The organism is Micromonospora sp. CA-249363 (assembly GCF_050950185.1).
In the GTDB taxonomy this organism is placed as follows: Bacteria; Actinomycetota; Actinomycetes; order Mycobacteriales; family Micromonosporaceae; genus Micromonospora.
Genome location: NZ_CP192020.1, coordinates 5,359,415 through 5,473,335, shown reverse-complemented (window position 1 = coordinate 5,473,335; position 113,921 = coordinate 5,359,415). Strand labels below are relative to the sequence as shown.

The 113,921-nt window shown below is 73.1% G+C and carries 97 protein-coding genes, 4 pseudogenes and 1 riboswitch (2 of these 102 running past the window's edge); of the genes and pseudogenes, 45 read left to right on the top strand and 56 right to left on the bottom strand.

Translation table 11 applies throughout. The features are described 5' to 3' along the window. The 6 genes from ACQPZK_RS24265 to ACQPZK_RS24240 all read left to right on the top strand — a co-directional run. Window positions 1-385: the 3' portion of a DUF6461 domain-containing protein gene (locus ACQPZK_RS24265; protein WP_433535184.1), read on the top strand. It extends 593 nt beyond the left edge of the window; the window shows 385 of its 978 coding nt (coding positions 594-978); its start codon lies off the left edge, out of view; its stop codon occupies window positions 383-385. A 223-nt stretch (window positions 386-608) separates the two neighbouring features. Next, window positions 609-983 carry a YciI family protein gene (locus tag ACQPZK_RS24260; RefSeq protein ID WP_433535183.1) on the top strand — a complete coding sequence of 125 codons (375 nt, stop codon included), beginning with the start codon at window positions 609-611 and terminating at the stop codon, window positions 981-983. A 64-nt stretch (window positions 984-1,047) separates the two neighbouring features. Then, window positions 1,048-3,840: a BTAD domain-containing putative transcriptional regulator gene (locus tag ACQPZK_RS24255; protein WP_433535182.1), complete on the top strand. Its 2,793-nt coding sequence runs from the start codon at window positions 1,048-1,050 to the stop codon at window positions 3,838-3,840. A gap of 90 nt (window positions 3,841-3,930) precedes the next feature. Then, window positions 3,931-4,653 (top strand): hypothetical protein, encoded by a 723-nt coding sequence (locus tag ACQPZK_RS24250; protein ID WP_433535181.1) that lies wholly within the window; start codon window positions 3,931-3,933, stop codon window positions 4,651-4,653. Beyond that, window positions 4,641-5,522 carry a hypothetical protein gene (locus tag ACQPZK_RS24245; protein ID WP_433535180.1) on the top strand — a complete coding sequence of 294 codons (882 nt, stop codon included), beginning with the start codon at window positions 4,641-4,643 and terminating at the stop codon, window positions 5,520-5,522. The genes ACQPZK_RS24250 and ACQPZK_RS24245 overlap by 13 nt, the downstream gene beginning before the upstream one ends. A gap of 217 nt (window positions 5,523-5,739) precedes the next feature. After that, window positions 5,740-6,933 (top strand): serine hydrolase domain-containing protein, encoded by a 1,194-nt coding sequence (locus ACQPZK_RS24240; protein ID WP_433535179.1) that lies wholly within the window; start codon window positions 5,740-5,742, stop codon window positions 6,931-6,933. 90 nt (window positions 6,934-7,023) lie between these two features. On the opposite strand, the gene ACQPZK_RS24235 is transcribed toward ACQPZK_RS24240, so the two are convergent. The 5 genes and pseudogenes from ACQPZK_RS24235 to ACQPZK_RS24215 form a co-directional block, all read right to left on the bottom strand. Beyond that, a complete protein-coding gene (locus ACQPZK_RS24235; RefSeq protein WP_433535178.1) occupies window positions 7,024-8,937 on the bottom strand; it encodes an EAL domain-containing protein in 1,914 nt (637 codons plus the stop codon). Beyond that, window positions 8,924-9,496, bottom strand: coding sequence for an RNA polymerase sigma factor (locus tag ACQPZK_RS24230; RefSeq protein WP_433535177.1), 573 nt, complete (start codon window positions 9,494-9,496; stop codon window positions 8,924-8,926). The genes ACQPZK_RS24235 and ACQPZK_RS24230 overlap by 14 nt, the downstream gene beginning before the upstream one ends. 26 nt (window positions 9,497-9,522) lie before the next feature. Then, complete coding sequence (locus ACQPZK_RS24225; protein WP_433535176.1) at window positions 9,523-9,798, bottom strand: hypothetical protein; 276 nt, start codon at window positions 9,796-9,798, stop codon at window positions 9,523-9,525. 341 nt (window positions 9,799-10,139) lie between these two features. Next, a pseudogene (locus tag ACQPZK_RS24220) lies at window positions 10,140-10,281 on the bottom strand (cell division protein DivIVA); the annotation flags it as partial. Between the two features lie 306 nt (window positions 10,282-10,587). After that, window positions 10,588-11,127, bottom strand: a complete 540-nt coding sequence (locus ACQPZK_RS24215; RefSeq protein ID WP_433535175.1) for a TetR/AcrR family transcriptional regulator — start codon at window positions 11,125-11,127, stop codon at window positions 10,588-10,590. An 87-nt stretch (window positions 11,128-11,214) separates the two neighbouring features. Here ACQPZK_RS24215 and ACQPZK_RS24210 point away from each other — a divergent pair, with 87 nt between their 5' ends. Further along, window positions 11,215-12,105, top strand: a complete 891-nt coding sequence (locus ACQPZK_RS24210) for an NmrA/HSCARG family protein (RefSeq protein WP_433535174.1) — start codon at window positions 11,215-11,217, stop codon at window positions 12,103-12,105. Window positions 12,106-12,108: 3 nt separating this feature from the next. Here the strand turns inward: ACQPZK_RS24210 and ACQPZK_RS24205 are convergent, their stop codons facing one another. The 4 genes from ACQPZK_RS24205 to ACQPZK_RS24190 all read right to left on the bottom strand — a co-directional run bounded on the left by ACQPZK_RS24205 (window position 12,109) and on the right by ACQPZK_RS24190 (window position 15,745). After that, window positions 12,109-13,293, bottom strand: a complete 1,185-nt coding sequence (locus tag ACQPZK_RS24205; RefSeq protein ID WP_433535173.1) for an NAD(P)/FAD-dependent oxidoreductase — start codon at window positions 13,291-13,293, stop codon at window positions 12,109-12,111. An 82-nt stretch (window positions 13,294-13,375) separates the two neighbouring features. Continuing rightward, the gene (locus ACQPZK_RS24200) at window positions 13,376-14,323 is read right to left on the bottom strand and encodes an RNA polymerase sigma-70 factor (protein WP_433535172.1); all 948 of its coding nucleotides are present in this window, start codon (window positions 14,321-14,323) and stop codon (window positions 13,376-13,378) included. A 41-nt stretch (window positions 14,324-14,364) separates the two neighbouring features. Further along, window positions 14,365-15,033 (bottom strand): hypothetical protein, encoded by a 669-nt coding sequence (locus ACQPZK_RS24195; RefSeq protein ID WP_433535171.1) that lies wholly within the window; start codon window positions 15,031-15,033, stop codon window positions 14,365-14,367. A 46-nt stretch (window positions 15,034-15,079) separates the two neighbouring features. Next, the gene (locus tag ACQPZK_RS24190; RefSeq protein ID WP_433535170.1) at window positions 15,080-15,745 is read right to left on the bottom strand and encodes a LuxR C-terminal-related transcriptional regulator; all 666 of its coding nucleotides are present in this window, start codon (window positions 15,743-15,745) and stop codon (window positions 15,080-15,082) included. A 213-nt stretch (window positions 15,746-15,958) separates the two neighbouring features. Between ACQPZK_RS24190 and lysW the strand changes: the two genes are divergently transcribed. The 8 genes and pseudogenes from lysW to ACQPZK_RS24150 form a co-directional block, all read left to right on the top strand. Then, a complete protein-coding gene (gene lysW, locus ACQPZK_RS24185) occupies window positions 15,959-16,144 on the top strand; it encodes a lysine biosynthesis protein LysW (protein ID WP_433535169.1) in 186 nt (61 codons plus the stop codon). After that, window positions 16,137-16,994 (top strand): RimK family alpha-L-glutamate ligase, encoded by an 858-nt coding sequence (locus ACQPZK_RS24180; RefSeq protein WP_433535168.1) that lies wholly within the window; start codon window positions 16,137-16,139, stop codon window positions 16,992-16,994. The genes lysW and ACQPZK_RS24180 overlap by 8 nt, the downstream gene beginning before the upstream one ends. Beyond that, window positions 16,991-18,037 carry an N-acetyl-gamma-glutamyl-phosphate reductase gene (argC, locus tag ACQPZK_RS24175; protein ID WP_433535167.1) on the top strand — a complete coding sequence of 349 codons (1,047 nt, stop codon included), beginning with the start codon at window positions 16,991-16,993 and terminating at the stop codon, window positions 18,035-18,037. The genes ACQPZK_RS24180 and argC overlap by 4 nt, the downstream gene beginning before the upstream one ends. Beyond that, the gene (locus tag ACQPZK_RS24170; protein WP_433535166.1) at window positions 18,034-18,882 is read left to right on the top strand and encodes a [LysW]-aminoadipate kinase; all 849 of its coding nucleotides are present in this window, start codon (window positions 18,034-18,036) and stop codon (window positions 18,880-18,882) included. The genes argC and ACQPZK_RS24170 overlap by 4 nt, the downstream gene beginning before the upstream one ends. After that, window positions 18,875-20,029, top strand: coding sequence for a [LysW]-lysine hydrolase (locus ACQPZK_RS24165; protein ID WP_433535165.1), 1,155 nt, complete (start codon window positions 18,875-18,877; stop codon window positions 20,027-20,029). Before ACQPZK_RS24170 ends, ACQPZK_RS24165 begins: the two co-directional genes overlap by 8 nt. Window position 20,030: 1 nt before the next feature. After that, the gene (locus tag ACQPZK_RS24160) at window positions 20,031-20,909 is read left to right on the top strand and encodes a transketolase (protein ID WP_433535164.1); all 879 of its coding nucleotides are present in this window, start codon (window positions 20,031-20,033) and stop codon (window positions 20,907-20,909) included. After that, entirely contained in the window at window positions 20,906-21,886 is a 981-nt protein-coding gene (locus ACQPZK_RS24155) for a transketolase family protein (RefSeq protein ID WP_433535163.1), read from the top strand. Before ACQPZK_RS24160 ends, ACQPZK_RS24155 begins: the two co-directional genes overlap by 4 nt. Further along, window positions 21,883-23,022, top strand: a pseudogene (locus ACQPZK_RS24150) (MFS transporter); the annotation flags it as partial. The gene ACQPZK_RS24155 and the pseudogene ACQPZK_RS24150, both read left to right, overlap by 4 nt. Window positions 23,023-23,109: 87 nt before the next feature. Here ACQPZK_RS24150 and ACQPZK_RS24145 read toward each other — a convergent pair. Genes ACQPZK_RS24145 through ACQPZK_RS24130 form a run of 4 tightly spaced genes read right to left on the bottom strand, consistent with a single transcriptional unit; the run spans window position 23,110 to window position 26,591 of the window. Further along, window positions 23,110-23,880: an SDR family NAD(P)-dependent oxidoreductase gene (locus ACQPZK_RS24145; RefSeq protein ID WP_433535162.1), complete on the bottom strand. Its 771-nt coding sequence runs from the start codon at window positions 23,878-23,880 to the stop codon at window positions 23,110-23,112. 14 nt (window positions 23,881-23,894) lie between these two features. Further along, window positions 23,895-24,803, bottom strand: a complete 909-nt coding sequence (locus tag ACQPZK_RS24140; protein ID WP_433535161.1) for a sulfotransferase — start codon at window positions 24,801-24,803, stop codon at window positions 23,895-23,897. Then, entirely contained in the window at window positions 24,800-25,654 is an 855-nt protein-coding gene (locus tag ACQPZK_RS24135) for a family 3 encapsulin nanocompartment shell protein (RefSeq protein WP_433535160.1), read from the bottom strand. The genes ACQPZK_RS24140 and ACQPZK_RS24135 overlap by 4 nt, the downstream gene beginning before the upstream one ends. 49 nt (window positions 25,655-25,703) lie before the next feature. After that, entirely contained in the window at window positions 25,704-26,591 is an 888-nt protein-coding gene (locus ACQPZK_RS24130; protein WP_433535159.1) for an ATP-grasp domain-containing protein, read from the bottom strand. 224 nt (window positions 26,592-26,815) lie between these two features. Here ACQPZK_RS24130 and ACQPZK_RS24125 point away from each other — a divergent pair, with 224 nt between their 5' ends. Then, window positions 26,816-28,465 (top strand): AMP-binding protein, encoded by a 1,650-nt coding sequence (locus ACQPZK_RS24125; protein ID WP_433535158.1) that lies wholly within the window; start codon window positions 26,816-26,818, stop codon window positions 28,463-28,465. A 3-nt stretch (window positions 28,466-28,468) separates the two neighbouring features. After that, the gene (locus tag ACQPZK_RS24120) at window positions 28,469-30,268 is read left to right on the top strand and encodes a BTAD domain-containing putative transcriptional regulator (protein WP_433535157.1); all 1,800 of its coding nucleotides are present in this window, start codon (window positions 28,469-28,471) and stop codon (window positions 30,266-30,268) included. A 225-nt stretch (window positions 30,269-30,493) separates the two neighbouring features. Here ACQPZK_RS24120 and ACQPZK_RS24115 read toward each other — a convergent pair whose 3' ends face one another. From ACQPZK_RS24115 to ACQPZK_RS24100, 4 genes are read right to left on the bottom strand one after another with little or no spacing between them, the layout of a single operon-like run. Continuing rightward, on the bottom strand, window positions 30,494-31,171 hold the full coding sequence (locus tag ACQPZK_RS24115) for an aspartate/glutamate racemase family protein (RefSeq protein ID WP_433535156.1): 678 nt from the start codon (window positions 31,169-31,171) through the stop codon (window positions 30,494-30,496). Between the two features lie 14 nt (window positions 31,172-31,185). Then, window positions 31,186-38,427 carry an amino acid adenylation domain-containing protein gene (locus ACQPZK_RS24110; RefSeq protein ID WP_433535155.1) on the bottom strand — a complete coding sequence of 2,414 codons (7,242 nt, stop codon included), beginning with the start codon at window positions 38,425-38,427 and terminating at the stop codon, window positions 31,186-31,188. A 1-nt stretch (window position 38,428) separates the two neighbouring features. Further along, a complete protein-coding gene (locus ACQPZK_RS24105) occupies window positions 38,429-38,650 on the bottom strand; it encodes an MbtH family protein (protein WP_433535154.1) in 222 nt (73 codons plus the stop codon). Then, window positions 38,647-40,434 (bottom strand): non-ribosomal peptide synthetase, encoded by a 1,788-nt coding sequence (locus tag ACQPZK_RS24100; RefSeq protein ID WP_433535153.1) that lies wholly within the window; start codon window positions 40,432-40,434, stop codon window positions 38,647-38,649. Before ACQPZK_RS24100 ends, ACQPZK_RS24105 begins: the two co-directional genes overlap by 4 nt. Window positions 40,435-40,585: 151 nt before the next feature. On the opposite strand from ACQPZK_RS24100, the gene ACQPZK_RS24095 reads away from it, so the two are divergent. Genes ACQPZK_RS24095 through ACQPZK_RS24080 form a run of 4 tightly spaced genes read left to right on the top strand, consistent with a single transcriptional unit; the run spans window position 40,586 to window position 46,356 of the window. Continuing rightward, a complete protein-coding gene (locus ACQPZK_RS24095; protein ID WP_433535152.1) occupies window positions 40,586-42,109 on the top strand; it encodes an argininosuccinate lyase in 1,524 nt (507 codons plus the stop codon). A gap of 4 nt (window positions 42,110-42,113) precedes the next feature. Further along, entirely contained in the window at window positions 42,114-43,049 is a 936-nt protein-coding gene (locus ACQPZK_RS24090) for a kinase (protein WP_433535151.1), read from the top strand. Then, the gene (locus tag ACQPZK_RS24085; protein WP_433535150.1) at window positions 43,049-45,322 is read left to right on the top strand and encodes a pyridoxal-phosphate dependent enzyme; all 2,274 of its coding nucleotides are present in this window, start codon (window positions 43,049-43,051) and stop codon (window positions 45,320-45,322) included. Before ACQPZK_RS24090 ends, ACQPZK_RS24085 begins: the two co-directional genes overlap by 1 nt. After that, on the top strand, window positions 45,319-46,356 hold the full coding sequence (locus ACQPZK_RS24080) for a GntG family PLP-dependent aldolase (RefSeq protein WP_433535149.1): 1,038 nt from the start codon (window positions 45,319-45,321) through the stop codon (window positions 46,354-46,356). Before ACQPZK_RS24085 ends, ACQPZK_RS24080 begins: the two co-directional genes overlap by 4 nt. On the opposite strand, the gene ACQPZK_RS24075 is transcribed toward ACQPZK_RS24080, so the two are convergent. Then, window positions 46,343-49,462: an amino acid adenylation domain-containing protein gene (locus tag ACQPZK_RS24075; protein WP_433535148.1), complete on the bottom strand. Its 3,120-nt coding sequence runs from the start codon at window positions 49,460-49,462 to the stop codon at window positions 46,343-46,345. The genes ACQPZK_RS24080 and ACQPZK_RS24075 overlap by 14 nt on opposite strands. A 456-nt stretch (window positions 49,463-49,918) precedes the next feature. On the opposite strand from ACQPZK_RS24075, the gene ACQPZK_RS24070 reads away from it, so the two are divergent. From ACQPZK_RS24070 to ACQPZK_RS24060, 3 genes are all read left to right on the top strand, one after another. After that, on the top strand, window positions 49,919-50,188 hold the full coding sequence (locus tag ACQPZK_RS24070) for a hypothetical protein (RefSeq protein WP_234584413.1): 270 nt from the start codon (window positions 49,919-49,921) through the stop codon (window positions 50,186-50,188). Further along, complete coding sequence (locus ACQPZK_RS24065) at window positions 50,188-51,225, top strand: hypothetical protein (RefSeq protein WP_433535147.1); 1,038 nt, start codon at window positions 50,188-50,190, stop codon at window positions 51,223-51,225. Before ACQPZK_RS24070 ends, ACQPZK_RS24065 begins: the two co-directional genes overlap by 1 nt. Before the next feature lie 100 nt (window positions 51,226-51,325). Next, window positions 51,326-52,255, top strand: coding sequence for an LLM class F420-dependent oxidoreductase (locus ACQPZK_RS24060; protein WP_433535146.1), 930 nt, complete (start codon window positions 51,326-51,328; stop codon window positions 52,253-52,255). A 4-nt stretch (window positions 52,256-52,259) separates the two neighbouring features. Here ACQPZK_RS24060 and ACQPZK_RS24055 read toward each other — a convergent pair whose 3' ends face one another. Next, window positions 52,260-52,682: a hypothetical protein gene (locus tag ACQPZK_RS24055; protein WP_433535145.1), complete on the bottom strand. Its 423-nt coding sequence runs from the start codon at window positions 52,680-52,682 to the stop codon at window positions 52,260-52,262. 120 nt (window positions 52,683-52,802) lie between these two features. Between ACQPZK_RS24055 and ACQPZK_RS24050 the strand changes: the two genes are divergently transcribed. Next, window positions 52,803-53,555 (top strand): hypothetical protein, encoded by a 753-nt coding sequence (locus ACQPZK_RS24050; protein WP_433535144.1) that lies wholly within the window; start codon window positions 52,803-52,805, stop codon window positions 53,553-53,555. Window positions 53,556-53,596: 41 nt separating this feature from the next. Next, the gene (locus ACQPZK_RS24045; protein WP_433539297.1) at window positions 53,597-54,829 is read left to right on the top strand and encodes an FAD-binding protein; all 1,233 of its coding nucleotides are present in this window, start codon (window positions 53,597-53,599) and stop codon (window positions 54,827-54,829) included. A gap of 104 nt (window positions 54,830-54,933) precedes the next feature. Here ACQPZK_RS24045 and ACQPZK_RS24040 read toward each other — a convergent pair whose 3' ends face one another. The 6 genes from ACQPZK_RS24040 to ACQPZK_RS24015 all read right to left on the bottom strand — a co-directional run bounded on the left by ACQPZK_RS24040 (window position 54,934) and on the right by ACQPZK_RS24015 (window position 58,918). Next, a complete protein-coding gene (locus tag ACQPZK_RS24040; protein WP_433535143.1) occupies window positions 54,934-56,082 on the bottom strand; it encodes a site-2 protease family protein in 1,149 nt (382 codons plus the stop codon). Between the two features lie 177 nt (window positions 56,083-56,259). Further along, entirely contained in the window at window positions 56,260-56,667 is a 408-nt protein-coding gene (locus ACQPZK_RS24035; protein ID WP_433539296.1) for a hypothetical protein, read from the bottom strand. Between the two features lies 1 nt (window position 56,668). Beyond that, on the bottom strand, window positions 56,669-57,325 hold the full coding sequence (locus tag ACQPZK_RS24030) for a hypothetical protein (RefSeq protein ID WP_433535142.1): 657 nt from the start codon (window positions 57,323-57,325) through the stop codon (window positions 56,669-56,671). Beyond that, entirely contained in the window at window positions 57,322-57,582 is a 261-nt protein-coding gene (locus ACQPZK_RS24025; RefSeq protein WP_433535141.1) for a hypothetical protein, read from the bottom strand. Before ACQPZK_RS24025 ends, ACQPZK_RS24030 begins: the two co-directional genes overlap by 4 nt. 2 nt (window positions 57,583-57,584) lie before the next feature. Beyond that, on the bottom strand, window positions 57,585-57,848 hold the full coding sequence (locus tag ACQPZK_RS24020) for a hypothetical protein (protein WP_433535140.1): 264 nt from the start codon (window positions 57,846-57,848) through the stop codon (window positions 57,585-57,587). Window positions 57,849-58,063: 215 nt separating this feature from the next. Next, on the bottom strand, window positions 58,064-58,918 hold the full coding sequence (locus tag ACQPZK_RS24015) for an alpha/beta hydrolase (RefSeq protein ID WP_433535139.1): 855 nt from the start codon (window positions 58,916-58,918) through the stop codon (window positions 58,064-58,066). Between the two features lie 262 nt (window positions 58,919-59,180). On the opposite strand from ACQPZK_RS24015, the gene ACQPZK_RS24010 reads away from it, so the two are divergent. The 4 genes from ACQPZK_RS24010 to ACQPZK_RS23995 are packed head-to-tail and all read left to right on the top strand — an operon-like array spanning window position 59,181 to window position 62,673. After that, window positions 59,181-60,080, top strand: a complete 900-nt coding sequence (locus ACQPZK_RS24010) for an ABC transporter ATP-binding protein (RefSeq protein WP_433535138.1) — start codon at window positions 59,181-59,183, stop codon at window positions 60,078-60,080. A 3-nt stretch (window positions 60,081-60,083) separates the two neighbouring features. Then, window positions 60,084-60,887, top strand: coding sequence for an ABC transporter permease (locus tag ACQPZK_RS24005; protein ID WP_433535137.1), 804 nt, complete (start codon window positions 60,084-60,086; stop codon window positions 60,885-60,887). 26 nt (window positions 60,888-60,913) lie between these two features. After that, a complete protein-coding gene (locus ACQPZK_RS24000; RefSeq protein WP_433535136.1) occupies window positions 60,914-62,044 on the top strand; it encodes a sensor histidine kinase in 1,131 nt (376 codons plus the stop codon). Continuing rightward, window positions 62,041-62,673, top strand: a complete 633-nt coding sequence (locus ACQPZK_RS23995) for a response regulator transcription factor (protein ID WP_433535135.1) — start codon at window positions 62,041-62,043, stop codon at window positions 62,671-62,673. Before ACQPZK_RS24000 ends, ACQPZK_RS23995 begins: the two co-directional genes overlap by 4 nt. A gap of 10 nt (window positions 62,674-62,683) precedes the next feature. Here the strand turns inward: ACQPZK_RS23995 and ACQPZK_RS23990 are convergent, their stop codons facing one another. Both ACQPZK_RS23990 and ACQPZK_RS23985 read right to left on the bottom strand, forming a co-directional pair. Then, complete coding sequence (locus tag ACQPZK_RS23990) at window positions 62,684-63,595, bottom strand: L,D-transpeptidase (RefSeq protein ID WP_433535134.1); 912 nt, start codon at window positions 63,593-63,595, stop codon at window positions 62,684-62,686. 78 nt (window positions 63,596-63,673) lie between these two features. Further along, a complete protein-coding gene (locus ACQPZK_RS23985; RefSeq protein WP_433535133.1) occupies window positions 63,674-65,119 on the bottom strand; it encodes an alpha-amylase family glycosyl hydrolase in 1,446 nt (481 codons plus the stop codon). 275 nt (window positions 65,120-65,394) lie between these two features. Between ACQPZK_RS23985 and ACQPZK_RS23980 the strand changes: the two genes are divergently transcribed. From ACQPZK_RS23980 to ACQPZK_RS23960, 5 genes are all read left to right on the top strand, one after another. Continuing rightward, on the top strand, window positions 65,395-67,011 hold the full coding sequence (locus ACQPZK_RS23980) for a hypothetical protein (RefSeq protein ID WP_433535132.1): 1,617 nt from the start codon (window positions 65,395-65,397) through the stop codon (window positions 67,009-67,011). Then, window positions 67,008-68,474, top strand: a complete 1,467-nt coding sequence (locus ACQPZK_RS23975; RefSeq protein ID WP_433535131.1) for an NADH-ubiquinone oxidoreductase-F iron-sulfur binding region domain-containing protein — start codon at window positions 67,008-67,010, stop codon at window positions 68,472-68,474. Before ACQPZK_RS23980 ends, ACQPZK_RS23975 begins: the two co-directional genes overlap by 4 nt. 41 nt (window positions 68,475-68,515) lie before the next feature. Then, window positions 68,516-69,133, top strand: coding sequence for a thioredoxin-like domain-containing protein (locus ACQPZK_RS23970; RefSeq protein ID WP_433535130.1), 618 nt, complete (start codon window positions 68,516-68,518; stop codon window positions 69,131-69,133). After that, window positions 69,130-70,041 (top strand): cytochrome c biogenesis CcdA family protein, encoded by a 912-nt coding sequence (locus ACQPZK_RS23965; RefSeq protein ID WP_433535129.1) that lies wholly within the window; start codon window positions 69,130-69,132, stop codon window positions 70,039-70,041. Before ACQPZK_RS23970 ends, ACQPZK_RS23965 begins: the two co-directional genes overlap by 4 nt. 104 nt (window positions 70,042-70,145) lie before the next feature. Further along, window positions 70,146-73,289, top strand: a complete 3,144-nt coding sequence (locus tag ACQPZK_RS23960) for a discoidin domain-containing protein (RefSeq protein WP_433535128.1) — start codon at window positions 70,146-70,148, stop codon at window positions 73,287-73,289. 146 nt (window positions 73,290-73,435) lie between these two features. On the opposite strand, the gene serS is transcribed toward ACQPZK_RS23960, so the two are convergent. The 5 genes and pseudogenes from serS to ACQPZK_RS23935 form a co-directional block, all read right to left on the bottom strand. Further along, a complete protein-coding gene (gene serS / locus ACQPZK_RS23955) occupies window positions 73,436-74,719 on the bottom strand; it encodes a serine--tRNA ligase (RefSeq protein ID WP_433535127.1) in 1,284 nt (427 codons plus the stop codon). Window positions 74,720-74,815: 96 nt separating this feature from the next. Next, window positions 74,816-75,934, bottom strand: coding sequence for a MerR family transcriptional regulator (locus ACQPZK_RS23950; protein WP_433535126.1), 1,119 nt, complete (start codon window positions 75,932-75,934; stop codon window positions 74,816-74,818). A 163-nt stretch (window positions 75,935-76,097) separates the two neighbouring features. Then, window positions 76,098-77,261, bottom strand: a pseudogene (locus ACQPZK_RS23945) (saccharopine dehydrogenase family protein); the annotation flags it as partial. A gap of 52 nt (window positions 77,262-77,313) precedes the next feature. Further along, the gene (locus tag ACQPZK_RS23940; RefSeq protein WP_433535125.1) at window positions 77,314-78,456 is read right to left on the bottom strand and encodes an alcohol dehydrogenase catalytic domain-containing protein; all 1,143 of its coding nucleotides are present in this window, start codon (window positions 78,454-78,456) and stop codon (window positions 77,314-77,316) included. Continuing rightward, complete coding sequence (locus ACQPZK_RS23935; RefSeq protein ID WP_433535124.1) at window positions 78,453-78,899, bottom strand: hypothetical protein; 447 nt, start codon at window positions 78,897-78,899, stop codon at window positions 78,453-78,455. Before ACQPZK_RS23935 ends, ACQPZK_RS23940 begins: the two co-directional genes overlap by 4 nt. A 67-nt stretch (window positions 78,900-78,966) precedes the next feature. Between ACQPZK_RS23935 and ACQPZK_RS23930 the strand changes: the two genes are divergently transcribed. Next, window positions 78,967-81,795: a LuxR C-terminal-related transcriptional regulator gene (locus tag ACQPZK_RS23930; RefSeq protein WP_433539295.1), complete on the top strand. Its 2,829-nt coding sequence runs from the start codon at window positions 78,967-78,969 to the stop codon at window positions 81,793-81,795. 26 nt (window positions 81,796-81,821) lie between these two features. On the opposite strand, the gene ACQPZK_RS23925 is transcribed toward ACQPZK_RS23930, so the two are convergent. From ACQPZK_RS23925 to ACQPZK_RS23915, 3 genes are read right to left on the bottom strand one after another with little or no spacing between them, the layout of a single operon-like run. Further along, a complete protein-coding gene (locus ACQPZK_RS23925) occupies window positions 81,822-82,370 on the bottom strand; it encodes a DsbA family protein (protein WP_433535123.1) in 549 nt (182 codons plus the stop codon). Continuing rightward, entirely contained in the window at window positions 82,367-82,864 is a 498-nt protein-coding gene (locus tag ACQPZK_RS23920) for a redoxin domain-containing protein (protein WP_433535122.1), read from the bottom strand. The genes ACQPZK_RS23925 and ACQPZK_RS23920 overlap by 4 nt, the downstream gene beginning before the upstream one ends. Window positions 82,865-82,924: 60 nt before the next feature. Next, window positions 82,925-83,611 (bottom strand): BON domain-containing protein, encoded by a 687-nt coding sequence (locus ACQPZK_RS23915; RefSeq protein ID WP_433535121.1) that lies wholly within the window; start codon window positions 83,609-83,611, stop codon window positions 82,925-82,927. Window positions 83,612-83,996: 385 nt separating this feature from the next. Here ACQPZK_RS23915 and ACQPZK_RS23910 point away from each other — a divergent pair, with 385 nt between their 5' ends. Beyond that, on the top strand, window positions 83,997-86,798 hold the full coding sequence (locus ACQPZK_RS23910; RefSeq protein ID WP_433535120.1) for a cellulose binding domain-containing protein: 2,802 nt from the start codon (window positions 83,997-83,999) through the stop codon (window positions 86,796-86,798). 161 nt (window positions 86,799-86,959) lie between these two features. On the opposite strand, the gene ACQPZK_RS23905 is transcribed toward ACQPZK_RS23910, so the two are convergent. Both ACQPZK_RS23905 and ACQPZK_RS23900 read right to left on the bottom strand, forming a co-directional pair. Beyond that, window positions 86,960-87,367, bottom strand: a complete 408-nt coding sequence (locus ACQPZK_RS23905; protein WP_355051382.1) for a hypothetical protein — start codon at window positions 87,365-87,367, stop codon at window positions 86,960-86,962. A 138-nt stretch (window positions 87,368-87,505) separates the two neighbouring features. Continuing rightward, complete coding sequence (locus ACQPZK_RS23900) at window positions 87,506-87,646, bottom strand: hypothetical protein (RefSeq protein WP_433535119.1); 141 nt, start codon at window positions 87,644-87,646, stop codon at window positions 87,506-87,508. Between the two features lie 390 nt (window positions 87,647-88,036). Between ACQPZK_RS23900 and ACQPZK_RS23895 the strand changes: the two genes are divergently transcribed. Beyond that, on the top strand, window positions 88,037-88,399 hold the full coding sequence (locus ACQPZK_RS23895; protein ID WP_007463546.1) for an STAS domain-containing protein: 363 nt from the start codon (window positions 88,037-88,039) through the stop codon (window positions 88,397-88,399). A gap of 13 nt (window positions 88,400-88,412) precedes the next feature. Here the strand turns inward: ACQPZK_RS23895 and surE are convergent, their stop codons facing one another. Further along, window positions 88,413-89,240 (bottom strand): 5'/3'-nucleotidase SurE, encoded by an 828-nt coding sequence (gene surE / locus ACQPZK_RS23890; RefSeq protein WP_433535118.1) that lies wholly within the window; start codon window positions 89,238-89,240, stop codon window positions 88,413-88,415. Next, window positions 89,237-90,199, bottom strand: a complete 963-nt coding sequence (locus ACQPZK_RS23885; RefSeq protein ID WP_433539294.1) for a 1-phosphofructokinase family hexose kinase — start codon at window positions 90,197-90,199, stop codon at window positions 89,237-89,239. The genes surE and ACQPZK_RS23885 overlap by 4 nt, the downstream gene beginning before the upstream one ends. Window positions 90,200-90,385: 186 nt before the next feature. Between ACQPZK_RS23885 and ACQPZK_RS23880 the strand changes: the two genes are divergently transcribed. Continuing rightward, window positions 90,386-90,838 (top strand): SRPBCC family protein, encoded by a 453-nt coding sequence (locus tag ACQPZK_RS23880; protein ID WP_433535117.1) that lies wholly within the window; start codon window positions 90,386-90,388, stop codon window positions 90,836-90,838. 203 nt (window positions 90,839-91,041) lie between these two features. On the opposite strand, the gene ACQPZK_RS23875 is transcribed toward ACQPZK_RS23880, so the two are convergent. The 5 genes from ACQPZK_RS23875 to ACQPZK_RS23855 form a co-directional block, all read right to left on the bottom strand. Then, the gene (locus tag ACQPZK_RS23875) at window positions 91,042-91,569 is read right to left on the bottom strand and encodes a hypothetical protein (protein WP_433535116.1); all 528 of its coding nucleotides are present in this window, start codon (window positions 91,567-91,569) and stop codon (window positions 91,042-91,044) included. A gap of 92 nt (window positions 91,570-91,661) precedes the next feature. Next, window positions 91,662-92,729, bottom strand: a complete 1,068-nt coding sequence (locus ACQPZK_RS23870; RefSeq protein WP_433535115.1) for a coiled-coil domain-containing protein — start codon at window positions 92,727-92,729, stop codon at window positions 91,662-91,664. Window positions 92,730-92,734: 5 nt separating this feature from the next. Continuing rightward, window positions 92,735-92,866: riboswitch (cyclic di-AMP (ydaO/yuaA leader) on the bottom strand. 112 nt (window positions 92,867-92,978) lie between these two features. Continuing rightward, the gene (locus ACQPZK_RS23865) at window positions 92,979-93,896 is read right to left on the bottom strand and encodes a cation diffusion facilitator family transporter (protein WP_433535114.1); all 918 of its coding nucleotides are present in this window, start codon (window positions 93,894-93,896) and stop codon (window positions 92,979-92,981) included. 107 nt (window positions 93,897-94,003) lie between these two features. Continuing rightward, window positions 94,004-96,121 carry a HelD family protein gene (locus tag ACQPZK_RS23860; RefSeq protein ID WP_433535113.1) on the bottom strand — a complete coding sequence of 706 codons (2,118 nt, stop codon included), beginning with the start codon at window positions 96,119-96,121 and terminating at the stop codon, window positions 94,004-94,006. 107 nt (window positions 96,122-96,228) lie between these two features. Then, window positions 96,229-97,206 (bottom strand): alpha/beta fold hydrolase, encoded by a 978-nt coding sequence (locus ACQPZK_RS23855; RefSeq protein ID WP_433539293.1) that lies wholly within the window; start codon window positions 97,204-97,206, stop codon window positions 96,229-96,231. A gap of 149 nt (window positions 97,207-97,355) precedes the next feature. Here ACQPZK_RS23855 and ACQPZK_RS23850 point away from each other — a divergent pair, with 149 nt between their 5' ends. Continuing rightward, the gene (locus ACQPZK_RS23850) at window positions 97,356-97,976 is read left to right on the top strand and encodes a carbonic anhydrase (protein ID WP_433535112.1); all 621 of its coding nucleotides are present in this window, start codon (window positions 97,356-97,358) and stop codon (window positions 97,974-97,976) included. Between the two features lie 60 nt (window positions 97,977-98,036). On the opposite strand, the gene ACQPZK_RS23845 is transcribed toward ACQPZK_RS23850, so the two are convergent. After that, window positions 98,037-98,366, bottom strand: coding sequence for a hypothetical protein (locus ACQPZK_RS23845; protein WP_433535111.1), 330 nt, complete (start codon window positions 98,364-98,366; stop codon window positions 98,037-98,039). Window positions 98,367-98,674: 308 nt separating this feature from the next. On the opposite strand from ACQPZK_RS23845, the gene ACQPZK_RS23840 reads away from it, so the two are divergent. Together ACQPZK_RS23840 and ACQPZK_RS23835 are read left to right on the top strand one after the other, a co-directional pair. Further along, window positions 98,675-99,166, top strand: coding sequence for a DUF3145 domain-containing protein (locus tag ACQPZK_RS23840; RefSeq protein WP_007463525.1), 492 nt, complete (start codon window positions 98,675-98,677; stop codon window positions 99,164-99,166). A 96-nt stretch (window positions 99,167-99,262) separates the two neighbouring features. Continuing rightward, window positions 99,263-100,996 (top strand): glycoside hydrolase family 3 protein, encoded by a 1,734-nt coding sequence (locus tag ACQPZK_RS23835; RefSeq protein ID WP_433535110.1) that lies wholly within the window; start codon window positions 99,263-99,265, stop codon window positions 100,994-100,996. Between the two features lie 129 nt (window positions 100,997-101,125). On the opposite strand, the gene fabF is transcribed toward ACQPZK_RS23835, so the two are convergent. The 8 genes and pseudogenes from fabF to ACQPZK_RS23795 all read right to left on the bottom strand — a co-directional run bounded on the left by fabF (window position 101,126) and on the right by ACQPZK_RS23795 (window position 108,775). After that, a complete protein-coding gene (gene fabF, locus ACQPZK_RS23830) occupies window positions 101,126-102,352 on the bottom strand; it encodes a beta-ketoacyl-ACP synthase II (protein WP_433535109.1) in 1,227 nt (408 codons plus the stop codon). A gap of 2 nt (window positions 102,353-102,354) precedes the next feature. Then, window positions 102,355-102,594, bottom strand: a complete 240-nt coding sequence (locus tag ACQPZK_RS23825) for an acyl carrier protein (protein ID WP_007463517.1) — start codon at window positions 102,592-102,594, stop codon at window positions 102,355-102,357. 87 nt (window positions 102,595-102,681) lie between these two features. Further along, window positions 102,682-103,626, bottom strand: coding sequence for a beta-ketoacyl-ACP synthase III (locus ACQPZK_RS23820; protein WP_433535108.1), 945 nt, complete (start codon window positions 103,624-103,626; stop codon window positions 102,682-102,684). Further along, window positions 103,623-104,579, bottom strand: a complete 957-nt coding sequence (locus ACQPZK_RS23815) for an ACP S-malonyltransferase (protein ID WP_433535107.1) — start codon at window positions 104,577-104,579, stop codon at window positions 103,623-103,625. Before ACQPZK_RS23815 ends, ACQPZK_RS23820 begins: the two co-directional genes overlap by 4 nt. Before the next feature lie 78 nt (window positions 104,580-104,657). Continuing rightward, window positions 104,658-105,947 (bottom strand): annotated as a pseudogene (locus tag ACQPZK_RS23810) (PucR family transcriptional regulator); the annotation flags it as partial. Between the two features lie 23 nt (window positions 105,948-105,970). Beyond that, window positions 105,971-106,822, bottom strand: coding sequence for a septum formation family protein (locus ACQPZK_RS23805; RefSeq protein WP_433535106.1), 852 nt, complete (start codon window positions 106,820-106,822; stop codon window positions 105,971-105,973). A gap of 94 nt (window positions 106,823-106,916) precedes the next feature. Beyond that, a complete protein-coding gene (locus ACQPZK_RS23800) occupies window positions 106,917-107,585 on the bottom strand; it encodes a response regulator (RefSeq protein WP_433535105.1) in 669 nt (222 codons plus the stop codon). Then, window positions 107,582-108,775 (bottom strand): sensor histidine kinase, encoded by a 1,194-nt coding sequence (locus ACQPZK_RS23795; RefSeq protein ID WP_433535104.1) that lies wholly within the window; start codon window positions 108,773-108,775, stop codon window positions 107,582-107,584. Before ACQPZK_RS23795 ends, ACQPZK_RS23800 begins: the two co-directional genes overlap by 4 nt. A gap of 190 nt (window positions 108,776-108,965) precedes the next feature. Between ACQPZK_RS23795 and ACQPZK_RS23790 the strand changes: the two genes are divergently transcribed. Both ACQPZK_RS23790 and ACQPZK_RS23785 read left to right on the top strand, forming a co-directional pair. Then, window positions 108,966-109,505, top strand: a complete 540-nt coding sequence (locus ACQPZK_RS23790; RefSeq protein ID WP_433535103.1) for a hypothetical protein — start codon at window positions 108,966-108,968, stop codon at window positions 109,503-109,505. A gap of 104 nt (window positions 109,506-109,609) precedes the next feature. Beyond that, window positions 109,610-109,933, top strand: a complete 324-nt coding sequence (locus ACQPZK_RS23785) for a hypothetical protein (RefSeq protein ID WP_433535102.1) — start codon at window positions 109,610-109,612, stop codon at window positions 109,931-109,933. Between the two features lie 156 nt (window positions 109,934-110,089). On the opposite strand, the gene ACQPZK_RS23780 is transcribed toward ACQPZK_RS23785, so the two are convergent. Further along, a complete protein-coding gene (locus ACQPZK_RS23780) occupies window positions 110,090-110,740 on the bottom strand; it encodes a hypothetical protein (protein WP_433535101.1) in 651 nt (216 codons plus the stop codon). Between the two features lie 238 nt (window positions 110,741-110,978). Between ACQPZK_RS23780 and ACQPZK_RS23775 the strand changes: the two genes are divergently transcribed. After that, a complete protein-coding gene (locus ACQPZK_RS23775; protein WP_433535100.1) occupies window positions 110,979-111,641 on the top strand; it encodes a copper resistance protein CopC in 663 nt (220 codons plus the stop codon). 247 nt (window positions 111,642-111,888) lie between these two features. On the opposite strand, the gene gltX is transcribed toward ACQPZK_RS23775, so the two are convergent. Continuing rightward, on the bottom strand, window positions 111,889-113,259 hold the full coding sequence (gene gltX, locus ACQPZK_RS23770; protein WP_433539292.1) for a glutamate--tRNA ligase: 1,371 nt from the start codon (window positions 113,257-113,259) through the stop codon (window positions 111,889-111,891). 156 nt (window positions 113,260-113,415) lie between these two features. After that, window positions 113,416-113,921, bottom strand: partial view of an MFS transporter gene (locus tag ACQPZK_RS23765; RefSeq protein WP_433535099.1) — the 3' portion only. 772 nt of this gene lie beyond the right edge of the window; the window shows 506 of its 1,278 coding nt (coding positions 773-1,278); the start codon falls outside the window, past its right edge; its stop codon occupies window positions 113,416-113,418.

Sequence of the window (113,921 nt, the reverse complement as noted above, 5' to 3'; positions counted from 1 at the left end):
GCCGTCGAACTTCGGTCACTACGAGCCCGACCTGGACGCGCGGCTGCGGGCCGCGCCGGATCAGGTACGGCGGGCGGCGGTGGCGCACGCCGTACGGGCGGTGACCACGCGGTTCCGGTTCAGCGACGACGACCTGGCGAGGCAGGCGGTCGAGGCCGTCGAACGAGGGCTGACCGTGGACGAGGGGACCCGGTGGCGGATCGCCCGCCTCGTGGCGCAGGTCGACGATGTCCGGGCCGGCGCCGACGCCGTGCACGCCCTGCACGCAGCGCTGGGCGCGGGGGTGACCGTCGCCGACGCGCTGGGCGCGGCTCGGCACGCGCTCGGCGACGGCTGGCCGGCGGTGCGCCAGGACCTTTACCGCCTGGTAAGAACAACCAGCTGAGGCCTGATCGACGCCCAAGATCTGCCCAACATCCCTGAAGTTGCTGCCTCAGCCGCGCGGGAGACAGCAACATCCCCGAAGTTGCTGCCACGAACACCACGCCACGAACACCACGCCACGGCCACGCCACGAAAACCAGGGCACGCTGTCGAATCGGGGTCCGGCCGTTCGTGGTACGGGTGGAGGCGGTCGACGGAGGCCGCCCGGAGGAAGGGAATGTGAGATGGCGCGATACCTGATCTCGTTCAACGACGGCGCGATGGACCACATCCCCGCCGAGGAGATGCCCGAGGTGGGCAAGTCGGCGCACGCCGTGGTCCAGGAGGCCGTCGACGCGGGCGTCTGGGTGTTCGGCGGGGGCCTGGAACGGCAGCGGGCCAGCATCGTGTCCACCAACGGGTCGGTCACCGACGGCCCCTACCCGGAGACCAAGGAGGTCATCGGCGGGTTCGTGGTCGTCGACGTGGCCACCCGTGAGGAGGCGCTCGGGTGGGCTGCCAAGTTCGCCGCCGGCTGCCGCTGCGCCCAGGAGGTCCGGGAGATCATGCCCGACCCCGAGATGGAGGAGATGCTCCGCCGCGCTGACCGTCGAGAGTGACGGCTCGTGTCCATTGGGCGACGAACAGATCGAGCGTACGAGGCCGCGGACCTAGCCTGAGCCGGTGACGTCGATCGCGGACTCGGGCGTACGCGTCCGGCTGCTCGGGCCGGTGGAGGTGGTCGTCTCCGCCGGTCCGCAGGCGGTGAACGGTGTACGCCGCAAGGCGGTTCTGGCGACGTTGGCGCTGCACGTGGGCCGGGTCGTGAGCGTCGACCGACTCGTCGACGTGGTCTGGGGTGAGCGCCCACCCGCGACGGCCGAGAACACGCTGCAACGCCACGTCTCCTACCTGCGCGGGGTGCTCGGCGAGCCCGGATCGATCGTGGCGCGTCGGCCCGGTTATCTGCTCGACACCGGGCCGGAGTCCACGGACGTCCAGGCCGCCGAGCACCTTCTCGACCGGGCTCGGCGTACGACGGATCCGGCGGAGCGGGTGGCTCGCCTGACCGCCGCGGTGGCGCTGTGGCGTGGCCCGCCGCTCGCCGACGTCACCGGCTCGCCCTGGCTCGAGGAGCAGGCCGAGCACCTGGCCCGCCTGCGGTTGGAGGCCGAACGGGCGCTCGCCGAAGCGCGGCTCCGCGCCGGTGAGCACACGCGACTCGTTCCCGGCCTCGAACGGCTCGTCCGACAGCATCCCTTCGACGAGCACCTGCACGCCCACCTGATGCTCGCCCTGTACCGGGACGGTCGGCAGGGCGAGGCGGTCGCCACGTACCGGCGGTTGCGTGACGGCCTCCGGGAGAACCTCGGCATCGACCCCAGTCCACGGCTCAAGGATCTCCAGGCGGCCATCCTGCGCCAGGACGCCGCGATCGCCGCGCCCGCGCCGGCCACCCCGGCGCCGGTCGTACCCGCACGGGCGGTGGCGGCGCAGTTGCCTCCGCCCGTACCCACGTTCACCGGGCGTGCGGCGGAGCTGGCGGCCCTGGACGCGCTGGTCGACCGGGGCGGCGCCGTGGTGGTCTCCGGCACGGCCGGCGTCGGCAAGACCGCCCTCGTCGTGCACTGGGCGCACCGTGTGGCCGAGCGCTTTCCCGACGGGCAGCTCTACGTCAACCTGCGCGGCTTCGACCCGGCGGCCACGCCGACCGACCCGATGCGGGTGCTGCACGGCTTCCTGGAGGCGCTCGGCGTTGCGCCGGCACGGATGCCGAGCGATCCGGACTCGATGGTGAGCCGCTACCGGACGCTGGTGGCGGGCCGGCGTCTGCTGGTGGTGCTGGACAACGCGCGCGACGCGGACCAGGTGCGGCCGCTGCTGCCCGGCTCGCCGGACTGCCTCGCGGTCGTCACCAGCCGCGATCAGCTCGTTCCACTTGTCGTCACCGAGAGCGCCCAGCCGGTGGTCCTCGACCTGCTGAGCCCCGACGAGGCCCGCGACATGCTCGTCCGTCGGCTCGGCGCGCGCCCGGTCGCCGCCGAACCCGCCGCGGCGGACGACATCGCCGACCGCTGCGCGCGGCTGCCTCTCGCCCTCGCCATCGTCGCCGCCCGGGCGGCCACCAACCCGCGCTTCTCGCTGGCCTCCGTGGCGAGCGAGCTGGGCGGTCTGGACGCCTTCCACGGCGGGGACGCGACCACCGACGTCCGGGCCGTCTTCTCCTGGTCGTGCCGGACCCTCAGCCCGGCGGCGGTACGGCTGTTCCGGCTGCTGAGCCTGCACCCCGGCCCGGACGTCGCCGCGTCGGCCGTGGCCAGTCTCGCCGGCAGCAGCCCGCAGGCGATCGGCCCCCTGCTCGCCGAGCTGACCCGGGCGAACCTCTTCGCCGAGCACACGTACGGGCGGTACGCGTTCCACGACCTGCTGCGCGCGTACGCCGCCGGTCTCGCCGACGAGGCGGAGTCGGCCGCCGACCGCCGTGCGGCGGTCCAGCGGCTGCTCGACCACTGCCTGCACGCCGCGCACGTGGCCGACCTGGCGCTGCATCCGCACTTCAGCACGATCAGCCTGCCGGCCCCGCACGCGGGCGTGACGCCGGAGAGCCCTCGGAACCGGTCGGCCGCTTCGGCGTGGTTCGCCGCCGAGATCCCCGTCCTGCTGGCCGCCGTGCCGCTCGCGGCGCGGTCCGGGTTCGAGGGGCACGCCTGGCGACTCGCCTGGACCATGGCCGGCTACCTGCACCGGCAGGGACACTGGCAGGACTGGCTCGGCACGCAGCAGATCGCCCTCGCTGCCGCGTCCCGCATCGGAGATCGCACCGGGCAGGGGCACGCGCACCGGAGCCTCGGTCTCGCCTGCTCGCGGCTCCGCCGGTACGACGAGGCGGACGACCACCTGCGGCGCGCGCTCGACCTGTTCGGCGAGGTCGGCGACGACGCCGGACGGGCACACACCTGTCTGAACCTCGGTCAGCTCGCCGAGCGGCGGGGCGACATCTGCGAGGCGCTCGGGCACTCCCGGCGGGCGCTGACCCTGTTCCGGCGGGCCGGCAACCGGGCCGGGCAGGGCTACACCCTCAACGCGGTCGGTTGGCAGGAAGGGCTGCTCGGCGACCACCACCGCGCCCTCACCTCCTGCGGGGAGGCGCTGCGGATGTTGCAGGAGGTGGACGACGTCCAGGGGCAGGCCGACACCTGGGACAGCCTCGGCCACGCCCACCACCAGCTCGGCGACGACCGGCAGGCCGTCGCCTGCTACTCCAGGGCCCTGGAACTCTTCGGCCAGGTCCACGACCGGTACGCCGAAGCGAGCACGTACGTCAACCTCGGCGGTAGCCATCGGGCCCTCGACGACCTGGGCGCCGCACGTGCCGCCTGGCGCCGCGCGCTGCGCATCCTCGATGAACTCGGCGACTCCGGCGCCGATGCGGTCCGCGCCGACCTCGCGCAGCTCGACGCCACCCGCTCGGGCTGACGTACCCCGCTTTCAGCGCCGTTTCCGGGCCGTTTCAGGGCGGCTCGGCACTCTTCGGACACCAGTTTCCCACCAGGAATGGAGTGTTCGATGAGTCGTTTGGCACGCCGCCTCGCGGTGATGGGAGTGGCCGGCGCAACGGTGCTGGCCACGTCCACCACCGCGCTGGCGCAGACCGACAAGCCGCCGACCAAGGGCGCCGACTGCGTGGTCCAGTACGTCGACGAGCGCGGCGGGATCGTCCGCACCGGGACCGAGCCGGAGGGCCGGGAGCACGGCCGGTTCCGCTGCGACAGCGGACAGTGGATCTTCGCCTGGGACCCGTTCGGCGCGGACGACGCGATCGTGGCGGACGAGGTCGTCGTCGACCCGTCCGGCGCCGTCTCCGTGCGGCGGTTCACCGGTCCGGCGCTCGGTAACGACCTGACGATCGGCGAGATCACCGCCATCGCCCAGGCCGTCACCGGCAGCGCGGAGGTGGTCGTCGACCGCGCGATCGTGGCGGTCGACGACGGCAAGGAGCGGACCCCTGAGGAGATCGCGGCGCTGCTGGCCGGCAAGGACACCACTGGCGTACCGGTGCTGGACACGATCGACAAGCCGGACGCCGCCAGGTCGGCGAAGGACGTCATCGACGAGGCCGGAGGCACACCCGAGACCACCGTCGTCTACTTCAGCCTCTGGGGCGCGATCAAGTCGGTGTTCGCATGGGTCGCGGACACGATCAGCGACATCGGCGGCTGGTTCGAGCGGCACTGCGACTGGGGTCTCTCACCCAGCGGCCTGGGCGTGGTGGTCACATGTCGCTGGTAGCGCGGGACATCGCCAGGCGCGTCGGAGTCGTCGCCGTGGCACTCGTCGTCGGGTTGGTGGCATCGTACGCGCCGTCGCGGGCGGCCGAGGGGGACGCCCGGACGACGGTCACCGACCAGCCCGGTGCTCCGGGAACGGTGCTGCGACAGTTCGAGGACGTCACCGGCCAGGATGTCGGTGACCTGAACACGGTGCTGGCCGTCGACACCGGCGGTCGGAACGTCACGGTCGACCAGTTCGCGGCACTCGTCGCCGGCGAGAAGGTCGACGGTGTCACGGTCCTGGGCACGATGCCCGGCGGCCGGGACATCCTCGGCACGACCATGGCCGACCTGGCCGACGGCGCGTACGACGGCAGGAGCGGCAGCGGCGGCACCCTGCTCTTCGCGTCCTCCGTCCCCGGAGGCCGGGAGTGGTGCCTGACGATGTGTGTGGCATCGGGGAAGTCCGTGTGGGAGTGCCTGCTGTCGCGCCGGTCGGGCGATCTGTTGCGCACCCTCGACCTCTCCGGCGACACGACGGTCGGCGCGACGAAGACAGCCTTCGAGAAGGTCAACGGGGTCGCCGTCGAGGGACCGTACGCCGTCGACACGCTCACCGGTGACGCTGAGCCCTCGGCGGACGAGATCCAGGCGCTGCTGGACGGCAAGGACGTCGACTCGCTGCGCCGGGTGGCGACCGTGCAGACGCCGGACACCGGCTGGGCGTTGGCCGACATCGCCGAGAAGTCCGGCGTGCCGTACCGGAAGACCACCATCCACATCTTCACCTTCGGCCTTCCCTTCATCGGGAAGATCCTGGTGGTCTGCGTCTCGCACAACGACGGCAAGACGTGGAAGTGCTCGACCCGCCCCTGGAGCGGGTTCTAGGTGCACCGAAGAGCGGTATACCGCAGAGGTATGAACCGTCCACTGGGGTATACCGCTCACCACCACCGTCACGGCCAGCCGCTCGCGTGGTCGGGCAGGCCCGGCCGGCCGGGTAGCGCAGGCTGTACCCCGAGGAGGGCAGCAGGGGGGATCGTCCCGGTATCGGAATTCTTGAACCCTTGAGGGGGTAAAGCGTTTCCGAAGCAGAGGAGCAGTCATGCCCCCGCATGCCGTTACGTCCACGCGCCGCCGCCGGGCCCTGCGGGCTCTCGCCGCGACACTGGCCGCCGCCACCGTCCTGACCGGCTCCGCCGCGTTCGCCGCCACCGACGGCGCTCGGCCGACAGGCCCACGCGACGCCGTCCAGCGGCAACTGGACGACCTGGTCAGCGACAGTGGCTTCCCGGGCGTTCTCGCCTCCGTGCGGGGGGCCGACGGCCGCGTCCGCGACTACACCGCCGGGGTCGGCGACCTCCAGACGCGCCGCCCGGTTCCCCGGGACGGTCAGGTTCGCATCGGCAGCAACACCAAGACCTTCACCGCGGTGGTCGTCCTGCAACTGGTGGGGGAGGGGCGTATCGACCTGGAGGCCACGGTCGAGCACTACCTGCCCGGGGTCGTGCGAGGTCACGGCAACGATGGCAACAAGATCACCGTACGTCAGCTGTTGCAGCAGACGAGCGGCCTGGCGGACTACGACGACGTGCTGTTCACCAGGCCGCAGGACCTCGTCGACAAGAGCCACTCGTACTACCAGCCGAGGCGGCTGGTGGACGCCGCGCTGACGAACGCTCCGCACTTCGCGCCCGGCGCGACCTGGGAGTACAGCAACACCAACTACGTCCTCGCCGGGCTCATCGTCGAGCAGGTCACCGAGCGTCCCATCGGCGAGGAGATCACCAACCGGATCATCAGGCCGCTCGGCCTGCGCGACACCTACTGGCCGGGGGTGGGAGAGCAGTCTCTTCGGGGTACGCACCCGCACGGTTACGTCGGGGTGGCCCCGGGCGCGCCGTGGACGGACGTCACCGACATGGACCCGTCGCTGGGCTGGGCCGCCGGCCAACTGGTCTCCACCCCGGACGAGCTGCGGACCTTCTTCCAGGCGCTCGTCGACGGCCGACTGCTCAAGCCGGCGCAGCAGAAGGCGATGATGACCACCGTTCCCGCGCCCGGTTTCGAGCCGACCGGCGAGTACGCCTACGGGTTGGGCATCGCGCGCCACGAGCTGCCCTGCGGTGGCGAGGCCTGGGGCCACGGGGGCGACATCCAGGGCTTCGAGACCCGCAACCTGGTGACCCGCGACGGCCGTGGGGCCGTGGTCGCCGTGACCGGACTGCCGACCGGTGAGCAGATGCTCGCCGACGTGAACGAGAGCGTCGAGACCGCTCTGTGCGCCACCGACCACTGAGCCGTCATCAGCTCGTTCCGCCGCCCCGGTGGATCGGTACCCACCGATCCGCGCGGGGCGGCGTCGCACGCCGAGCGCCCACCGGGAACCTCAGCCCATGGCGGTGTACTGGGGAGGGAGCCGGAGCTCGAACTCGATCGTCCGTACCTGTTGCTCCGCGTTCACGGCTATCGGTTCCGGCCTTCCGGTCTGGTAGCCCTGCGCGAAGTCGACTCCGCAGCTCTTCAAGAGAGTCAGCGTCGCCTCGTCCTGGACATATTCGGCGGCGACACGGATGCCGAGCGTGTGACAGAGCTTCACCATCGTCGACACCACGGCCTGGTCCGCCGGCGACCTGCACAGATCGACAATGAACACACCGTCGATCTTGACGAGGTCGACCGGCAGGATCTTCAGGTGGACGAGGGCGCCGTAGCCGGTACCGAAGTCGTCAAGTGCGAGCTGGCAGCCGATCTGCCTGATACCCCTGGCGAAGGCCAGGGCACCGTTGCGGTTCTCGATGAGGGCTGTCTCGGTGATCTCGAAGGTCAGGCAATCGGGATTGACCTTGTGCCGGCGTATCGCCTCGGTGACGTACGTGAGCAGACCAGGGTCGGCGAGCGAGCTGCCGGAGATGTTGACCTGGTAATGGGAGGTCTGGGCTCCCCGGCCGATCAGTTCGAGCGCGTGGTCGATGACCCACTTGTCCACCGTGAGGATCTCGCCGACGCGCTCGGCCATTTCCAGGAACGCCCACGGCGCCATGGGCTCGCCGGCGTCGCTGCGGACTCGAAGCAGGATCTCGTGGCGGGTGACCTCGTTGAGGCCGAGGTCGACGATGGGCTGGGCGTAGAGCGCGAACCGGTTTGCCGACACCGCGTGCCGTACCCGGCTTCGGCAGCGGTCCACCCGATCCGCGTCCGTCGCGGGCTGGTCGAGGACTGCGACCGCCAGGCCGTTGCGTCGCGCGTCGCGGGCGGTGTGCTCGCCGTCGAGGAGCAGGTCGAACCCCGTGGCCGTGGCGTCACTGGAGAAGTGCACCAGCCCTGCCGACGTGTTCAGCCGTACCGTCCGGTGCTGAACGCTGAACAGGTGCCGTCGGAAGGTGTCGACGATTCTGGCAGCCAGCATCTCCGGCTCGGAGGCGTGGTCCTCGGCCGGTGCCAGGAGTACCGCCCAGAGACCGGGGCCGACCAGCCCGCAGACCACGTCGTCGCCAACGATCGTCCGCAGGAGCCGTGCCACTTCTCCGGTGAGCTGGTCGTGACTCTCGTCGGTGATCGCATCGGCCAGCCGGGTGGTGGGTTCGGTCGTCACGACGACGAGCGCGCCGCCGGTGGTACGACGTGCCTGGTCGATCTCGTCGATCAGGTAGCTGCGCGGCGGCAGGCCGGTCGCGCCGTCGAGGGCCGCCAGGTCGGCACAGAGCATCCGGCTTCTGGTGGACAGACGACGGCGCTCCTGTCGGGCCAGTTCGAACGCCGTGGCGTCCTCTCCGGTGGCGATGATCCCGGTTGGTTTGCCGGCGGTGGTGAGAACTTCGACATGGCAGTGCAGGTGACGGACACTGCCCCCGGGCTGGATCACCCGGAACGTCACCTCTTCCGGGCTGCGCCGCTCCCACGCCCTCCGGACGACCCTGCGGAGGTCCTCCAGGTCCGCGGGGTGCACGAGGTCGGCGAGGACCCGCGGAGTGAGACGCAGCGTGCCCGGCGGGTGGCCGCAGATCATCGCCATCTCGTCGGACCAGGTGAGCTGGGCGAGGGCCGCGCTCTTTCCACCGCCACACGACCAGGTGATCGTGCCGAGCTTCGCCAACTGCGCGGCGCGCGCGATCCGGGTCGCCTCGTCGACCTCCGAGGTCAAGGGATCGACGACGTCGGTGTCGGAGATGATCTCGTAGCCCTCCGCTACGGAGAGGTCGTACTGGCTCTGGACCGCCCGCGCGACGCGCCGGGCGCGGGCGAGTTCCAGTGGGCTCGGCACCCTCGTCTCGGCGAGCTTCAGAATGTCATCGAGATCCACGGCTGCCTCCCAGGCGTCTGCGGCCGTCGTAACCAGCTTCCTGGGCCAGCTCACGGAGCCGCCGTTTCGCGGCGAGCTTGTACGCGCGGATGCTGCTCTCGGCCAACCCGAGCACGTGGGCGATCTCGTGGTTGGAGAAGCCCGCACGCTCCATCTGGAACACCTCGGCGTGTCGCGACGGAAGTTGGTGCAGCCAGGTCCGCAGCAACTCCTCCGCTTCCCAGGAGTCGGCGGCGTCACCAGCGGGCGCCGGCGGGAGGTCCTCCGGCGCTACCGTCGCTTCGCGCTGACGCCGCTGCTGCTCCTTACGAATCTTGTTCCGGGCCGTGATGATCAGCCAGCCGATCGGCTTCGCGTAGCTGCGGATCTTCGGCCACTGGACGCGTCCATGCAGGTACGCGTCGTTGAGGGCGTCCTGGACGACCTCGCGATCCCAGCATCGCGCCAGGAGGATCTGCTCGACCCGGTGGTAGCTGTCTTCCACGAAAGCGGCGAACTCCCGGTCGTGCTCGGCCTTGCGGCACGCGGCCTCCGCTTCGGCGTCCGGTGGTTCGGGCATGCGCGCCGCAGTCCCCGCCATCGGGCTCACGCGGCCTCCCGGTCGCTTGAACGCACTCCGGCGCGGCCGTCCAGGTCCACCTCGCGCTGCCCGTCACGATCACGTTCCACGATCCGCACGACGCGCCCGCTCGACGTGACGAGACCGGCCAGGCCGGCCATGCGGACGGCGGTACGTCTCGACGTCTCGCGCTCCTCGTGCAGGCGTGTTCGGTACGCGAGGTAGGCCCGTACCAGCCCTGTCACCGGGCCGGCGATGGCCAGGGCCAGGGCCAACACTCCGTAAGCGGAGAGTGGAGCCACCAACGTCTCGTTCATCATTCTCCCTTGTCACCTCGATCCCGCCAATTACTATCCGTGGCGACAAGCGAATGTAGATGCCTCACTGCCCGTAATCTTCGCGGAGATCAATGATCACGGCATTGACGTGGGAGGACGTCAGAAAGTCATCAACCGGGGACTTTCCGCGAGGAAGTGTGTTCACGGAGCGGTGGTGCTTCCGCCCTTCTCGCGAGCTAACTCAGGGTGACTGCTTGGCAACCTGGTCCGGCTTCAGGTCGGGTCACGCTCAGTTCGAGAATCGGAGGCGGGCGGCTCCCAGCGGACGCCGCTGATCCCGGCCGCCTGCTGGTGCGCCCGGTTGAGGATCGTCTCCGCCTCTCGTCGCGCGGCGGTCACGATGCTCTCCGCCTCCCGCTGCGCGGCGGAGCGGTGGTCGTCGGCCTGCTCCTCGGCGAGGTCGAGGATCTGCTCCACCCGGGTACCCAGGCCGCTGAGGGTCGGCGTCTCCCGCTTCCGCCGTCGCGGGGCAGCGGCCGCCATTCCGCCGGCCGCCCGGTCGTCATCCCCGCGGTCGCTCAGGCCGTCCTCGACGAGATTCGACTCCCCGGAGCCGACCAGCGAGAGCGCCACGCCGAGCGCGGCGACCGCGACACCGGACCAGACGGCGGCCGGCCCCAGGGACGGGCCCACCGCTGCCCCGACACCGAGTCCGACGAGGACTGCGGCGGTCCTGACTGGCTTGCGCACGGGTCCTCCAGCGGGGGTCGGGGCTCCGGTCTCCAGCATGGCGATCGCGTCAAGACGGCCGGGTCACCGTCCGTGGGGCTGGATTCCCGCCAGGCTGAGGGCCAGGAGCCGTTCCGCCTTCGTGGCGTCGGACGGTTGGGCGGCGAGTGAGATGGCGTTGGCGAGGGTCATCACGTCCGCCATGGCGACGTCCGCACGGACGGAACCTTGCTCGACGGCTCGCCGTAACAGCTTCTCGCCCGCCGCGCTGAGCGTCGCGCCGCAGGTGTCGTTCTCCTCGGGTGGAGCGTTCAGCAGTGTCACCGCGAGCCCACGCGTCGTCGTGGCGTACAGGGTGACCTCCCGCAGCCAGGTGGTGAGGGCGGCGAGAGCGTCCGGCTCGGCCAGTAGCTTGTCGGCGCGGCCGGCGAGGTTGCGCACGCACGTTCGGAAGACGGCCTGAAGCAGGGACCACCGGGACGGGAAGTGCCGGTGCAGGGTCGCCGAGCCCACCCCGGCGGATCGGGCGATCTCCTCCAGGGACGCGTACGCGCCGTCGCGGGCGATCGCCGCGGCGGCCGCCTTCACGATCAGGTCGTAGTTGCGTTGTGCGTCGGCTCTCATGGCCCGCCCTTGCCAAGTGGGGTGGTCCCCCATATCGTAGCCGACGACAAGTGGGGGGATGCCCCACTTATTTGGGAGGCGTGCATCATGGCTGTTCTTGTCATCGGCGCGACCGGCAAGCAGGGCGGAGCCACCGCCCGCGCACTGCTCGACCGTGGCGTTGCCGTCCGTGCCCTCGTCCGTGAGGTCTCCACCGACAGTGCCCAGGCTCTGGCCGCGCGCGGCGCCGAACTGGTCAAGGGTGATCTGGACGACCCGGCGTCGCTGGTCGCCGCCGCCGAGGGGATGGACGGGCTCTTCTCGATCCCGTTCCCCGACGTGACGAACCTGCAGGGCGACGCCGAGCTGACTCGCGGTCGCAACGTCGTCGAGGCCGCACGCCGGGCGGGAGTGGCACACGTCGTGCACAGCAGCGTGTCGGGTGCGGGCGACTTCCACCGCAGCCAGCCCGGCTGGGCCGAGGGCCGCTGGGACAGGCAGTACTGGGAGAGCAAGGCGGCGATCGACGAGATGGTCCGCACCGGCGGCTTCGCGCACTCGACCGTGCTCAAGCCCTCGACCTTCATGGAGAACCTCGTCGGCTGGTCGTACCTCTTCGGCGACTGGTCCAGCGGCACGCTCATCACCGGCTTCGCGGCGGATACGCGGCTTCCCTGGGTCGCCGTCGACGACATCGGGGAGGCCGCGGCGATCGCGTTCACGAACCCGGGAAGGCTCGACGGCCTGGACGTCGAACTCGCCGGCGACCTGCTCACCATGACCGAGGTGGCCGCGATCCTCAGCGAGGTCACCGGCCGGACGATCTCCGCGCCCGTGCTCACTCCGCAGGAAGCCGTCGAACGCGGACTGCTCCCTGCCATGGTCAATTCGGTGGAGCGGATCAACGAGAACGGCAGCCCCGCCCGTCCGGAGATCACCCGGGCGCTCGGCCTGCCCACGACCGACTTCCGGACGTGGGCAGGTCGCACGTTCTCCTGAGGATCACACCCTCGCGCCGGCCTCCGTCCGGGTCGCCGTGACGCGGTGGCGGCGAACCGGGTACGGGATGGGGTGGGAGATGCTCCAGGCGGCGCCCTTGCAGACGACCTCCTTGTAGCGGGCCGCCAGCCGTCCGGTCAGCTGGGACGGCTTGGCCCGGTCGTCCGCAGTCACGTACTGGATGATGCCGTCGCGGCGGCCGAGGCTGATGCACTGGTTGAAGTAGCGCAGTGGAGCGTTCGGCATCTTCGTCCGGCCGGTCAGCCGCGCGGTGATCGCGTCGGCTGCCTGCCAGGCCATCGGAGTTCCCGAGGCGCAGGACATCCGCAGCGGCTTGCCGCCCGGCCCGGCGGCGAGTCCGGCGTCGCCGACGGCGTACACGTCGGGGTGCGAGACGGACCTCATGGTGTCGTCGACGACGATCTGACCGGTGGCCGCGACGGTCAGGGTGGTGGCGGCGGCGATGGGGTGGACGGCGAAGCCGGTAGTCCAGACGGTCACCGTGGCCGGGATCGTCGTACCGTCGGCGGTGACCACGCCGGCCGGGTCCACCCGGACGACGTCGCTGTGCTCGTGGACCGTGATGCCGAGCCGGTCCGTGACGCCTCGCAGGTGCTGTCGCGCCTTCTCGTTGAGCCAGTCACCGAGGCCGCCGCGGGCGGCGATCGCGACGTCGAGGTCGGGTCGGGCCTCGGCGATCTCGGTGACGGCCTCGAGGCCGGTGAGGCCCCCGCCGACCACGAGCACCCGCTGACCGGCCGCGAGGTGGGCGAGGCGGTCACGCAGCCGCAGCGCCGACGGTCGGCCCGCGAGGTCGTACGCGTGCTCGGCGACCCCGGGAACGCCGTGGTCGGCAGAGGCGCTGCCGAGGGCGTAGACGAGCGTGTCGTACGCGATCTCGTCGGCGCCGTGCTCGTCGGCCAGCGCGACGGTCCGGCGGTCGACGTCGACGGCGGTGACCCGGGCGACGCGGACCCGCACGCCGGTGCCCGCGTACACCCGGCTCAGCTCGCGGCGCGGCAGGTCCTGGCCGGCGGCGAGCTGGTGCATGCGTACCCGCTCGACGAAGTCGGGTTCGGCGTTCACGACGGTGATCTCGATGTCGTCCGGGTGCAGACGGCGGGCCAGGCGGCCGGCGGCGATCGCTCCGGCGTAGCCGGCTCCGAGGACGACGATGCGGTGCTTCATGGCGGCACTCCTGTCTCGGCGATGGTCGCTACCTGAACCGGGCGGCGACGCCGTTGCTGACAGAAGGCGGCTATGACCTGGGTCACCAGACGTGCAGGAGTGGCTCGGAGTGCGTGGTGACGGACCACTGGCGGGTGACGCGTTCGAGCTTGTCGGGGTTGACCTGGACGCGGATCGCCGCGACTCCCTCGGGCGTCACCTCCAGGGACATGACGCCGACGACCTGCTCGCCGGTCACCACGACGACCGCGGGGCCGCCGTTGGCGATCTCGGCGTAGAGGGCGGGGCTGCTGCCGCCCACCAGGTTCCGTTTGACGTCGCTGGGCCGGAACAGGCCGCGCAGGAACTTCGCCACCGCCAGCGCGCCGACGACCGGCGTCGTGCGGGCCGGGATCTTGCCGCCGCCGTCACCGACGCTCGTCACGTCCCCGGTCAACAACTCGACCAGCCGCTGGATCTGGCCGCTGTTGGCCGCCGTGAGGAACTCGGTGACGATCTTCCGTGCGGCGGCATCGTCCACGTCGGCGCGCGCCCGGCCGGCGGCGACGTGCTGCTTGGCGCGCCGGTAGATCTGCTGGCAGTTCGACTCGGTGAGGTCGAGGATCTCGGCGATCTCGCTGTGCGGGTAGCCGAACGCCTCGCGCAGCACGTACACCGCGCGCTCGTTGGGCGACAGCCGTTCCATGAGGGTGAGCACCGCCATCGAGACCGACTCGCGCTGCTCGACGGTGTCCACCGGGCCGAGCATCCGGTCTCCGGCGAGGACGGGCTCGGGCAGCCAGGTGCCCACGTAGGTCTCCCGCCGGGCGCGCGCCGAGGTGAGCTGGTTCAGGCACAGGTTGGTGAGCACCCTCGTCAGCCATGCCTCGGGCGTCTGCACGCGCTCCCGGTCGGTGGCCTGCCAGCGCAGGAACGTGTCCTGGACCGCGTCCTCGGCATCGCTGGCCGAGCCCAGCAGTCGATAGGCGATCGCCTCCAGCCGGGGCCGGGAGCGCTCGAACACCTCGATCTCGTCGGGACGCAGCGACATGGCTCGACAGTAGCCACGTCCGTCGCGTGGTCACGCGTGGGTCAGCAGGCGGAACGCAGGTGGTTGTTCCGGTACCACGAGCAGACCCTCGTCACCCCGGGCGCCTGCTCCAGTCGGCGGCGGAGCTGGTCCTGTCCGTCGGCCGACAGACCGGGCTCGAACTCGACGAAGCTGATCGGTCCTTCGCCGCCGCTGCCGCGCACGGTCTGCACGCCGCGCACGCTCGGGCCTCCCGGCTCGACGAGGTCGGTGAACCCGGCACTCGCGCTGCGGTGGACGACGAAGCCCACCTGTGGGGCCGTCAGCGAGTCGCGCACGGCTCCGGCCGACGCCACGACCGGGACGACCACCAGCGCCGCGCCGACGAGCACCGACAGCCCGGCCCGCCACGGCGACCACCGGGGGTCCGCGGTGGTCGCCAGCAGGACCAGCACCGCCGGCAGGATCCCGTCCGGCACGGGCCCGCACGCCAGGACGAGCAGCAGGCCCCCCACCACCAGGCAGGCGTACGTGAACTGTCGCCGTCGCGCGAGGAGCAGCGGCACCACGGTCAGCGCGACCGGGATCCACGTGAACCGGAAGGCGATGGTGTCGCCCCGCGTCAGGTAGGACCAGCCGAGGATCGCCACGGAGGCGAGCAGCGCGGTCACCACCAGGACGCGCTGCCACGCGTGGACCTTCTGCGGCGTCGCCGTCCGGGTCGTCGTCACGGCGGCAGTGTGCCACCCGAGGGCAACCGCGAACGGAGCGGCGGAGTCAGGCGGGCTGCATCAGGCCGGCCCGGTAGGCGAAGGACACCAGCTGGGCGCGGTCCTTGACGTTGAGTTTGCACCGCAGCCGGTAGACGTGGGTGCGTACGGTGGTCAGGCCGATCGACAACTCGGTCGCCACCTCCTCGGTCGATTTCCCGTCGGCCATCAGCAGAAGTACCTGCCGTTCCCGTGGGGTCAGGGTGGACACCGCCGGTTGGAAGACCTCCTCGGGGTACGGCTGCCGGCGGCGGAACCAGTCGACCAGCCGGTCGGCTATCCGGGGCGCGAGGGTGGTCTGGCCGGCGGCCGCAGCCCGTACGGCGGCGGCGACCTCCTCCCAGGTGGCGTCGGGCATGAGGATCCCGTTGACACCCGCCTGGAAGACGCTGCTGACCAGGTCGTCGCTGTCGTCGGTGGCGAACACCACGAAACGCGGTCGGGGACTCAATTTCTCGGCGTTGATTTTGTGAATGAGGTTGACGGCGGAAATGCCGCGCAATTTCAGGCCGGTCACGATGACGTCGACCCGATGCGTACGGGCCAACATTATCGCGTGGTTGCCGCTGTCCGAGGTGTCGACAACGGAGACGTCGGGCTCGCTGTCCAGCAGCGTACTGAGGCCATCTCTGACAATTGGCAATTCGTCGCAGACAAGCACCCGGATTGACATTCCCCCGCCTTACGTACTGCCGCCGGTGAATTCCACGCATCGATGATCGCGATGTTACTCGGTCGAACGCGGCTGCGACAGCCGTGTCACGGCCCGGGCGCGGGGTCATCGTGGCGTTGACCGGGTGTCGACGGCGCGCGGACGCGGGACCACGGGTGGGATTCCTATGGTCGGAGCGGTCCCCGGCCCCCACGAAGGAACGGAAGCCCTCCCGTGACAGTCCAGGAAAAGACCACCGCCCGCTGCCCCGAGTGCGCCGCCGACGTGACGTTCGCCGAGCCACCCCGGCTCAGCGAACTCGTCGAGTGTGGAGAGTGCCAGGTCGAGCTGGAGGTCGTCACGGTACAGCCGGTGACGCTCACGCCGGCCCCCGAGGTCGAAGAGGACTGGGGTGAGTGAACCGGCCTCGGTGGCGGTGCTCACGTCCCGGCTGCGGGTCGACGACAAGCGGATCCTGGAGGCCCTGGAACGCCGCAACGTGGCGGTGGCCCACGTCGACACCCGGACGGCCTGGTGGCCGCTGGACGGCGTCGCGCCCGAATGGCGGCTGGTGCTCAACCGGGAGATCGGCCAGATCCGCGCCGGCTACGCCGCCCGCGCCCTGGAGCGGCTGGGCGTGATCGGCGTCAACTCCGCCTCCGCCATCGAGACCTGCGCCGACAAGTGGCACACCTCCCTGGCGTTGCGCGCGGCCGGCCTGCCCACCCCGCGTACCGCGCTCGCCGCCACGCCGGACGCCGCGCTCTCCGCGCTGGCCGCGATCGGTTACCCGGCCGTCGTCAAGCCGCTGGTCGGTTCGTGGGGCCGGCTGGTCACGACGGTGCCGGACCCGGACCTCGCCCGCACGGTGCTGGAGTACGTCGCCGCGCTCCCCGGACCGCAGGCGCACATCGTGTACGTGCAGGAGTACGTCCACAAGCCGGACCGCGACATCCGCGTCGTGGTGGTGGGCGGCGAGGTGCTCGGGGCGGTGTACCGGCACAGCGCGGACTGGCGGACGAACGTGGCCCGTGGCGCCCGGACCGAGCGGTGCGCGCTCACCGACCGGATCGTCGAGCTGGCCACCTCGGCCGCCGCCGCGGTAGGCGCGGATCTCGCCGGCGTCGACCTGGTCGAGGACGAGGACGGTCGGCTGTACGTCCTGGAGGTCAACTCCGGTGTGGAGTTCGCCGGCTTCGAGCAGGCGTACGACGGCACCGTCGACGTCGCCGGTCGTATCGTCGAGCACGTCCTGGGGAGGCTCGCGTGAGCGCCGGGACGGGGACGGTCCGCGCGGCGGTCGTGGGCGGCGCCGGTTACATCGGCGGCGAGCTGGTCCGCCTGCTGATCGGGCACCCGAGGTTGGAGCTGGCCACTGTCACGTCCCGCCGGCTCGCCGGCCGGCGGATCAGCAGCACCCATCCCAACCTGCGTGGCCTGACCGAGCTGACCTTCACCGCGCCGGAGGACCTGGGCCGGCACGACGTGCTGCTGCTGGCCACCGAGCACGGGCTGGCGATGGGCGCGATGTGGGGCCTGCTCGACCTGGCCGACACGGTGGTCGACCTGTCGGCGGACTTCCGGCTGCGTGACCCGGCGGTCTTCGAGGCGTACTACGGGAGTCCGCACGCCGCGCCCGACCTCCTCGCCGAGTTCGTCACCGGGTTGCCCGAACTGCACCGCAAGCAGCTACGTGACGCCGACCGGATCAGCGTGCCGGGCTGCATGGCCACCGCCGCGATCCTCGCCCTGCACCCGCTCGCCGACGCCGGCCTGCTGGGCGCGGGGGAGGTGACCGTCGACGGGCGGACCGGCTCCAGCGGCTCCGGGAGCGCCCCGTCCGCGGCGAACGTGCACGCCGAGCGCAGCGGCGCGATGCGGGTCTTCGCCCCGACCGCCCACCGGCACCAGGCGGAGATCACCCAGGCGGTGGGCGTGCCGGCACGGATGACCGCGACCGGGGTGGAGGCGGTCCGGGGCGTGCAGGTGCTGTGCCGGGTGCCGCTGGCCGACGGTGTCGACGAGCTCGCCATTCGGGCCGCGTACCGCCGGTACTACCGGGACGAGCCGTTCGTGCGGGTGGTCGCGGGGCGGCGCGGCACGTACCGGTTGCCGGAGCCGAAGATCCTGGCCGGTTCGAACTTCTGCGACGTCGGGTTCGCCGTCGACCCGGACGGCGGTTGGGCGCTTCTCGTCGCCGCGCTGGACAACCTCGTCAAGGGCGGCGCCGGCAACGCGGTGCAGTGCCTCAACGTCCGCTACGGCTGGCCCGAGCGGCTGGGGCTGGAGTTCCCCGGCCTGCATCCCGCATGAGCGCCCCGACGGCCCCGACGGGCGAGCTGACCGTCGTCAAGTGCGGCGGCACCGCCGGGGTGGACGCGACGGCGGTCTGCGCCGACATCGCCGAGCTGGTCCGCGCCGGGCAACGGGTGCTGCTGGTGCACGGCGGCTCCGCCGACATCGCCACGCTCGGCGACCGGCTGGGCGTACCGCAGCGGCGCATGGTCAGCGACGACGGGATGGACACCCGCTACACCGACCCGGCCACCCTGGAGGTCGTCGTCCTGGCCCTCGCCGGCGTGGTCAAGCCCCGGCTGGTCGCCGCGTTGGCCCGCGCCGGCGTGGACGCGGTCGGGCTGACCGGGATGGACGCCGGACTGCTGCGGGCGCGGCGCGCCGCCGCCCACCGGGCGGTCGTCGACGGCCGCCGGATGGTGCTGCGCGACAACCACGGCGGCCGGCTGATCGGCGTACGCGCCGACCTGCTCCGGACGCTGCTCGCGGCCGGCACGGTGCCGGTGGTGTCGCCGCCCGCCCTGGGGGAGGACGGTCGGCCGGTCAACGTGGACGCCGATCGCGCTGCCGCCGCCCTGGCCGCCGCGCTGGATGCCCACACGCTGGTCCTGCTCACCGGAGCGCCCGGGGTGCTCGCCAACCCGGCCGACGAACGGTCGGTGCTGCGCCGCTGCGCCGTACCGACGACGGGCGTGCCGTCCGACGTGGGCCGGGGGATGGCGATGAAGCTGGTCGCCGGCCGCGACGCGGTGCGCGGCGGGGTCGGCCGGGTGCTCGTCGCCGACGGCCGGCGCACCGGTCCCGTCCGGGCGGCGCTGGCCGGCGCCGCCACCGAGATCACCCTGGGGAGCGCAGATGTCTGAGGACGCCACGGCACCCGATCCACCACGGGCGCGGCCGGAGCCGTCGCCGACGCGGTCGGGGGCCGTCAGCGACACCTTCGCGGCGGGGCTGCTGCGCTGCATGATCGAGACACCCTCGCCGTCGTGCCACGAGGCGACGCTCGCCCGATCCCTGGTGGACGCCATGGCGCAGCTCGGCTTCGCGGCCTACGTCGATCAGGTCGGCAACGTCGTCGGCGAGATCGGCCGGGGGAACGGGCCGGTGGTGCTGCTGATCGGCCACCTGGACACGGTGCCCGGCGGGCCGGCGGTCCGGGCCGAGGCCGGTCGGCTCTACGGCCGGGGCGCGGTGGACGCCAAGGGGCCGCTCGCGGCCATGGTGTGCGCCGCCGCGTCGGCGGACTTCGGTGGACGGATCGTGGTGGTCGGCGCGGTGGAGGAGGAGATCGCGTCGCGCGGGTCACGGGAGATCCGGCGACGGCTGCCCCGCCCGGACGCGGTGGTGGTGGGCGAGCCGAGCGGCTGGTCGACGATCACGCTCGGCTACAAGGGCAAACTCGACCTGCGGTACCGGGTGTCGGTGCCGGCCACCCACCCGAGCAATCCCGTCGCGAAGGCGTCCGAGCTTGCGGTGCGGTGCTGGACGACGCTGCTGGAACTGCTCGGCCCGGACAGCGGCAACGGCTCGTTCGACCGGCCCGGCGCGACCCTCGTCTCGCTGCGCGCCGACCAGGTCCAGGCGGAGGCGGAGCTGAGCGTCCGCACACCGCCGGGGTACGACGTGGACGGCCTGCTGCGCGAGCTGACGCGGCGTACGCCGGACGGGGAACTGACCGTGGTCAACCGCGTCGCCGCCTGCCGCGCCGACCACCGTAACCCGGTGGTCCGGGCGCTCTCGGCGGGCATCCGCGCCCAGCGGGCCCGGCCCGCCCTGAAGGTGAAGACCGGCACGTCGGACATGAACGTGCTCGCCGAGCAGTGGGACGTCCCGATGGCCACGTACGGCCCCGGGGACAGCAGCCTGGACCACTCCGACGACGAGCACATCGTGCTGGCCGACTACCTGCGCGGCATCGCCGTGTTGCGACACGCCCTCCGCGAACTGGACGCGCCGGCACCGGCGGCCGAGCGGGTCAACGGGTACCGCCTCGCCCCGAGCGGTGCCTGACGTGACGCCCCGGGAACGACTCGCGGTGGCCGATCCGGCCGGGCAACCCGCCCCGACGGATCGCGAGCGTGCCGCCGCCGACCTGTCTGCGGTAGCGGTACGCGTACGGGAGTTGATCGTGCGGATGTGCGCCAGCGCGGACGGTGGACACCTGGGCGGGTCGATGTCGCTGGTGGAGATCCTGGTGACTCTGTACCACGAGGTGCTGCGGGTCGACCCGACCCGACCGGAGGCGCCCGAGCGGGACGTGCTGCTGCTCAGCAAGGGCCACGGCGCGATCGCCCTGTACGCGGTGCTCGCCACCCGGGGCTACTTCCCGGTCGAGAGACTCGACGGGTACGCCGCGGCGGGCGGGCCGTTCCTGGCCCACCCCAACCGGTCGGTGCCCGGCGTGGAGATGCCCAGCGGATCGCTGGGGCACGGCCTGGCGCTCGGCGTCGGGCACGCGCTCGCCGCCCGGCTCGACGGCAGTGACCGGCGCTGCGTCGTCGTCCTCGGTGACGGTGAGTTGCAGGAGGGTTCGGTCTGGGAGGCGGCGATGGCGGCCAGCAGTCTCGGACTCGACCGGCTGACCGCCGTCATCGACCGCAACGGCCTGCAACTGGGCAGCGGCACCGAGGACGTGATCGGGCTGGAGCCGCTGTCCGACCGGTGGCGGGCGTTCGGGTGGACTGTGCGCGAGGTGGACGGGCACGACCGGATCGCGCTGCGCGAGGCGTTGACGGCGGCGGGTGGGGGCCGACCGGTCGCCGTCATCGCCCGGACCGTCAAGGGCCGGGGACTGCCCTACGTGGAGGGGCAGGTGCGCAGCCACTTCGCCCGGCTCGGCGAAACCCAGCGGGGACGGGCGCTGCGGGCCGTACACCGGGGGCTGCGGTGAGCGCGGCGGTCCCGGCGGCGGGGCCGCGGGCCGCGCGGGACGTCTATCGTGACCTGCTGGTCGAGCTGATGGGCACGGACGACCGGCTGGTCTGCCTGGACAGCGACACCGGCCTGTTCGCCGGTGTGGACTTCGGGTCGGCGGCCGACCGCTACGTCAACCTCGGCATCGCCGAGCAGAACCTGATGGGCGTCGCCGCCGGGCTGGCCCGCAGCGGGCGGATCCCGATGGTCAACACGATGGCCACCTTCGCCAGCACCCGGGCGCTCGAGGCGGTGAAGGTGGACGTCGCCTTCAACGACCTGCCGGTGCGGATAGTCGCCACCCACGGTGGGCTGGCGGCCGGCCACCTCGGGCCGACCCACCACGCCCTCGAAGACCTGGCGATCATGCGTACGCTGCCGAACATGACCGTGGTGGTGCCGGCCGACGCCGACGCCTGTGCCCGGTTGTTCCGGCAGGCGCTGGAGCTGCCCGGCCCGGTCTACCTGCGGCTCGGCCGCGCTGCGACACCGGACCTGGCAGCCACCCTCGCGGCGGCCGGCGACCCGGACGCGCCGGGGGCACGGCTGGGCCGGGCGCAGCCGCTGCGGACCGGAGGCGACATCGTGCTGGCCGCCTGCGGTCCGTACCCGGTGCTCGCCGCGCTGGACGCCGCCGACGAACTGGCCCGTCGGGGTGTGCAGGCGACAGTGCTCAACGTGCACACCGTCCGCCCGCTCGATGTGGAGACGCTCGACGCAGCGGTCCTGGCCACCGGTCGGCCGGTGGTGGTCACGGCTGAGGAGCACTGGCCCAGCGGGGGACTGGGCTCCGCCGTCGCGGAGGCGCTCGCCGAACGACGGCCCATCCGGGTGCTGCGGGTGGCGGTGCCTGACGGATTCGTGGCCGTCGCCGGCGACCAGCGGTACCTGCTGGAACGGTCCGGCGTGACCGCCGCCGCCGTGGTGGACCGGGCGGTGGCGGCGCTGCGATGAACGGTCGGGGCGAACGCCGGAGCCTGGTGGCGCTGCTGACCGCGCACTACCTGTCGTCCTTCGGCAACGCGATCACCGTGGTCACCGTGCCGCTGTACGTGCTGGCCCGTACGGACAGCGCGGCGGCGACCGGCCTCGCCGGCTTCGCCGGTACCCTCCCGCTGATCTTCGCGGGCGCGGTCGGCGGCGTGTGGATCGACCGGCTCGGCGGCCGGCGCGTCAGTGTGCTCTCCGACGCGCTCGCCGGGATGCTCACCGCGATGGTGCCGGTGCTGGACGCCACCGTCGGGCTGCCGCTGCCCGTCCTGCTGGCGCTGCTCTTTGCCCGCAGCCTGGTCGCCACACCGGCGAACGCTGCCCGGGTCAGCCTGATCCGGCCGGTCGCCACCGCGGCCGGCGTACGTCTGGAGACCGCGAACTCGTGGTACCAGGCCGCGCCCCGGCTCGGCCTGGTGGTCGGCGCGCCGCTCGCCGCGCTGCTGGTCGCCGCCCTCGGCGCGGCCGTCGGCCTCTACGTCGACGCGGCCGGCCTGCTGCTCGCCGCCGTCCTGGTCGCCGCCGGGGTGCCCGCCCTGGCCGCCGCGCCGACGAGCGGCCGTGCCGGCTTCGCGCGGCAACTGCTCGAAGGCGCGAACCTGGTACGACGGATGCCGGTGATCGCCGCGATGACCGCCTTCGTGTTCGTCACGAACCTGCTGGACGCGGCGTTCACCCCGGTGCTGCTGCCGGTCTACGCGCACGAGGTGCTACGCGACGGGCGGTACCTGGGCTGGTTGATCGCCGCGTCCGGCTGCGGAGCGGTGCTCGGCACCTTCCTGTACGCCCCGGCCAGCCGGCGCCTGCTGGCCAGCCGTCGGCGCACCATGCTGGGCTGCTTCGTGGTCATCGGCGCGCTGCGACTGTCCATGGCGACCACCCCGCCGCCGGCCGTGATGATCGGCATCTGCCTGCTGCTGGGCCTGGCCGCCGGCCCGCTGAACCCGCTGCTCACCACGGTCACCCTCGAACACGTGCCGGAGGAGGCCCGAGGGCGGGTCTTCGGGCTGGGCGGCGCCGTCGCGCTCAGCGGCGCGCCGCTGAGCGTGCTGCTCGCCGGGTGGGCCGTCGGCACGGTCGGGCTGGTCCCCACGCTTGCTGCCTTCGGTGGCGCGTACCTGCTGCTGGTCGCCCTGGCGCTGCGCGGCCGGTCGTTGCACGACATGGACGCGTACGCGCCCGGCGGGTCAGCCGAGGCCGCGCGTCCTACCGCCGTCGACCAGCAGGCAGGTGCCGGTGATGAACGAGGCGGCCTCGCTGGCCAGGAAGGCGACCACCGCCCCGAAGTCCCCGGCCCGTCCCACCCGGCCCAGCGGGATGCCCGCGCCGATCTCCGCGAGCCGGGAGTCGGCCGCTGAGCCGTAGTCGGCGCGTACGCCCTCGGTGTCGTGGTAGCCGGGTGCCAGCACGTTGACCGTGATGTCGCCCGGCCCGAGCGCCTGCACGAGGGCCCGGGTGAAGCCCAGCAGGCCCGGCCGGGCCGCGGCGGACAGCCCGTACTCCGGGATCGGCTGGCGGACCGTCTCCGAGGCGACGATGAGCACCCGACCCCAGCCGGCCGCGCGCAGGTGCGGCAGGGCCGCCAGCGTCAGGCCGACGTGTGGCAGGAACGCGGCGTCCAGCGCCTGCCGGTACGCGTCCAGCCCGAAGCTGTCGACCGGGCCTCCCGGCACCTCACCGCCGTTGGCGACCACGATGTGCAGCTCGCCGAAGTGCGCCACGGTGTCGGCGATCCAGTCGGCCACCCCCTGCTCGTCGGTGATGTCCACCGGACGGGCCAGCACGTCCGGGGCGCCGGCGTCACGCAGCTCCTGTGCCGCCTCGGCGAGCCGCCCGGGGTTGCGCGCCCCCAGCGACAGGGCGCAGCCCTCGGCCGCGAGCGCACGGGCCGTGGCCCGGCCGAGGCCGCTGCTGGCGCCGGCGACCAGCGCCACCCGTCCCGCAATGCCGAGATCCATGACCAACCACTCCCTCAGGGTCGTATCGGATAGCCGTACCGGCGCAGCACCGGGGCGGCGATAGTGGTGGCCACCGCCGCCGCACCGGTCGGCAACGCGTCCCGCCACGCCAGGTCGGGCCGGATCGTCGTCGGGCCCCGGCGCAGCCGGTCCGGGTTGCCGGTCACCGTGTGGTTGACACCCAGCACGGCCTGCCCGTCCCGCCCGACGGGCGGCTCGCCGGGCAGGTCGGCCCAGCGCAGCACCCGGCCCAGCACGTCGTACGGCGCGGCGGCGAAGTCCTCGTAGCGCAGCCGCAGGTAACGCTCCCCGGCGGCGTGGCCGATCCGGTCCGAGGCCACGTTCATCGCGGTCCACATCCCGGTGCTGCGGGCCGCGCTCATCCTCGGCAGGTACTGCTTGGGACGGGCGAACGAGTGGGCCACCGCGCGCGGGTCGCGGACCAGGTGCAGCACCCGCAGGTCCAGCCCGCCGTCACCGAGCAGCACGGCCGCCTCGGCCGGGTACTTCGAGCCGTCGACGATCACCTCGGCCCCGGTCTCCTCGGCCACCGTCCGGTACGTGTCGACCATGCGGCGGGCCAGCTCGGTCACCCCGGCCGGTCGGGGCCGACGCCCCGCGACCTCGGCCAGCCGTACGCCGGTGTGCCGGACCCGGACGTGCCGCCGCTGCTCGCCCACGATGCGCCGCGCCTCGCGGGCCGGGTCGGAGCCGGCGACACGGTCGACGACCCGACTCCACAGGGGACACGCGGTGAGCGTCGCGCCACAGCCGCAGGAGGTGTTGGTGCCGGTGCCCAGGACGCCGTTGCTCCAGAGGTAGTACAGCTCACCGACGTGCACTACCCCGGGCAGCTCACCGAGCAGGTTGCCCAGCACCGTCGAGCCGCTGCGGTTCCAGCCGGTCAGGTAGACCACCTTCATCGCAGGTCCAGCAGCAGGAAATGCTGCGGCAGATGCACCGCCAGACCGAGCCGCAGACCCGCGGTGATCACGTCGGCGCCGTCCGGGCCGACACCCCGCCGCAGGGTGAGTTGTGACGTGTTGGACTCCAGCAGCGTGACCGCCGCCCGGAAGTCGCCCAGCAGCACCTGGTCCGGAGCGATCATCCTGGTTCGGCTGACCCGGATACCGACCTCGCCGAGCCGGGCCAGCATCCCGCTGCCCAGCAGGTCCCAGTAGCGGTTGGGGTGGGCGACGATCGCGTCGCACGACCCGCCCATCTCCTCGACCTCGCCGGCGGCGGTGATCACCTCGGCGGTCAGTTCGCCGGGCGCGGCCCGCCGCCGGGCGCCGGGCAGACCGACCAGCCCCGGGATCACCCCGTCGGCGCTGCCGTGCAGCAGCACCTCGTTCTCGATGGTGCCGAGGCGTACCAGCACCCGGTAGTCCACGAACCCGGCCAGCAGCGTCGGGTCCCGCAACAGGTCCGGTGGGACGGCCACCGCGGCGGTCACCTCGGTCAGCTTGGTCTCGACCAGTCGGGGCACGAAGGTCGCCTCGGGACTGGCCTGGTAGCTGGTGCCGGCGATCTCCGGCGTGCCCGGCGTCGGGGCCTCGCTGACATAGGTGACCGGCTCCTCGGTCACCGTCGCGCTCTTGAGCAGGTGCCGCACCGTGTAGCGGGGCCGATGTTTGGCCAGCGGAAACAGGGTGGGCAGGGACGCGGCGATCGGCACGTCGACGTCGCCACCCTCGGCGGCGAGCACCGCGCGGGCGAACTGCTCACCGGGGCCGTGCTCGGTCAGGTCGTAGTCGGCCAGGGCATGCTGCATCGACACTCCGTCCGTCGCGGGGGCAGGGAGGGGGACCGGACAAGCGGGGTCAGCAGGGGGTACGGGCCTCCACCCACTCGTACATGGCCTCGAAGGCGAGCCGCTGGGACTCCTTGCCGAGGATGTTGAGGTTGCCGGGGATGGCGTTGCACTCGAGGATCACGTAGCCGTCGTCGGTGGGCAGGATGTCCAACCCGGACAGCGTGATGCCCATGGCCCGGGTCGCCCGGATCGAGATGTCCGCCAACTCCGGCGGGATCTCCACCCGCTCGAAGCTCGCCCCCAGCAGGGTCCGAGTCTTCCACTGGCCGACGGCCGGATACTTCACCATGTTCATCGGCATGGTGTCGCCCGAGACGGTCAGCCGGTACTCGCCGTACTGGGTGGGGTAGTAGGGCTGGCAGACCAGGACCCCGTAGCGGGCCAGCAGCTTCTCGATCAGCGGCAGGTCGTCGGCGACGTTGGTGATCCGCTCCACGTCGATGCCGGCGCGTCCGTACGACGGCTTCACCACGACGGTGCCCCACTCCCGGCTCGCCGCCTCGACGTCGGCGGGCGTCCGGCAGGCCCGGGTGGGCGGCACGGGCAGACCGGCGTCGGCGAGCACCTGCATCATCCGGAACTTGCTGTAGGCGGCCTGCCACACCTCGATCGGGTCGAACATCGCCACCCCGGGGATGTTGCTGGCCAGCATCAGCCGCTCCACCCGGTCGCGCCAGTCGCCGTGCAGTTGGGCCCGGGAGATGACCGCGTCGAAGGAGCGCCCCAGCTCGCCGTTGAACATGACCTCCGGGCCGCCGCCCGGTGCCGCCGCCACGTCGATCTCCTCGACGGTGAACAGGGAGGTGTCGTGGCCGCGTTCGCGGCCCAGCTCGGCGATGACCGGCGAGTCGTCGTCCTCCTCGCCGTGATCCCAGGCAAGAACACCGATCCTCATGACACCTCCACGCTTCCGCGCACCCCGACAGGCATCTATGACTCTGGTGAGAGTCGTCCATGTCTGATCATTTGTCAAGGTCACTGGATGATGCTCACTAGCTGCGGGTTTGCTCTGTGTAACCGCCATTTTGTGGACGCGACAGCGGCGGATCCGGGTGGTAGCTTCGCCGGCAGACACCTCTCATGTGGACGTGACGGGGCATGGCCGGGAGGCGACCGAACATGTGGGATTCATTGGCACCTGTCGACAAGCAACGGGCCGAGGAGTACGTCGCGGCGGGTTGGTGGCGGTCGGAGACGTTCCTCGACGACCTCGCCGTGGCGGCGCGCGACCGCCCGGACCACCCCGCGATCATCACGTACGAGGGCGGCGAGCACGCGCGCACCCTGACGTACGCGGAACTGGCCACCATGGTCGCCCGGTTCGCCGGCGCGCTGCGGTCGCTCGGCGTCGGCCGGGGCGACGTGGTGATGATCTACCTGCCGAACCGGTGGGTGCTCACCCCGCTCTACCTGGCCTGCAACCAGATCGGCGCGATCAGCTCGCCGGGCTTTCCGATGTTGAGCACCCGCGAGCTGCGGCAGGTTCTGGAGTCCACCGGGGCCCGGGTCTGCATCACCCTGGACACCTTCGCCGGCACCGACTACGCCACCCGCCTCGCCGAGCTGGACGTGCCGACGCTGGAGCACCGGGTGGTGATCGGCGACGCCGCCCGGGTCGGCGCGGTCGACTTCCAGGAGGTGTTCGTCGACACCCCGTGGGAGCAGCGCCTACCGGACGACGGTTCGGACGCCCTCGGGCCCGACGAACCGGCGCTGGTGCTGCACACCTCGGGCACCACCGGCCCGATGAAGGGCGTCGTGCACAGCCAGAACACGATGTACGCCTGCGTCCGCGCGTCGGCGGAGCCGCTCGGCCTCGCCCCGGACGAGGTGGTGCTGCTGCCCAGCGTGCTCACCCACATGGCCGGCGTCACGCACGCGGTCTACCTGCCCGTCCACCTGGGCTGCACGGCCGTGGTGATGGACTCCGGCGACGACATGGCGCTGATGGTCTCGCTGATCGCCCGGCACGGCGGCACGTTCGTGTACGCGGCGCCCGGCTTCGTCATCGGCATGCTCGCCGCCCAGCGGCGCGCGCCGGTGCGGACCCCGACCCTGCGCCAGATCGTCTCCGGCTCGGCGCCGATCGCGCCGCAGCTCATCGCCGACGTGCGGGAGGCCTTCGGGGTGCCGATGCGGGCGCTCTGGGGAATGACCGAGAACGGGGCGGTCACCGTCACCCGGCTGGACGACCCGGACGACTGGGCGGCGCACAGCGACGGCCGACCGGTGCCGTGGATGCAGGTGCGGATCGACACCGATCCCGGCGACGAGGCCGGCCGCCTGTACGCCCGGGGCGCCTCCCAGTGCCTGGGCTACCTCAACCAGCGCGACCTGTACGAGTCGCTGCTCGACGACGACGGCTGGTTCGACACCGGCGACCTGGCCCGCGACGACGGCCGTGGCGGCATCCGGATCACCGGTCGACGGGTCGACCTCATCACCCGGGCGAACAGCCTTCGCGTGTCCACTCTCGACATCGAGGCGGTGTTGCAGCGGCACCCGCACGTGGTCGAGGCCGTCCTGGTCGGCTACCCGGACCCGGCCGTACCCGGGGCGGACCTGGTGTGCGCGGTGGTGATCCCCGGCGGCGGCGACACGCCGACGCTCGCCGGCCTGCACGACTACCTGGAGGCCGAGGGCGTCGCACGGGTGCTCTGGCCGGACCGCCTGCAGTTCGTGCGGATCCTGCCGAAGAACGCGCTCGGCAAGCCACTGCGTCATCCGCTGCGCCAGCGCCTGGAGATCGCGGCGTCGGCGCGGAGCTGACCCGTGCGCTTCCGGATCCTCGGACCCCTCGAGATCTCCGGCGCCGGGCACACCCTGACCGTCACCGCGGCCCGCCAGCGGGTGGTGCTCGGCACCCTGCTGCTCGACGCGAACTGCGTGGTCTCCACCGCCCAGCTCGCCGATGCGCTGTGGGACGACGCCCCGCCGACCACCGCCCGTGGCCAGGTGCAGATCTGCGTGTCGGCGCTACGCAAGACGCTCACCCGGCTCGGCCTGCCGGACCGGATCGTCACCCGCCCGCCCGGTTACCTGATCGAGGTGGCCGACGGCGAGCTGGACCTGCACTACTTCGACCGGCTGGTGCTGGCCGGGCAGCAGGCGGCGGCCGAGGCGCGGCTCGACGACGCCGCGGAGGCCCTCAGCGCGGCCCTCGCGTTGTGGCGGGGCTCCGCCCTGGCCGGGGTGGAGAGTCCGGCGGTACGGGCCGCCGCGACCCGCCTCGACGAGCGGCGTCTCGCCGTGACCGAGGACTGGCTCGACGTCGAGCTGCACCGCGGTCGGCACCAGCACGTCGTCGGCGCGCTGCGCGAGCTGGTCGCCACCCATCCGCTGCGGGAACGGCTGCACGCGCAGCACATGCGGGCCCTCTCCGGGGCCGGGCGTCCGGCCGAGGCGCTGGCCGCGTACCGGGCGGCCCGTCGTGTCTTCCTCGACGAGCTGGGGTTGGAGCCGGGTGGTGAGCTGCGCCGCCTGGAGCGCGCCATCCTCACCGACGGCCGAACGGATGATCCGGCCGACGACGCGCCCGTTCCACCGGCGGTGCCCCGGCTGCTCCCCGCCGACCCGGCCGAACTCACCGGCCGGAACGAACCCCTGGGCGTGGTCCGGACGGCGCTGGGCGACGTGGCCGCGACGTCGGTGCCGGTGGTGGCGATCTCTGGTCCGGTGGGCGTGGGCAAGTCGACCCTCGCGGTCCGCGCCGCGCACGCGCTCGCGCCGGCGTACCCGGACGGCCAGCTCTACCTGCGGCTGCTCGACGCCGACGGTCGGCCGGTACCCCCGGAGACCGCGCTGGAGCGGTTCCTGCACGCGCTCGGCCTGTCCGGCGACGCCGTGCCGAGCGGCCTCGACGAGCGCGCCGAGCGGTACCGGGACCGGATCGCCGGTCGGCGCGTACTCGTCGTGCTCGACGACGTGACGCACGAGCGGCAGGTGCTGCCGCTGCTGCCGGGCGCGACCGGCGCGGGCGTGCTCGTCACCAGCCGGCGGCGGCTCACCGGCCTGACCGGGGCCCGCCTGGTCCACCTCGACCCGCTCGGCGTCGAGGACTCGGTACGGCTGCTCACCACGGCTCTGGGTCGGCCCCGACTGGCGGCCGACCCGGCCGGTGCGGCCGCCCTGGCGCGGTTCTGCGGCGGGCTCCCGCTGGCGCTGCGGATCGCGGCCGCCCGGCTGGCCGCCCGGCCACACTGGACGGTCGCCCACCTCGTCGACCGGCTGCGCGACGAGGCCCGTCGCCTCGACGAGCTGACCGTCGGTGGACTCGACGTGCGGGCCCGCCTCGCCACCAGCTACGCGGCGCTCTCACCGCCGGCGCGGCTGCTGTTCCGGTCGTTGGGCGCGCTGCCCGACGCGGACCTGCCGACCCCACTCGCCAGGCGGCCACCGGGCCTCCGCGAGGCGGATGTCGAGGACGCCCTGGAGGAGTTGGTCGACGCGCAACTGGTCGAGGTCGGGGTCGGCCCGACCCGGTACCGGCTGTCCGGCCTGGTGCGGCTGTATGCGGCGGAGCGGCTGGCGAGCGACGAGCCGACGGGACACACCCCGGCCGAGTCCGCCTGAGGCCCGTTCGACCGCGCGAACGCCACGTCGAGAGCTGTTGGCGCCACCGTCTCCCTGCGGCGAGACACGGCGCCCATTGCGTCGCGCGCGGGTAGCTCGGCCAACTGGGGCAGCCCGTTCGCCGGCCAGCCTCCGCCATCCGGAATCGACAGCCCGTCCGCTGCTGGGTCCCGCCCACCGGGGCGGTTCACGACGACCCGACCTGCGCGCGTCCGTCAAGGCTCGTCAGACAGCCTGACGCCGGGCGGGTATCAGGCGGCGGGCCAGCACCGCGTCGGCAAGCACCTCGGTCACGTCGACAAGCGGCAGCGGCCCGCAGCCGCCGTGCGGGGCGATCACCGGCAGCTCCGTGCAGGCCAGCACCACACAGTCGGCCCCGATCGGCCACGGCCCGGCCGCGATCAGCTCGGCCAGGCCCGCGCGCAGCGCCTCGACCGGCTCACCCCTCTTCACCCCGTCGATAAGCGCGTCCACCCGGCGCTGCGCGGCCGCGCTCGGGTACAACGGCCGGGTGCCGGCGGTCAGGTGCGGCTCGTACAGCCGCAGCCGCGCGGTCGGAGCGGTGGCCAGGAACACCGGGCGGCAAAAACCCCGCCCGGCCAGCGCCGCACCCACCTCGGCCAGCAGATCCAGCACCGGTACGGCCACCGCCCGGACCACGTCGTCCCGGAAGGCGTGCGTGGTCGCCGAGGGGATGACCACCGCGTCCACACCGGCGGCCTCCAGGTGCTTGGCGGCCCGCAACAGCGCCGGCACCGGGCTGGGTCCCACACCTTGCAGGTACGCGATGCGGCTGGGCACCCGCTCGGCGACGAGCACCACCTCCAGGTGCTCGTCGTCCTCGACGGCCGGGGTGAGCTGGATGAGGCGCTGGTAGAAGTGGGCGACGGCCAGTGGCCCCACCCCTCCCACCACGCCTAGTCGGCGGATGTCCAAACCCGCTCCCGCAACGCGTGGGCGATCCGCGCCGCGAGCACCGCCGCGTGTGGCGCGTACACCAGGTCGTGGTGGTTGCCCGGCACCGGCACCACGTAGACCGGGCCCCGGGTGCGGGCCCGCCAGCTCGCCGGGTTCACCGGCGGGTTGGTGAGCGTGGGGTGCCGCTCGGTGGCCGTGAACAGGTGGATCGGGGCGCGGATCGGAGCGCGGGGCGCGTACCGGTCGGCGGCCCGACCGTTGGCGGTGAACACCGCGACCATCCGGCGCAGCGTCGCGGTGTCCGCGCCGCGCGGCACCCGGCCCCGCCTCTGTGCGTCGCGCAGCAGGATGGCCAGCGCCTCCTGCTCCTCGGCGACGGCCAGTTCGCTGACCCGATCCGGGGGCAGTTCGGCGATCAGCCCGTACCGTTCCAGCTCGCTGCGACCGGTGAACCAGGACTCCAACTCCTCCCGGCCGAACGCCCGCGCGTCCAGGACGCCCAGGAAGTCGACGCGCTCGCCCGCCGCCTCCAGCCGGGACGCCATCTCGAAGGCCACGTTGCCGCCGAACGACCAGCCGGCCAGCCGGTACGGCCCGCCGGGCGTCGCCGCCCGGATCTCGTCGACGTACCGCTGGGCCATCTCCTCGATGGCCGTCAACGGTGGATCGTCGGTGTTGTACCCGACCGCCTCGATACCCCGCACCGCGCAGACACCGGCCAGCTCCCGGGCGAGCTGCGCGTAGCAGGCCACGTCGCCGCCCTGGGGGTGGACCAGGAACAGCGGCGGCTGCGTGGCCGGTCCGTCGGCCAGCGGAACGAGCAACCGGTCCGTGGCGGCCGATGCGCTGCCCAGCACCGCGGCGAGCCGTTCCACGGTGGGGTGGGTGAAGACCACGCTGAGCGGCACGGCGACGTCCAACTCGACGCGGATCGCCTCGACGAGATCCACCGCCCGCAGCGAGTGGCCGCCGACAGCGAAGAAGTCGTCGCGTACGCCGACCGGGCCGTGACCGAGGACCCGTTCCCAGATCCGCACGAGAGCCAGCTCCAGGACGTCGCGCGGGGGCAGCGCGTCGGCGCGGGCCACCGGAGCCGGCGCGGGCAGCCGGGCGCGGTCCAGCTTGCCGTGCGGGGTCAGCGGCAGCGCGTCCAGCGCCGTCAGGCGAGCCGGCACCGACTGCTCGGGCAGCGTGTCGGCGAGCCGGTCACGCAGCGCGCCCAGGTCGACCTCGGGGTCGGCCACCACGTAGCCGGCCAGCTCGCCGCCGTGCACGGCCGCCGCCGCGGCACGGACACCCGGGCAGGCGGCGAGCGCGGCCTCCACCTCGCCCAGCTCCACCCGCACACCGCGGATCTTCACCTGCTGGTCCCGACGACCGTGGAAGACCAGCCGGCCGTCGGCGCGCCAGCGGACCAGGTCGCCGGTGCGGAACAACCGGCCTCCGGGCGGCCCGAACGGGTCCGGGACGAACCGCTGCGCGGTCAGCCCCGGCGCCCGCTGGTAGCCCCGGGCCAACCCCGGCGAGCCCAGGTACAGCTCGCCAAGAGCGCCCGGGGGCAGCAGCTCGCCGCGCGGACCGAGGACGTGACACCGCACGTACGGGATGGGCCGTCCGATCGGCACCGCGCCGACCTCGTCACCCACCTCGTGGTACGTCGAGGTCATCGTGGCCTCGGTCGGGCCGTACTGGTTGACGAGCGTGATGGCCGGGGAGAGCTGCCGGGCGGCGCGGACATGCTGCCCGCCCAGCGCCTCGCCGCTGACCAGGCCGAGCCGCACCGACCCGGCGATGCCCGGCCGGCCGGTGGCGGCGGTGGCCAGCGCGGTCAGCATCGGCGGCACCAGCGTCAACAGCGCCGTCACACGGTGCCGCTCGATCGCCGCCAGCAGGGCGTACGGGTCGCGCGTCGTGCCGTCTGGAGGGAGCACCACCCGCCCGCCGACCACCAGCGGGCCGAAGATGTCCCGGATGGACGCGTCGAAGGAGATCGCCGCCAGTTGCAGCACCACGTCCCGGTCGGTCAACCCGATCGGGCCGCTCAGGTAGGCCAGGAAGTTGGCGATGCCCCGGTGCGGTGTCGGTACGCCCTTCGGCGCGCCGGTCGACCCGGAGGTGTAGTAGATCGCCGCCCGGTCGTCGGGATGCGGCACGTGTCCGGGGTCGGTGGCCGGCTCGGCGAGCACCGCCGGCCACTCCTCTTCCAGGCGGTACGTCGGGACGCCCTCGGTGGCGGCGGCCGGCCCGCGCCGGGCGAGGGCGTCGCGGCAGCTCAGGATCAGCCGGGGCGCGCTGTCCGCGACGAGGTGGGTGAGCCGCCCGGGTGGCGCGGCCGGGTCCAGGGCGACGTACGCGCCGCCCGAGCGCAGCACCGCGAGCAGCGCCACCACGAGGTCGATCGAGCGGGGGAGCGCCACGCCGACCACGACGTCTGGACCGACGCCGTGTCGACGGAGCCAGTGGGCCAGCCGGTTGGCCCGCTCGTCCAGCTCGGCGTAGGTCAGCTCCCCCGGGCCGGTGGGTGCGCCGTCGGGGGCTGCCGCCAGGCACACCGCGACGGCGTCCGGAGTGCGGGCCGCCTGCCGGGCCACCAGCTCCGGCAGTGACGGCCGATCCGGAACCGGCTCGCCGACCCCGCCCCACCGCGCCAGCAGCAGCTGCTCGTCGGCCGTCGGGCCCAGCTCGGACAGCCGCCGGTCCGGATCGGCCACCACCGCCCGCACCGTCCGCGCGTACGCGTTGGCGAACGCCTCGACGGTCGCCGCGTCGTACAGGTCGGTGGCGTACTCCACGGTGCCGCGCAGCCCGTCCGGTGCGTCGACCACCGACACGTTCAGGTCGTACTTCGCGCCGCCCGGGCCCAGGTCCACCGCCTGCACGGTGACCCCGGGCAGCCGCAGCGCCGCGCCGTCGCGCTCCTCCGGCCGGAAACCGACCTGGAACAGCGGGTTACGCGACGGGTCGCGGGGGACTCGAAGCTCCTCGACCAGCCGCTCGAATGGCACGTCGCGGTGCGAGAAGTCGACGGCGGCGGCGTGGCGCACCCGATCCAGCAGTTCGGCGAAGGACGGGTCGCCGCCGACGTCACCGCGCAGCACCAGCGTGTTGACGAAGTTGCCGACCACCGGCTCGAGGTCGGCGTCGTCCCGGCCGGCCACCGGCGTACCGACCACCACGTCGTCCTGGCCGGTGAAGCGGGCGAGCGCCACCTGGAAGGCGGCGAGCAGGGCCATGAAGGGTGTCGCGCCGCGATGCCGGGCCAACTCCCGCATCGCCCGCGCGGTGGCCCCGGGCAGCGCGAAGTCCACCCGGGCGCCCCGTCCCGACCAGGTGGCCGGCCGGGGGCGGTCGGTTGGCAGGGAGCAGTGCGGCACGTCGGCGAGCCGGGCCCGCCAGTGGTCGAGCTGGTCGGCGTACGCCGCCGGGCCGCGCCGCTGCTGCCAGTAGGCGTGGTCGGCGTAGGTCAGCGGCAGCGCCGGCAGCTCCGGCGTCCGGCCGGCGTGAAGGGCCGCGTACGCCGTGCCGACCTCGCGCCACAGCACGTCCAGCGACCAGCCGTCCACCGCCGCGTGGTGCAGCACCAGTACCACCGTGTGGTCGTCGTCGGCGACCCGGACGATCCGTGCCCGGGCCTGCGGGCCGCTGGCCAGGTCGAACGGTCCGGTGGCGTCCGCGCTGGCGAGCCGGAGCAGCGTGGCGTCCTCGGCGTCGGGCAGGTCGGTGCGTACCACCTCGACCGGAGGGCCGGGGATCTGCCGGTCGCCGGTCCCGTCGGCGACGAACCGGGCGTTCAGCGCGTCGTGCCGGGCCAGCACCGTGCGTAGCGCCTCGGTCAGCGCCGTGGTCGACAGTGGCCCGCGCAGGCGCAGCACGCTCGGCACCAGGTAGCTGCCGTCGCCGGGGTTGAGGCGGTCGAGGAACCACAGCCGACGCTGCGCGTACGACAACGGGGCGGCGGCCCCGGCAGGCCGGGCGGTCAGCGGTGGACGTGCCGCGTCGGCGGTGGCGCGGGACGCGGAAATCTCGGCCCGGCTGACGATCCCGGCCCGCCCGGCGCCACCGCTGACCTCGGCGCTGAGCGTGGCGGCCAGGTCGGCCGCCGTCGGATGGGTGAACAGGGTCCGCAGGGACACGTCCACACCGGTGGCCGCGCGCAGCCGGGCAGCCACCTGCAGGGCGCGCAGCGAGTGCCCGCCCAACTGGAAGAAGTCGTCCCGCACGCCGATCCCGTCCCGGCCGAGCACCGCCGTCCAGGTCTGCACCACCAGGCGTTCCAGGTCGGTCCGGGGCGCGGCGTGCTCGGCACCGGTCGGGCGTACGTCCGGCGGGGGCAGCGCGGCCCGGTCCACCTTGCGGTTCGGGCTGAGCGGCAGCTCCGCCAGCTCGACCACGACGCCGGGGACGAACGCGTCGGGCAGAGTGGCGCGCAGGTGCGCCCGCAGCGTCGCCACCGCCAACGGCACGTCGCGCCACACCACGTACCCGACGAGCTGCCGGTCGGCGTCCTCGCCCCAGGTGGTCACCGCCGCGCCGGCCACCGCCGGGTGCGCGGCCAGAGCCGCCTCCACCTCGCCCAGCTCGATCCGGTTGCCGCGCACCTTCACCTGCGTGTCCGCGCGGCCGACGAACTCGATCGTCCCCTCCGGGAGCAGCCGGGCCAGGTCGCCACTGCGGTAGAGCCGGCCGCCGGAGCCGAACGGGTCGGGGAGGTAGCGCTCGGCGGTCAGCCGAGGCTGCCCGGCGTACCCGCGGCTGACCCCCACCCCGCCGACGTACACCTCGCCGACGACCCCGACCGGGACCGGCCGCAGCGCCCGGTCCAGCACGTACACCGTGTTGTTGGGCAGCGGCCGGCCGATCGGCATCGGCCGGTCCGGTCGGACGGCGTGCACCTCGTACGCCGTGCACCACACCGTCGTCTCGGTCGGCCCGTACAGGCACCAGAACCGCGACACGCGTCCGAGCAGCGCGGCGGCCAGCGAGCTCGGCACCGTCTCGCCGGACGCGCCGGCGCGCAGGTCCCCGCCGGTCCAGCCGGAGTCGACGAGCATCCGCCACATCGTCGGCGTGGTCTGCATGACGGTGGCCCCGCCATCGGTCAGCAGCGCGCCGAGCGCCGCGCCGTCGGTGGCCGTCCGGCGCGACGCCAGCAGTACGGTCGCCCCGACGGTGAGCGGGCTGAGCAGCTCCGGGAGCGACAGGTCGAAGGCGTGCGAGGCGACGGCGGCCACCACGTCCGTCTCGGTGACCTCGAAGAGCCGCACGAACGCCACCGTCAGGTTGACGATCGCCCGGTGCGGCACCATCACGCCCTTTGGGCGCCCGGTGGAGCCCGACGTGTAGATCAGGTAGGCCAGGTCGTCGGCGGTCGTGGTGGTGACCGGCGGTGTGTCCGGCAGCTCGGCGAGCCGGTCACCCGCGCGGTCGAGGCGCAGCAGCCGGGGGCCGGGCGGGGCGCCGAGACGATCCCACACCGCTTCGGTGGTCAGCAGCAGCCGGGCCGCGCTGTCGGCGAGCACGTGCCGGATCCGCTCGGCCGGGTGGTCCGGGTCGACCGGCACGTACGCGCCACCGGCCTTGAGGACCGCGACCAGCGCGATCACCAGCTCCGGTGTGCGGTCCAGGCAGACGCCCACCGTGACGTCGGGGCCGACGCCGTGCTCGACGAGCAGGTGGGCGAGGCGGTTGGCGCGGCGCTCCAGGTCGCCGTACGTCAACTCGACGCCGTCGCAGCGTACGGCGACCGCGTCCGGGAAGCGTCGCGCGCGCTCGCCGATCAGGTCGGCGAGCAGGCGGTCGTGCGGATACGCGGCGGCGGTGTGGTTCCAGTCGCCGACGATCCGGGCGTGCTCCTCGGGTGGCAGCACCGTCAGCGCGGCGACCGGGCTGTCCGGGTGGGACACCGCGTCGGCGAGCAGGCACAGGTAGCTGTCGACCAGGCGCGCCACGGTGGAGGGCGCGAACACGTCGGTGGCGTACTCGACGAAGCCGGAGAGCCGACCGTCGCGGCGGGTCAGCACCAGCTCGATGTCGAACTTGACCGTGCCGGTGCCGACCGGCACCGGCTCGACCACGCAGCCGGGCAGCTCGAACGGGGCGGTCTCCTCGTCCTGCACGGTGAACATGGCCTGGAACAGCGGATTGCGGGCCGGGTCGCGGGCCGGGCGCAGCTCCTCGACGAGCCGGTCGAACGGCACGTCGCGGTGTTCGTGGGCGTCCACGACGGCGTCGCGGACATCGTGCAGCAGCGACGCGAACGGCCGGTCGGGGCGGACCCGGTTGCGGATCACCACGGTCGTGCCGAAGAACCCGACGACCGACTCCAACTCGGGGTGCTCCCGGTCGGCGAAGAGGGTGCCGACCGCGACGTCGGTACGGCCGCTGAACCGGTGCAGCACGGCGGTGAAGCCCGCCAGCAGCGCGTGGAACAGCGTCACCCCGTACCGGGTGGCGAGCTCCCGCACGCCGCCGGCCAGCGCGTCGGGCACCGCGAAGTCGTACCGGTCGCCCCGGCCGCTGAACACCGGCGGTCGGGGGTGGTCGGCCGGCAGCTCCAGCGGCGACAACCCGTCCAGCCGCTCGCGCCAGTAGCCGAGCTGCCGGGCCAGCCGGTCGCCGCGGAGCTGTTCGCGCTTGTGGTACGCGTGGTCCACGTACCGCACCGGCAGCTCGGGCAGGGCCGGCACGGTGCCCGCCAGCAGAGCCCGGTACGCGGCGGCCAGCTCCGCCCAGAGCAGCGCCATCGACCACCCGTCGACCGCGATGTGGTGGACCACCAGCACCACGTACCACTCGGTCTCGTCGGCGGTCAGCACCTCGGCGCGCAGCGGCAGGTCGTTCGCGAGGTCGAAGGGCTGCCGAACCAGCTCCCGGGCGCGGGCCAGTGGATCCTCGATGGTGCGTACGGCGACCGGAACCTCGCCCAGCTCCCGCGGCACCGGTCGCGGCCGGCCGGCCACCTCCGGGTAGCTGGTGCGCAGCACCTCGTGGCGCTCCATCACGATGCCGAACGCGAGCCGCAGCGCGGCGGCGTCGAGCGGTCCCCGGACCCGCAGCACCTCGGCCACGTTGTAGTCCGGCGCGCCGTCGAGGATCCGGTCGGCCAGCCAGACCGACTCCTGCGCCGGGGAGGTGACGAGGTGGTCGTCGGGGCAGCGGGGCAGGGCCGGCGGCGGCGCGGCCCGGCTCGCCTCGCGTGCCGCGCGTAGCCGTTGGGCCAGCAGCTCCGCCGTGTTCGACACGTCAGGCCACGTCGTCCGGCTCGCCGTCCAGGTGCCGGCGCAGGCTCGCCGGGCGCATGTCCACCCAGACCCGCTCGACGTGGGCGAGGCACTCCTCGCGCGTGCCGGTGGTGCCCTCGGCCCGCCAGCCCGCCGGCACCGGCCGCTCGGCCGGCCAGATCGAGTACTGCTCCTCATGGTTGAGCACGACGCGGTACGACAGCTCGTCGGTTTCGCTCGTCACCGTGCTGCTCCCTCCAGGTCCGCCAGCACGAGCCGTTCCAGCTCCGCCGCGGACGTCGCGATGGTCGGATGGTCGAAGATCAGCCGCAGCGGGATGTCCAGGCCGAACGCCTGCCGCAGTCGGCTCAGGACGCGCACCGCGAGCAGCGAGTGCCCGCCGGCGGCGAAGAAGTCCTGGTCCACACCGATCCGGTCGACGTCGAGCACCGCGCACCAGATCTCGGCGACGGTCTCCTCGGTGACCGTTCGGGGGGCCAGCAGCGCGCCCTCGTCGGCGCCGGACGCCGGCAGTGCCGCCAGCGCGGCCCGGTCGACCTTGCCGTTGGGATGCAGCGGCAGCCGATCGAGCACGGTGAAGTGGGTGGGCACGGCGTAGCTGGTCAGCACCGCGCGCAGGTGGGCGCGCACGTCGTCCACCGAGCAGCCGCCCGCCGACCGGGGCACCAGGTAGGCGGCGAGGTGTCTGGTGCCGGTGCCGAGGGCGAGCACCACCGCGTCGGCGACCTCGGGATGGCTGCGCAGCGCGGCCTCCACCTCGCCCAACTCGATGCGTACACCGCGGATCTTGACCTGGTGGTCGACGCGGTCGACGAACGCCAGCGTCCCGTCCGGGCGCTGCGCGCCGCGGTCGCCGGTGCGGTACATCCGGGCGCCGAAGCCGTCCGGGTCGGGCACGAAGGCCGCCGCGGTGCGCCGCGGGTCGCCCTGGTAGCCGCGCGCCAGGCCGATCCCGCCGATGCACAGCTCGCCCACCTCGCCGGCGCGGACCGGCTGGTGCCGGGCGTCGCGCACGGTGACCCGGTTGCCGGTCATGGGCTGGCCGATGGGCACGCTCGTGCCGTCGGCGCGGCCGTCTTCCGGCCGGCAGATGTGGTACGTCGAGTCGATCGAGACCTCGGTGGCGCCCCAGGTGTTGTCGAGCGAGACCCCGTCGGGGAACCGTGCGAAGAACCGCCGCACCAGCTCCGGACGCAGCGCCTCGCCGCTACACAGGACGCTGCGCAGGCGGGTCAACCCGGCCACGTCGGCGTCCGTGAGCGTCTCCAGGAAGAGGTCGAACACGCTCGGCACGAACTGCAGGTGGACGGCCTCGTGGCGGACCGCCGCGTCGATGATGGCCCGGGGGTCGCGGTGCGCGCCCGGGGCGAGCATGGCCACCCGGCCGCCGACCAGCAGCGGCCACAGCAGCTCGACCGCCGCGTCGTCGAAGGTCAGCGTGGTCTTCTGCAACACCGTCTCGCCGGGCTGGAGGTGGTGTCGCTCCTGCATCCAGCGCATCCGGTTGGCCCAGCCGCCGTGGGTGCACGCGACGCCCTTGGGCCGGCCGGTGGAGCCGGAGGTGTAGTAGATGGCGCAGAGCTGGTCCGGGTGCGCCGACGTCGACTCCAGCGGCGCGTTGCCGGCGGGGTCGGTGTCGGGGACCACGGCGGTCCGCCCGGTGGCGCGTACCTCGTCCGCCAGGGCCGGGCCCACCACGCAGACGGTGGCGGCGGCGTCGGCCAGGATCGCCTCCCGGCGGGCGGTTGGTGTCTCCGGCTCGATCGGCACGTACGCGCCGCCGGCACGCAGCACGGCCAGCACGCCGACCACCATGTGCCTCGACCGGTCCAGGACGAGCCCGACGGGCTGGTCGGCCCGGACACCCGCGGCGCGCAGCGTGGCGGCCAGGTGGCCCACCCGCCGGTCCAGCGTCGCGTAGTCAAGCGTGCCGTCGTCGTCCACCACGGCGGTCGCCGACGGTGTCCGGTGGGCCTGTCGCGCGAACATCTCGTCCAGTGACGTCACGGCACCTCCTCGCCGCCAGCCACCGTGCCAGAGCCCGCTATCGATGCGCTTTCGCCGCGGTATGTCGCGGACCGGCGAATATCGACGGGGGTTGTCACGTCGCTGCGGGCCTGGGTATGTTTCTGCGGCCGGCGCAACGGGGAGGCCGATCGTGAATATCAGCGCGCCGTCCGGCCTGACCGGACGGATCGACGACCCACCCGGCCGGCTGCTCCACGACGAGGTTCTGGCGCCGCAGTTCCACTTCGAGGTCGAACACCTGCTCGGGTCGTACGTGGCGGTCGAGAAGGTGCTGGCCCTGGAGTACCAGCGGATGGGGCTGCTCACCGCCGACCAGGCGGCGGCCGTGGCGGCCGGCCTGGACAGCGCCGGCCCGGCCGCGCTCACCGCCGACCCGGTGGCCAACCTGTCGGATCTGGCGTTCGCCCTGGAACGGCACGTCGAGGCCGCATTGAGCGATCCGTTGCCGCTCTGGCACGTCGACCGCAGTCGCAACGACCTCCAGGCCACCGCGCAGTTGCTGTTCGGCCGGCGGCAGGTGGTCGTGGTGGCGCAGGCCCTGCTCGGCCTGGATGCCGCCCTGCGTCGCCGGGCCGCCGAATACACCACGACGCCGATGCCCGGTTACACCCACTTCCAGGCCGCGCAGGTGATCACGCCGGGCTTCCATCTGGCCGCCTTCTCCGGGCACGTGCTGCACACCCTGCGCCGGCTGCTGAGCACGTACGAAGCCATCGACGTGTGCCCGCTCGGGGCGGGCGCGATGGCCGGCCAGGACCTCCCGTGGGACCGCGACCGGATGGCCCGGCTGCTCGGCTTCCGGGCGGCCCAGCCGCACGCGCTGACCGCCGTGGCGTCCCGGCGCTGGGTGCTGGAGGTCACCGCCGAGCTGTCCCTCTTCGGCGCGGAGACCAGCCGTTTCGTCACCGACCTGATCGCCTGGGGCAGCAGCGACCTGGGCTTTCTGGACCTGCCCGACGAGCTGAGCGGCATCTCCTCGGCCATGCCGCAGAAGAAGAACTTCCCGATCCTGGAACGGATCCGGGGCCGTTCGGCGCACCTGGGCGCGTTCCACACCGACGCGCTGCTCGGCCAGCGCAACACCCCGTACGCCAATCTGGTCGAGGTGTCCAAGGAGGCCGGCGCCCACCTGTACACCGCGATCGGTGCCACGCGGTCGCTGCTGCGGTTGCTGACCGCCGTGGTGGACGGCCTGCGCCTGCGTCCAGAGCGGATGCTGGCCGCGTGCGAGCGCGAGTTCCTGGGCGGGTTCGCGCTGGCCAACCTGCTCACCCTGCGCGAGGGCGTGCCGTGGCGGCGGGCCCAGGTGCTCGCCGGCCGGTACGTGGTCGCCGCAGCGGCGTCCGGCCGGGCCCCCCGGGACACCGACCCCGAGCTGCTGGCGGAGACCACGGCCGCCGAGGGGTACCGGCTGGTCGATCCGGCGACGCTGCTGCGCGAGGCGTTCGACGTGCACGCCGGGTTGGCGGCCCGGCGTACCACCGGCTCGACCCGGCCCTCCGCCGTGGCAGACCTGCTGTCGGCGCAGGCGCGGGACCACGACGAGCTGCGCGCGCAGTGGGAGCGGCGGGCCGCGACCGACCGGGCGGCGCTCGAGGAGACCGATCGGCTGCTGGGGTCGGTCCCGGCGGGCACGGGCCACGGGATCGGCTGACGGCATGGGCGAGGGGGCGTGTACCGCCGACCGGGACGCGCTGCTGGCGGCCACCGGCCGGCTCGGCGTCGGAACGGCGTTCGGCACGTTCGGTGAGCTGTTGCAGGGTGTCCTGCCCGACGCCGACCGGGATTTCCTGGTGACGTTCCCGATGGCCCAGTGGGCGACGGCCACCTTCTGGCCGACCAACGACCTGGACCACATCCGTGTCTTCCCGCGGCACAAGCGCAAGTCGGCGCGACTGGCCGCGACCATCATGGAGCTTTTCGGCCTCTCCGGGGGAGGCGTGCTGGAGCTGGGTGGCGAGTTGGCCGAGGGCAAGGGCTTCGCCAGCTCGTCGGCGGACCTGGTAGCCACCGCGCGGGCCGTCGGGGACGCGTTCGGCATGCCGCTGAGCGAGCGCACCATCGAGTCGCTGCTGCGCCAGATCGAGCCCTCCGACGGCGTCATGTACGACGGGATCGTCGCCTTCTACCACCGCGAGGTGCGGCTGCGGGAACGGATCGGCGTCCTGCCCGCGCTCACCGTGGTGGCGCACGACGAGGGTGGCGCGGTCGACACGATCCGCTTCAACCGGATCCCGAAGCCGTTCGACGACGCCGACAAGCAGGAGTACGCCCGGCTGCTCACCGCCCTGACCGAAGCGGTACGCGCCGGTGACCTGGCCGCTGTCGGCCGGGTCACCACCCGCAGCGCCGTGCTCAACGGCAAGCTGCGTCCGCGCCGGCACTTCGACGTGGTGCACCGGCTCTGCCGCGAGGTGGAGGGTTACGGCCTCGTCATCGCGCACAGCGGCACCGCCCTGGGTGTCCTGCTCGCCGAGGACGACCCGGAACGCGCCGCGAAGATCGAGCACGTGCGCCTGGCGTGCGCCGCGCTGCCCGGCCAGGTGACCGTGCACCGGTCGCTCGGCGCCGACGAACTCTCCGGGAGCGGCTGATGCGCTTCGACGCGATCCGCGATGCCATCGGCCACACCCCGCTGGTCCGCCTGCGGATGCCCGACACGCCGGACGTCGAGGTGTACGCGAAGCTGGAGTTGCAGAACCTGTACGGGATGAAGGACCGCGTCGCCCGCGCCATGATCGTCGAGGCTCGCCGGCTGGGTGTGCTCGCCGACGGCGACCCGGTGGTGGAGAGCTCGTCGGGCACGATGGCCCTCGGCGTGGCCCTGGTCGGCCGTTCGCTCGGCCACCCGGTGCACATCGTCACGGACCCGCGTATCGACCGGGTGACGCTGGCGAAGCTGCGGGCGCTCGGCTGCGAGGTGCACGTGGTGTCGGCGATGACCTCCCACGGCTGGCAGAGCGCCCGGATCGAGCGGCTTCAGGAGTTGCTGGCCGGCCTGCCCGGGGCGTTCTGGCCGCAGCAGTACAGCAACCCGGACAACCCGGGGGCGTACGCGTGGCTCGCCGACGAGCTGCTTGCCGACCTCGGCCCGTTCGACGTGCTGGTCGGCTCGGTGGGCAGCGGCGGATCGCTCTGCGGCAGCTCCCGGGCGCTACGCCGACGCCTGCCCGCCCTACGGGTGGTCGGGGTGGACTGCGTGGGCAGCATGCTCTTCGGCCAGCCGGACCGGCCCGGCCGGCTGCAGAGTGGCCTGGGCAACAGCCTCCTGCCGGCCAACCTGGACCGCCGGCTGGTCGACGAGGTGCACTGGCTCAACGACCACGAGGCGTTCGCCGCCACCCGGGAGCTGGCCCGCGAGCAGCAGATCTTCGCCGGTAACACGTCCGGGTCGGTCTACCGCGCGCTGTGCGACGTGGCCCGCCGTACCCCGCCCGGCGGTCGGGTCGTCGGCATCTTCCCCGACCGCGGCGACCGGTACGCCGACACCGTCTACGACGACGACTACTGGGCCGCCAACGGGATCACCGCGCTGCCGCTGGCCGCCGAACCGGCCGTCGTCGAGCCGGACACCGTGGTCACCTCGTGGTCGCGGGCGACCCTCACCCCGCCGGCCGACCCGCGGCACCTGCTCTTCGTCGAGTCCAACACCACCGGCACCGGGATGCTCGCCCTGCGCCGCGCCGCCGACCTGGGCTTCAACCCGGTGCTGCTGAGCGCCGATCCGACCCGGTACGCCGGACTGGCCGAGACGGGCGCCGACGTCCTGGTCTGCGACACCGCGTCGGTGCCGGCGCTGCGCGCGTTCGTGCAGGGCCGCTACCGCCGGGAGGACCTCGCCGGGGTGACCAGCACCAGCGACTTCTTCGTGCCGGCGGTGGCCGAGCTGACGGGCTGGCTCGGGCTGCCCGGCAACCCCGTCGACGCGGTGCTGACCTGCCGGGACAAGGGCCGGTTGCGGGTAGCCCTCGACGCCGCCGGGGTACGCCAACCCCGGTACGCGATCGTCGCGGAGGATCCGGACGAGACACTCGCCGACCGGGTCGCGGCGGCGGTCGAGCGCGTGGGCCTGCCCTGTGTGGTCAAACCGGTCGACGACTCCGGATCGAACGGCGTGCGGCTCTGCGCCACGGTCGCCGAGGCGCTCGACCAGACCGCGCGCGTCCTCGCCGTACGTCACAACGTGCGGGGCCTGCCCACCGCACGGCGGGTGCTCGTGGAGGCATACCTGGACGGGCCGGAGGTGAGCGTGGAGATGTTCGGCACGGGTGAGACGCAGCACTGCCTGGGCCTGACCGACAAGCAGGTCGACCCGCCGCCGTTCTTCGTGGAGCGGCAGCACGTGTTCCCGTCGGGGCTTCCCCCGACCGTCGCCACGGAGGTGACCGACCTGGTCCGCGAGGCGCTGGACGCCGCCGGCATGCGCGTCGGCGCGACCCACACCGAGGTGCGGCTCACCCCGGCCGGACCGACGCTTATCGAGATCAACCCGCGTCCGGCCGGCGGGATGATTCCCGAGCTGATCCGGGCCGCCACGGGTGTGGAACTGCTCGACGCGCAACTGCGCGCGGCGACCGGCCTGCCGGTCACGCTCACCCCGACCGGCAAGGGGTACGCCGGCATCCGCTTCCTGACCGCCGACCGTGCCGGCATCCTGGCCGGCGTGGACGGGGTGGAAGAGGCCCGGCGTCGGGCGGGGGTGCGCGGAGTGACCGTCACCGCCGCCCCGGAGACGCGGGTGCGACCACCGGAGAACGCGTACGACCGGGTGGGACACCTGATCGCCGTCGGTGACGACGCGGACCAGGTGCTCGCCGTCCTCGCCGAGGCCGGCGACCTGCTCACGGTCCGGGTGGACGTGCCGTGATCGAGCTGCGCAGCGACACCTTCACCCTGCCCACCCCGGCGATGCGCGAGGCGATGGTCCGCGCCCCGCTCGGCGACGACGTGTACGCCGAGGACCCGACCGTCCGCGAGCTGGAGGAGTTGGCCGCGTCCACGTTGGGCAAGCAGGCGGCGTGTCTGACCCCGAGCGGCACGATGGCCAACCTGGCGACGATCATGGCGCACGCGCCGCGCGGCGCGGCCATGCTGGTGGGCGCGGAGAGCGACATCTACATCTACGAGGCCGGCGGCGCGTCGGTCTGCGGCGGCGTGACCTACCTGCCGGTGCCGAACCAGCCCGACGGCCGGCTGCTGCTGAGCGACCTGGCCGCCGGGTTCCCCGACGACCCGGACGACCCGCAGTTCGCCGTACCCGCGTTGATCTGCCTGGAGAACACGCAGAACCGTTGCGGCGGCGCGATCCTGCCCACGACCTACCTGGCCGAGGTCCGCCGGTTCGCGGACGGGCGCGGGGTGCCGGTGCACCTCGACGGCGCGCGGATCTTCAACGCCGCGGTCGGCGCGGGCGTCGACGTCGCGGAAATCGCGCGGTACGCCGATTCGGTGCAGTTCTGCCTCTCCAAGGGGCTCGGCGCGCCGATCGGCTCGATGGTGGTCGGCGACGCCGACCTGATCGAGCGGGTCCGCCGGGTCCGCAAGATGCTCGGCGGCGGAATGCGCCAGGCCGGCGTCATCGCGGCGGCCGGCATCATCGCGATCCGGGAGCACGGCCGGCTCGCCGAGGACCATGCGAACGCCCGCCGACTCGCCGACGGGTTGGCGACCATCGACGGTGTCGAGGTCGATCCTGCGGCGGTGCAGACCAACATCGTGATGTTCCGGGTGCCGGAGCACCGGCTGACCCGGGAGCGGTTCCTCGCCGAGGCCCACGCGGCGGGGGTGGCCCTGGCCGAGTTGGGGCACGGCCGGGTCCGGGCGGTCACCCACTCCGGGGTGACCGGCGCTGACGTCGACCGCGCGCTCGCGGTGATCGACGGGGTGCTCAAGCGGACCTGAGCGAGGCCCGTACCTCGCCTGTCGTGGCGTCGGGGTGGGCCACGACGAATTCGAGAACGCGCCGGAGGTCGATCAGCAGCCGCCCGCCCTCGGCCGCGCTCACCGCGTCCCCCTCGACCAGCAGGCGCAGCACCAGGTCCGGGGTCGGCTCCACCACCAGGGTCAGCGGGTAACCGGTGCTCTCCACCACGTCCACGGGCACCAGTCCCGCCGGCAGGGGCGGGTGGTTCTGGAAGACCACGATGCTGTGGAACAGCGGTGTCCCCGGCGGCAGTTCGCTGGCGCGGGTGATGTCGGTCAGCGACTGGTGTTCGAACTCCCGGCTGGCGACCTGCTGGGCCTGCACGGTCCGTACCGTCTCGGCGAAGGGCGTCTCGGGGTCGAGTCGTACCCGCAGCGGCACCGTGTTGATCAGCAGACCGACGACGGCGTCCGCGCCGGGCAGGTCGTCGGGTCGACCGGCGACCGTCACCCCGACCACCACGTCTTCGCGGTCCGCGTGTCCGGCCAGGACCAGCGCCCACGCCCCGAGCGTCACCGCGTACGGCGTCGCGCCGATGCCGGCGGCACGGGCGGTCAGCGCGGCCCGCAGCCGGTCGGTGAGGGGCAGCCGGGCCACCCGGGTGCCCGGCAGGCCCACCTGCGGAACGGATCGAACCTGTGGATCCGCGCCGCCGGGATCGCCCTCGGGCGGCCGGGGCAGGGCCGTGGGCTCCGTGAAGCCGGCGAGCAGCCGCTTCCAGTGGGCGGTGGACCGGTCCGCGTCGGCCAGCCAGCGCAGGTGCCGCCGCGGCGGGATCACCGGCTCACGCCGCCCGTCGAGCACCTCGGCGAGCAGGACGGCCAGGCTCCACCCGTCGAGCAGCAGATGGTGGAAGGTGAGCACGAGGTCGACACGTTCGGCCGCGCGGACGAGAGTGAGGCGTACCGGTGGTGCGGCGGCCAGGTCGAGGCCGGCGTGGCGCTCGTCGGCCAACAGCCGTCCCAGGTCGACCGGCCCGTCGAGCACCCGCACGTCGGGTGGGTGCCCCTCGTGGACGAGCTGCACCGGCTCGGCGACGTCGTCCCACCGGACGCTCGTGCGCAGCGCCGGATGCCGGCGGACCGCCTCCCGCCACGCGTCAGCCAGCGCCGCCACGTCCACCGGCCGGGTCAGTCGGTAGACGTGCTGCTGGAGGTAGTCCGCCTCGCCGGGGGAGAGCAGGGTGTGAAAGAGCATGCCCTCCTGCATGGGGGTCAGCGGGTACGCGTCGACCAGCCGCGCCGGACCACCGGGCGGGTCGCTCAGCAGCGCGGCGTCGACCGGGCAGAGCGCGAACGGCGGGCCGTCCAGCGGCTCCGGCACCGTCCCGACCGTCTGGACGTGCGGCGCCAGCGCGGCAACCGTCGGGTACGCGAACAGCTGCCGGGTGGTCAACCGGAGCCCGGACCGGCGTGCCGCCGCCACCACCCGCATGGCCAGCACCGAGTCACCGCCGAGCGCGAAGAAGTCGTCGTGCGGACCCACCCGGGCCCGCTCCAGCACCTGCGACCAGAGCGCGGCCAGCAGTGCCGGTACGCCCCCGTCCACCTCCCCGTCGGCGAAAGCGCCGGTCGGACCCGGCTCGTCGTCGGGTGGCGCGGGCAACGCCCGACGGTCGGTCTTGCCGCTCGGGGTGACCGGCAGGTGGTCCAGGGCCACGAACAGTGCGGGCACCATGTAGTCCGGCAGCCGGCGCGCCAGCCCGGCCCGCAGCTCGTCCACCCCGGGGCCGGGCGGTGCGACGTACGCCACCAGCTGCGGATGCCCGGAGTCGAGGTACCGCACGGTCACCGCCGCCTCGCGGACCCCCTCGTGCTCCAGCAGCGTCTGTTCGATCTCGCCCAGCTCGACGCGGTTGCCGCGGATCTTCACCTGCCCGTCGCGGCGACCCACGAAGTCGAACTCGCCATCGGGCAGCCGGCGGGCCAGGTCGCCGGTGCGGTAGAGCCGACCACCGCCGGTGGGATCGGGCACGAACGTCTCGGCCGTCAACGCGGGACGACGGTGGTAGCCACGGGCCAGGCCGATTCCGCCGATGTACAGCTCACCGACGACACCGGTGGGCGCCGGGGCCAGGTCGTCGTCCAGCACGTGCAGGCTGACGTTGCTGATGGGGGTGCCGATCGGCACGCTCGTGGTGTGCAGCGGTGGCCGGACCCGGTGTGCGGAGACGTCCACCGACGCCTCGGTGGGGCCGTACAGGTTGTGCAGGTCACCGGGGAGCCGCCGGGTCGCCTCCCGGGCCAGGGCGACCGGCAGGGCCTCGCCGCTGCAGAACACCCGTCGTACCGTCGGCAAGGTCGGCAGGTCGGGTTCGGCCAGGAACTGCGCCAGCATCGTCGGCACGAAGTGCAGCGTGGTCACGCCTCGCTCGACGACCGTCGCCGCCAGGTAGGCGGGGTCGCGGTGCCCGCCCGGCCGGGCCAGCACCAGCCGCGCCCCGGCGACCAGCGGCCAGAAGAACTCCCACACCGACACGTCGAAGCCGTACGGGGTCTTCTGCAGCACCACGTCGTCGGCTCGTAGCCGGTAGGTGTCCTGCATCCAGCGGATCCGGTTGACGATGCCCCGGTGCGGCACGCAGACACCCTTGGGTCGGCCGGTGGAGCCGGACGTGTAGATGATGTAGGCGAGGCTGTCCGGGGTGGCGCGTTGCTCCGGCGGGGTGTCCGGCACCCGCTGCGCCGACTCGTCGTCGATGACGCACCACCGCGCCGGACCGACGCCGGGGATCCGGTCGAGCAGGTGGCGTTGTGCCAGCACCACCGGCGGGTCGGCGTCGTCGAGCTGGTAGCGCAGCCGCTCGGCGGGCAGATCCGGGTCGAGCGGCACGTACGCGCCGCCCGCGATCAGCGCCCCGAGCAGCGCGACGACCAGATCGACCCCCCGTTCGGCGACGACCCCGACCGGGGTGTCCACGTCGACTGCACGGTCGCGCAGGCGATGGGCGAGCCGGTTGGCGCGGGCCACCAGGTCGGCGTAGCGCAGCTCCCCGTCGTCGGCCAGCACGGCCACCGCTTCGGGCGTCCGGGCGGCCTGCTCGGTCACCAGGTCGTGCAGGCACCTGTCGTCGGCTCGCGGCACGGCGGTAGTTGAGCACAGCGCGCTGTCGAGGAGCTTTCGATCGGCTATCCCCACCGCCGACGCACAACCCGACATCAGGGCGTTTGTCGCTAACCGGACAAGACGGTAAAGCCCCTGGTAGGGGACGCTTGGGGCAGGTGAGAAGGCGGTGGCTGTCGGGCCACATCCCCGCCCTTGCGCCCGGTACGGACAGCATGGTCCGTTCCGGTGCCGCCCTCGCCGGCCCGGCCCCGCCGGTGCGGGCCCGGCACAGCCGCCGGCCCGACGAGGCGTACGGCTCGGCCGCCCCACACCGCTGGGAGGCGCCCGCAGCGGTGTCACCGTCCACCATCGGCGACGTCGCCCACCGGCACGTCGTCCACGTGCCCTGTCCACCACACGCATCGTGGATCCCGCCCTGTCCGGCGTCGCTCACCCGCGCGCCCGACCGGGCGACCGAATCAGAGAGGCCCTGCCATGGCGGCTCCCACCGCGACCGCAGCCCTGAACGCATCCGTCTTCGCGCCGGGTGACCAGATGCTGCTGACCGTCACGTACTCCGACGCCGACACCAAACCGCTGACCGTCACCATCGTGGTCACCGACGCGCAGGGCAACAGCAGCGCGCCGGTCAAGGTCACCGCGGTCATCGACCCGCTCACCGTGACCGTCTCCGACAACTCCGGGCGTACCTGGTCCCGGGTCTCCGACAACGGCTCGGTCGCCGTGTACCGGGCGGTGGCGTGATGCCCCGGGTCACCGTCCAGGTCCGCGACGCCGCCGGCAACACGGCGACGGCCGGGGTCGACTACACACTGCGCCAACCGGTGCTCGGCGGTTACTACCTGTCCGGCGGGGCCGATCCCACCGCCGACATGGCCGGCGGCAACTTCCGCTCGTTGACCCAGTACCGCAGCTTCGCCGACGGCTACATCTTCCCCGGCTACAACCGGCCCTGGCTGGTGAACCTGGGCAAGGCCGGCGTGCAGATGAACATGGTCCTGGAGTTGAAGCACTACGGGGCCGGCAACGCCGGGCCGCAGACCTTCACCGTCGACGGCGTCACCTACACCGTGCCGGCGCCGTCGATGACGATCCAGCAGCGTCCCGGCACCACCTGGCCGAAGGCGTACGGGTACACCCAGGTGCTCAACGGCCAGTGCGACGGGCTGTTCGCGCGTGCCCTGTCCCAGTACCGGGCGCTCGGCTTCGGGGTGAACATCCAGCTCGCGTCCGAGCTGGACACCGACCACGAGTTCGGCACGACCGAGGCCGGCAAGGCGTACACCTGGGCCGAGTCCGACGCGCGGGCGGTGCAGGCCGTGAACTACATCGTCACGTGGTTCAAGGCCCGGACGTTGCCCACCGGCACCACCTTCTCCGTCGGTCTGGGCGGCTTCGACCGGGCGTGCTTCCAGCGCACCCACCCGGAGGCGCTGATGTCCCGACTGGACTACCTCCAGTGGAACGCCTACGCGACCGCCACCGGCCAGACCGCGCTGGCCCGCTTCCGCCGGACGAAGGACTGGGCGGTGGCGGACCTCGGCCCGGTGGCCCTGTCCAAGCCGGTGATCATCGCCGAGTACGGGGTGCGGTCCGCGGAGATCCCCGACCAGGCCGCCTGGATCACCACCGTTCCGGCGGCGATCGCGCAGCTCAACGCCGAGCGCGGGCCCCAGATCGTGCGAACCAACTACTTCAACTCCGGGTGGGGCACCCTGTCGCCGAAGGCGGCCGGGTTGGCCGCGCTGCGGACCGCGTACGCCACCCGGCCGTACGTCTGACCGGCCCGGCGGTTCTGGGGCGGCCCGGTCAGCAACCCGGCAGGGGAGGAAGCCGGCCGTCCCGGAGCGGCGCCGAAGGCCGCCTATCTATGCTCGGAGCATGGAACTGCGGATCTTCACCGAACCCCAGCAGGGCGCCACGTACGACCAACTGCTCGCGGTGGCCCGACGTGCCGAGGACGCCGGCTTCGGGGCGTTCTTCCGCTCCGACCACTACCTCAAGATGGGCTCGGTGAGCGGCGACCCCGGCCCCACCGACGCGTGGACCACGCTGGCCGGTCTGGCCCGCGACACCAGCCGCATCCGGCTCGGCACGCTGATGACCGCCGCCACGTTCCGACTGCCCGGCCCGCTGGCGATCACGGTGGCGCAGGTCGACCAGATGAGCGGCGGTCGGGTGGAGCTGGGCATCGGCACCGGCTGGTACGGCGACGAGCACACCGCGTACGGCATCCCGTTCCCGGCCCTGGGCGAGCGGTTCGACCGGCTGGAGGAGCAGCTCGCGGTCATCACCGGCCTCTGGTCCACCCCGGCGGGGGAACTGTTCAACCACCCGGGCCGGTACTACCCGGTCAGCGACTCGCCGGCCCTGCCCAAGCCGGTGCAGCAGCCCCGCCCGCCGATCCTGCTCGGCGGGATGGGGCCCAAGCGGACGCCCCGGCTGGCCGCCCGCTACGCCGACGAGTTCAACCTGCCGTTCGCGTCGGCGGCGGATTCGGCGGCGCAGTTCGATCGCGTCCGCGCGGCGTGCGCCGAGATCGGCCGCGATCCGGCGGAGCTGGTCTGGTCCAACGCGCTGGTGCTCTGCTGCGGACGCGACGACGCCGAGGTGGCCCGCCGGGCCGGCGCCATCGGCCGTGACCCGGACGAGCTGCGGACCAACGGTCTCGCCGGTACGCCCGACGAGGTCCTGAGCACCATCGACCGGTACGCCAAGATCGGCAGCCAGCGGATCTACCTCCAGGTGCTGGACCTGGCCGACCTCGACCACCTCGACCTGGTCGCGACCGAGGTGCTGGCGAACCTGTGAGTCGTCAGGCGCGGTGCTGCGCGTGCCGGCCCGGCTCGCGCAGCACCGTGTCCAACCGGCCGTCACGGTCGCTGTCCACATAGGTGATGTCCGGTACGCCGTCACCGTCCACGTCGATCTGCACCACGTCGGCGACGCCGTCACCGTCGAGGTCGGTGACGATCTCGACCGACCCGTCCAGGTGCCGCGTCACGATCGACCGCGACTCGCCGCCGGGCTCGCGGGGCGGTGGCCCCGGCGACGGTACGGGCGTCGGCGCGGGAGCGGGAGCGGGTGTCGGCCGGGGACCGGGCGTGGGCGCCGGGTGGTTCGGCAACCGGACGTCCGGCGGCGCGCTGGCCGGCTCGACCGCGCTGCCGGTCGGGTCCAGCTCCTCCTCGGACGGGAAGACGTCGCCTCGCGGGGCCGGATCACGGTAGCTGCTCATGGGCGTAGGGTTCCCCGGCGACGGCGAGAACAACCGTGCCCGATCGTCGGGTGTCCTCGGTGCCCGGTCTGGCGGAAGATGTCGGGACCGACGCCACGGTCGTGAAACGGGGGTCCGCGGGTGGAATTGCGCCGGAATCGGGGGGCCCGTGCGCTCGCCCTGGCCTGCGTACTCGGTGGGGTGATTCTCCTGGCCTATCCCAGCGACCGCGCCCTGCTACGGACGATCATCGCGGTGGGTGCCATCGCGCTCGGCGCGGTGGCGCTGGTCAGCGCGTTGCGGCCGTTCCGGTTCGGGATCCACGAGGACGGGCTGAGCATCCGGCGGCCGGGCCTGCGCCGGGAGTTCCGGTGGGCCGAGGTCGACACGGTGGTCCTCGACGAGCCGCCTCGACGGGACGGCTACCCGACGCCGCCGAGGCTGTTGCTGGTGCCCGTGCAGGCTGTGCCGCGTGAGCTGGTGACCGCGCGCCACCCGCTCGACGGCCGGCCGGCCATCGAGCTGCTCGTCCTCGACCAGGTGCGCGAGCAGCCCGAGCAGGTGTCCGAGGCGCTCACCCGCCATGCCGGAGACCGCTTCGTCGACCTGCTCGCCCTGCGGCGCGCGGCTTTCGCGGCTCCGGAGATCACGGTCGGCCTGCGCGGATACGCCATGGACCGGGTCGATCGGTTGATCCGGCGTGGCCAGGACGCCCTGCTGTCCGGCGACGCGGCGGCCCGGCAGGCGGCCCGCGGCGAGATCGAACGCGCCACCGCGGCCCGCCTGCCGATCGCCCAACGTGGTTACCACACGTTTCAGGTGGATACGGTTCTAGACGCCCTCGTCGCCGCCCTGAGCGACGAGCAGTCCACCGATCGGGAGACCGCCACGTGACCACCCCGGGATCGAACGCCACATCGACCGCAGCTCCCGAGGTGGCGCGCCGCAACTGGGCCGGCAACGTCCGGTATGCGGCCCTGGCGTTCCACCGACCGACCTCCCTCGACGAGGTGCGCCGCCTCGTCGCCGGCAGTCGGCGCGTCCGCGCCCTCGGCACGGGGCACTCCTTCAACCGCTTCGGCGACACCGACGGCGACCTGGTGAGCCTTGCCGGCCTGCCGCCGACCGTCGAGGTGGACCGCGAACGCGGCCAGGTCACGGTGAGCGGCGCGATGCGCTACGGCGACCTCGCCCGACAGCTGCACACCCAGGGGTACGCCCTGGCCAACATGGCCTCGCTGCCGCACATCTCGGTCGCCGGTGCGGTGGCCACCGCCACCCACGGCTCCGGTCCCACCCACGGCAACCTGGCCAGCGCCGTCGCCGGCCTGGAGCTGGTCACCGCCGACGGCGACCTGCTGCGCGTCGACCGCGACGATGACACGTTCGCCGGGATGGTGGTGGGGCTCGGCGCGCTCGGCCTGGTCACCCGGGTCACCCTCGATCTGGTGCCGGCCTTCGAGCTGCGCCAGTACGTGCGGCTCGACCTCGACCCGGCCGCGCTGGACGAGGCGTTCGACTCGGCGTACAGCGTGAGCGTCTTCACCGACTGGCGTACACCGCGCCTGCGGGAGGTGTGGCGCAAGCAGCTCGCGGACCAGCCGCCGCCGGAGTCCCACTGGCTCGGCACCACCGCCGCCGAGCAGCCCCGACACCCGGTGCTCGGCATGCCGCCGGAGAACTGCACGCCGCAACTCGGCGAGCCAGGCCCGTGGCACGAGCGCCTGCCGCACTTCAAGCTCGGGTTCACCCCGAGCAGCGGTGACGAGTTGCAGTCCGAGTACCACCTGCCGCGCACCGCCTCCGCCGACGCGCTCGCCGCCCTCGCCGAGGTGGCGCACCTGATCGCCCCCGTCCTGCACGTGTGCGAGCTGCGCACGGTGGCCGCCGACGAGCTGTGGCTCAGCCCCAACCACCGGCGGGACAGCTTCGTCGTCCACTTCACCTGGGTCGACGACACCGACGCGGTGCTACCCGTGCTGGCCGAGGTGGAGGCGCGCCTGGCCCCGTTCGCCCCGCGCCCGCACTGGGGCAAGGTCTTCGTCACCGCCCCGGAAGACCTGTCGGCCCGTTACCCGAGGCACGCCGACTTCACCGCGCTGCTGAAGAACCTGGACCCCAAGGCCAAGTTTCAAACCACCCAGCTGAACCACTACTTCCCCCGCTGAGACCCGCTGACCGGCCCGCTGACCCGCCGGCTCCCCGCTGATCACCCCGGTGATCATGAAGTTATCGCCCTCCGGCGCGGCGTGTCGGCGCAATAACTTCATGATCAGCGGGAAGTGGCGGTGGGGGTGGGGGTGCGCAGGGTGGCGCGTTGGACTGCTCGGGCGATGTCGCTGGGGGAGACGATGCCCGTCAGGCGGCCGTCGTCGCCCACCACCAGGGCTCGGCCGTCGGCGCACTCGCTGAGCCGGGGGAGCAGGTCGTTGAGCTGTTCACCCGGCTGGGCGAGCACCAGCTCGTCGGCCCGGCACGCCACCTCGGCCAGGGTGGTCGACGAGCGCCGCTCGGCCGGTACGCCCCGCACCCGGTCCACGGTGACCAGGCCGGTCGGCCGCCCCTGGTCGGTCAGCGGCAGCGCCGAGTGCCGGTACGCGAAGAGGTAGTGGTCGACGAAGTCCGCGACCGTCATGTCCGCCGAGGCGGTCTGCGGCTGCGGTGTCATCACGTCGGCGACCCGGATCCCGCGCAGCGCGGTTCCGGTGCGGGCCTGCCGCTCCTCCATGCCGGCGGCCCCGATCAGGAACCAGCCGATCAGCGCCAGCCACAGCCCGCCGAAGCCGACGCCGGACAGGAACTGCCACAGCCCGAGGCCGATGAGCAGCGCGCCGAGCACCCAGCCGGCCCGCGCGGCGACAACGGACGCCCGGGTCCGGTCGCCGGTGGCCTTCCACACCGCCGCGCGCAGCAGCCGTCCGCCGTCCAGCGGCGCGGCCGGCAGCACGTTGAAGATCGCCAGCAGCACGTTGATGCCGGCCAGCCACGCGATCGCCCCGAAGAGCAGCCCGCCCTGCCCGGCCAGCGCGAACAGCAGCGCGATGGCACCGAAGAACGCCCCGAGCAGCAGACTGACCAGCGGGCCGACGCCCGCGATGCGCAACTCCGCGCCCGGGTCGCGCGGCTCGCCCTTCAACTCGGCCACGCCGCCGAACAGCCACAGCGTGATCCCGTCGACGGTCAGCCCGTTGCGCTTGGCCACCACCGCGTGCGACACCTCGTGGGCGAGCAGGCCGACGAAGAAGACCACCGCCGCGGCCAGACCGGCGAGGGTGTACGCCACGGGCGAGCGGTCCGGGTACGAGCGGGGAAACTGGTTGGCGGCCAGACCCCACGCGATCAGCGCGAAGATGACCAGCACGCTCCAGTTGACGCCGACCGGCACCCCCGCGATCCGACCGATCCGGAAACTCGCCCTCATCCTGGGCTCATACCCCGGGTCAGCCGACCCATGCGACACACAACGCCCAGGTCGTCGTTCTGAGATCGTGCAGCGGCGCGGCTGAGCTCAGGGCCGCCTCTGCATCAGCGCTGTGCCGGTGCACCCTGGTAACGGGGGCGCGATCAGGCCGACACGCCCTTGCCCCCTGTAGGGCAGCTACACCTGCCGAGCAAGCGCCGTTGCCTCGCTCAGGAGGGCATCCAGCTCGTCGCCGGAGATTGCCCCACCGCCGAGGGTGTGGAGGATCGTCAAGCCCTGGATACGGCCCGCAACCTTCGGATCGACGTCAGTGTCGATGCTCGGATCGAGGGCGGCACTGATCAGTATCTCCGCGCTGGTGGCGTCGGTTTCGGCACCACCGTTCGTCGTGCTTCGCATGTGGCTGACGAACCGGATCACCTCTTCCGTACTCGCACCGTCCGGGAATCGGCGGTCGACCGCGAGAAAGAAGACCGCGCCGAGCAGCGTGGCGAAACCTTCCCAGCCCTGACTGTCGAGGCGAGCCTCGATGCGGTCGTTCTCGGCGTGGTCGCCCGTCACCATCGTGCGGATGTAGGCGACCATGTCAGGACTGATCGTCAAGGTGCTTCCTTTCACGATGCTTCTTGGTTGTGTTCCACAGGCCCTTGAGGCCGACGACTACGGCTCCGGCTGCCATGATGACGGAGCTGACCGGGTGTTCCAACTGTGGTCGATCTGGCGGCGGGGCGGGCCTGGGAGCGGTGGTGGAGGTCGCGGTGCCGCCGGGGCCGCTCTTGATCTGATGCATCAACTCGCGAAGCCCGGCGGTGGTGGCCTGCTCGGCGCCCTGAAGGTTGCTCTCGGTCTCGTCCGCCTTCTTCACATGACGCCGGAGGAAGGCTTCGGCTCGCTGGCCCCTGGCCTCTGCCTCTGCGACCACTCGTTCACCTGTTGGTGATCCGCGGTCTCCGTCGACGCGAGCCAGGGCTGAACCGGGGGCGATCACGTTGACGTAGTTGGCGAGATGTTGTGCGGCGTCGCTACTCAGGCGGCCGAGCCGGCCGGCCTTGTCGACAGCGGTGCCGCTCTTGATGATCGCCAGGCCGAGCTTCGGGCTGTCGCTTCCGCTACCGAGTTGGTGGAGATTTCCCTGAGCCTCGGCGACGTCCTGCTGGGCGTGACCCGCTCTCACGGCGAGCGCGTCCAACTTGTCGATAGCGGAGTTGAGTTGCGCCACGACCTGGGCCAGAAGCCCAGTCATCCGAGTGACTCCCGATAGCTAGCGGCGTTGTCCTTGACCGCCGTGATCACGCGGAGGGTCAGTTCCACCTCGCGTCGGGCCGAGATGAGGTCAGCACGAGCCTCGTTCGCCTCGGTGTGCTGGCTGTCATGCAGGCTGGCGAGGGCGAGGCCCGTCGCCTCGTCGAGCTGAGTGCCGATCTCCTTGACGGTGGTGGCGGCGTCGCTGAGCGAGCGGTCGGCTTCGTGGAGGATCGCTTTGATCTCGCCGATACTCACGGTCAGCCCAGGACGCTCATGTACTGCCGCGCCGCTTGGCTACTGCCCTGCAGGGTGGTTGCCGCTTCGACCAGCCGCTGTTTGCTCTGCTCGGCGCGAGCGATGGCTTCGGCGAGCGTCGGGTGGCCGGTGCCGGCGGCGACTGCACGCAGCCGGACCAATACCTGCTCGGTGCTCTCGATGGCAGCCCTGATCTGATTTGTCGTGGTGTTGCTTTGTTCGGCTGCGTGGGCGAGCGCGGCCTTCACTTGTTCGATGCTGGCCATGCTGTCCTCCCGCTCGACCACGCGCGACGCGAGCCATATTCGTACGTTCCGTGGAGGGACGAACACTAACCGACATCAAGCGTCGTTCGCAGCCCCAGACGTGAGTGCCGGCGAGCGGTATGACACAGAGGCATGTTCATTCCTCTGTGTCATACCGCTTTATGAAGAAGAGAGCCGAGCTGGCGAAGTTGGGCGGGATCACTTGTGGCCAGGCGTCAGCGGCGGGGGGTCTCGCTGGCGATTGTCGCCTCGCGGGGCAGCGCCGCCGCCCGCACCGCCCAGTCCAGCGAGTAGTCGGCGATCTTCTCCCAGCCGGGCGCCCCGACCGTGAAGTGCGACCGGTCGGGAAACTCCTCGTACGCGGTGAGCGCGCGGGACTTCTGGTAGAGCCCCGCGTTGGTACGGACCACCGACGCCGGCACCACGTGGTCCTGCCCTCCGGCCATCAGCAGCAGTGGCGCCCGGTCGACGCGTCCGGTGTCGACGCGGGCGGGCGAGCGCGGGTCGATGTTGGCGAACGCGCCCTCGAAGAACACCCGGCCCGCTCCGGGGACGGCGTACCGCTGCCAGGCGCGGTCGGACTCCTCGCGGCTCAGGGTGTTGCCGAAGGTGTAGGCGAAGTCGTCCGGGGTGAAGGGGACGGCCTTGCCCCGGTTGGCGGGGCTGCGCAGGATCGGGAAGCCCGAGCGCAACTGGCTCAACGGCACCTTGAGCACCCCCTTGACCGCCGCGGGATGCACGCCCACCACCGCCGCGCCCAGGCCCCGATCGGCGAGGACCTGCGCGAAGAGTCCACCGAACGAGTGGCCCATGATGATCGGCGGCCGCGGCAGCGCCCGGATGATCCGGTCGTAGTGGGCGACGATGGTGGCCATGCTCTGCTGGGCGATCGGGGTGGGGTCGTCGCGCAACTGCTCCACGGAGCGGTCCATGCCGGGCCAGGCGGGGGCGATGACGTGCATGCCGCGCTCGGTGAAGCGATCGGCCCACCCCTCCCAGCTCCGTGGGGTCATCCAGAGCCCGTGGATCAGCACGACCGTGTCGACCTGGCCCTGCGGCGTGGCACCCATCTCGTCCTCCCGGTGTCGCGGCGTCCGGCGGCGCGCTTACCCGCTGCCGCCCTCGGGATGCCTGGTCGGGGGCGGATGTGCCGGTGGGCGTGATGACTCAGGGGCATCTTGATGACTGGGTGGCATCACGCTCGTCGCGGTCCTCGCCCGCCGACCCGTCACGCTGCGTGCCCGCCAGTCTCTGAGCCCCTGACAAATGTCACGGCCGGAACGTGACGGCCGCTTCAGGAGTCGAGGTCCGCGACACCCCAGCATTTATGCCATGACCAGTACGCAGCCGGCCGTCGAGCTGAACGGCCTCACCAAGACCTTCGGTACGGTCACCGCGGTCGACGGACTGGGCCTGCGGGTGCAGCCCGGCGAGGTGGTGGCGTTCCTCGGCCCCAACGGGGCGGGCAAGACCACCACGATCGACATGTTGCTCGGCCTGGCCCGCCCGGACGCGGGCACGGTGCGCGTCCTCGGCGGCACCGCCGACGAGGCGGTGGCCCAGGGTCGGATCGCCGCCGTGCTCCAGACCGGCGGTCTGCTCAAGGACCTCACCGTGGGCGAGACGGTACGGATGACCGCGCACTTCTACCGCCACACCCGTCCGGCGGGCGAGGTGCTGGAGCGCGCCGGTATCGCCGACATCGCCGATCGGATCGTCGGGCGGTGCTCGGGCGGTCAGCAGCAGCGGCTGCGCTTCGCGTTGGCGCTGCTGCCGGACCCGGATCTGATGGTCCTCGACGAGCCGACCACGGGCATGGACGTCGAGGGTCGTCGGGACTTCTGGCAGGCGCTGCGCCGCGACGCCCGGGACGGCAGGACCGTCATCTTCGCCACCCACTACCTCGACGAGGCGGACTCGTACGCCGATCGGATCGTGCTGGTCCGCCGGGGACGCGTCGTCGCCGACGGCACCACCGCCGAGATCAAGAACCTGGCCGCCGGCCGTACGGTGCGAGCCACCCTGCCCGGCGCGGACCAGGCCGCGCTCGCCGCGCTGCCCGGCGTCGACGCCGTGGAGGTACGCGGCGACAGCGTGCTGGTGCGTACCGGCGACTCGGACGCGATCGCCCGGCATCTGCTCACCCGGACCACCGCCCGGGACGTGGAGATCACCTCCCGCAACCTCGAGGACGCCTTCCTCGCCCTGACCACCGAGCGCATCGGAGCCTGACGAATGTCCACCCCCGTCGCCACCCGCACCGACCGTCCTGCCCGGCCCGATCGCCGGCCGTCCGCTCTGGGCGGCTTCGCCCCGGCCGTCCTCGGCATCGAGCTGCGCCGGGTGCTGCGCAACCGTCGTACCCTCGCCTTCACGCTGATCATGCCGAGCGTCTTCTTCCTCATCTTCGGTCTGCCGCAGCGCGGACAGACCCTCGACAACGGTCGACCTGTCACCGCGTACGTCATGATCAGCCTCGCGGTGTACGCGGCGATGGTGGCGACGACCAGCGCGGGTGGCGCGGTCGCCACCGAGCGGGCGCTGGGGTGGAGCCGGCAGCTACGGCTCACCCCGCTGCGGCCGGTCGCGTACGTGGCGACGAAGCTCGCCACCGCGATGACCCTCGGCCTGCTCGCGGTGGTCGTGGAGTTCCTGGTGGGGGCGGCGGCCGGCGTCCGCCTCCCGCTGGACATCTGGCTGCTGTCCGGGCTGGCCGCCTGGGTCGGCTCGCTGGTGTTCGCCGCGTTCGGCCTGTTCATCGGCTACCTGGTGCCGGCCGAGAACGTCATGCAGTTCATCGGGCCGATCCTGGCGGTGCTGGCCATGTTCGGCGGGCTGTTTGTGCCGGTCGAGGTGCTGCCGCACGTGCTCCAGCAGGTCGCGAAGTTCACCCCGGTGTACGGCATGGGTGAGCTGGCCCGCTCGCCGCTCACCGGCGACGGCGTGAGCATGGCGGCGGTGGCCAACATCGTCATCTGGACCCTGGCCTTCGGTGTCGGCGCGACCCGGCTGTTCCGCCGGGACACCGCTCGGGTCTGACGGCCGCGACCGCTAGCGTGAACCCGATGGACCTCCCGACGGGGCAGCCCCGGCCGATGAACCGCCACTGGCGGATCATCGGCTGGCTGCTGGCCGCCGTGTGGCTGTTCTTCCTCAACGTGCCGCTCTCCACCGCCCTGCACCAGCCGCAGCCGTGGCGGCGGATCGTCGGAGTGGCCGCCCTGATCCTCTTCGGTCTGGGCTACGTGCTGCTGTTCCAGTGGGCCCGTCGGCTCCGCGCGTCGCTGCTGCCGATCCCGGCCGGACGGGCGCGGGTGGGCCTGCTGCTCCTGCTCGCGGTGGGCCTGGCCAGCATCCCGGGCACCGAAGGGGACTGGCTGGCGACGCTTGTCTACGTGGCCGCGGCCGGGGTGTTCCTGCTGCCGGCCGGGGAGGCGGCGGTCACCGTGGCGCTCTGCGCCGTGACCCCGGCGCTGACGTCCTGGCTGGTGCCGGGCTGGCAGGCGGAGCACGGCATCGTCTTCGCGGTGCTGCTCGCCTCGTTCGCCATGTTCGGTGTGTCGCGGCTGGCCCAGCGCAACAGCGAGCTCCAGGCCGCCCAGCAGGAGATCGGCCGGCTCGCGGTCGCGGAGGAGCGGGCACGGGCCGCACGCGACCTGCACGACATCCTCGGACACTCGCTGACCGTGGTGGCGATCAAGGCCGAGTTGGCCGGGCGGCTCATCGAGGTCGACGCCGCCCGGGCCGCCGCCGAGATCGCCGAGGTGGAGAAGCTGGCGCGGGCGGCCCTGGCCGACGTGCGGCAGACCGTCGGGGCGTACCGCGAGGTCACCCTCGCCGGTGAGCTGGCCGGCGCCCGCTCCGCGCTCGCCGCGGCGGGTATCGCGGCCGAGGTGCCGGCCGAGACTCCGGAACTGCCGCGCGAGTGGGACCGGTTGTTCGGATGGACGGTGCGCGAAGGGGTGACCAACGTGGTCCGGCACAGCGGGGCGCGGTGCTGCACGATCCGGGTACGCCCGGACGGGGTCGAGGTCGGCGACGACGGGCGAGGTCCGTCCACACCCGATGCCGCCGGGCACGGTCTGGTCGGCCTGCGGGAGCGGGCCCGCCGGCTGGACGCCGTGGTCACCGTGAGCCGGCGTGGCGACGGCACCGGCTTCCTGCTGCGGGTGCACGCCCCGGCGGAGGCCCGGTGAGCGGCGCCGCGCAGCCCATCCGGCTGCTGCTCGCCGACGACCAGGCGCTGGTCCGGGGCGCGCTGGCCGCGCTGCTGTCGCTCGAGCCGGACCTGACCGTCGTGGCCGAGGTCGGTCGGGGCGACGAGGTGGTGCCCGAGGCCCTGCGGCACACACCCGACGTGGCCCTGCTGGACGTGGAGATGCCCGGCCTGGACGGCATCGCCGCCACCGCCGCGGTCCGGGCCGCGCTGCCGTCCTGCCGGGTGCTGGTGGTGACCACGTTCGGGCGGCCCGGTTACCTGCGTCGGGCCATGGAGGCCGGCGCGAACGGGTTCGTGGTCAAGGACACCCCGGCCCGGCAGCTCGCCGACGCCGTCCGACGGGTGCACGCCGGCCTGCGGGTGGTGGACCCGACCCTGGCCGCGGAGACGCTGGCCACCGGGGCGAGCCCGTTGACCGAGCGGGAGACCGAGGTGTTGCGGGCGGCGCGAGGTGGCGGCGCGGTCGCCGAGCTGGCGAGGGCGCTGCACCTGTCCGAGGGGACGGTGCGGAACCACCTGTCCGCGGCGATCGGCAAGACCGGCGCGCGGAACCGGGCCGCGGCCGTACGCATCGCCGAGCAGAACGGGTGGCTGCTGGGCGACTGAGTGGCGCGGCTCAGGCGGTCGGTGGTGGGGTGGGGAGCTGGTCGACGACCACCAGGCTGCTGCCGGGCCGGACCTCGGCGAGCAGTTCCCGCTGACCGCTGCGGGTCACCCGGATGCAGCCGTTGGTGGTGTTCTCGCCCAGCTCGTCGTCGTTGTACCAGGTGTGCAGGCCGATGTGGGCGCCCTTGAGCCCGGTCGGCACCGCCTCCGGGTCGTCCGGCACCGAGCCGAGGGCGTAGATGTCCACTCCGCCGTAGACCTCTTCGGGAGGCGGGGTGCGGCCCAGGATGAAGGTGCGCCCGAGCGGCGTCTCCTGTCCCGACTGGCCGAGGCTCGTCTTCCAGGAACGGACCGCCTTGCCGGCCCGGTACCAGGTGAGCCGGTGGGTCTTGCGCTCGACCACGATCTGGTCGCGCAGCGTCACGGTCTCGAATCCGCCCGGGGGAAGCCAGGCGAGCTGCCGATTCGCCGAGGGCAGCAGGACGGCTGTCCAACCGGCCCGCCGCTGGGCAATCGGCACGGTCAGCTCGACACCCGCGAGCGTCGGCTCGACGAAGGCCAGCGGCCGACCGCCGGGAGCGTCGTACGCGGCGATCCGCCGGGTCGGGTGCACGCCCTCGGTGAGCGGCGTGGTGTCCATCGTGGCCGGGTCGGCCGGGAAACCCTTGGGGGCGGGGTCGTAGTCGAGCACCGGCAGCCCGTCCGGGGCGGGCGCGGCCGGCGGGACCGACTCCTCCGGGCTCTGCTCGACGCTGTTCGGCGTCGGGTCGGCGACCACCACGCTCTGGTCGTCGGGGGCCGTCGAGCGTGGGGTGAGAGCCTGGCCGACCAGCAGCGCGGCGACCAGCAGCACGGGTACGGCGACCGCGCCGGCGATCCAGCCGGCGCGACGACGGTACGGGGACATACGGTCAAACAGCACGAAACCACTCTATGGCGGTGGTCGGTCCGGGGCCCCCGGTTCGGCGATACCCGCCGGCCGGGGGCCCCGGTGAGTCGGTCAGACCCGTGCGCCGATGTGGATGGCCACCGCGTCGTGCGCCGGCACGCTCGCGGCGAACCAGCCGTTGCTGTCCACGGTGATCACCGGGCCGCTGCACGATCCGTTCGTGTACGTGCCGTGGATGACGTCGCAGTACCGGCCGGCGGGAAGTCCGGTGTAGTACGAGCGGCCGTTCACCGCCGAGTCCTCGTCGTTGACCGTGACGTAGCCCTTACCGCTGCGGCTGAACGCGATGTGGTTGTTGCCGTTGTCGTACCAGTTGGCCACGCCGGCGCCCTCGGTGGCGTTGCGGAAGCCGACCATGTTGGCGATCACCGGCCAGCGGTGCTCGCACTCCCAGCCCGAGTAGCAGGTGGTGTTCACGGTCTTGTTGCTGCCGTCCGAGGGCGGGCCGGCGTCCCGGTCGCTGAAGGTGTAGCTGGACATGACGGTCGGCGACCCGTACGGCCAGGCCAGCATGAAGGCGTTGGCGAGGGCGTAGATGCCCCGGTCGCGGTAGGTGAGCACCCCGCCGGAGTCGCGCTGGGTGTCGTGGTTGTCCACGAACACCGAGGCCGAGCCGCTGGGCAGGTGCCCCCAGCCCTCGCCGAAGTTCTTCAGGTAGGCGAGCCGCTCGGAGCGGAACACCCGGGCCAGGTCCTTGCCGTAGCGGAACTCGTGCACGTCGCCGTTGCCGGTGTACTCGGTCGGCTGGATCGGCTCGCCGGCGCCGTAGATGACCTCCTGCACGATGTACGCGGAGCGGGACAGCTTGCCCTTGATGGCGGCGATGTCGGCGGCCGGCATGTGCTTGCTGGCGTCCATCCGGAAGCCGTCCACGCCGAGGGAGAGCAGGTCGTTGAGGTACGACGCGATCTTCGTACGGACGTAGTCCGACTCGGTCTTCAGGTCGGACAGGTTGACCAGCTCGCAGTTCTGCACCTCGTACCGGTCGTTGTAGTTGGCGATGTCGTCGCCGCCGTTGCGTCCGCAGTGGTGGAAGTCCTGGGTCTGGTAGATGCCCGGGTAGTCGTAGTGCGAGTACGACGAGCCGGCCCAACCGGTGCCGCCGTTGTCCTGGCCGGACATGTGGTTGATGACGGCGTCGACGATCACCTTCACGCCGGCCGCGTGACAGGTGTTCACCATCGACTGGAACTGGGCCCGGGTGCCCTTGCGGGACTCGATCCGGTAGCTGACCGGCTGGTATGCCATGTACCACTGGTTGCCCCGCACGTGCTCCTGCGGGGGCGAGACCTGCACGTAGCCGTAGCCCTTGGGGCCGAGCGTGCTCTGGCACTCGCTGGCGACCGACGGCCAGTTCCACTCGAAGAGCTGGACGATGACCTTCTTCGTGCCGGACGGGCTGGCGACGGCCGGGGACGCCGGCGCGGTGAGGGGGACCAGCAGGCTGGCGACCAGGCCGAGGGCGAGGATCGCCGAGCTGCGTCGACGGTGGCGCATCGGGACTCCTGAGGGGAGCGGGGGTGGGGGTGGTGGTGCGGCGGGGGAGCGCAGGGCTGCTCGAATCTTGCAACCGATGCTGAAATTTGCCGAAAGGTTACAAGCGTGTTGCAAGGACTGTCAATGCATGGACCTGCGTCACTGCGTGTCACGCGGGGGGAGCCGCACAACGCACCGCGACACCACTTGGTTCGATCGCGGCCCAGAATTTTTTCCCGCCGGGTGATCCGCGCGCGCCGTCGGTCCGTACTGGATGGGGGAGCAGGGGTCGGCCGGTGGTACGCCGCCGCGAGACGATCGAGGAGCAGATGGCCCGGGCAAAGCAGAACCAGAAGGCCACCGAGGTCCGGACCAGCACCAGCAGTCGGGGGGTGCGGACCAGGTCCCGCTCGGCGACGACGTTGCTGATCGCGTCGATGCTCGCCGCGTTCTGGGCGGCGACCATGCTGACCGGCGCCGGTCAGATGGCGTACGCGTACGGCTTCTTTTTCACCGAGTTCTTCGCCGGCGTGATCGCCCTGGTGTCGCTGAGTCTCACCGTGATGCTGGGACTGCTCGCCACCGACCGGCTGGTGCTGAACATCTCGCACCGCGTACTGATGCAGTCCGCGCACCGCGCCACCGGCGTCCTGGGTACGGCCGGACTGCTCTTCCATGTGCTCACCAAGATCGCCACCGGCCGCGCCGCGGCGACCGACTCGCTGATCCCGTTCATCGGCGGCCGGGGGCTCTACGTCGGCCTCGGTACGGTGGCCGCCCTGCTCATGGTCAGCGTGATCTGGACCGGCATCATCCGTGCCCGCTTCGCCGGCGTCGGTCCGAAGTGGCTGTGGCGTGCCCTGCACTCCGCCGCGTACCTCGCCTGGCCCTTCGCGATCTTTCACGGCCTCAACGCCGGTCGGGCCGCGGCGTCCTGGGTCGTCCTCAGCTACTTCGCGTGCGTCCTGCTCGTCGTGTTGGCGCTGCTGGTGCGGCTCTCGGTCACCATCGGCCGGCGCAGTCGCGAGCAGCACCAGGCCGCCGTGCGCAACGCCGCGCTGGCCGGACGGGGCACCGACGAGGGCCGGGGCCGCTCACTGCTGGCCGGCCTGGGTCGCCGCCGCGACAAGAGCGAGGACAAGCGTCCGGCCTGGGCGGAGGCCACCACCGCCACGTGGGCGGCGCCGACCGGTCCGCGCCGGCGGGACCCCGAGCGGTTCACCGTTCCGGTGGTGCCCGAGCCCGGCTCGCTGGTCGAGCCGGCCCGGCCCAGCCGGCGGCGTCGGGACGAGGAGCCGGCCGCCCGGCAGGGCCGCCGCGAAGAGATGGAGACGACGGCGACCCGCCGCGCCGCCCGTCGCAGCGCCGAGGAGGAGGTGGAGCCGGTGACGCGGCGACGCGCCTCGCGCGACCGGGACGAGGAGACCGCCGCGCCGGGGCGGCGCCGCGCCGAGGAGCCGGCGGCCGAGCGGAGCGGTCGACGGTCCCGCACCGAGGACGAGGGCACCAGGTACTCGGCCCCGCCGCGACGGGCCGCCGACGAGCCCGAGGAGCCGTGGGACAGCCCGCGTCGCTGGCAGGCCGCCGAGCCGATCTCGGCCGGTCCGGTCTCCGCCGAGCCGATCTCGGCCGGCCCGATCTCGAGCGGCCCCATCTCGGCGGCCCCGCGCAGCGGCAGCGGCCGGCACAGCGCCGAGGACGACCTGCCGGAGGAGCCGGACTACTGGCGTCCGCCGGCCCGGTACGTCCCCGAGGACGTGCAGCCACCGGTCGACGACACCCCGACCCTCGTCGACCTGGCGTCACGGCGCGCCAAGCGGGCCGCCGGCGAGGGCCGGTCGAAGCGCCGCAAGGCCAGCGCGGACGCGGTGGACGGGGCGTACTGGGCCGGACTGCGGGGTGAGGCGAAGTGATGCGGACGACCGTCCCTCCGGTGGCCTGCGTCGGTGAGCCTCGACTGACCGCCGGGTTCGCCGAGTTCGGTCGCCTCGACCTGGCCGCGCACGAGGAGGTGCACGGGCCGATCGGCCCGATGGAGCCCGCGCAGCTCCTGCGGCTGGCCGAGGGCATGCAGCTCAAGGGCAAGGGCGGCGCGGGTTTCCCGTTCGCCCGCAAGCTGCGCGCCGTACTCGAGTCCTGCGAGCGCCAGGACCTCGCCGCGGTGGTGGTGGTCAACGCCAGCGAGGGTGAGCCGGCGAGCTGGAAGGACAAGGTGCTGCTGACCCGGGCTCCGCACCTGATCCTCGACGGGGCCGCGCTGACCGCGTACGCGCTGGACGCCGACGAAATCGTGATCGGGGTGGCGGACGACGGGGTCGGCCGGGACTCGCTGATGGAGGCCCTCGACGAGCGCCGGATGCCGGTGCCGACCACGATCGTCACCGTGCCGCACCGGTTCATCTCCGGTGAGGGCGGTGCCCTGGTCAACGGGATCAACGGGCTGCCGCACATCCCGCCGGGCACCAAGAAGCGCTCCAGCGACTCCGGGGTCAGTGGCCTGCCCACCCTGCTGTCCAACGCCGAGACGTTCGCCCAGCTGGCCGTCGGCGCACGACTCGGCCCGTACGAGTACGCGGCGCTCGGCACCGACGACGAACCCGGCACCGTGCTGCTCACCGTGACCGGCGCGGCGGGCCGGCCGGCCGTGGTGGAGTGCACCGCCGGCATGCCGCTGCGCGACGTCCTCGACCTGTGTGAGGTCCCGGACGTCCAGGGCATCCTGATGGGCGGCTACCACGGTAAGTGGATCACCGCGGAGGCGGCGGAGAAGGCCGAGGTCTCCCGCAAGGGCCTCGCCGCGGTCGGCGGCGCCCTCGGCGCGGGCATCATCATCCCGGTCGGGCTCGACACCTGCCCGCTCGGTGAGGCCGCGCAGGTGGTGCGCTACCTGGCCGGCGAGTCCGCCGGCCAGTGCGGCCCGTGCAAGATGGGCCTGCCGGACCTGGCCCGCGCGGTCGACCTGGCCGTGGCCGGCAGCCAACCGGCCGACGTCGTCCGTGCCGCCGCGGGCGAGGTCAAGGGTCGGGGCGCGTGCAGCCATCCCGACGGTACGGCCCGGTTCGCGCTCTCCGCGATCGAGGTCTTCGCCGAGGACCTGCGGTTGCACAGCACCGGCGACGGCTGCGGCCGGCGGGTGAAGGGCGTCATGGGGCTGCCCGGGGCGCCGGACCCCGACCCGCAGAAGCTCACCCTGGACTGGTCCCGCTGTGACGGGCACGGCCTCTGCGCGCACGTGGTGCCGGACTTCATCCGGCTCGACGCCAACGGCTACCCCGCCTTCCCGGCCACGCCCGTGCCGACCTGGCTGCGCGAGGGCGCCCTCAAGGCCGTCAAGGTCTGCCCGGAACTCGCCCTGCGTCTCGCCAAGGCTGAGTAGGCAACGGCACTGACCACCACACCCGTCGAACGGAGCTGCGGATGCGCAAGCGGATCGGGCGGACGGCGGCGGCCCAGCCGCCCCGGGTCGCCATCGTGGGGGCGCTCCTCGCCGCCCTGCTCGCCACGACAGCCTGCACCGGCACGGTGCCGCCCGATGCTGCCGCCGCCGGGACCGCGCCGGCCACGACCAGCTCCCCGACCCCCTCCGCTACCCCCTCGGCCGACGCGTCGTCGGCCCCGGCGGCCCCGGTCCCGGACACCCTGCGCTTCACCGGTACGATCCTCGCCGGCAGCGCCTTCGACGCGACGCGACTGGCCGGCCGGCCGGTGGTGCTCTGGTTCTGGGCGCCGTGGTGTGCCACCTGCGCCAGCCAGGCGTGGACGGTGGCCGAGATCGCCCCGAAGTACCGGGACACCGTGCCGATCGTCGGCGTCGCCGGACTGGGCGAGCAGCGCGACATGAAGAACTTCGTCACCGAGTTCGACCTCGGCGACATGCCCCAGATCGACGACCGCAAGGGCGTGCTCTGGAAGCGGTTCAAGGTCACCGAACAGAGCATCTTCGTGATCATCGACGGGAACGGCAAAGTCGTCCACCAGGGCTTCCTGGACGGTGAGTCGCTCACCGCCCGCGTCGCCGCGCTGGCTGGGGCGTGACCGGCCCGCTGCTGCTCGCGCTGACCGCCGGGATGCTCGGCGCGGTCAACCCGTGCGGCTTCGCGCTGCTGCCCGCGTACCTCTCGCTGCTGGTCGCCGGGGCGTCGGACGCCCGCGGCGCGGTCGGCCGCGCGCTCACCGCGGCGGCCGGGCTGACCCTCGGGTACGTGGTGGTCTTCGGCGCCTTCGGTCTGGCGCTCGCGCCGCTGGCCGGTTGGCTGCGGCCCCGGCTGCCGTGGCTGACGGTGGTGCTCGGACTGCTGCTGGTGGCGGCCGGTTGCTGGCTGCTCGCCGGCCGGCGGTTGCCCGCGCCGGGCTGGACCGCGCGAGCGCCCCGGCTGACCAGGTCGTGGCCGTCGATGGCGCTGTTCGGGGCGGCGTACGCGCTGGCCTCGCTGGGCTGCGCCATCGCGCCCTTCCTGGCCATCGTGGTGACCAGCCTCCAGGCCGGCTCGACCGGGCGCGGGCTGGCCCTGTTCGGCGCGTACGCCCTCGGGATGGGCCTGGTGGTCGCGGTCGCCGCGGTCGGTGTGGCGCTGCTGCGTGACGGGCTGGTGGCGCGGTTGCGCGTGGCCGGCGCGCTGGTGCCCCGGCTCAGCGGTCTGGTGCTGCTGCTGGCGGGTGCTTACGTCGCCTGGTACGGCTGGTACGAGCTACGGCTCGCCGCCGGCCGTCGCGACGCCCTGCACGACCCGGTCATCCGAGTGGCTGCCCAGATCCAGCGAGCCCTGGCCGACACTGTGGATCGGGCCGGCCCGGCGCTCCTGCTGGCCGCCCTGGCCCTGCTCCTCCTGGCAGCCCGCACCGCACGCTCCCGCCGTCATGTCCGCGATCTTGCACTTTCTGTCGCCTCAAAAGACGCGGATCGGGGCATCGAGACGACAGAAAGTGCAAGATCGGCGGGGTGAGCTGGTCTAGCGCCGGGGCGGGCCGGAGGGGTGGAGTTGGTCTTGACATCTGGGTGTGATCGTCGGAGCCTGACTGACAACGTTGTCACCACCGAAGGGCCACCATGCGTCTATCCGAATTCGAGCTGAGCAGGCGGCGGCTGCTCATCCTTGGCGGCGCCATCGGCGCTGGACTCGCCACCGCCCGACCCGCCGCCGCCCAGGCCGCGTCAGCCGCCACCACCCCACCGGCCGCGCCCACCGGCCCGGTCGCCCACACCTACCACGCGCTGCTGCTCGCCCACACCCGATGGGTCGAGGAGCAGTGGGATCCGGCGATCAACGCGTACCGCCTCGCGGACTTCAGGTTCGCCGTCGTCCTCGGTAACGCGGTCCTGCTCATCTCGCCCGGGTACGACGCCGCGGCAGCAGGCGTCGACCGGGACACGCTGCACGCCCGTACCATCGCCACCATCCGCCGGTTCGCGGCCACCAACCGGCTCGCCGGCGGCACCGAGTGGGGCCGACAGCTGTTCTGGGACAGCACCTTTGAGCTGTACTTCGTCCTGGCCGCCCGACTGCTCTGGTCCGACCTGGACGAGGTGACCCGCAACAACGTCGACCGCATCGCCCGCGGACAGGCCGCGTACGCCCACTCCCTCGGCACCGGCAACGACCCGCTGAGTGGCAGTTGGACGCCGAACGGCAGCACCGGTGGCTGGATCGGTGACACCAAGCTCGAGGAGATGGGGGTCTACGCCCAGGCGATCGCGCCCGGCCTGGCCTGGGCGCCGGACGACCCCGCGGCCGCGGCGTGGCGCGAGCGGTTCTCGATGTGGACGCTCAACGCGACCGGACTACCGGCAGCCGACCGCGCCAACCCCGCCGTCGTCGACGGGCGGGCGATCGCGGACTGGAACACCGCCCACAACATCCACGACACGTTCCTCGTCGAGAACCACGGCTCCTTCGGCCCGCACTACCAGGAAGAACTGTGGCGTACCGCGGGTCGTACCGCGGCGCACTTCCTGACCGCCGGCCAACCGCTCCCCGAGGCGCTCACCCGGCAGCCCAGCGGCGACCAGCTGTGGCGGACCATGCGGCTGCTGGCCAGCGATGCCGGCGAACCCTTCATGCCGATGGTCGCGGACCGCTACCACCTGTACGGCCGTGATGTCCTGCCGCTCGCCTTCCTCGCGCAGGTCCAGGGCGACCGGCACGCCGCCCGCGCCGAGGCGGACCTCGCCGACCGGCTCATGCCCTACCTGAACTACCCGCCCGAGAATCGGCTCACCAAGTTCAGCGGCGAGCCGAAGTACGAGCCCGAAGCCCGGGCCGAAGTCGCCATCAGTTACCTCTTCCACTCCTGGCGGGCGGCCAACGGCGGCGTGATCCAGCCGGTCGCCAGCGCCGCGTTCTTCTCGGCGGCGGCGGGCACGCGGGACTTCGGGGAGCAGGCCGGGCTGACCGCCCACCAGACCCCGGCTGCCTTCGCCGCGGCGGTCAGCAAGACCGGATTCGTCTCGTTCCAGTGGGCGCCCGCCCACGACAACTGGTTGTTCGACACCCGGGCCGCCTCGCTGCTGCCGAGGCAGTCCGCGCCGGTCCTCGGCCGCACCTCCGCCGCGTACACCGTGGCCCGGGACGGTGTCGACGCCACGGCGACCGTTCTGCGCGTCGCCGGCGGCACCGCCGGATACGTCACGCTGCCCACCGGTACGGTCGTGTACGCCACCACCGGCACCGGCGCCGACGAGGGCACGCTCACCCTGTTCAACCTGGACATGCCCGGCGTACCCGGGCTCACCGGCACCCGTACCTTCACCGGCGAACAGGGGTCCGTCGCCCTGGCCGGACAATCGGGCGTCGGCGACGGCGGCACCGACCAGATCAGCTTCGCGCCTCGTTCAGCCCGGTACGTGCGGATGCTCGGCCGGTCACCCGCCACCCAGTACGGCTACTCGCTGTTCGCCTTCGCCGTGCTCGACGCCGGTCAGGTCGACCGCGCCGTCGGCCGGCCCACCACGGCCTCGTCCGCCGACCCCGCCTACCCCGCGGCGCGGGCGACCGACGGCAACCCCGGCACCCGCTGGGCGGTCGCCCGGGAGGAACGGGCCCGCGCGGACAGTTGGCTCGCCGTCGACCTCGGCGAGGCTGTCGACATCAGCGGCGTACGCCTGGACTGGGAGTCCGCGTACGGCACCCGCTACGTCATCCAGACCTCTCTCGACGGCACCGACTGGAGCGACGCGGCGGTGGTGCCGGACAGCCCGACCATCGCCGGCTCCTGGCTGGACGTCGACGGACGAGCGGGTCTGGTGGTCCACAACGCCCAGAACCCGATCACCGTGACCGCCACCACCGTCACCCTGTCCAGCGGACCGGCCACCGGCAGCACTCGGCTGATCGTCGAGGGGTACGCGGGCGCGAGCCGGTCGGCCCTGGCCGCCGCGGCGTCCCGAACCCTGCCCGGCGGTGGCCCGGAGGCGTTGCGGGTGAGTGACGCGGACGGCTACCTGAGCCTGTTCAACCTGTCCGACGAAGACGTGACAACGGCGGCCGTCACGCTGTCGCAGGGCGCCACGCTGCGGCTGTACCACGGAAGCCAGGTCACCGGTTCGGGAACCACCGACTACCAGGTCGACCTTGCCGCCGCCACCGCACGCGTCGAGCCGCCCCGGTTCACCGCGACCGCGGCACAGCCGGGGGAGGCGATTCCGGCCGGTACCCGGTTCGAGGTCACCGACTCGCACCATGTCCGAGTCACCGCACCCGCCGGGCACATCGTGAAGGTGCAGCTGGAGTCCGCGGTCGGCGGCGCCCGACAGCGCGTGACGGTTCCCGCCGGTCACCGCAAGGACGTGGCCTTCGGGGGTGGAACGGTGACGCCGACCAACGACCTGGCCCGGTCTCGGACCACCTACCCGACCTCACCGCTGCCGGCCGGCATGACCGACCCGTCGGCCGCCGTCGACGGCGACCCGGGGACCGCCTGGCAACCCGGCCCGAACGGCCGAATGGTGATCGACCTCGGATCGCCGCAGGAACTGGCCTCGGTCCGCCTGACCTGGACCCCTGGTCGACGGCGGCCGATCACCGTGGCCACCTCGACCGACGGGCTCGGCTACGTGACGGTCGCCTCGGTGCCGAAGCCGAAGCCCGAGACCACCATCTCGACCGGGTCCTCCGCCCGGTACCTGGCGATCACGATCGCCGACTGGCAGCCCGGTGACGCCCGACTGACCTCCGCGGAGGTGGTCGGCGCCTGAACCGTCGGGAAGGACGGCGGGGCTGGTGCGGATCGCACCAGCCCCCCCGTCGACACACCCGCGATCTTGCACTTTCTGTCGCCGCAAAAGACGCGGATCGGGGCATTGAGACGACAGAAAGTGCAAGATCGGCGGGGTGAGTGGGTCTAGCGCGGGGTCAGGCGGTCGGTTCCCAGGCGGTCCTGGAGAACCTTGGGGATCAGGACGCTGCCGTCGGCCTGCTGGTACTGCTCCAGGATGGCCGGGAACAGGCGGCTCGTGGCCAGGGCGGAGCCGTTGAGGGTGTGCACGAAGCGGGTCTGCTTGCCACCCGGCTCGCGGTAGCGGATGGCCGCCCGGCGAGCCTGGTAGTCGCCGGCCCAGGAGACCGACGAGACCTCCTTGTACTTGCCGGTGCTCGGCATCCACACCTCGATGTCGAGGGTCTTCTTCATGGAGGCGCTGGCGTCACCGGCCGAGAGCAGCGTGCGCTGGTAGTGCAGACCCAGCCCCTCGACCAGGCTCTCGGCGTGGGCGAGCATCTCCTCCAACGCCGCGTCCGCCTGCTCCGGCAGGGTGAACTGGAAGATCTCCACCTTGTTGAACTGGTGCCCGCGCACCGTCCCGCGCTCGTCCGAGTGCGATCCGGCCGACTCCCGGCGGTAGCACGGCGTGTACGCGAACGCCTTCAGCGGCAGCTTCGCGGTCTCCAGGATCTCATCCTGGTACGCGCCCAGGATCGCCGTCTCCGACGTGGGCAGCAGGAACTGCCCGCGCGGCGCGGAGGCGGCGTCCAGGTGGTAGACGTCGTCGTAGAACTTGGGGAACTGGCCGGCGGCGAACCCGGCCGAGTCGAGCAGCAGGTGCGGCGGGAGCAGGAACTCGTACCCGGCCTTGATGTGCTGGTCGACGAAGTAGTTGAGCAGCGCCCACTCCAGCCGGGCGCCGATCCCCGTGTAGATCCAGAAGCCGGAGCCGCCGAGCTTGACGCCGCGCTCGTAGTCGACCAGGCCGAGCGCCCGGGACAGCTCCACGTGGTCGCGGACCTTCTCGATCACCGGCGGCTCGCCGAAGGTCTTGACGACCCGGTTGGCCTCCTTGCCGCCGGGCAGGATGTCGTCGGCGGGCAGGTTCGGCAGCTCGCTCATCGCGTCGCGCAGCCGCGCCTGCACCTCGTCCAACTGGGACTCCAGGTCGGCGAGCTGCTTACGCTCGGCGTCCGGCGCGGAAACCTGCGGCTCCGTGCCGGCGCGCTTGGCCTGCGCGTACGCCCGGGCCTCGGCCTTGCGGCGCTGCCGCTCGGCGTCGATTTCCGTGATCAGGGCGCGGCGTTCCTGGTCGAGCCGCTGGATCTCGTCCAGGGAACGGTTGACCTCGGCGGGATCCAGTCGCTTCGCCAACGCGGTCGCCACCGCCTCGCGATCCTTCCGGATCAACTCCATGTCGAGCATGCTGCTCCGTACGCCTCCGTCCGGGGTTCACTGGTGAACCATCAGATGTTACCGTCGCGCACGTTTCCACCCGACTACGGGGAGCGCGACCGGTTTCTACAGCCGGATCGGCATCAGCACGGAGAAGGTGTCCTCATCGTCCGGGCGGCGGACGGCCAGCGGGGCGATCGGCCCGTCCAGCTCCAGCACCAGTTGCGGGCCGCCGGCCGCGTCCAGCGCGTCGAGCAGGTACTCGCCGTTCACCCCGAACCGCAGCCCGCCGTCCGCGTCGTCGGCCGACCGGGCGTCCGTCCCGGCGGTGGGCAGCTCGGCCGGGTGCAGCAGGCGCAGGCCGCCCGCCTCGTCGAGGCCCAGCACGGACACCGCCAGCGGCGTGCCCGCGTACTCGCGGGCCAGCGTGGGAGCGGCCGGGTCGCGCAGCGCGGCGCGCAGTGCCCCCACGTCGACCGGGATGCGGTACGCGGCCGGCCGCGCGCCGACGGCCTCGCGCAGCAGCCGCCGGTAGTCCGGGAAGTCGTACGGCAGGGCGACGCCCGTGAGCGTCCGGCCGGCCGCCATCACCCGCAGCTCAGGCCCGGCCACCGTCAGTCGTACCGGCCCGTCGTCGGTGTCCAGGAGCCGGCGCAGCCGGTCGACGAGGTCCACCGGCACCAGCACCCGTGCGGGCGGCCCGTCGACGGCGGCCCCGGCCCGGGCCAGCGCGAGGCGGTGCCGGTCGGTGGCGACCAGCCGTACCGCGTCCGGCTCGACGTCGAGCAGCACCCCGGACAGGGCCGGCAGCTCCGGGTCGACGCCGACCGCGAAGCGCACGGCGTCGAGCGCGGCGGCGAACTCGGCGGGGGAGAGCAGCAGCGTGGTCACCACGGCCGGAGCCGGATCGACAATGGTCCGCAGCCGCGTGATCTCGCGACGTGCGTCGGCGAGCCCGTCGGCCAGCCGGCGCAGGTGCGCGTCGAGCAGCCGGTGCACCTCGGCCGGCTCGGCGCGGACGGCGGCGGCGATGTCCGGCACCGGCATACCGACCCGGCGCAGTCCCGCGACCAGCCGGGCCGGCCCGATCTGCGCGTCGGTGTACCAGCGATAGCCGGTCACCGGGTCGACCAGGGCCGGCGTCAGCACGCCCGCCGAGTCGTAGAAGCGCAGCGCGCTGACGGTCAGGCCGCTGGCCCGGGCCAACTCGCCGATGCTGTGCAGGTCGCTCACCACGTCGGGCATCCTGCCCCCTCGACCTGGTCGAGGGTCAAGCGGCGGGCTCCGTGCCCCGCGTCGCCGCCCCCGCCCCCGCCCCCGCCGCCGTCTCGGGAGCCGGCTCGGTCGGGGCCGCCCCCGGAGCCGGCTCGGCCGGGGCCGCCTCGGGAGCCGGCTCGTCCCGCTTCAGCACCCGGAAGGTGAGCCCGGCGCGGACCAGCCGGTCGAGCAGCGCGTCCCCCATGGCGGTGACCGGGGTGAGCTGACCGGCGGTCGGCGGCAGATCGTCCAGCGCCAGGCACAGCGCCGACTCGGCGAGCATCTTGGCCGTCTCGTCGTAGCCCGGGTCGCCGCCCGCGACCTCGGTCACCACGCGCTGGCCGCCCCCGGTGCCGACGAACCGGACCCGGAACCAGGACGACGCCCGCTGCTGCGCGCTGGGCCCCTGCCCGGAGGCGAGCCGCCCGAGCAGCCACCGCCGGGTGGGCGGCACCTTCACCAGGCCGATCAGCGCGCCGAGCCCCACCGCGCCGACGAGCACCGTCGGCAGCCGCTTCAGCGCCGCGAAGTGCCGGTAGCGGAAGTCCGGCCCGTACTCCGGGCGGGCCGCGGCCGACCGGCGGACGACCTGCGGATCGATGGTGGGCAGCGGCACGGTCCAGATGCCCAGCTCCGCCGAGCGGGCCAGCCGGCCGGGCACCGCGCGGACCCGCCGGTCGGTGGGACGGGGCTCGACCGCCCGGCGGGCCCGGGCGGCCCGGCTGGCCTCCCCGGTCCGGGCGAAGGCGGTGAGCGCGGAGTGGTACGTGCCACCGGAGAACCGGGCGCCGGCCCGCACGTAGCCGTCCACGGTGATCGGTACGCCGGCCGGCAGCTGCTTGACGGTGAACCAGACGCCCAGGTCGTGCGGGACGGAGTCGAACCCGCAGGCGTGCACCAGGCGGGCGCCCGTGCGGGTCGCCTCGGCGTGGTGGCGGACGTACATCAGGTCGACGAACTCCGGTTCACCGGTGATGTCCAGGTAGTCGGTGCCGGCGCGGACGCAGGCCGCGACCAGTGGCTCCCCGTGGTGGACGTACGGGCCGACGGTGCTGGCGACCACCCGGGCGCTCTCGGCCACCACGCGCAGCGACCCGGCGTCGGTCACGTCGGCGTGCAGCAGCGACAGGTCGGCGAGCGCGGGGTCGATCGCGGCGAGCCGGTCGCGTACGGCGGCGAGGCGACCGGGGTCGCGCCCGGCCAGCGCCCAGCGCAGTCCGGGTGGCGCGTGTCGGGCCAGGTACTCGGCCGTCAGCCCGCCCGTGAAGCCGGTCGCGCCGAACAGCACCACGTCGTACGCCCGCTCGCCAGTCATTCCCCGAGTCTGCCACCGGTCATCGTCCCGCGCCGATCCCCGTGCGGTCGGGTCAGGGCGTGAAGACGGCCCGGACGCAACCGTCGGCGCGCTCGGCGAACAGGGCGTACCCCGAAGGGGCGTCCGCGAGCGGCAGCCGGTGGGTGGCCAGGTGCTCGGTGCGCAACTCGTCGCGGGCCATCCGGTGCAGCAGCATCGGCACGTCCCGCAGGTCCGGCCGGCGCGCCCCGCGCACCGTGAGCCGCTTGTCGGTGATCGTGCCCAGGACGAACGCGTCCCCGCACCCGTCGTTTCCGCCGAGCACGACCACCACGCCGTCCTTGCGGCAGGCGTGCACCGCCTCGCGCACCGGGTCCGGACGGTCGCCGCCGGCCAACCGGTCGACGACCGAGCGGGGCGGCGGCGGGCCGACCGCGACCACGCAGACGTCCGGGCCCCGCCCGCCGCTGCGCTCGCGCAGCTCCGCCGTCACATCGGTACGGCGGTAGTCCAGCGGCTCCGCCCCGGCGTGCCGTTCGGCCATCCGCAGCCGCTCCTCGTGGCGGTCGACGACGAGCACCCGGGCCGCGCCCCGCAGCACGGCGGCGTGGGCGGTCAGCTGGCCCACCGCGCCGGACCCCCAGACCGCCACCACGTCGCCGGGTCGTACCTCGCCCAGTTCGGCCGCCAGCCAGGCGGTCGGCGCCGCGTCGGCGGCGAAGAGCGCGCGGTCGTCGTCGACCGCGTCCGGGACCCGAAAAGCGCCGACGTCGGCGTACGGCACCCGCACGTACTCGGCGTGTCCACCGGCGAAGCCGCCCGCCGCCCGGGGGCGACCGAAGCAGCCGGCGTCCGGACGGTCCCAGCCCGGATCGGCGCTCGCCACGTCGACGCCGGCGTTGTCGCAGCACGAGTGCCGTCCCTGGCGGCAGTACCAGCAGCCGCCGCACGCCACGCCCGCGCCGACCACCACCCGGTCGCCGATCCGGTGCCCCCGGATCGCCGGGCCGGCCTCGACCACCTCACCCAGGAACTCGGCCCCCAGCACGTCACCGGTGCTCAGCAACGGGTCCCGTCCCGCGAGCAGGGGCAGGTCACCGCCGCAGGTGGCGCTGCGGCGGACCCGGACGATGACGTCCCGGTCGTTGCGCACCTCCGGGTCGGGCACCTCGCGTACGGCCAGCTCGTCGGCCGCCACCCAGCACAGCGCCCTCACCCGGGGGCCCTCGGGCGGTCCAGCGCCGAGCGGTCCGCGCGCAGCACCTCGCCGGCCTCCGCGCGTTGCTTGACCTGCCGCAGCGTCCGCCGGACCAGCAGCTGCGGGTCGTCGCCGACGAGGTGGGCGGCGAGTCCGGCCGTCGCGGCGGGACGGGCCAGCGGCCGGGCGGCCAGCTCGGTGCCCCGGTCACCGGGCGCCGGTCGCACCCGCACCTCCACCACGCCGTCCAGGCGGCGCAACGGCTCCGGCCACCGGCCGTCGGGAAGCACCTGCCCCGGGGGCCGGTCCACGGTCACGACCTCCCACCCGGCCGCGGTCAGGTCGCGGTCCGCGTCCGGCCGCCCACGACGACGGGGTACGCGCAGCAGCCGCGCCGCGCCGGCCAACGCGCCGCCGCCGAGCGCCGATCCCGCCCGTGTCACCCGTCTCCTGCGTCCCATCGGTCCTCCCGGTCCACGTCCCCCGATCGTCGGTCGGGCCCGGGTGAAGCGGGCTCGCCCGGAAGGGGTGAACCCGCCCGCGCCGGGTAACCGCTCGCCGACCGGGGGGTGGAACGCGGGCGGTGGGGGTGGGGGCCGGGTGCCGGATCAGCAGGAGTCCGCGCGGGTCGGCACGGCGGAGGCGCGGCAGGGGGAGCGGCGGCCGCTGCTGTCGTCGCGGCTGACGCCGACCGTGCCACCCGAGCCGGTGGTGGCCCGGCCGCGCCTGCTGCGCCGCCTCGACGAGGGCAGCGCGGGGCCGGTCACCCTGGTCGCCGCACCCGCCGGGTGGGGCAAGACGACCCTGCTCGCCTCCTGGGTGCGGCTGACCGAACCCGACGGCGCGCCGGCGCCGGCATGGGTCTCGGTGGAGGCCGGCGACGACGGCGACCGGCTCTGGGCGTACCTGGCGGCGGCCCTGCGCACGGCCACCGGCGCGGCGGACGACGACCTGGTCGCACCGCTGCCCACCGGGCCGCCGCGCCCCGACCAGCTGGAACTGCTGGCAGCCGGGCTCGCCGTCGCGCCGCGGCCCGTGCTGCTGGTCGTGGACGATCTGCACCGGATCACCGACCCGGCCGCGCTGAACGGGCTGGAGTTCCTGCTGCGGCACTCCGAGCAGCGGCTGCGCCTGGTGGTCGGCGCGCGGGCCGGCCTGCCGTTGGCCCTGCACCGGCTGCGACTCGCCGGCGAGCTCACCGAGATCGGCCCGGACGAGCTGGCCTTCACCGACGACGAGGTGGCCGACCTGCTGACCGCCCACGGCGCGCCGCTGCCCGTTGCCGCGCTACGCCGGCTGCGCGAGCGCACCGGGGGTTGGCCGGCCGCGCTGCGGATCGCCGCGCTGGCGCTGCGGGGACAGCCCGACCCGGAACGGTGGGTGGGGCAGTTCGGCGGCGACCAGCCGGAGATCGCCGGCTACCTGCACGAGGAGGTGCTGGCGGCGATCGACCCGGCCGACAAGGACCTGCTGCGTCGTACGGCCCTCGCCGAGACCGTCTGCGCCGAGCTGGCCGAGGCGTTGACCGGCCGCACGGATGCCGAACAGGCGCTGGCCGACCTGGCCGGCGCCGGTGGGCTGCTGCGTCGGGAGGACAGCCGACCGCCCTGGTACCGCTGCGACCCCCTGCTCGCCGACCTGCTCCGCGCCGAGCTGGCCCGGCTGCCCGGCGACGAGGTGCGGGAGCTGCACGCGCGGGCGTCCCACTGGTACGCGGGCGCGGACCGACCGGCCGACGGCCTCCGGCACGCCCTCGCCGCCGGCCGCTGGGACCTGGCCGCCGACCTGTTCGTCGCGCACTGGCCGGAGCTGACCCGCTACGACCACGATCCGGTTGCCGGACCGACGCCACCGTCCCCGCCCCCGGAGGCGGTCGAGGCCGATCCGGAGGTGGCGCTGGCCAGTGCCGCCGAGCGGGCGTACGCCGGTGACCTCGGCGCCGCCGCCGGCCACCTGCGTACCGCCGCGTCGTACGCGGACGCGCTGCCGACGCCACGGCGGGACCGGTTCCGGCGGCTGGCGACCGCGCTGGAGCTGACCCTGGCCCGGCTCGCCGGTGACCTGCCGCAGACCCGTGCCGCCGCCGCCCGACTGCTGCGCACCCGCCCGACCGCCGCCCCGACCGCCGGGTCACCCGACGGCCCGCCCGCTGGGCCGCTGACCGACTCCTCGAAGTCCGAGGACGCCGACCTGCGGGCGTTCACGGGCACCGCGTTGGGCCTGGTCGAGATGGCCGCCGGTGGGCTGCCCGACGCGCGGTTCGGCCGGGCCCGGGCGGCGGCCCGGGAGGCGGGCCGGCCGCGTACCGAGCTGGTCGCCGCCAGCCGCACCGCGCTGCTGCTCGCCGTGCGCGGCGACCTGCGCGCAGCGGAGCAGACGGCCCACGACGCGCTGGGCATGCCGCCGTGTCGGGGCTGGTCCTGCCGGCTCGACTGCGGCTACGCGTACCTGGCGCTGGCGGTGGTGGCCCTGCACCGCGACCAGCCCGAGGAGGCCGCCGCGAATCTCGCGCTCGCCGCACCGGCGACCGACGCGCCGGGCGGTGAGCCGGTGGCGGCGGCCGTCGTCGCGCTGTGCCGCGCGGGCCTGGCCCGCGACGCCGGTGACCCGGCTGCCGCCCAGCGGCTGCTCGTGGGCGCGCGCGAGGCGCTGCCCGACGAGCCGACCGCCGCCGAACTGTCGAGCCTGCTCCGGGCCGCCGAGGCCGACGCCCGCGCCGAGCGGGGCGATCTGGACGCCGCCCGGCACCTGCTGGCGGACGTCACCGGCGACCCGACCACCCCGGCGCTCGACGTGGCCCGGGCCCGCGTGGAGCTGCGGGCCGGCGACCTCGGCGCCGCCGGGCGCGCTCTGCCGGACTGGCAGGGGCCGCCGGCCGCCGCCTGGCCCCTTCCGGTACGCCTGGACGCCGGACTGCTGGAGGCGGTGCTCGCCGAACGGGCCGGGGACGTACGCCGGGCCGGGCGGGTCCTGGAACAGGTGCTGGACCTGGCCGGCCCGTCCGGTTCCCGCCGGGCGTTCACCCGGGCGCAGCCGTCGGTCCGGGATCTGCTGGCCGCCCACCTCGACGCGGGCACCGCGCACTTTCCGCTGGTCAGCGACCTGGTCCGAGGTGTCGAGGAGAGTACGCCCTCCTCCACGGTCGAGGTCGCCGGCCCGCTCGACGAGCCGCTCACCGAGCGGGAGTTGACCATCCTGCGGTACCTGCAGAGCATCCTGTCCAACGTGGAGATCGCCGGCGAGCTGTCGCTGTCGGTCAACACGGTCAAGACCCACGTACGCAACATCTACCGCAAACTCGGCGCGACCCGCCGGCGCGAGGCGGTCCGGCGGGCGCGCGAGCTGCGGCTGATCTGAGAGCCGCCCGGATCAACCGGCGGCCGTCAGGCGTTCGCCGCCGCGTCCACGGCGGCCAGCAGGTCGGGCAGGTCGTACCCGCCGTCGTGCCGGACGTCGTTGACGAAGAGGGTCGGCGTGCCGTTGACCCCGCTGCGGATTCCGCCCACGAAGTCCCGCCGTACGCGGTCGGCGTACGTTCGGCGTTCCACCTCGCCGTTCACCTCGTCGGTCGGCAGCCCGAGCTGCTCGACGCCGAGCGAGAGGTGGACGGGGTCCAACTGGTCCTGGTGCTCGTACAGCCAGTCGTGCATCTCCCAGAACTTTCCCCGCGCCGCCGCGGCCTCCGCCGTCTCGGCGGCCCGCTCCGCGTACGGGTGCACGTTGGCGATGGGGAAGTACCGGTAGACCAGCCGTACGGTGTCGGCGCGCTGGCGCAGCAACTCGTGCAGGTTCGGGTACGCGGCGCCGCAGAACCGGCACTGGAAGTCGCCGTACTCGATGACGGTCACCGCGGCGTCGGACGGCCCGCGGACGTGGTCCTCGACGGTCAGCGGCTCGCGGAGCCGCGCGGTGACCTGCAGTGGCGTGGTCATCCGGCCATCACCTTCCGCTCGTTGGTCAGGTTGTCCAGCGCGTCGAAGATCCCGTCCGCGCCGGGGTTGACGTCGGGGGCCGAGAGGTAGCTCCACGCCACCGTCCCAGCCGGGTCGACCACCACCAGCGCGCGGGCCGACTCGCCCCGCGGGGTGTACGCGCCGTACCGGCGGGACACCTCGCCCTTGGGCTCGAAGTCGGACAGCAGCGGGAAGGTGATTCCCTGGCTCTCGGCGAACGCCCGGTGCGACCAGATGCTGTCCACCGAGATGCCCAGCACCATGGCCTGGTACTGGTCGAACACCGGCGCTGCCGCCTGGTAGAGCGACATCTGGTCGCCGCAGACAGGGCTCCAGTCGGCGGGATAGAAGGCCAGGACGACCGGGCGACCCCGGAACTGCTCGGGGCCGGTCTGGCGCCCGTCCGGCGTGCTTGGCAGGGTGAAGCCGGGGGCGGGGTGCCCGGGTTGGATCAGCCCGTTCGGATCACTCATGCCCCCAGCCTGCCGCCGGGACGGGTGAGACGGGCTCACCCGTCCCGGGTGGTACCGCGCTCAGCGCAGGACCGGGGCGACCGCGATGTGGTTCTGGACCTCCCGGATGCCCGGCGCGGACCAGGCCACCTGCTCGATCTCGGCGCGTTCGGGCATGGAGTGCACCAGCCCGGCGAGCACCGCCGTGTCGCCGTGCACCCGGACGGTGATCCGCTCGGCCTCGGTGGCGCCGGCCCGGGCCAGCGCGTCCACGATCTTTCCGGCCAGGTTCGTGCCGTCCGGTGACGGGTTGGGCTGGACGGTGATGCCGTTGCTGACCCCACGGACGCCGGTCAGCCGGCAGACCGCGCGTTCGGCGGCCCGGCGCTGGTACTCCCACTCGACCTCACCGTGCAGCGTCACCCACCCGGCCGAGACGGTGACCTGGAGCTTCTCGATGGGCACGAAAGCGTCCCACTCCAGGGCATCGCCGGCCGCGGCGGCCAGGTCCGGGTCGGCACGTTCGTCGCTGCCGGCCAGTTGCACGGTCAGGTCGTTGGCGACCGCCCGGACACCGGCGACGCGGTGTGCGGCTCGTTCCCCCGCCCACTTCTTCGCGTAGCTGTCCACCCGTCCGCTCAGCGTGACGACGCCCTCGGCCACGGTCACGCCGATCTCGTGCGGCTGCACCCGGGGTTCCCAGGTCAACTCGTCGAGGACGGCGGACTGGATGTCCTGGTCGGTACGCGTGATCGTCGCGATGGCCATCTGTCCCTCCCATCCGCTCGTCTGCCTGGCAGACCGGGGTGTTGGCCGTGACCGGCCCGCCGAGGTCCGATGCTGCCGCTCGAACGGGTTACCCGACCTCACCCCCTGCGGGTGGGCTGGCAGGCCCGCCAGCGGTGTTGGGAGCGCTTCCATAGCGGCGTCGAATCGGTTAGGGTGAGTGCGTTCCTCGATTGCGGGAGCCTCGCGTCGGGTGGTTGGAGCCAGGGCAGCTCCGATCCGTTCCCCGCGTCGTCGTCCGTCCCCCGGGCCACGACGCGCCACCTCTGGTCGACCCGTCCCCGCGTCGCCGTGCTCGTCCCCCGGGCCGCGACGTCACTCCGGTCGATCCCTACTCCCGGGTCCCCACCCCCGAGAGGAACCACAGATGCCCAGATCACTGGCCAGCGTGGTCGTCGCCGCGCTGACCGTCGCCACGGCCGTCGTGGCGGTCCCGATCACCGCCGCGGGTTCGGCGTCGGCTCCGGCCGCCGCCGAGGCGTACACCTGGCGCAACGTCCCGGTCGGCGGCGGTGGCTTCGTGCCCGGCATCGTCTTCAACCCCACCGAGAAGAACCTGATCTACGCCCGGACCGACATCGGCGGGGCCTACCGCTGGGAGCAGGGCAGCCAGTCGTGGACGCCGCTGCTCGACTGGGTCGGCGCGGACCGCTGGGGCTACAACGGCGTGGTCAGCATCGCCACCGACCCGGTGCAGACCAACCGGGTGTACGCGGCCGTCGGCATGTACACCAACGGCTGGGACCCGAACAACGGCGCGATCCTGCGCTCGACCGACAAGGGCGCCACCTGGCAGGTCACCGAGCTGCCGTTCAAGAACGGCGGCAACATGCCGGGCCGGGGCATGGGAGAGCGGCTGGCCGTGGATCCCAACCGCAACAGCGTCCTCTACTACGGCGCCGAGGGCGGGAACGGGCTGTGGCGCAGCACCGACCACGGGGCGACCTGGGCCCGGGTCACCGCCTTCCCGAACGTCGGCAACTACCGGGCCGATCCCAGCGACCCGAACGGCTACAACGGGCAGAACCAGGGCCTGACCTGGGTCAGCTTCGACAAGAGCACCGGCACCGCCGGCACCACCACACAGACGATCTACGTGGGTGTGGCCGACAAGGAGAATCCGGTCTACCGCAGCACCGACGGTGGTGTCACCTGGGCGCGGATTCCCGGCCAACCCACCGGCTACCTGGCGCACAAGGGTGTCGTCGACCCGGTCGGCGGTCACCTCTACATCGCCACCAGCGACACCGGTGGCCCGTACGACGGCGGCAAGGGCGACGTCTGGAAGTTCACCCGGTCCACCGGGGCCTGGACGCGGATCAGCCCGATCCCCTCCACCAGCGGCGACGACTACTTCGGCTACAGCGGGCTGACCATCGACCGGCAGCGCCCCAACACCCTGATGGTGGCCACCCAGGTCTCCTGGTGGCCGGACGCGATCTTCTTCCGCAGCACCGACGGTGGGGCGAGCTGGACCCGTATCTGGGACTTCACCAGCTACCCCGAGCGGTCCAAGCGCTACACGATGGACATCAGCTCGGTGCCCTGGCTGACCTTCGGCACGAACCCGGCGCCGCCCGAGGAGACACCCAAGCTCGGCTGGATGAACGAGTCGGTGGAGATCGACCCGCACGACTCCAACCGCCTGATGTACGGCACCGGCGCCACCATCTACGGCACCACCGACCTCACCAAGTGGGACACCGGCGGTCAGTTCACGATCCGGCCGATGGTCCGGGGCATGGAGGAGACGGCCGTCCTCGACCTGGTCAGCCCGCCCAGCGGCGCGCCACTGATCAGCGCGCTCGGCGACGTCGGCGGCTTCCGGCACGTCGACCTGGACACGATCCCGTCGATGCTGTTCACCCAGCCGGTCTTCACCAGCACCACGAGCCTGGACTACGCCGAGAGCAAGCCCGCCGTGCTGGTACGCGCCGGCAACTTCACCGACTCCGACCGGCCGAACGACAGCCACGTCGCCTTCTCCACCGACGGCGGGGCCACCTGGTTCCAGGGCACCGAGCCGTCCGGCGTCAACGTCGGCGGTACGGTCGCCGCGGCGGCCGACGGCAGCCGGTTCGTCTGGGCGCCCGGCGACGCGGGCCAACGCGTCGTCTACGCGGTCGGCTTCGGCAACTCGTGGGCGCCGTCCACGGGCATCCCGGCGAACGCGATCATCGAGTCCGACCGCGTCGACCCCAACCGGTTCTACGGCTTCAGTGGCGGTCGGCTCTACCTGAGCACCAACGGCGGCGCGAGCTTCACCGCGACGGCGGCGACCGGTCTGCCCACCTCCGACGTGCGCTTCAAGGCGCTGCCCGGCAAGCTGGGCGAGCTGTGGCTGGCCGGGCCGGGCGGGCTCTGGCGGTCCACCGACTCCGGGGCCAGCTTCACCAAGCTGGGCGGCGTCAGCGCCTCCGGCAACGTCGGCTTCGGCAAGGCCGCGCCGGGGCGGACCAACCCCGCCGTCTTCCTCTACGGCACGGTGGACGGCCAACCCGGCGTGCACCGCTCCGACGACGGCGGCGCGACGTGGGTACGCATCAACGACGACCGCCACCAGTACGGCAACCCGACCGAGGCGCTGACCGGCGACCCCCGGGTCTACGGGCGTGTCTACCTGGGCACCAACGGTCGCGGCATCCTGGTGGCCGACCGCACCGGTGGCACGCCGCCTCCCACGACGCCGCCCCCGACGACGCCGCCCCCGACGACGCCGCCTCCGACGACGCCGCCTCCGACGACGCCGCCTCCGACGACGCCGCCTCCGACGACGCCGCCTCCGACGACGCCGCCTCCGACCACGCCGCCTCCCACGACGCCGCCTCCGACCACGCCGCCTCCGACGACGCCGCCTCCGGTCGGTGGGTGCGTGGCGACCTACCGGGTGACCGGCTCGTGGACGGGCGGATTCCAGGCCGAGGTCGTGGTCAGCAACCCCGGCACCGGGCCCATCGCGGGTTGGACGCTCGGCTGGACCTTCCCCAACGGCCAGCGCGTCAGCCAACTCTGGGGCGGCACCCACACCCAGACCGGGGCGGTCGTCTCGGTCGTGGACAGCGGCTGGAACGGCGCGCTCGCCGCCGGGTCCAGCACCACGATCGGCTTCCTCGGCTCCTGGACCGGCACCAACTCGCCGCCGAGCACGGTGAGCTGCACGAGTCGCTGACCCGGTGGCCCGGCTTTGTCCGGGCCACCCGAGAACACCGGTCCGCCGGGGCTGCCTGAGGGGTCCGGCACCCCGGCGGACCGGGCGCAAGCGCCGTCACCGGTACGCGAGCGGGCCCCGCCGACGCGACGTCGGCGGGGCCCGCTCAGGTACCGAATGTGCTAGTCGTCCAGGCCGACGGGGGAGTTGGGGCGGTCGACGTCGACGAACTCGACGTCGTCCACCGCGCGGTCGTCGCGGCTGCCGGCGGCGCGGGCAGCCGAGCCGACGGCCCAGCCGACCGCCGCGCCGACCAGCGCGGCACCGATCAGCAGCGTCCACGGCAGCGCCGGCTGGCGTCCGGCGAGCGCGTCGAAGGCGCGCGAGGCGCGACGCCGCGCCTCCTCCGCCGCCGAGCCCACCAGATCACCGGCGCCGTCAGCGAGGTCGCCGCTGCTGCGACGGGCCGACCGCGCGGTGTCCCGGACGCTGTCTCCCGCGGAGCTGACGGCGGAGAGCAGCTGCTCCCACGCCTGGTCCGCGATCCGCTCCGGCTTGCTGCGCCGGTCCAGCAGGTTCGTTCCGAACATCGTGGTTACCTCCTCAGGTGCCGAAGCCGCCGGCCACTTCGGACCTCGGCGTCCGTCCAGCGCGACACGGTTCGCTCACTGCGCAGTGCCCCGGGCCGGTGGCGCGCAAACCCGGTGCGGGGTGGCGCACCCGTCCGGTCAGCGCACCGCCACCGTGGCCACGCCGCGTGCGAAGTCGTCGTCATCGTCATCGTCGTCGTCTCCGCCGCCGAAACCGCAGGCCAGTACGAGGGCGAGCAGTAGACCGACGCCGGCCAGGCCGGCCAGTCGCTTGATCATCGAAGGTCCTCTCCGTCACGGTGGGTGTCCCGGGCCGATGCTAGGGAGCGTCGACAACCACGCTGGCGGGTCGGGCCGTGTACGGCTGGCGCGACACGCCGGTCGCACGCGGAACGGGCGGGCAGGGCGGGACGGATGTCGGGCTCGCCGGGCCGCGACCGCTACCCTGGTCCGGCGGCGCGTCGGTTCCGACCGATCGTCGACTGATCAGATAACGAAAAGTATTGAATGATCAGATGTCGAAAAGTGGGGATATGGGCGACTTTGTGCGCTCGGATCCGTGAATTGCTCATCCCGAGGGGTGGCGACCGAGGCCGTTGGAGGAATACTCTCGGTCGCGGCCCGCGTACTGATGAGGCGCCCGGGGGACGGGCGGGTGGAGGTGCTCGCGTGAGCCTGTCGATCGTGAAGTCGGTCCTGTCCGGTGGTGTCGTCGAGATCGCCCCGCGGGGTGAGATCGACGTCGACACAGCGTACGAGGTGCGTGAGGCGATTGCGGAGGTGCTGGCCAAGAGCCGCCCGCTCCGCATCGAGCTGAACATGAGGCTGGTCACCTTCATCGACTCCGTGGGCATCAGCGCCATGGTCGCCGGCTTCCAGACCGCCGAGGTCAGCGGCGTCAAGCTGGTCGTCACCGAGCCGAGCCGGTTCGTGCACCGTCAGCTCTGGGTGACCGGCCTGCTCGGTCTCTTCGGCGCGCCGGAGCCCTACTTCGCCGGGGCCGCCACCCCCGAGGTGCTTCCCGGCGCCTGAGCGCGGCTCCCCGTCAGGACTGTTCGTCCAGACCGGTCAGGTCCACGTCGGTCACCTCGGTGACCGCCCGGATGGCCGTGACCGACGCGTACCCGGCGGCCAGCAACGCCACGTCGGTGCCGGGCTGCGCGGCCTGCCCGGGCTCCTCCAAAGAGGTACGCACGAAACCGTGCCCCGACTCCGCCACCGTCATCTGCACCTGGCCGAAGCTGGCCAGCGCGCCCCGGCGTACCCCGTGCAGCCGCTCGTGCGGCAGGTCGGGGGCGTTGACGTTGAGCACGCTCTCCGGCGGCCCGGAGGTCAGCCGGGGGAGCAGGTCCAGGGCCACCCGCGCGGCGGTGCTCCAGTGCCGCTCGGCATCGCGTACGCGACCCGCGGCGTCCACGGCGGCACCGCCGCTGGCGGCTGTCGCCTCGCCCGCGCTCAGCACGTCCAGTGAGACGGCCATGGCGCGGCACCCGTTCGAGGCCGCCGTGAACGCCGCGCCCACGGTGCCCGAGTGCAGCACCGCGCGGCCGGCGTTGGCGCCCCGGTTGATGCCCGACAGCACCACCGACGGCGGCGGACCGAACGCGCCGTGCAGGGCGATCAACGTGATGAAACCCGGTGATCCGCCGACCCCGTACGCGGGCACCCCCGGCAGGTCGGGCAGCGGATGGTCGTTCACCACCACCCGCCCGTCCCGCTCGATCGCGCTCATCGCGGCGCTGGTGCCGCTGGCTTCTTCCAGCGGCGCCGCGACCACCACGTCCAACCCCCGCTGCTTGGCCGCCAGGGCCAGCGCCTGGAGACCGGGTGCGCCGATCCCGTCGTCGTTGGTGACGAGCACCCGCAGCGTCATCGCTCGACCACCCGGTGGGCCATCTCGTCGGGGGTGGTCCGCTCGTGTTGTCGGCTGTCCGCCGGAACGAGTCGGACCCGCTCCACGAGACCGGTGATCGAGTCCACCCGTCCGGTGCCCAGCCCGTGCCGGGTGACGTTCAGCGCGCCCGCCGCCGCGCCGGTGCGGATGGCCGTACGGATGTCGCCGCCACGGGCGATCACGGCCGCCACGCCGGCGGTCATCGAGTCGCCCGCTCCGCGCGGGTCGGCGGCCTCCAGCCGGGGCATCTCCACCTCGAAGAGTTCCCCGTCGACGAGCGCCAGCGCCGGCTGGTCGGCGCGGCTCACCACCACCGTCTCCGCGCCGGCGGCGTGCAGGTCGTACATCGCCCGCGTCAGTTCCGGGCCGCTCCCGTCGCGGGCACGCCCGTCCCGGATCAACTCCTCGTGGCTCACCTTGAGGAAGAACACGCCGCTCTCGAGCACCGCGCCGAGGTGGTCACCGGACAGGTCGACGACCACCCGGCTGCCGTTGGCGCCCAGGTCGGCGGCGAAGCGCCGGTACACGTCGGCCGGGACGAGCCACGGCGCGTTCGGACCACTGAGGACGCTCACCTCGGCGCGCAGCCCTTCGCCGAGCGCCAGGTTGTACAACTCGTCCAACTCGTGGCGGCTCAGGCGCTCCCCGGGCACGTCGACCACCTCCTGCCGGGAGCCGCCGCGCCGGTCGTGCACGTACGCGCCGCTGCCGGAGTCGCGCACCACGACCTTCAGGTCCACGCCCTCGCTGACCAGCAGTGGCTCCAGCACCTGGCCGATCTCGCCGCCGAGCGCGGCGCAGAGCACCACGTCGACCCCGAGGGACAACACCATGCGGGCCTGCCAGACGCCCTGACCGCCGGGGTGCAGGTGCAGTTCGGGCTGGTCGTTCGGCTGGTCCACGGTCACCGTCAGCTGCGGCGTCGGCGCGAATACCATCACGTGCCCGCTCACCGGTCGTCACCGTTCATGTGTCCACCCTTCGTCACAAGCGGTGATCTCCCATCAGCCGACCGTAGTGGGAACGCTGTGCGAATGCCGGGACAACGCACGGTGTCCGTCCGGCCGTTGCCAGTCCGGGCGGGGTACGGGACGATCGTGCGACCAGCGACGTCGGGAGACGGTGTGCTCAGCAGCGATACCTTCAGCTACACCGTTCAGGCCCGCTGCTCACTCGCCGAGGCGGCGGCGCTGTTGAGCGACCTGACCCGGCAGGGTGAACTGCACCCTCTGATCGTGCGGGTCCGCGAGGTGACGCCCCGCCCGGGTGCCCGCGCCAGCTACACGATCAACGACAGGCTGGCCGCCGGTCCGCTGCGCTTCCGCACCACGTACCACGCGGACGTGCTGGTCAGCGAGCCCGACGAGATCGTCACCGTGGCCCGCCAGTGGCCCGCGACCACCGTCCGCAACCACACCCGGCTGCGCGCCGAGCCCGACGGTCTGGTCCGCATCGACGTCGACATCACCCTGCGTGCGCCGACACCCCTGTTCCGGTACGCCTTCCGTCAGGCCCGCGCCGCCCACCTCGCCCTGGCCGCTCGTCTCGGCGCGGCCCTCGACACCGCCGCGCCCTGAGCCCAGCGCCCGTTCCGGGTGGCTGATCGGCGCGACGCCGACGCCGCCGGGCGGGTGGCCGGCACGTGCGGTTCGTCCTTTGCTCTGCTTCCACCGAGGCAACACGTGAGCGCCCTCGGTGTCGCCTCGGTGGAAGCAGAGCAAAGGGTGTCCGCGCACCCCTTCCGCTGCGGGCGGACAGCTGCGACCAGGCCCTTGTCCCGCTACCGGCGGCTCGGACGACCCGCAGGCCGAGGCGCAGGCGGAGAGTCGCGCTGGCGGAGAGGTCGCGGAGACCGGCGTCCCCAGGGCTTGTAGGTCGACAGCACCGTCGCGATGATCATGAGGCTGGTCGACACCGCGGGTGCGATCACCAGGTCGGCGCGGTCCCGCGCGGGTAGCGCGGCGCCCAGCGCGCCGGCGTGTCGCAGGTTCGGGGTGAGCAGGAACAGCACCAGCCCGACCATCACCGTCGTGATCACGAGCTTGATCACCACCCACCGATAGCGCAGCAGCCCCCAGGGGGTGAGCAGCGCGCTGGCGACGCCGACAAGCCACACGAGCACGCTCAGCGGCGCGAACAGCACGGTGCCGACGAGCCCGGCGACCGGGTAGACCACGGCCGGATCAGCGCCGCGCTGTGCCGCGATGCCGAGGGTGAGCAGCACCAGGTCGGCCCCGAGCCAACCGAGGGACGTGACCAGGTGCAGGGTGAGCAGGGCCTTGCGGGTGGTGGGCGCGATTCGCGGCATACCCGAATGCTCCCGGCCCGTCCCGGCGTCGTCGTCCGACCGTCGACGACGTCCGGGGTACGCCCGCTGACGTACCCCGGACGTCGGCCGGGTCAGTACACCGACAGGTGCACGTGGTTGGTGTGGTCGCTGGAGGGGTCGCCGTTCCCTCCGCTGTACGACTTCCAGCCGCTGCTGGGCAGCCAGATCTGTTTGAACCAGATCACGTAGAGCACCGCGAGCCGGTCGGCGTTGCGGATGAAGTACGCGGCCAGGTTGTTGCCGTACGTCTTGTCGCCCCCGGAGGCGACCCCGCCGAAGCCACCCTTCTGCGCGGCGAAGTCGCACGCCCGGCCCTTGGGGTGCTCGCCCGAGCCGCCGTTGCGGTGACAGGAGACGTACCGGGTGAAGCCGGCGGCCTTGGCCTGGTTGAGCGCGTGCAGGGTGCGGGGGGTGATGCAGCCGCTGGCCGGGGTGGGGTCGTTGATGCTGCACGACTCGGACGGCCAGGAGCCGTCGGAGTTGCGAGGGGCGGGCGTGGCGTTGGCGGTGGAGGTGCCACGGTTGGAGCTGGTGTCGGCGGCGGTGGCGCGTGCCTTGTCGTTGGCGACGGTCAGGGCCCGCTCGGCCTGCTCCTTGCGCTTGGCCATCACCTCGACCTGCTTGCGCTGCTCGCGGATCTCGCCGTCCAGGGCGACGCGGGTGCGGTTCGCCTCGTCCCGGATGACGTGCAGGTCGCGCAGCACCCGGTCCTCGTTGGCGGCCACCACGTCGAGGGCGGCCGCTCGGTCCATGAACCCTTCCGGGGTGTTGCTGTTGAGCAGGGCCGAGACGGTGCTGAGCCGACCGGTGCGGTACGCGACGCCGGCGATCTCGCCGACCTTGCCGTTGCGTACGGTCATCTCGGCCTCGGTGGTCTTGAGCTTGACCGCGAGCTGCTGCTGCCGCTGGACGGAGGTGTCCAGCGCGCGCTTCGCGTCCAGGTAGCCCTTGCTCGCGGCCTCGAGCTGGGCCCGTAGCGCCGGGGTGCCACCCTCCTCGTCGCCGTCGGGTGCCGCGGCGGCCCGCAGGCCGCCGGGGGGAGCGGCGGTGGCGGCGCCGACCGGAAGCGCGACGCCGAGGGTGACCATCATGACGATCAGTGCCGCCAGCCGGGCGGCGGGTGGTCGTGCTGGTGCCACTACGCATGTCCTTCCGTCAGCCGCCGACCGGGTTAGCTGACGGGTTCGGGACGGAAGATCCCTACCGCTGACGCGGATGCACCCCAGGAACATGGTTCCCCGGTTCGCCCTGTCGGGCGATTAGGCGACGGCCGCCACCGGCGCCGGGAGGCGCCGCCGGGTGGTGGCCGGGACAGAGCCTACCGGTGCTGGTGGGGTCTGTGCAGCCGATGTGACGGACGGTGCGTGCGTTGTGACGGAGGATGACGCTCACCACTCGACGGAACCGCAGACCCCCGGAGCGGCCCCGGGTTCGATCTGTAGCGTGGCGTGCTCGATGCGGAAGTCGTCCCGCAGGGCGGTACGCGCCGCGGTGAGCACCGCGCCGACCTCCGCGCCGGGCGCCATGGTCAGGTGCGCGGAGGCCACCTCCATGCCCGAGGTGAGCGTCCAGACGTGCAGGTCGTGCACCTCGACCACTCCGGGCACCGCGGCCAGTCGGTCGTGCACGGCGGTGACCTGGAGATGCTCCGGGGCGGCCTGCACGAGGATGCGGACGGCGGCGCGCCCCAGCCGCCAGGTGCGCGGCAGGATGAACACGCCGATGGCGACCGCGACCAGTGGGTCGGCCCACCACCAGTCGGTGACCGCGATGAGCAGCGCCGCGCCGATCACGCCGAGCGAGCCGAGCAGGTCGCCCAGCACCTCCAGGTAGGCGCCCTGAAGGTTGATGCTCTCCCGGGCGCCAGCGCGCAGCAGCCAGAACGCGATCACGTTCGCGAGCAGGCCGAGGACGGCCACCGTGAGCATCGGACCGGTCAGCACCTCGTGCGGGTCGCCGAACCGGCCGATCGCCTCGATCACCACGTAGACCGCCACGCCGGAGAGAAGGACGGCGTTGGCCAGCGCGGCGAGCACTTCGAGCCGGTAGAGCCCGAAGGTGCGCTGCGGGTCGCCGGTGGCGCGTCGGGTGGCCGTGATCGCGGCGAGCGCCATCCCGATGCCGAGCACGTCGGTGAACATGTGCCCGGCGTCGGACAGCAGGGCCAGCGAGCCGGTGTGGAAGGCGGCGACCGCCTCGACCACCATCAGGGTCGCGAGCAGTCCGAAGGCCGCCCAGAGCCGTCCCCGATGCTGGTGAGCGGCGTTGGCGACCGACCCGTGGTGGTGGTCATGACCTGCTCCCACGAAACCCACCCTCCGACGCCGCACGGGACCGGGTCAAATGTATGCTCACATCGCTATGTGTGCAAGTGTAGAGCGAGGGCTGGCGGCGGGCAGCGTCAACGCGCTGTTCAGCCGGTCGGGTCGACGGTGGTGAGCCGCTGAGTGGCGCGGGAGAGCGCCACGTAGAGCGTGCGGACGCCGGAACCCGGATCGGCCCGGATCTCGCTCGGGGCGACCAGCACGACTCCGTCGTACTCCATGCCCTTGGCCTCCAGGCTGGTCACCACCTGCAGGCGCGCCGCGCCGAGCGCGTCGAGCCAGCCGGCGACCTCGTCGCGGCGGGTGACCGGTGTGATCACCCCGACCGTGCCGTCGACGTCGCCCAGCAGGCCGCTGGCCGCCTGCACGACCGCGGCCCTGAGCTCGGCGGGCGGTACCACCTGCTCGACCGGGTCGACGCCGGTGGAGCGGACGGCCGTCGGCAGGGACAGGTCCGGATAGAGCCGGCGGATCTCGGCTGCCGCCACCGCGAAGATCTCCGCCGAGTTGCGGTAGTTGGTGGTGAGCGTGAACTCGTGCCGTTTGCGCCGACCCAGCGCGTGGTCGCGGGAGCGGGTCAGCTCCTCGGGGTCGCCGGTCCACGCGGTCTGCGCCGGGTCACCCACCACCGTCCACGAGGCCAGCCGCCCACGCCGACCGATCATCCGCCACTGCATCGGCGAGACGTCCTGCGCCTCGTCGACCACCACGTGCGCGTACTCCCGGTAGTCCTCCGGCCGCTCCCGGGCCGCCGCGCGCGCGGCCCGCTGCCGGTCGGCCGCCGTGCTCAGCTCACGGACGCCGCCCGCGAGCTGGAAGGGGTCGCGCCGCGCCCGCGCCGGCTTCACCGGCTTGCCGAGCAGCGCGTCCAGCTCGTCGAGCAGCGCCACGTCCGCGATGGTCAGGCCCTCGCTGTCCAGACTCTGGTACGCCGCGCCGAGCAGCCGGATCTCCGCGCCGGAGAGGATCCCGCCGGCGTACCGGCGCAGCCGGTCCGGCCGGGCCAGCCAGCCGAGCACGTGCCGGGGATGCAGGCGTGGCCACCAGGCCTTGAGGAACTCCCGGAACTCCGGCCGCTCCGCGATCTCGTCCTCGAAGGCCCGCTGCTCCGGCAGCCGGCCGATGTTCACCCGCCGGGCCTGCGCCCACAGCGCGGCGAAGACACCGTCGAAGCCCGCGCGGCGAACCTCGTTGCGCCGGGCGCCCCGGTGCAGCGCGCGGTCCCGGATCGCGTCCAGCTCGCGGCGGTCCAACCGCAGCAGCCCGCCCCGGTAGAGCAGCCGCAGCTCACCGGGTGCCCCCGGCGCCGCGTCGCGGGCCGCCCGTTCCAGCACCCGGCGCATCCGCAGCGAGCCCTTCACCGCCGCCACCTCGGGCGGATCGGTGCGGGTGGCCGTCATCCCCGGGAACAGGGTGCCCAGCGAGTGCAGGGTCGCCGTGTCCTCACCCAGCGAGGGCAGTACCGAGGCGATGTACTCGACGAAGACGGTCGACGGGCCGACCACCAGGATGCCGCCGCCGGCGTACCGGCTGCGGTCGGAGTAGAGCAGGAAGGCCGCCCGGTGCAGGGCGACCGCCGTCTTGCCGGTGCCCGGCCCGCCCGCGACGATCGTCACCCCGGAGCCGGGCGACCGGATCGCCTCGTCCTGCTCCCGCTGGATCGTCGCGACGATGTCCCGCATGCCCCGGCCGGTGGCCCGTGACAGGGTGGCCAGCAGCGCGCCGTCACCGACGACCGTCATCCCCTCCGGCGCGGCGTCCGGATCGAGCAGGTCGTCCTCGATGCGGGTGACCCGCTCCCGCTGGGACTGGATCGTACGGCGGCGCACCACGCCCAGCGGCTGCGCGGGGGTGGCCTGGTAGAACGCCGACGCGGCCGGCGCCCGCCAGTCCACGACGAGGGTGCTGGCGTCCTCGTCGCGGATGCCGAGCCGCCCGACGTGCAGCACCTGCCGGTCGTGCAGGTCGAGGCGGCCGAAGACCAGCCCCTCGTGTTCGGCGTCGAGGGTGTGCCGCCGCTGTGCGGCGTGAAAGACCATCGCGTCGCGTTCGACGAGCGCGCCGAACGTGCCCACCCGCGCCATCCGGTAGCCGTCCCGCTCGGCGCGCACCGCCGACTGCCGCAGCTCGGCCAGTCGGGCGTACACCCGGTCGAGGTGCCGTTGCTCGACGGCGATCTCCTGTTGCAGGGCGGTCTGGTCGGTCAACGCACGCTCCTTCGATGTCGCCGGCAAGCGGCGCGAACCGCGCGGGCCAACCGCAGAAGGGTACGGCCCTCGACCCGACCCGCCGCGCCCGAGGTGCGCGAACGTGCTCAGCGACCCGCCGCGACGGCGCCCGCGCCGTGCTCGGACGGCGGCGGCGCGACGCCCGCGCCGTGCCCGTGCGGGGACGGCGCGGCGAGCACCCGGCCCAGGACGCCGGTCAGGGCCGCGTTCACCTCAATCGGGCGTTCCATCATCAGCATGTGGCCGGCGCCCGGGCAGACGGTCAGCTCGGTGGCCGGCAGGACGGCGGCGATCGACTCCGCACACGGCGGCGGGGTGAGCCGGTCCCGGTCACCGACCAGGGCGGCGGCTGGCAGGTGCGCGAGGGCGGCGAGGGTGTCCAGGCGGTGCTGGGCACCGATCGAGGCGCGGAAACCGCCGATCGAGCGCAGCGAGGCGCGGGCCACCGCCGACGTGACCAGGCGGATGTCGGAGGGGTCGCAGCGGTCGCCGAAGAGCATCCACCGGATGCTCGGTTGCAGCGCGTTGAGCAGCGCCCGGGGTGCTCGCCACGAGCCGCAGCGGGCCAGCACGCCGGCGCCGGTCGTCTCGGCGAGTCGGATCAGCCGGGCGATGCGCGGGGAGAGCCCGTACACCGTGTGCGTGTGCCCCTCGGCGGTGGTGGAGACGAAGACCAGGCCGGCCGTACGCGCGGCGAAGTGCTCGCGGTGGCGGTGCGCGTACTCCATGATCGTCATTCCGCCCATCGAGTGCCCGACCAGGACCACCCGACCGCTCGGCGCGACCGCGTCGAGGACGGCGGCCAGGTCGTCGCCGAGCTGGGCCAGGGTGGCCGTGGGCAGCGCCATGCAGCTCGACCGGCCGTGGCCCCGCGCGTCGTACGTGACCACCCGCACCGAGTCGCCGAACGACGACGTGAGCGCGTCGAGCTGCCGGTGCCAGCTGCGCCCGTCCAGCGTCCAGCCGTGCAGCAGGACCGCCGTCACCGGGGCATCCGCGGGACCGGTGGTCTCGACGTGCAGCCGTACGCCGTCGGGCATACCGACTTCGAACCGCTCCGGCATCGCCACCTCCCAGGGTCGCCCAGGCATCACCCGCACCTCCGATACCCGGCGGTAACACGGGCTACCCGCCCTGACGCCACGCCAATCGCGTCGGAGCGAACATTCGCGACTCCGCCCGTGGTGTCCGGCGGCGGGCCAGGCTGGACGGCATGAAGGTGGCAGGGCAGGGCCGGCAGGCCGGCGGTACGCCCCGGGCCGCGCTCGCGGAACTGCTCGCCGGCAACCGGCGGTTCGTCAGCGGCCAACCCGTGCACGGCCACGACGTCACGGCCGCGGCCGCCGCCTCCGGCGACCAGCAGCCGTACGCGGTGGTCCTCGGTTGCATCGACTCGCGGGTGCCGCTGGAGGCGATCTTCGACCAGACCTTCGGGGCGATCTGCGTGATCCGCACCGGCGGGCACGTGCTCGACCGCGCGGTGTGCGGCTCCATCGAGTACGTGGTGGGCCAGCTCGGCGTGCCGCTGGTCATGGTGCTCGGCCACGAACGCTGCGGGGCGGTCGGCGCGACCGTGGACGCGCTGCGCACGGGCGAGCGGCCCGGCGGTTCGTTGGCCCACCTGGTCGACGAGATCACCCCGGCGGTCACCGAGGTGGGGCTGGACGATCCCGCGGTGCAGCCCCTGGCGATCCGTCGGCACGTCCGGCGTACGGTCCACACGCTGCGCGCGGACGACCTGCTGGCCGGGCCGGTGGCCGCCGGTCGGGTGGCCGTGGTGGGCGGCCTCTACGACCTGAGCACCGGCGAGGTCGCCCTGCTCGAGCCGGCCTGAGACGAACGACCGCCCGCCGGGAGCTCCCGGCGGGCGGTCGGTGATGCGGTGGGGGAGGGCTCAGCCCTCGAAGACGCCGGCCGCGACCAGACGCTTCTCGGTGGCCTCCCAGCCGTCGTTCGGGTGAACGGTGGCCAGGTTGCTGATCTCCGCCCGGATCTTGGCGGCGTGGCCGGCGGCGGCCAGCGCCCGGATCTCCTCGACGAAGGCGTCGGAGTCGGTACGCAGGTGCGCGGTCTTGCCGTTGGTCAGGTTGCGCACGTAGGCGTGCTTGCCGCCGTTGAGCGGGATGAGGTACTTGAACTCGCCCAGCACGCTGAGGGCGCCACCCTGGCCAGCCTGGCCGGCCCGGACTGACGCGCGCGCGGTCTTAGAGGTGTTGCTCGCCACGGAGGTACTCCTTGCAAGACGTACGGGAGGACTGGAACGTCCGGGGGCTGTGTGCGGGCCACACTGCGTCGGCCCGCAGAGGTGTAACGCGGCAGAAGCCGCCGATGGAACTGTACAGGACCACGACATCAGGCTGGTCGTCGCGGTGTCCTGAGAGGCAACGGAGACCACCCGTCCGGCTATTCCGGGAGGCGTTTTTTCCGATTCCCTGGCGCACCATCCGTCACAGGAGTCATCATGTGTTCCAGCAACCACTCGGGTGGACGAGGTCGTAGGGGAAGACGCACCTCGCTCTCCGGGAGGTCACCGTGCCAACGCGTGGCGTCGTATACGTCCACTCGACCCCGCTCGCCGTGTGCTCGCACGTCGAGTGGGCGATCGCGCGCGTCCTAGCCGCGCCGGTCAACCTGCAGTGGACGGCTCAGCCCGTCGACCCCGGCGCCCGCCGGGCCGAGTGCGGGTGGACCGGTCGTCCGGGGACGGGCGCCGAGCTGGCTGCTGCCCTCCGGCAGTGGCCCATGATCCGTTTCGAGGTCACCGAGGAGCCGAGTCCGGGCGCCGACGGTGAGCGCTTCATGTACGTGCCCGCTCGTGGCCTGTTCCGGGCCACCGTCGGCGCGGCCGGGGACATCCAGCTCGGCGAGGACCGGTTGCGGGCGCTGATGGCCTCCGCCCGGGCCCCGGAGGCGCTGTCGCACGCCCTCGACAAGGCGCTCGGCACCGCGTGGGACGCTGACCTGGAGCCCTACCGGTACGCCGGTGACGGCGCTCCGGTGACGTTGCTCACCCGGGTCGGCTGATCGTGGGGCCTTCCGCGCTGTCCACCTGCGAGTCGCGTCACCCGTACGGCGGCGACCGGTAAGGTCAAGTTGCCCCGATAAGGGGGAACTGGTGGGATGGTCGGCGTGCCGATTCGCCCGCGACACGCCGGTGTCGCCGTCGCCGCTCTGACCGCGCTGCTCGTCTCCGGCTGCTCGGGTGCCCCGGACCGTCCCGATCCGACCCCGGGCCCGACTGGCACGTCGGCGCCCCCGAGCGCTCCCGCCTCGCCCCCGACCGACGACCCGGCCGCCCGGGCCGCCGCGCTGGTCGCGACGCTCTCCGACGAGGACCTGGTCGGGCAGGTCCTGATGCCGTACGCCTACGGCGACTCGGCCACCAAGGTCTCCACCGGCTCGGCCGCCGGCAACCAGACGCTCGCCGGGGTCGACACCCCCGCCGAGATGATCGCGAAGTACCGGCTCGGCGGGCTGATCCTGGTCGGCTTCAGCGCCGACGACCCGACCAAGGGCAACCAGGAGACCACGAACGTCGACAACCCGAAACAGGTCCACGACCTGACCACCGGGCTGCGCGGAGCCGCCGGGAAGCTGGCCGCCGGCCCGGCGCCCTTCCTGATCGGCACCGACCAGGAGTACGGCGTGGTCACCCGCGTCACCAACGGCGTCACCATCCTGCCCAGCGCCCTCGCCGCGGGCGCGGCCGGCGACCCGAAGCTGACCGAGGCCGCCTGGCGGGCCGCCGGCGCCGAACTCGCCGCCATGGGCATCAACATCGACTTCGCCCCGGTGGCCGACGTGCTGGCCACCCGCAGCACGGTCATCGGCTCCCGGTCGTTCGGCGCCGACCCGAAGATCGCCGCCGCACAGGTCGGCGGCGCGGTCCGGGGCCTACAGGCCAGCGGCGTCGCGGCCACCCTGAAGCACTTTCCGGGACACGGCCACAGCGCGGACGACTCGCACAAGGACCTGCCGGTGCTCACCCAGTCGGCGGCGGCGTTGCAGAGCGGCGCGTGGCCGCCGTTCAGCGCCGGGTTCGACGCGGGCGCGATGGCCGTGATGTCCGGCCACCTGGACGCGCAGGCCATCGACCCTGGCACCCCGGCGACCTTCTCGCACAAGCTGCTCACCGACGTGCTCCGCGGTCAGCTCGGCTTCAAGGGCGTGGTCATCACCGACGGGATGAACATGCCGCCGGCCAAGCGGTGGGCGCCCGGCGAGGCGGCCGTCCGCGCGTTGAACGCGGGCAACGACCTGATCCTCATGACCCCGAACGTCGGTCAGGCGTACGACGGGCTGCTCGCCGCCCTGCGCGGCGGGTCGCTGCCCCGGCCCCGGCTCGTCGACGCGGTCACCCGGATCCTGACCATGAAGTTCCGGCTGGCGGCCGCCCCCACCGAGCCGATGTCCACGCTCAACACCCCGGGGCACCGGGCGGCGGCGGACGCGCTGGCCGCCGGGGCGGTCACCGTGCTGCGAGGGGCCTGCGGCGGCGCGGTGAGCGGCCCGGTCACCGTCACCTCCTCCGGTGGCCGCGACGGCACCCGGGCCACGCTCACCACCGCGCTGAAAGCGGCCGGCGTGACCGTCAAGCCGAGCGGGGGGACGGTGGTGCACCTGGTTGGCTACGGCGACGGGGAGAAGGACCTGAGCGCCGACGCGGCGGTCACCGTCGCCATGGACACCCCGTACGTGCTGGCCAAGGCCAAGTCGCCGACGCTGCTGGCCACGTACTCGTCCAGCCGGGCGTCGATGACCGCGCTCGCCGCCGTGCTGGCCGGCAAGGCCCGCCCGGCTGGCCGGTCACCGGTGGTCGTGCCCGGCCTGCCCGCCACCACCTGCAAGAACTGACGGCGGTCGGAATTCGGTCGCACCGCCCGGCAGCATCCCCGCAATCGGGGCTGAGCACGCGAAAGGGCCCCCTCGCGAGAGGGGGCCCTTTCGGTAGACCCATGGATCGGCCAGCTCACGGCCGCTGTTTCACGGCCGCGCGAAGACCAGCGCCACGTTGTGACCACCGAAGCCGAACGCGTTGTTCAGCGCGGCGGGGATATCCAGGTGGCGTGGCTTGTGCGCGGCGACCTCCAGGCTGAGCCCGGGCTCCGGGTCGTCCAGGTTGATCGTCGGAGGTACGACGCTGTCGCGGATCGCCAGGATCGTGGCGATCGACTCCAACGCGCCCGCCGCGCCCAGCAGGTGGCCGGTCATCGACTTCGTCGCGGCCAGCACCGGGTGGTCTCCGAGCGCCTTGTGCAGCGCGCCGATCTCCAGCATGTCGCCGACCGGGGTCGACGTCGCGTGCGCGTTGACGTGCACGATGTCCTGCTTGGCGATGTCCGCGTCCGCGATCGCCTTGGCGATGGCCCGGATGGCGCCCTCACCCTCGGCGTGCGGCTGCACGATGTCGTACGCGTCCGAGGTGATGCCGGCGCCCGCGAGGCGCGCGTACACCCGGGCGCCCCGGGCCGCGGCGTGATCGGCCCGCTCCAGCACCACGATGCCCGCGCCCTCACCGAGGACGAAGCCGTCGCGGCCGGTGTCCCACGGGCGGGAGGCCCGCTCCGGCTCGTCGTTGCGGGTCGACATGGCCCGCATCGAGCTGAAGCCGGCGATCGGCAGCGGGTGGATGACCGCCTCGGTACCGCCGGCCACCACCACGTCGGCCCGGCCGGCGCGGATGATGTCCAGGCCGAGCGCGATCGCCTCCGCGCCGGTCGCGCAGGCGCTGGCCACCGTGTGCACGCCGGCCTTGGCGCCCAGCTCCAGCCCGACCCAGGCGGCCGGACCGTTGGGCATCAACATCGGGATCGTGTGCGGGGACACCCGTCGCGGCCCGGACGCCTCCAGGATGTCGTCCTGGGCGAGCAGGGTGGTGGCGCCGCCGATGCCGGAGCCGACGCTGACGGCGAGCCGCTCGGGGTCCAGACCGGTGTCCGCCAGGCCGGCGTCCGCCCAGGCCTGCTGCGCCGCGATGAGCGCGATCGCCTCGGAGCGGTCCAGCCGGCGCAGCTTCACCCGGTCCAGCACCTCGGACGGCTCCACGGCCAGCTGGGCGGCGATCCGGACGGGCAGTTGCGCGGCCCACTCCTGGGTGAGGGCACTCACCCCGGAGCGGCCGGCGAGCATGGCGTCCCAGGTCGACGCGACGTCCCCGCCAAGCGGGGTCGTCGCGCCGAGCCCGGTGACGACGACGTCAGGACGACTCATGATCAGGACTGCGCCTCGATGAAGCTGACGGCGTCCCCGACGGTCTTGAGGTTCTGCACCTCGTTGTCCGGGATCTTGACGCCGAACTTCTCCTCGGCGGCCACCACGACCTCCACCATCGAGAGCGAGTCGACATCGAGGTCGTCGGTGAAGGACTTCCCCTCGGCCACGTCGTCCGGGTTCACCCCGGCAACCTCTTCGAGGATCTCGGCGAGGCCGGTGGTGATCTCGTCACGGGTCATTGCGGTTGGTTCCTCTCATAGGGGGTTCTCCGGCGGCCGGCCGCGCCGACCGCCGCTCCTGGAGCGCGTACGCGCCTCAAGGGGGCTTCAGGGGCAGCGGACGACCTGACCGGCGTAGGTCAGGCCACCGCCGAAACCGAACAGCAGGACCGGAGCGCCCGAGGGCACCTCCCGCCGCTCGACGAGCTTCGACAGGGCCAGGGGCACGCTCGCCGCCGAGGTGTTGCCGGACTCGACGATGTCCTTCGCGATGATCGCGTTGGGGATGTTGAGCCGCTTGGCGATGCCGTCGATGATCCGGGCGTTGGCCTGGTGCGGCACGAACGCGGCCAGCTCCGACGGGTCCACCCCGGCCCGCTCGCACGCCTGGAGCGCGAGCGGCGCCAGCGCGGTGGTGGCCCAGCGGAACACCGACTGACCCTCCTGCTGGATGTACGGGCGCCAGCCCTCGATGCGTACCGCGTCGCTCTTCTCCGGGGCCGAGCCCCAGACGACCGGGCCGATACCGGCGGGCTCGTCGTCGGCGGTGGCGGTGACCACCGCGGCGCCGGCGCCGTCGCCGAAGATGATGCAGGTGGAGCGGTCCGTCCAGTCGGTGAAGTCGGACAGCTTCTCGGCGCCGATCACGATCGCGTTGCGGGACGCCCCGGCGCGGATGGCGTGGTCGACGGTGCCCAGGGCGTACGCGAAGCCCGAGCAGGCGGTGTTGACGTCGAACGCGCCCGGCGCGGCGATGCCCAGCTTGCCGGCGACCCGGCAGGCCACGTTGGGGCTCCGGTCGATCGAGGAGCAGGTGGCCACCACGACCAGGTCGATGTCGGCGGCGCTCAGCCCCGAGTTGGCCAGGGCCTTGTCGGCGGCCGCGGCGGCCATGTCGGCCACCGTCTCACTGTCGGCGATCCGCCGGGTGGCGATGCCCACCCGGTCGCGGATCCACTCGTCGTTGGTGTCCACCAGTTGGGCGATGTCGTCGTTGGTCACCACCCGGGAGGGCTGGTAGTGCCCCATCGAGACGATGCGACTGCCAGTCATGAGTGTCCTCCGATGCGGGCGAGCGGTTGGCCCGGCGTGGCGTGGCGGGCGATCAGGTCCCGTGCGGCCGGCAGGTCGTCCGGGGTGTTCAGGGTGACGATCTCCGGGGCGCCCTCGCCCCTGAGCTCCCGCTTGACCAGACCCGCGAGGGTGCCGGCCGGCGGCAGCTCGATCACGCCGGTCACCCCGTGCTCGGCCAGGGAGCGCATGCACAGGTCCCAGCGCACCGGCGCGGTGACCTGGCGGACGAGGCGTCGCACCAGCTCGTGCCCGTCGGTGACGGCGGTGCCGTCGAGGTTCGACAGCAGGGTCCGGGCCGGGTCGACGGGGGCGATCCCGGCGGCGACGGTGGCCAGGGCGGTCTCGGCCGGGGCCATGTACGGGGTGTGGAAGGCGCCGGCCACCTGAAGCCGGATGACCCGGGTCTTCGCGGGCGGCGCGGCGGCGAACGCGTCCAGCCCGTCGACCGCGCCGGCGGCGACGATCTGGCCGGCGCCGTTGCGGTTGGCCGGGTGCAGCCCGTTGGCGCTGATCGCGGCCAGCACCTCGTCCGGGTCGCCGCCGAGCACGGCCGCCATCCCGGTCGGCTCGAGCGCGCAGGCGGCGGCCATCTCGCGGCCACGGATTCCGGCGAGGGTGATCGCGGCCTCGGCCGACAGCACCCCGGCGACCGCCGCGGCCCCCAACTCGCCGACGCTGTGCCCGGCGGTGAGCGCCACACCGTCCAGCGGCAGGTGCTCGGCGGCGAGCAGCGCCGCCGCGACGAGCAGCGGCTGGGTACGGGCGGTGTCCTTGATCTCGTCCGCGTCGGCGGCGGTGCCCAGGTGCACCAGGTCAACGCCGGCCAGCGCGGACCACCAGCGCAGTCGCGCCTCGGTGCCGGTCAGGTCGAGCCAGGGAGTCAGAAAGCCGGGTTTCTGGGAACCCTGGCCGGGACTAAGTACGGCGAGCACGCCTATGACTCTCCCGGATACGCGTGGGTAAAGCTGTGCCGGGGCCGACCAAACCACACTAGAACCTTTGGAGGTTTCTTACAAAGATCGGCGGGGATCATCACTGGTTTGGGTGGATTTCCGGGCGGCCGGGGTCAATGTCTGGGTCGGGACCGACGAGGCCACCGGGACCACCGGGTCCAGCCGACCGACGGTCAACGCCACCTGAAGGGCGAACGCGTCCCGGGGCGACAGCGGCGAGAAACCGGTCACCTCGGCGATACGGCGCAACCGGTACCGCACCGTGTTCGGGTGCACGAACAGCGCCCGCGCCGCGCTCTCCAGTGTGCCACCGGCGGCCAGGAACGCGTCCAGGGTCTCCAGCAGCTCGCCACCGGCGCGGACCAGCGTCGCGTACACGTCGTGCCGCAGCCGGCGGCGGGCCTCCGCGTCGCCGGCGAGGGCCCGCTCCGGCAACAGGTCGGCGGCGGCCACCGGCCGGGGGGCGCTCGGCCACGCCGGTGCCGCCCGGAAGCCGGACAGCGCCGACCGCGCCGACTCCGTCGCCTCGTCCAGACTGGGTACGGCCGGGCCGACGACCACCGGGCCGTCACCGAACGCGTCCAGCAGCTTGCCGGTGGCGCTCAGCGGATCCGCCGCGCCACCCAGCACGATCACCAGCCGGTCGCCGTGTACGCCGCCGATGACCTCGACACCGATCCGTCGCGCCAGCCGGTACACCACGTGCAGCACGGCGGAGACCTCCCCGCCGGGGGAGTGGCCGACCGCCACCGCGACCGGCGGCGCGTCCGCCCAGCCCAACGCGGCGGCCCGGCTCGCCAGGACGTCCGGCGAGTCACCCCGCAGGAGCGCGTCGACCAGCAGAGCCTGCAACCGGGCGTCCCACGCGCCGCGCGACTCGGCGGCCCGCGCGTACACCCGGGCGGCAGCGAACGCGATCTCCCGGGAGAACCGCAGCACCGCCTCGCGCAGCAGCTGCTCCTCACCCTCGGCGGCGAGCTGCGACACCTGCTCCTCGACGACGTCGATGGTCACCTTGATCAGCGCCACGGTCTGCTGGAGGGTGATCGACCGGGCCAGCGCCTGCGGCGCCGCGTCGAACACGTCGTCGGAGACCTCCTGCGTGCTGTCCGCCGTGCCGCCGCCCTCGCGCAGCCACTGCACCAGCGACCGGGCGCCCGCCTGGGCCACCAGCATCACCCAGGAGCGCTGATCGGCCGGCAGCGCGCGGAACCACGGCAGCGTCTCGTCCATCCGGGCCACGCTGGCAGTGGCCAACGCTCCCGCCGAACGCTCGATCCGGCGCAGCGTGGCCGCCAGCTCCCCACCCTCGGGCGTGCTCACCGCCCTAGCCTGACACGTCGTGAGCAGGCCACGAACGCCGGCACCGGTCAGCGGGCCGCCGGCAGGGCGCTCCGGCCGGCATTCTTCAGGGACCTGTCGAGCGGTTGGTTCGGGCTGTACAGGAAGCACATGGCGCTGAGTCGACCCGCGAGCCACTCAGGCTCAGCCTCCGCGACGTACGCCAACACCTCCAGCCGGCCCTTCAGGGCGGTCTCCGGCGCCCCGACGTACTGGGCGATCGTCGATCGGCAGCCCGCCTCCATGACCTCCTCGGTGAGTTCCTCGACCTCCGGGCCGGCCGGCCAGATGCCGGCGAACTCCGTGCCGTGCGGCCCGGTGCAGGACGCCGGGGGCAGGTCGACCAGGGCGTCGCCGTCCTCCTCTGGTTCGGTGAAGCACGTCAGCCGCAGCGGCGAGTCAGCGGTGAGAGCGGCCCGCAGGCTGTTCGCCCGAGGGTTCGGCACCCACCGGTCCAGCGCGAGCATCTCCACCAGGTCACAGCGGTACCACCGCTCGCCCGCCTTCCAACGCGCGGCGGACGGGGTCAGCGCCCGCATTGCCAGTCGTGACTCGCGCCACTCGCCACCCAGGAAGCGGGCAGCCTCACTGTCGCAGGCATCGTGGAGCCGCCACATCGCCTCGGTGTCAGCCGCCGGCGGTGCCGACGCGGCACCGTCCGTACCCCGGATGAGGCCGACCAGGAACGTCTCCGCCTCGTGCTTGGAGGAGCAGGGGATCGGGGCGTACGCCTCGGGGCTGCGGTCGTCGGAGGCGGTGGCATGGCACGCCCCCGCCTCGGGAGCGAAGGTCGAGGTGGGCTGCTCGCTGGGACCGCTGTCGCAGCCGCTCACCCCCACGGTCAGCGCCACCAGGACCGTCGTCCCCCACAACCGTCGCATGTCGTCTCCGTTGGGGCAGTGATCATCGGTACTGCTGGCGCGCCAGCGTACGACAGCATGGCCGTCCGGCGGTGTCCCGCCTGGAGCTGTCGACTCAGGGCTGCGGCGGCGCGGACAGGCCCAGCTCCTGGGCCAGGATCGCGGCCTGCACGCGGCTGCGCAGGTCCAGCTTTGCCAGGATGCGGCTCACGTGCGTCTTGGTGGTGCTCTCCGCCAGCACCAGCCGGTCGGCGATCTGCTGGTTGGACAGGCCGAGCCCGAGGCAGGCGAGCACGTCGCGTTCGCGCGGCGTCAACGTGTCCAGCGCGGCCCGGGTGGCGGCCGACGCACCCGGTGCGGTGGCGGCGAAGGCGGTGATCAACCGGCGGGTCACCGCGGGGGCGATGAAGCCGTCGCCGCGCGCCACGGTGCGTACCGCCGCGACCAGGCCCGCCGCGTCGGTGTCCTTGAGCAGAAATCCGGACGCGCCGGCACGCAGCGCGCCGAAGACGTACTCGTCCCGGTCGAAGGTCGTCAGCACCAGCACGTCGGCCAGCCGGTCGGCGACGATGGCTCGGGTCGCGGCGATGCCGTCGAGCCGTGGCATCCGCACGTCCAGCACCGCCACGTCGGGGCGTACCTCCCGGCACAGGCGGACCGCCTCGTCGCCGTCGGCCGCCTCGCCGACCACCTCGATGCCCGGCGAGCCGGCCAGAATCAGGACCAGCCCCGCCCGTACCGCCGGCTGATCGTCCGCCAGCACCACCCGGACCGGCGCGGTCACCCGCCCTCCCCGGTGGGCAGCGCGGCCCGTACCTGCCAGCGGCCGTCCCGCGGTCCGGCGGTGAACCGGCCGGCCAGCAGCGCCGCCCGCTCCCGCATCCCGATCAGCCCGGCCCCGGCGCCCGGCAGCCCCGACCCGTCCGGTCGTACCGGGTTCTCCACGGTCAGCACCACCTCCGCCGGCCGGTACGCGATGGTCAGATCCGCCTCGCCCGTGCCGTGCTTGAGCGCGTTGGTCAGCGACTCCTGCACGATCCGGTACGCGGCGAGGTCCACCCCCACCGGCAGCGGACCCGGCGTGCCGTCCGTGCGGAAGCGCACCGCGAGGCCGGCCGAGCGGATGCGCTCGATCAACCCGTCGGCCTCGGCGAGCCGCGCCGTGACCGCCTCCGGCACCGTGCCGACCGCTGGGTGTTCACCACCGTCCGGATCACGCAGCAGCTCGATCATCTGCCGCATCTCGGCCAGGCCCTGCACGCTGCTCTCCCGAATCACCCGCAACGCGGACTCCACCTGGACACGCTCCAACCCCGGTACGGACAGCACGGCGGTGGCATGGATCGCCACCGCGCTCAGGTGGTTGGCGACCATGTCGTGCAGCTCCCGGGCCATCCGGGCCCGCTCGGCGCTGACCGCCTGCCGACGGTCCAACTCGACCAGCCGGGCGGTCTGCTCGGCGCGTGTCCGCTCGGCGGCGGCCTGGTCGCGGTACTGCCGCACGCTGATCCCGGTCAGCACCGGCAGCAGCCCGGCGAGCACCACCGGCACGCCGACGGCGGCGCCGCGCCACTGCCCGAAGCCGAGCACCCCGGCCACCGCGCCGAGGACGCTCAGCGTCACGGTGATCCCCAGCAGCCATCGCCACAGCCGGGGCGGTCCGTACACACAGGCGTCGTAGAGCACCTGCGTGTAGACCACCACCGTGCCCAGCGAGTTGCCCAACGCCGTGTCCACCACCAGAGCCCCGGTCCCCACCGCCAGGCTGGCTCGGGGCGCCACCCGGCGCAGGCCGACGGCCACGCACACCGCCAGCAGTGGCGCCAGGAACAGCGCGGGCGGCACGTCCGGGTGCGGAACGATCTGCGGCTGCATGCCCAGGCCGTAGAGCACCAGGCCACCGGCCAGCGACGCGCCGGCCAGCGTGAGGTCGCGGCCGGGCATACCGGAGCCGAGCCACGGTGGCGGTCGCATGCCCCGATCCCATCACAACCGGCGGCCCTCCGACTCCGACCGCAGGAGGAGCCCGGTCGCTCCGACATGCGCCGAAAGGGGTACGCCGGACGGCCGGTCCATCGAAGGGAGGACCCCGATCTCGTCTCCGGTGTCGAGGTCCGGGGCCTGCCGGTGGGCGACGCTGGTGGCGACGACGGGGGAGGCCGCCATGGTGGTCGCGGTGATCATCGCTTGTGAGATCGCGTTCTGGGTGCTGATCGGTGCCGGGCTGATCGCCCGCTATCCGCTGCGCCGGCCACGGGTCGGTGCGGTGCTGCTGCTCTGCGTACCGTTTGTCGATCTGGCCCTGCTCGCCGCTTCGGTGATCGACCTGCGGCGCGGCGCCACCGCCGACTTCGGCCACGGTCTCGCTGCCGTCTACCTCGGGTTCTCGGTGGCCTTCGGGCACTCGATGGTGCGGTGGGCGGACCAGCGTTTCGCCTACCGCTTCGCCGGTGGCCCGCCGCCCGTGCGGCCTCCCCGCCACGGCTGGGCCCGCGCCCGTCACGAGTGGCGGGAGTGGGCCAGGGCACTCCTGGGCTGGGCCGTCGCGTGCGCCCTGCTCGGCGCCGCCATCCTCTGGGTGAACGACGCGGAAAGAACCCGTGAACTGGGCAACTGGATCCGCAGCCTGACCACCGTGATCCTCATCTGGCTGGTCGCCTTTCCGGTCTGGGCGACCCTGTTCCCCAGCCGCCCGAAGCGCTGACCCCGGGGTACGCCGTGCACACCTCGTCGGGCCCGGCCAGTACGGTGACAGGGCACGTACGGGGGCAGCACCTGCGCGTGAGTGCGAGCGTGAGGAGACCGGGGATGGCGCACGGGGAGGCCGAGCACGGCTGCGCCCAGGGCGAGCCCTGCCGCCTGGGGCACCACGACCCGCAGGCGGCCGGCAAGCCTCGCCGGGCGATCGGCCCGGCGGCGGCGCTCCCGGCCGAGGCGTCCACCGGGCGGCCGGACGAGGAGATCCCGCGCCAGCGGACCGCCGAACCGGTGGCCCTGAGCGAGCCGGAGTCAGGCGACCCCGCTGGTTGCCTCAGTGAACTTCCTGGATGGGCGGGTGCCCACCGGCACGGCCCGGTCCGGCCACGTCAGCGCGGCACCCGACGGGAGCGCCCGCCACGCCGCTGGTGCTGACCTCCCGCGCGCCGAGCGCTGTCGTCTGCTGAACCGCGCCGGCGCCGGCGCCTTGCGACCGTCGCGTCAGCGGGTCTTGCGGTGGTCGCGTCGGCGGTCCGTCGGTGTCTTCCGACGGTCGGGTCAGCGGGCCGTCGGCGTCTTGCGGTGGTCGCGTCAGCGGGTCCGTCGGCGGATCAGCAGGGCGATCCCGGCGAGGCCGACCGTGATGGTCAGCATCACCCCGACGTTGAGCAGCAGCAGTCGCTGCAAATTACCGAGCGCCTCGTCGATGTCCCGCACCGGATCCATGGTGTCCTCCGGCAGCACCCGCTCGCCGCCGCCCACACCACCGCTGACCGTGTCGAACTGCCGCTCCAGCGGCACCCCGGCGGTGCGCAGCGTCTCGGACATGCTGAGCCGGCCCAGGAACCAGCCGGCGCTGGTCTTGCGACCGTCCGGCTGTTTGGCGGGGCGGTAGACGCGCGGGCCGCCGGCCGCCTTGGGGTAGAGGTCGAAGATCTGCTTCGGGGTCTCCCCGGCCAGCACCACGACCGTGTACTTCGGACCGAGGTCGGCCGCCTTGGGGCCGGTCGGCATTCCGGTACGACCGAAGAAGTTGACCTGGTCGATGACCGCGAGAACGTGGGCGGGCTGGGTCTCGGACCGTAGCCGCAGCGGCTCGGTGAGTCCTTCGCCGGTGACGTCCACACCGGCGGGCGCAGGCTTGGGTGCCGCGCTGACCGGGCCGGCGACGCCGAGCAGCAGCAGTGCCGCAGCCAGCGTGCCCGCCAGCACAGCGAGCCACCGCCTCATCTGTCGGACCATCCCGCCTCCTCGCCCCGTTCGATGGATGGCTTCGCCGTGACGTCCGGGTCGGTCGGCCGGTGACGGCACCGACCGGGTCGGTCCCACTCTCACAGACTCCGCAGAACGTCGATGGATTGCAGCTTGTGGAACAGTATTTGGAACTATCTGCGATCTCTGCTCGACTAACGAGGAGCTGTTTGATCAGCGGGCGGATCGTACCCTTACGGAGGGGTTCATGGGGGGCAGGGTTACACGGATGGCACGGCTCGTGCCAGTGGTACTCGGCGTGGCGTTCGGTGTGTCGTTACTGGCCCCGGCGACACCGGCTGCCGCGCACAACTCGCTGACCGGCAGCGATCCGCGCGACGGCGCCCGGGTGGCCACCGCGCCCGCCCGAATCGAGCTTCGTTTCCTGGCCAAGCCGCCTCCGGCTACGACGAAGATCACAATAACCGGACCGGACAATGTGGTCGCCGGCGGGCGGCCCACCTTCGACGGCACCCGGGTGCGCGTGCCGTTCACGCCCGGCGCGGCGGGCCTCTACACCGTCGGCTACCAGCTGCCGTCGAACGACGGACACCCGATCAAGGGCGAGGTGCGGTTCACCCTCACCACCGGCACGGCCGCCGACCCGTCCGCCAGTCCCTCGGCCGCCGACCCGTCCGCCAGTCCCTCGGCCGCCGACCCGTCCGCCAGCCCTCCGGCCCCCGGCTCGTCGGCGTCCGCGGCCGGCTCGCCCACGGCGTCTCCCGCCGGGCCCGTTTCGCCGCCGGCTGGCACCGTGTCCGCCGTACCGGCCGCCGGCGAGCAGTCCGGCTCCAACGGCAACTGGTGGGTCTGGGCGCTCGGCGCCCTGGCACTACTGGTCGCCCTGGCCGGTGCCCTGCTGCTCCGCCGCCGAAGAAGCGACACCACCTAGAGGCCGCCGCCCCACCCCGCCACCACGAACGTGGCCCCTCCCAGCCAGCGTCGATCAGGAACTTCTGGCGGGAGACTCCGCAACGGTGCCCAACCCCGGCGCGTCGCGACGCATTCCGGCGCCGATCTTGCACTTTCTGTGGCGACATACCGGCGCATTTCCAACCATGTCGACAACTGAAACTGCAAGATCGGCGCCGGGAGACGCGGGGCGCGCCGGGAGGCGCGGGGCGCGGGGCGCGCGGGGGTTAGGGGAGGCGGAGGCGGGCTGCGCGCATTCTTGTGAGGGTGCGGTCGCGGCCTAGGACCTCTAGCGACTCGAACAGGGGTAGGCCCACGGTGCGGCCGGTCACCGCGACCCGGACGGGTGCCTGCGTCTTGCCGAGCTTGAGGCCGCGCTCGGCGCCGACCGCCTCCAGTGTCGACTTCAGCGACTCGGCGCCCCAGGACTCCAACGCCTCGAAGGCCGCCACGGCGGCGTCCAGCAGTTCGCCCGAGCCGTCCTTCATCGTCTTCGTCCAGGCGGCCTCGTCGATCGTCGGCGAGGCCAGGAAGAGGAAGTCGACGTTCGGCACGATCTCGCTGAGCACCGCGATCCGGGTCTGGGCCAGCGGCGCCACGGCGGCGAACGCGTCGGCGTCGAACTCCTCCGGCTGCCACGGCGGTGGGGCGATGGTCCCGGTACCGGTCAGCCACGGCTGGCAGGCGTCGACGAACTCGGCCACCGGCAACGCGCGGATGTACTCGCCGTTGAAGGCGCGCAGCTTCTTCTCGTCGAAGAACGCGGGGGAGGGGTTGACCTCCTCCAGGCGGAACTCGTCCTCGATGACCGACCAGGGCACGATCTCCCGGTCGCCCGAGGGCGCCCAGCCGAGCAGCATGAGGTAGTTGCGCATCGCGCCCGCGAGGTAGCCCTCGTCGCGGTACGCCTCCAGGGCGACCTTGTCGCGCCGCTTGGAGAGCTTCTGCCGCTTCTCGTTGACGACCACGGGTACGTGCGCCCAGACCGGCGGCTTGACCCCGAGGGCGTCCCAGAGGAGCTGCTGCTTGGGCGTGTTGGGCAGGTGCTCCTCGGCGCGGATCACGTGGGTGATGCCCATGGTCATGTCGTCCACGACGTTGGCCAGCAGGAAGACCGGCGAGCCGTCGCCCCGGGCGATGACGAAGTCCTCGATGAGCTTGTTCTCGAAGGTGGGCTCGCCCCGGATCAGGTCGACGACGACGGTCGTGCCCTCGTCGGGCGTACGGAAGCGCAGCGCGTGACCCGGCCCCGGCCCGAGGCCACGGTCGCGGTGGTAGCCGTCGTAGCCCTGGTACTGCGAGCCGGTGCGGGCCTGTACGTCCTCGCGGGTGCAGTCGCAGTAGTAGGCGCGGCCCGACTCGTAGAGCCGGGTGGCGGCGGCCCGGTGCTCGCCGGCGTTCTCGGACTGGAAGTACGGGCCCTCGTAGCTGCCCCGGGAGATGCCGATCCAGTCCAGCGCGGAGAGGATGCCCTCGGTCCATTCGGGCTTGTTGCGCGCCGCGTCCGTGTCCTCGATGCGCAGCACGAACACCCCGCCCTGCTGCTTGGCGTAGATCCAGTTCTGCAGCGCCGAGCGGGCGCCGCCGACGTGGAACATACCGGTCGGGGAGGGGGCGAAGCGCACACGTACCGTCACGTCCTTAAGCCTACGGCGGTGCGCGACCGCTTTCGGCCACGGCCCCCCGACTTAGGGCGTGTGCCAAAGCCCCGCCTGAACTCCGCCTCGGCTCGACCGAGGGCTTTGACACACGCCCTAGGCGACCGAGCGGATCTTGACCACCAGGGCGCTGCCCACGACGGTGACCGCGGCGGTGACCGCGTAGAGCGTCGGGTAGCCGCCCAGGTGGACCACGAGCGGGGCGGAGAGCGCCGGACCGAGCACCTGCGGCGCCGAGTTGGCGATGTTGATCACGCCAAGGTCCTTGGCCCGGTCGGTGGCGCGGGGCAGCACCTGCGTGATCAACGCGGCGTCCACCGAGAGGTAGACGCCGTAACCCGCGCCGAGCAGCAGCGCGGCGACGATCGCCATCGGCCAGGTGGGCGCGGCCGCGAGCAGCAGCGCCGCCACCGCCATGATCAGGCCGGAGACGATCACGTAGATCTTGCGCCGCCCGGACCGGTCGGAGAGCCGGCCGGCGATCACGGCGGTCAGCATCATGCCGAGCGTGTAGAGCAGGATCAGCACGAGCAGGCCGCCCTCGGGGTCGGGGTACCGGACCCCGTCCGTGAGGAAGTACAGCAGGTACAGGGTGCCGAGCG

Excerpts from the sequence above, each read along its gene's own strand:
- ACQPZK_RS24260 (WP_433535183.1), top strand. The coding sequence starts at position 609 with ATGGCGCGATACCTGATCTCGTTCAACGACGGCGCGATGGACCACATC.
- ACQPZK_RS24250 (WP_433535181.1), top strand. The coding sequence starts at position 3,931 with ATGAGTCGTTTGGCACGCCGCCTCGCGGTGATGGGAGTGGCCGGCGCA.
- ACQPZK_RS24245 (WP_433535180.1), top strand. The coding sequence starts at position 4,641 with ATGTCGCTGGTAGCGCGGGACATCGCCAGGCGCGTCGGAGTCGTCGCC.
- ACQPZK_RS24240 (WP_433535179.1), top strand. The coding sequence starts at position 5,740 with ATGCCCCCGCATGCCGTTACGTCCACGCGCCGCCGCCGGGCCCTGCGG.
- ACQPZK_RS24230 (WP_433535177.1), bottom strand. The coding sequence starts at position 9,496 with ATGCCCGAACCACCGGACGCCGAAGCGGAGGCCGCGTGCCGCAAGGCC.
- ACQPZK_RS24215 (WP_433535175.1), bottom strand. The coding sequence starts at position 11,127 with ATGAGAGCCGACGCACAACGCAACTACGACCTGATCGTGAAGGCGGCC.
- ACQPZK_RS24210 (WP_433535174.1), top strand. The coding sequence starts at position 11,215 with ATGGCTGTTCTTGTCATCGGCGCGACCGGCAAGCAGGGCGGAGCCACC.
- ACQPZK_RS24205 (WP_433535173.1), bottom strand. The coding sequence starts at position 13,293 with ATGAAGCACCGCATCGTCGTCCTCGGAGCCGGCTACGCCGGAGCGATC.
- ACQPZK_RS24200 (WP_433535172.1), bottom strand. The coding sequence starts at position 14,323 with ATGTCGCTGCGTCCCGACGAGATCGAGGTGTTCGAGCGCTCCCGGCCC.
- ACQPZK_RS24190 (WP_433535170.1), bottom strand. The coding sequence starts at position 15,745 with ATGTCAATCCGGGTGCTTGTCTGCGACGAATTGCCAATTGTCAGAGAT.
- ACQPZK_RS24170 (WP_433535166.1), top strand. The coding sequence starts at position 18,034 with ATGAGCGCCCCGACGGCCCCGACGGGCGAGCTGACCGTCGTCAAGTGC.
- ACQPZK_RS24165 (WP_433535165.1), top strand. The coding sequence starts at position 18,875 with ATGTCTGAGGACGCCACGGCACCCGATCCACCACGGGCGCGGCCGGAG.
- ACQPZK_RS24145 (WP_433535162.1), bottom strand. The coding sequence starts at position 23,880 with ATGGATCTCGGCATTGCGGGACGGGTGGCGCTGGTCGCCGGCGCCAGC.
- ACQPZK_RS24140 (WP_433535161.1), bottom strand. The coding sequence starts at position 24,803 with ATGAAGGTGGTCTACCTGACCGGCTGGAACCGCAGCGGCTCGACGGTG.
- ACQPZK_RS24135 (WP_433535160.1), bottom strand. The coding sequence starts at position 25,654 with ATGCAGCATGCCCTGGCCGACTACGACCTGACCGAGCACGGCCCCGGT.
- ACQPZK_RS24130 (WP_433535159.1), bottom strand. The coding sequence starts at position 26,591 with ATGAGGATCGGTGTTCTTGCCTGGGATCACGGCGAGGAGGACGACGAC.
- ACQPZK_RS24125 (WP_433535158.1), top strand. The coding sequence starts at position 26,816 with ATGTGGGATTCATTGGCACCTGTCGACAAGCAACGGGCCGAGGAGTAC.
- ACQPZK_RS24090 (WP_433535151.1), top strand. The coding sequence starts at position 42,114 with ATGGGCGAGGGGGCGTGTACCGCCGACCGGGACGCGCTGCTGGCGGCC.
- ACQPZK_RS24085 (WP_433535150.1), top strand. The coding sequence starts at position 43,049 with ATGCGCTTCGACGCGATCCGCGATGCCATCGGCCACACCCCGCTGGTC.
- ACQPZK_RS24070 (WP_234584413.1), top strand. The coding sequence starts at position 49,919 with ATGGCGGCTCCCACCGCGACCGCAGCCCTGAACGCATCCGTCTTCGCG.
- ACQPZK_RS24065 (WP_433535147.1), top strand. The coding sequence starts at position 50,188 with ATGCCCCGGGTCACCGTCCAGGTCCGCGACGCCGCCGGCAACACGGCG.
- ACQPZK_RS24060 (WP_433535146.1), top strand. The coding sequence starts at position 51,326 with ATGGAACTGCGGATCTTCACCGAACCCCAGCAGGGCGCCACGTACGAC.
- ACQPZK_RS24055 (WP_433535145.1), bottom strand. The coding sequence starts at position 52,682 with ATGAGCAGCTACCGTGATCCGGCCCCGCGAGGCGACGTCTTCCCGTCC.
- ACQPZK_RS24040 (WP_433535143.1), bottom strand. The coding sequence starts at position 56,082 with ATGAGGGCGAGTTTCCGGATCGGTCGGATCGCGGGGGTGCCGGTCGGC.
- ACQPZK_RS24035 (WP_433539296.1), bottom strand. The coding sequence starts at position 56,667 with ATGGTCGCCTACATCCGCACGATGGTGACGGGCGACCACGCCGAGAAC.
- ACQPZK_RS24030 (WP_433535142.1), bottom strand. The coding sequence starts at position 57,325 with ATGACTGGGCTTCTGGCCCAGGTCGTGGCGCAACTCAACTCCGCTATC.
- ACQPZK_RS24020 (WP_433535140.1), bottom strand. The coding sequence starts at position 57,848 with ATGGCCAGCATCGAACAAGTGAAGGCCGCGCTCGCCCACGCAGCCGAA.
- ACQPZK_RS24015 (WP_433535139.1), bottom strand. The coding sequence starts at position 58,918 with ATGGGTGCCACGCCGCAGGGCCAGGTCGACACGGTCGTGCTGATCCAC.
- ACQPZK_RS24010 (WP_433535138.1), top strand. The coding sequence starts at position 59,181 with ATGACCAGTACGCAGCCGGCCGTCGAGCTGAACGGCCTCACCAAGACC.
- ACQPZK_RS24005 (WP_433535137.1), top strand. The coding sequence starts at position 60,084 with ATGTCCACCCCCGTCGCCACCCGCACCGACCGTCCTGCCCGGCCCGAT.
- ACQPZK_RS24000 (WP_433535136.1), top strand. The coding sequence starts at position 60,914 with ATGGACCTCCCGACGGGGCAGCCCCGGCCGATGAACCGCCACTGGCGG.
- ACQPZK_RS23985 (WP_433535133.1), bottom strand. The coding sequence starts at position 65,119 with ATGCGCCACCGTCGACGCAGCTCGGCGATCCTCGCCCTCGGCCTGGTC.
- ACQPZK_RS23970 (WP_433535130.1), top strand. The coding sequence starts at position 68,516 with ATGCGCAAGCGGATCGGGCGGACGGCGGCGGCCCAGCCGCCCCGGGTC.
- ACQPZK_RS23960 (WP_433535128.1), top strand. The coding sequence starts at position 70,146 with ATGCGTCTATCCGAATTCGAGCTGAGCAGGCGGCGGCTGCTCATCCTT.
- serS (WP_433535127.1), bottom strand. The coding sequence starts at position 74,719 with ATGCTCGACATGGAGTTGATCCGGAAGGATCGCGAGGCGGTGGCGACC.
- ACQPZK_RS23950 (WP_433535126.1), bottom strand. The coding sequence starts at position 75,934 with ATGCCCGACGTGGTGAGCGACCTGCACAGCATCGGCGAGTTGGCCCGG.
- ACQPZK_RS23935 (WP_433535124.1), bottom strand. The coding sequence starts at position 78,899 with ATGGGACGCAGGAGACGGGTGACACGGGCGGGATCGGCGCTCGGCGGC.
- ACQPZK_RS23925 (WP_433535123.1), bottom strand. The coding sequence starts at position 82,370 with ATGACCACGCCACTGCAGGTCACCGCGCGGCTCCGCGAGCCGCTGACC.
- ACQPZK_RS23920 (WP_433535122.1), bottom strand. The coding sequence starts at position 82,864 with ATGAGTGATCCGAACGGGCTGATCCAACCCGGGCACCCCGCCCCCGGC.
- ACQPZK_RS23915 (WP_433535121.1), bottom strand. The coding sequence starts at position 83,611 with ATGGCCATCGCGACGATCACGCGTACCGACCAGGACATCCAGTCCGCC.
- ACQPZK_RS23910 (WP_433535120.1), top strand. The coding sequence starts at position 83,997 with ATGCCCAGATCACTGGCCAGCGTGGTCGTCGCCGCGCTGACCGTCGCC.
- ACQPZK_RS23905 (WP_355051382.1), bottom strand. The coding sequence starts at position 87,367 with ATGTTCGGAACGAACCTGCTGGACCGGCGCAGCAAGCCGGAGCGGATC.
- ACQPZK_RS23900 (WP_433535119.1), bottom strand. The coding sequence starts at position 87,646 with ATGATCAAGCGACTGGCCGGCCTGGCCGGCGTCGGTCTACTGCTCGCC.
- surE (WP_433535118.1), bottom strand. The coding sequence starts at position 89,240 with ATGACGCTGCGGGTGCTCGTCACCAACGACGACGGGATCGGCGCACCC.
- ACQPZK_RS23885 (WP_433539294.1), bottom strand. The coding sequence starts at position 90,199 with ATGGTATTCGCGCCGACGCCGCAGCTGACGGTGACCGTGGACCAGCCG.
- ACQPZK_RS23875 (WP_433535116.1), bottom strand. The coding sequence starts at position 91,569 with ATGCCGCGAATCGCGCCCACCACCCGCAAGGCCCTGCTCACCCTGCAC.
- ACQPZK_RS23855 (WP_433539293.1), bottom strand. The coding sequence starts at position 97,206 with ATGCCGGAGCGGTTCGAAGTCGGTATGCCCGACGGCGTACGGCTGCAC.
- ACQPZK_RS23850 (WP_433535112.1), top strand. The coding sequence starts at position 97,356 with ATGAAGGTGGCAGGGCAGGGCCGGCAGGCCGGCGGTACGCCCCGGGCC.
- ACQPZK_RS23835 (WP_433535110.1), top strand. The coding sequence starts at position 99,263 with ATGGTCGGCGTGCCGATTCGCCCGCGACACGCCGGTGTCGCCGTCGCC.
- fabF (WP_433535109.1), bottom strand. The coding sequence starts at position 102,352 with ATGAGTCGTCCTGACGTCGTCGTCACCGGGCTCGGCGCGACGACCCCG.
- ACQPZK_RS23825 (WP_007463517.1), bottom strand. The coding sequence starts at position 102,594 with ATGACCCGTGACGAGATCACCACCGGCCTCGCCGAGATCCTCGAAGAG.
- ACQPZK_RS23820 (WP_433535108.1), bottom strand. The coding sequence starts at position 103,626 with ATGACTGGCAGTCGCATCGTCTCGATGGGGCACTACCAGCCCTCCCGG.
- ACQPZK_RS23805 (WP_433535106.1), bottom strand. The coding sequence starts at position 106,822 with ATGCGACGGTTGTGGGGGACGACGGTCCTGGTGGCGCTGACCGTGGGG.
- ACQPZK_RS23795 (WP_433535104.1), bottom strand. The coding sequence starts at position 108,775 with ATGCGACCGCCACCGTGGCTCGGCTCCGGTATGCCCGGCCGCGACCTC.
- ACQPZK_RS23790 (WP_433535103.1), top strand. The coding sequence starts at position 108,966 with ATGGTGGTCGCGGTGATCATCGCTTGTGAGATCGCGTTCTGGGTGCTG.
- ACQPZK_RS23785 (WP_433535102.1), top strand. The coding sequence starts at position 109,610 with ATGGCGCACGGGGAGGCCGAGCACGGCTGCGCCCAGGGCGAGCCCTGC.
- ACQPZK_RS23780 (WP_433535101.1), bottom strand. The coding sequence starts at position 110,740 with ATGGTCCGACAGATGAGGCGGTGGCTCGCTGTGCTGGCGGGCACGCTG.
- ACQPZK_RS23775 (WP_433535100.1), top strand. The coding sequence starts at position 110,979 with ATGGCACGGCTCGTGCCAGTGGTACTCGGCGTGGCGTTCGGTGTGTCG.
- gltX (WP_433539292.1), bottom strand. The coding sequence starts at position 113,259 with ATGTTCCACGTCGGCGGCGCCCGCTCGGCGCTGCAGAACTGGATCTAC.